104 protein-coding genes, 2 pseudogenes and 1 riboswitch (2 of these 107 only partly in view) are annotated in these 114,198 nt (G+C 71.9%); of the genes and pseudogenes, 62 read left to right on the plus strand and 44 right to left on the minus strand.

The window, feature by feature from the left end:
• Window positions 1-563: the beginning of an aminotransferase class I/II-fold pyridoxal phosphate-dependent enzyme gene (locus ACFE76_RS01875; protein WP_375430030.1), read on the minus strand. 640 nt of this gene lie to the left of the window's left edge; the window shows 563 of its 1,203 coding nt (coding positions 1-563); its start codon is at window positions 561-563; its stop codon lies beyond the left edge, outside the window.
• Complete coding sequence (locus ACFE76_RS01880; protein ID WP_375430031.1) at window positions 560-1,105, minus strand: CGNR zinc finger domain-containing protein; 546 nt, start codon at window positions 1,103-1,105, stop codon at window positions 560-562. The genes ACFE76_RS01875 and ACFE76_RS01880 overlap by 4 nt, the downstream gene beginning before the upstream one ends.
• 87 nt (window positions 1,106-1,192) lie before the next feature.
• On the opposite strand from ACFE76_RS01880, the gene ACFE76_RS01885 reads away from it, so the two are divergent.
• On the plus strand, window positions 1,193-2,140 hold the full coding sequence (locus ACFE76_RS01885; RefSeq protein ID WP_375430032.1) for a DMT family transporter: 948 nt from the start codon (window positions 1,193-1,195) through the stop codon (window positions 2,138-2,140).
• A gap of 1 nt (window position 2,141) precedes the next feature.
• On the opposite strand, the gene ACFE76_RS01890 is transcribed toward ACFE76_RS01885, so the two are convergent.
• Window positions 2,142-2,732: a YdeI family protein gene (locus tag ACFE76_RS01890; RefSeq protein WP_375430033.1), complete on the minus strand. Its 591-nt coding sequence runs from the start codon at window positions 2,730-2,732 to the stop codon at window positions 2,142-2,144.
• 152 nt (window positions 2,733-2,884) lie between these two features.
• Between ACFE76_RS01890 and ACFE76_RS01895 the strand changes: the two genes are divergently transcribed.
• The 7 genes from ACFE76_RS01895 to cobF all read left to right on the plus strand — a co-directional run bounded on the left by ACFE76_RS01895 (window position 2,885) and on the right by cobF (window position 10,712).
• On the plus strand, window positions 2,885-3,886 hold the full coding sequence (locus ACFE76_RS01895; RefSeq protein ID WP_375430034.1) for a hypothetical protein: 1,002 nt from the start codon (window positions 2,885-2,887) through the stop codon (window positions 3,884-3,886).
• A 15-nt stretch (window positions 3,887-3,901) separates the two neighbouring features.
• A complete protein-coding gene (locus ACFE76_RS01900) occupies window positions 3,902-4,645 on the plus strand; it encodes a class I SAM-dependent methyltransferase (RefSeq protein ID WP_375430035.1) in 744 nt (247 codons plus the stop codon).
• Between the two features lie 81 nt (window positions 4,646-4,726).
• Window positions 4,727-5,803: an alpha/beta hydrolase gene (locus ACFE76_RS01905; RefSeq protein ID WP_375430036.1), complete on the plus strand. Its 1,077-nt coding sequence runs from the start codon at window positions 4,727-4,729 to the stop codon at window positions 5,801-5,803.
• Window positions 5,800-6,606 carry an SGNH/GDSL hydrolase family protein gene (locus ACFE76_RS01910; RefSeq protein WP_375430037.1) on the plus strand — a complete coding sequence of 269 codons (807 nt, stop codon included), beginning with the start codon at window positions 5,800-5,802 and terminating at the stop codon, window positions 6,604-6,606. The genes ACFE76_RS01905 and ACFE76_RS01910 overlap by 4 nt, the downstream gene beginning before the upstream one ends.
• A gap of 23 nt (window positions 6,607-6,629) precedes the next feature.
• Entirely contained in the window at window positions 6,630-8,381 is a 1,752-nt protein-coding gene (locus ACFE76_RS01915; RefSeq protein ID WP_375430038.1) for a thiamine pyrophosphate-dependent enzyme, read from the plus strand.
• A 79-nt stretch (window positions 8,382-8,460) separates the two neighbouring features.
• The gene (locus ACFE76_RS01920) at window positions 8,461-9,936 is read left to right on the plus strand and encodes a cobyric acid synthase (protein ID WP_375430039.1); all 1,476 of its coding nucleotides are present in this window, start codon (window positions 8,461-8,463) and stop codon (window positions 9,934-9,936) included.
• Entirely contained in the window at window positions 9,933-10,712 is a 780-nt protein-coding gene (gene cobF / locus ACFE76_RS01925; protein ID WP_375430040.1) for a precorrin-6A synthase (deacetylating), read from the plus strand. Before ACFE76_RS01920 ends, cobF begins: the two co-directional genes overlap by 4 nt.
• 50 nt (window positions 10,713-10,762) lie before the next feature.
• On the opposite strand, the gene ACFE76_RS01930 is transcribed toward cobF, so the two are convergent.
• A complete protein-coding gene (locus ACFE76_RS01930; RefSeq protein ID WP_375430041.1) occupies window positions 10,763-11,206 on the minus strand; it encodes a VOC family protein in 444 nt (147 codons plus the stop codon).
• 62 nt (window positions 11,207-11,268) lie between these two features.
• On the opposite strand from ACFE76_RS01930, the gene ACFE76_RS01935 reads away from it, so the two are divergent.
• Together ACFE76_RS01935 and ACFE76_RS01940 are read left to right on the plus strand one after the other, a co-directional pair.
• A complete protein-coding gene (locus ACFE76_RS01935; protein WP_375430042.1) occupies window positions 11,269-12,300 on the plus strand; it encodes a helix-turn-helix transcriptional regulator in 1,032 nt (343 codons plus the stop codon).
• Between the two features lie 152 nt (window positions 12,301-12,452).
• A complete protein-coding gene (locus ACFE76_RS01940; protein ID WP_375430043.1) occupies window positions 12,453-13,118 on the plus strand; it encodes a hypothetical protein in 666 nt (221 codons plus the stop codon).
• Window positions 13,119-13,260: 142 nt separating this feature from the next.
• Here the strand turns inward: ACFE76_RS01940 and ACFE76_RS01945 are convergent, their stop codons facing one another.
• From ACFE76_RS01945 to ACFE76_RS01960, 4 genes are all read right to left on the minus strand, one after another.
• On the minus strand, window positions 13,261-13,653 hold the full coding sequence (locus tag ACFE76_RS01945) for a pyridoxamine 5'-phosphate oxidase family protein (protein WP_375430044.1): 393 nt from the start codon (window positions 13,651-13,653) through the stop codon (window positions 13,261-13,263).
• A complete protein-coding gene (cobN, locus tag ACFE76_RS01950) occupies window positions 13,650-17,354 on the minus strand; it encodes a cobaltochelatase subunit CobN (protein WP_375430045.1) in 3,705 nt (1,234 codons plus the stop codon). Before cobN ends, ACFE76_RS01945 begins: the two co-directional genes overlap by 4 nt.
• A 73-nt stretch (window positions 17,355-17,427) precedes the next feature.
• On the minus strand, window positions 17,428-17,922 hold the full coding sequence (locus ACFE76_RS01955; RefSeq protein WP_375430046.1) for a pyridoxamine 5'-phosphate oxidase family protein: 495 nt from the start codon (window positions 17,920-17,922) through the stop codon (window positions 17,428-17,430).
• 330 nt (window positions 17,923-18,252) lie between these two features.
• The gene (locus ACFE76_RS01960) at window positions 18,253-19,545 is read right to left on the minus strand and encodes an ATP-binding protein (protein WP_375430047.1); all 1,293 of its coding nucleotides are present in this window, start codon (window positions 19,543-19,545) and stop codon (window positions 18,253-18,255) included.
• Between the two features lie 163 nt (window positions 19,546-19,708).
• On the opposite strand from ACFE76_RS01960, the gene ACFE76_RS01965 reads away from it, so the two are divergent.
• Window positions 19,709-20,038 carry an ASCH domain-containing protein gene (locus ACFE76_RS01965; RefSeq protein ID WP_375430048.1) on the plus strand — a complete coding sequence of 110 codons (330 nt, stop codon included), beginning with the start codon at window positions 19,709-19,711 and terminating at the stop codon, window positions 20,036-20,038.
• A gap of 9 nt (window positions 20,039-20,047) precedes the next feature.
• Here ACFE76_RS01965 and ACFE76_RS01970 read toward each other — a convergent pair whose 3' ends face one another.
• Both ACFE76_RS01970 and ACFE76_RS01975 read right to left on the minus strand, forming a co-directional pair.
• On the minus strand, window positions 20,048-20,320 hold the full coding sequence (locus ACFE76_RS01970; RefSeq protein WP_375430049.1) for a hypothetical protein: 273 nt from the start codon (window positions 20,318-20,320) through the stop codon (window positions 20,048-20,050).
• 110 nt (window positions 20,321-20,430) lie between these two features.
• Complete coding sequence (locus tag ACFE76_RS01975; RefSeq protein ID WP_375430050.1) at window positions 20,431-21,267, minus strand: PhzF family phenazine biosynthesis protein; 837 nt, start codon at window positions 21,265-21,267, stop codon at window positions 20,431-20,433.
• Between the two features lie 45 nt (window positions 21,268-21,312).
• On the opposite strand from ACFE76_RS01975, the gene ACFE76_RS01980 reads away from it, so the two are divergent.
• Genes ACFE76_RS01980 through ACFE76_RS01995 form a run of 4 tightly spaced genes read left to right on the plus strand, consistent with a single transcriptional unit; the run spans window position 21,313 to window position 25,099 of the window.
• Window positions 21,313-22,416, plus strand: a complete 1,104-nt coding sequence (locus ACFE76_RS01980) for a precorrin-3B synthase (protein WP_375430051.1) — start codon at window positions 21,313-21,315, stop codon at window positions 22,414-22,416.
• Window positions 22,409-23,080 (plus strand): precorrin-8X methylmutase, encoded by a 672-nt coding sequence (locus ACFE76_RS01985; RefSeq protein WP_375430052.1) that lies wholly within the window; start codon window positions 22,409-22,411, stop codon window positions 23,078-23,080. The genes ACFE76_RS01980 and ACFE76_RS01985 overlap by 8 nt, the downstream gene beginning before the upstream one ends.
• Window positions 23,077-24,585: a precorrin-2 C(20)-methyltransferase gene (locus ACFE76_RS01990; RefSeq protein ID WP_375430053.1), complete on the plus strand. Its 1,509-nt coding sequence runs from the start codon at window positions 23,077-23,079 to the stop codon at window positions 24,583-24,585. Before ACFE76_RS01985 ends, ACFE76_RS01990 begins: the two co-directional genes overlap by 4 nt.
• Before the next feature lie 43 nt (window positions 24,586-24,628).
• Window positions 24,629-25,099 carry a hypothetical protein gene (locus ACFE76_RS01995; protein ID WP_375430054.1) on the plus strand — a complete coding sequence of 157 codons (471 nt, stop codon included), beginning with the start codon at window positions 24,629-24,631 and terminating at the stop codon, window positions 25,097-25,099.
• A 5-nt stretch (window positions 25,100-25,104) separates the two neighbouring features.
• Here ACFE76_RS01995 and ACFE76_RS02000 read toward each other — a convergent pair whose 3' ends face one another.
• Window positions 25,105-25,413, minus strand: a complete 309-nt coding sequence (locus ACFE76_RS02000; protein WP_375430055.1) for a type II toxin-antitoxin system PemK/MazF family toxin — start codon at window positions 25,411-25,413, stop codon at window positions 25,105-25,107.
• Between the two features lie 294 nt (window positions 25,414-25,707).
• Here ACFE76_RS02000 and ACFE76_RS02005 point away from each other — a divergent pair, with 294 nt between their 5' ends.
• On the plus strand, window positions 25,708-25,998 hold the full coding sequence (locus ACFE76_RS02005) for a hypothetical protein (protein WP_375430056.1): 291 nt from the start codon (window positions 25,708-25,710) through the stop codon (window positions 25,996-25,998).
• A gap of 47 nt (window positions 25,999-26,045) precedes the next feature.
• Window positions 26,046-27,212, plus strand: a complete 1,167-nt coding sequence (locus ACFE76_RS02010) for a hypothetical protein (RefSeq protein ID WP_375430057.1) — start codon at window positions 26,046-26,048, stop codon at window positions 27,210-27,212.
• Here the strand turns inward: ACFE76_RS02010 and cobM are convergent.
• Window positions 27,194-27,940: a precorrin-4 C(11)-methyltransferase gene (gene cobM, locus ACFE76_RS02015; RefSeq protein ID WP_375430058.1), complete on the minus strand. Its 747-nt coding sequence runs from the start codon at window positions 27,938-27,940 to the stop codon at window positions 27,194-27,196. The two genes, ACFE76_RS02010 and cobM, sit on opposite strands and share 19 nt — an antisense overlap.
• Window positions 27,941-27,950: 10 nt before the next feature.
• Window positions 27,951-29,147 (minus strand): precorrin-6y C5,15-methyltransferase (decarboxylating) subunit CbiE, encoded by a 1,197-nt coding sequence (cbiE, locus tag ACFE76_RS02020; protein ID WP_375430059.1) that lies wholly within the window; start codon window positions 29,145-29,147, stop codon window positions 27,951-27,953.
• A gap of 47 nt (window positions 29,148-29,194) precedes the next feature.
• A riboswitch (adenosylcobalamin (AdoCbl) riboswitch) is annotated at window positions 29,195-29,272 on the plus strand.
• Window positions 29,273-29,402: 130 nt separating this feature from the next.
• Between cbiE and ACFE76_RS02025 the strand changes: the two genes are divergently transcribed.
• The 5 genes and pseudogenes from ACFE76_RS02025 (at window position 29,403) to cobA (ending at window position 35,525) form a co-directional block, all read left to right on the plus strand.
• A complete protein-coding gene (locus ACFE76_RS02025) occupies window positions 29,403-31,415 on the plus strand; it encodes a VWA domain-containing protein (RefSeq protein ID WP_375430139.1) in 2,013 nt (670 codons plus the stop codon).
• Window positions 31,415-32,029 (plus strand): cob(I)yrinic acid a,c-diamide adenosyltransferase, encoded by a 615-nt coding sequence (gene cobO, locus ACFE76_RS02030; RefSeq protein ID WP_375430060.1) that lies wholly within the window; start codon window positions 31,415-31,417, stop codon window positions 32,027-32,029. The genes ACFE76_RS02025 and cobO overlap by 1 nt, the downstream gene beginning before the upstream one ends.
• Window positions 32,026-34,458 (plus strand): cobyrinate a,c-diamide synthase, encoded by a 2,433-nt coding sequence (locus ACFE76_RS02035; RefSeq protein WP_375430061.1) that lies wholly within the window; start codon window positions 32,026-32,028, stop codon window positions 34,456-34,458. Before cobO ends, ACFE76_RS02035 begins: the two co-directional genes overlap by 4 nt.
• A 5-nt stretch (window positions 34,459-34,463) precedes the next feature.
• A pseudogene (locus ACFE76_RS02040) lies at window positions 34,464-34,751 on the plus strand (NAD(P)-dependent oxidoreductase); the annotation flags it as partial.
• A 60-nt stretch (window positions 34,752-34,811) separates the two neighbouring features.
• Window positions 34,812-35,525 (plus strand): uroporphyrinogen-III C-methyltransferase, encoded by a 714-nt coding sequence (cobA, locus tag ACFE76_RS02045; protein WP_375430140.1) that lies wholly within the window; start codon window positions 34,812-34,814, stop codon window positions 35,523-35,525.
• A 24-nt stretch (window positions 35,526-35,549) separates the two neighbouring features.
• Here the strand turns inward: cobA and ACFE76_RS02050 are convergent, their stop codons facing one another.
• From ACFE76_RS02050 to ACFE76_RS02075, 6 genes are all read right to left on the minus strand, one after another.
• Complete coding sequence (locus ACFE76_RS02050; protein ID WP_375430062.1) at window positions 35,550-36,140, minus strand: histidine phosphatase family protein; 591 nt, start codon at window positions 36,138-36,140, stop codon at window positions 35,550-35,552.
• Window positions 36,137-36,832: an ion channel gene (locus ACFE76_RS02055; protein ID WP_375430063.1), complete on the minus strand. Its 696-nt coding sequence runs from the start codon at window positions 36,830-36,832 to the stop codon at window positions 36,137-36,139. Before ACFE76_RS02055 ends, ACFE76_RS02050 begins: the two co-directional genes overlap by 4 nt.
• A 28-nt stretch (window positions 36,833-36,860) precedes the next feature.
• Complete coding sequence (locus tag ACFE76_RS02060; RefSeq protein ID WP_375430064.1) at window positions 36,861-37,523, minus strand: response regulator; 663 nt, start codon at window positions 37,521-37,523, stop codon at window positions 36,861-36,863.
• A gap of 26 nt (window positions 37,524-37,549) precedes the next feature.
• Window positions 37,550-39,289: a GAF domain-containing protein gene (locus ACFE76_RS02065; RefSeq protein WP_375430065.1), complete on the minus strand. Its 1,740-nt coding sequence runs from the start codon at window positions 39,287-39,289 to the stop codon at window positions 37,550-37,552.
• Between the two features lie 204 nt (window positions 39,290-39,493).
• Window positions 39,494-39,745 carry a hypothetical protein gene (locus tag ACFE76_RS02070; protein ID WP_375430066.1) on the minus strand — a complete coding sequence of 84 codons (252 nt, stop codon included), beginning with the start codon at window positions 39,743-39,745 and terminating at the stop codon, window positions 39,494-39,496.
• A gap of 322 nt (window positions 39,746-40,067) precedes the next feature.
• Window positions 40,068-41,483 carry a hypothetical protein gene (locus ACFE76_RS02075; RefSeq protein WP_375430067.1) on the minus strand — a complete coding sequence of 472 codons (1,416 nt, stop codon included), beginning with the start codon at window positions 41,481-41,483 and terminating at the stop codon, window positions 40,068-40,070.
• A gap of 398 nt (window positions 41,484-41,881) precedes the next feature.
• Between ACFE76_RS02075 and ACFE76_RS02080 the strand changes: the two genes are divergently transcribed.
• Genes ACFE76_RS02080 through ACFE76_RS02095 form a run of 4 tightly spaced genes read left to right on the plus strand, consistent with a single transcriptional unit; the run spans window position 41,882 to window position 44,755 of the window.
• A complete protein-coding gene (locus ACFE76_RS02080; RefSeq protein WP_375430068.1) occupies window positions 41,882-42,124 on the plus strand; it encodes a CbtB-domain containing protein in 243 nt (80 codons plus the stop codon).
• Window positions 42,125-42,131: 7 nt separating this feature from the next.
• On the plus strand, window positions 42,132-42,941 hold the full coding sequence (locus ACFE76_RS02085) for a CbtA family protein (RefSeq protein ID WP_375430069.1): 810 nt from the start codon (window positions 42,132-42,134) through the stop codon (window positions 42,939-42,941).
• A gap of 2 nt (window positions 42,942-42,943) precedes the next feature.
• Window positions 42,944-43,972: a nicotinate-nucleotide--dimethylbenzimidazole phosphoribosyltransferase gene (gene cobT, locus ACFE76_RS02090; RefSeq protein ID WP_375430070.1), complete on the plus strand. Its 1,029-nt coding sequence runs from the start codon at window positions 42,944-42,946 to the stop codon at window positions 43,970-43,972.
• A 3-nt stretch (window positions 43,973-43,975) separates the two neighbouring features.
• The gene (locus ACFE76_RS02095; RefSeq protein ID WP_375430071.1) at window positions 43,976-44,755 is read left to right on the plus strand and encodes an adenosylcobinamide-GDP ribazoletransferase; all 780 of its coding nucleotides are present in this window, start codon (window positions 43,976-43,978) and stop codon (window positions 44,753-44,755) included.
• An 11-nt stretch (window positions 44,756-44,766) separates the two neighbouring features.
• Here the strand turns inward: ACFE76_RS02095 and ACFE76_RS02100 are convergent, their stop codons facing one another.
• Complete coding sequence (locus ACFE76_RS02100; protein ID WP_375430072.1) at window positions 44,767-45,324, minus strand: bifunctional adenosylcobinamide kinase/adenosylcobinamide-phosphate guanylyltransferase; 558 nt, start codon at window positions 45,322-45,324, stop codon at window positions 44,767-44,769.
• A gap of 2 nt (window positions 45,325-45,326) precedes the next feature.
• Between ACFE76_RS02100 and ACFE76_RS02105 the strand changes: the two genes are divergently transcribed.
• Both ACFE76_RS02105 and ACFE76_RS02110 read left to right on the plus strand, forming a co-directional pair.
• Window positions 45,327-46,373 carry a cobalamin biosynthesis protein gene (locus ACFE76_RS02105; RefSeq protein WP_375430073.1) on the plus strand — a complete coding sequence of 349 codons (1,047 nt, stop codon included), beginning with the start codon at window positions 45,327-45,329 and terminating at the stop codon, window positions 46,371-46,373.
• Window positions 46,370-47,125 carry a cobalt-precorrin-6A reductase gene (locus ACFE76_RS02110; RefSeq protein ID WP_375430074.1) on the plus strand — a complete coding sequence of 252 codons (756 nt, stop codon included), beginning with the start codon at window positions 46,370-46,372 and terminating at the stop codon, window positions 47,123-47,125. The genes ACFE76_RS02105 and ACFE76_RS02110 overlap by 4 nt, the downstream gene beginning before the upstream one ends.
• A 15-nt stretch (window positions 47,126-47,140) precedes the next feature.
• Here the strand turns inward: ACFE76_RS02110 and ACFE76_RS02115 are convergent, their stop codons facing one another.
• Window positions 47,141-49,039 (minus strand): ABC transporter ATP-binding protein, encoded by a 1,899-nt coding sequence (locus ACFE76_RS02115; protein WP_375430075.1) that lies wholly within the window; start codon window positions 49,037-49,039, stop codon window positions 47,141-47,143.
• Window positions 49,036-50,871, minus strand: coding sequence for an ABC transporter ATP-binding protein (locus ACFE76_RS02120; protein ID WP_375430076.1), 1,836 nt, complete (start codon window positions 50,869-50,871; stop codon window positions 49,036-49,038). Before ACFE76_RS02120 ends, ACFE76_RS02115 begins: the two co-directional genes overlap by 4 nt.
• 301 nt (window positions 50,872-51,172) lie before the next feature.
• Here ACFE76_RS02120 and ACFE76_RS02125 point away from each other — a divergent pair, with 301 nt between their 5' ends.
• The 3 genes from ACFE76_RS02125 to ACFE76_RS02135 are packed head-to-tail and all read left to right on the plus strand — an operon-like array spanning window position 51,173 to window position 53,414.
• Window positions 51,173-52,294 (plus strand): S-(hydroxymethyl)mycothiol dehydrogenase, encoded by a 1,122-nt coding sequence (locus ACFE76_RS02125; RefSeq protein ID WP_375430077.1) that lies wholly within the window; start codon window positions 51,173-51,175, stop codon window positions 52,292-52,294.
• Window positions 52,291-52,905 (plus strand): MBL fold metallo-hydrolase, encoded by a 615-nt coding sequence (locus ACFE76_RS02130; RefSeq protein WP_375430078.1) that lies wholly within the window; start codon window positions 52,291-52,293, stop codon window positions 52,903-52,905. The genes ACFE76_RS02125 and ACFE76_RS02130 overlap by 4 nt, the downstream gene beginning before the upstream one ends.
• A 26-nt stretch (window positions 52,906-52,931) precedes the next feature.
• Window positions 52,932-53,414: a glutathione peroxidase gene (locus tag ACFE76_RS02135; RefSeq protein WP_375430079.1), complete on the plus strand. Its 483-nt coding sequence runs from the start codon at window positions 52,932-52,934 to the stop codon at window positions 53,412-53,414.
• On the opposite strand, the gene ACFE76_RS02140 is transcribed toward ACFE76_RS02135, so the two are convergent.
• Entirely contained in the window at window positions 53,411-54,301 is an 891-nt protein-coding gene (locus tag ACFE76_RS02140; protein ID WP_375430141.1) for a PaaX family transcriptional regulator C-terminal domain-containing protein, read from the minus strand. The genes ACFE76_RS02135 and ACFE76_RS02140 overlap by 4 nt on opposite strands.
• A 39-nt stretch (window positions 54,302-54,340) precedes the next feature.
• On the opposite strand from ACFE76_RS02140, the gene ACFE76_RS02145 reads away from it, so the two are divergent.
• From ACFE76_RS02145 to ACFE76_RS02155, 3 genes are read left to right on the plus strand one after another with little or no spacing between them, the layout of a single operon-like run.
• Complete coding sequence (locus ACFE76_RS02145; RefSeq protein ID WP_375430080.1) at window positions 54,341-55,084, plus strand: VC0807 family protein; 744 nt, start codon at window positions 54,341-54,343, stop codon at window positions 55,082-55,084.
• Between the two features lie 35 nt (window positions 55,085-55,119).
• Window positions 55,120-55,512 (plus strand): phage holin family protein, encoded by a 393-nt coding sequence (locus ACFE76_RS02150; RefSeq protein WP_375430081.1) that lies wholly within the window; start codon window positions 55,120-55,122, stop codon window positions 55,510-55,512.
• A gap of 10 nt (window positions 55,513-55,522) precedes the next feature.
• Window positions 55,523-55,990 carry a low molecular weight protein-tyrosine-phosphatase gene (locus ACFE76_RS02155; RefSeq protein ID WP_375430082.1) on the plus strand — a complete coding sequence of 156 codons (468 nt, stop codon included), beginning with the start codon at window positions 55,523-55,525 and terminating at the stop codon, window positions 55,988-55,990.
• A 66-nt stretch (window positions 55,991-56,056) separates the two neighbouring features.
• Here the strand turns inward: ACFE76_RS02155 and ACFE76_RS02160 are convergent, their stop codons facing one another.
• Together ACFE76_RS02160 and ACFE76_RS02165 are read right to left on the minus strand one after the other, a co-directional pair.
• Window positions 56,057-58,174, minus strand: a complete 2,118-nt coding sequence (locus ACFE76_RS02160) for a YhgE/Pip family protein (protein ID WP_375430083.1) — start codon at window positions 58,172-58,174, stop codon at window positions 56,057-56,059.
• A 20-nt stretch (window positions 58,175-58,194) separates the two neighbouring features.
• On the minus strand, window positions 58,195-61,011 hold the full coding sequence (locus tag ACFE76_RS02165; RefSeq protein ID WP_375430084.1) for an MMPL family transporter: 2,817 nt from the start codon (window positions 61,009-61,011) through the stop codon (window positions 58,195-58,197).
• 128 nt (window positions 61,012-61,139) lie between these two features.
• Between ACFE76_RS02165 and ACFE76_RS02170 the strand changes: the two genes are divergently transcribed.
• The 5 genes from ACFE76_RS02170 to ACFE76_RS02190 all read left to right on the plus strand — a co-directional run bounded on the left by ACFE76_RS02170 (window position 61,140) and on the right by ACFE76_RS02190 (window position 66,831).
• Entirely contained in the window at window positions 61,140-61,778 is a 639-nt protein-coding gene (locus ACFE76_RS02170) for a TetR/AcrR family transcriptional regulator (protein ID WP_375430085.1), read from the plus strand.
• 265 nt (window positions 61,779-62,043) lie between these two features.
• Window positions 62,044-62,739 carry a response regulator transcription factor gene (locus ACFE76_RS02175; protein ID WP_375430086.1) on the plus strand — a complete coding sequence of 232 codons (696 nt, stop codon included), beginning with the start codon at window positions 62,044-62,046 and terminating at the stop codon, window positions 62,737-62,739.
• Window positions 62,740-62,777: 38 nt separating this feature from the next.
• Window positions 62,778-64,223 carry an ATP-binding protein gene (locus ACFE76_RS02180; RefSeq protein ID WP_375430087.1) on the plus strand — a complete coding sequence of 482 codons (1,446 nt, stop codon included), beginning with the start codon at window positions 62,778-62,780 and terminating at the stop codon, window positions 64,221-64,223.
• A gap of 285 nt (window positions 64,224-64,508) precedes the next feature.
• Window positions 64,509-65,447 (plus strand): ferritin-like domain-containing protein, encoded by a 939-nt coding sequence (locus ACFE76_RS02185; RefSeq protein WP_375430088.1) that lies wholly within the window; start codon window positions 64,509-64,511, stop codon window positions 65,445-65,447.
• A gap of 157 nt (window positions 65,448-65,604) precedes the next feature.
• A complete protein-coding gene (locus tag ACFE76_RS02190; RefSeq protein ID WP_375430089.1) occupies window positions 65,605-66,831 on the plus strand; it encodes an Nramp family divalent metal transporter in 1,227 nt (408 codons plus the stop codon).
• A gap of 58 nt (window positions 66,832-66,889) precedes the next feature.
• On the opposite strand, the gene ACFE76_RS02195 is transcribed toward ACFE76_RS02190, so the two are convergent.
• From ACFE76_RS02195 to ACFE76_RS02205, 3 genes are read right to left on the minus strand one after another with little or no spacing between them, the layout of a single operon-like run.
• Window positions 66,890-67,843 carry a DNA-3-methyladenine glycosylase family protein gene (locus tag ACFE76_RS02195; protein WP_375430090.1) on the minus strand — a complete coding sequence of 318 codons (954 nt, stop codon included), beginning with the start codon at window positions 67,841-67,843 and terminating at the stop codon, window positions 66,890-66,892.
• Complete coding sequence (locus tag ACFE76_RS02200; RefSeq protein ID WP_375430091.1) at window positions 67,840-68,349, minus strand: GNAT family N-acetyltransferase; 510 nt, start codon at window positions 68,347-68,349, stop codon at window positions 67,840-67,842. Before ACFE76_RS02200 ends, ACFE76_RS02195 begins: the two co-directional genes overlap by 4 nt.
• Entirely contained in the window at window positions 68,346-69,272 is a 927-nt protein-coding gene (locus ACFE76_RS02205) for a DUF3152 domain-containing protein (protein WP_375430092.1), read from the minus strand. Before ACFE76_RS02205 ends, ACFE76_RS02200 begins: the two co-directional genes overlap by 4 nt.
• A gap of 24 nt (window positions 69,273-69,296) precedes the next feature.
• On the opposite strand from ACFE76_RS02205, the gene ACFE76_RS02210 reads away from it, so the two are divergent.
• The 3 genes from ACFE76_RS02210 to ACFE76_RS02220 all read left to right on the plus strand — a co-directional run bounded on the left by ACFE76_RS02210 (window position 69,297) and on the right by ACFE76_RS02220 (window position 72,942).
• Window positions 69,297-70,817: a YibE/F family protein gene (locus tag ACFE76_RS02210; protein WP_375430093.1), complete on the plus strand. Its 1,521-nt coding sequence runs from the start codon at window positions 69,297-69,299 to the stop codon at window positions 70,815-70,817.
• Between the two features lie 5 nt (window positions 70,818-70,822).
• Window positions 70,823-71,863, plus strand: a complete 1,041-nt coding sequence (locus ACFE76_RS02215) for a zinc-dependent alcohol dehydrogenase family protein (RefSeq protein ID WP_375430094.1) — start codon at window positions 70,823-70,825, stop codon at window positions 71,861-71,863.
• 113 nt (window positions 71,864-71,976) lie between these two features.
• A complete protein-coding gene (locus ACFE76_RS02220) occupies window positions 71,977-72,942 on the plus strand; it encodes a type IV toxin-antitoxin system AbiEi family antitoxin domain-containing protein (protein WP_375430095.1) in 966 nt (321 codons plus the stop codon).
• 51 nt (window positions 72,943-72,993) lie between these two features.
• Here the strand turns inward: ACFE76_RS02220 and ACFE76_RS02225 are convergent, their stop codons facing one another.
• Window positions 72,994-74,484, minus strand: coding sequence for a lysine--tRNA ligase (locus tag ACFE76_RS02225; protein ID WP_375430142.1), 1,491 nt, complete (start codon window positions 74,482-74,484; stop codon window positions 72,994-72,996).
• A gap of 128 nt (window positions 74,485-74,612) precedes the next feature.
• Here ACFE76_RS02225 and ACFE76_RS02230 point away from each other — a divergent pair, with 128 nt between their 5' ends.
• The 6 genes and pseudogenes from ACFE76_RS02230 to ACFE76_RS02255 all read left to right on the plus strand — a co-directional run bounded on the left by ACFE76_RS02230 (window position 74,613) and on the right by ACFE76_RS02255 (window position 79,400).
• A complete protein-coding gene (locus ACFE76_RS02230; RefSeq protein WP_375430096.1) occupies window positions 74,613-75,032 on the plus strand; it encodes a hypothetical protein in 420 nt (139 codons plus the stop codon).
• A 58-nt stretch (window positions 75,033-75,090) separates the two neighbouring features.
• A pseudogene (locus ACFE76_RS02235) lies at window positions 75,091-76,512 on the plus strand (circularly permuted type 2 ATP-grasp protein); the annotation flags it as partial.
• A 290-nt stretch (window positions 76,513-76,802) separates the two neighbouring features.
• The gene (locus ACFE76_RS02240) at window positions 76,803-77,729 is read left to right on the plus strand and encodes an alpha-E domain-containing protein (RefSeq protein ID WP_375430097.1); all 927 of its coding nucleotides are present in this window, start codon (window positions 76,803-76,805) and stop codon (window positions 77,727-77,729) included.
• A gap of 1 nt (window position 77,730) precedes the next feature.
• Window positions 77,731-78,582: a transglutaminase N-terminal domain-containing protein gene (locus ACFE76_RS02245; RefSeq protein WP_375430098.1), complete on the plus strand. Its 852-nt coding sequence runs from the start codon at window positions 77,731-77,733 to the stop codon at window positions 78,580-78,582.
• Window positions 78,583-78,622: 40 nt separating this feature from the next.
• Window positions 78,623-79,159, plus strand: coding sequence for a heavy metal-binding domain-containing protein (locus ACFE76_RS02250; RefSeq protein ID WP_375430099.1), 537 nt, complete (start codon window positions 78,623-78,625; stop codon window positions 79,157-79,159).
• Window positions 79,160-79,202: 43 nt separating this feature from the next.
• Window positions 79,203-79,400, plus strand: a complete 198-nt coding sequence (locus ACFE76_RS02255; protein WP_375430100.1) for a DUF5302 domain-containing protein — start codon at window positions 79,203-79,205, stop codon at window positions 79,398-79,400.
• Window positions 79,401-79,562: 162 nt separating this feature from the next.
• On the opposite strand, the gene ACFE76_RS02260 is transcribed toward ACFE76_RS02255, so the two are convergent.
• The 5 genes from ACFE76_RS02260 to ACFE76_RS02280 all read right to left on the minus strand — a co-directional run bounded on the left by ACFE76_RS02260 (window position 79,563) and on the right by ACFE76_RS02280 (window position 85,890).
• The gene (locus tag ACFE76_RS02260) at window positions 79,563-82,592 is read right to left on the minus strand and encodes an alpha-mannosidase (RefSeq protein ID WP_375430101.1); all 3,030 of its coding nucleotides are present in this window, start codon (window positions 82,590-82,592) and stop codon (window positions 79,563-79,565) included.
• A 106-nt stretch (window positions 82,593-82,698) separates the two neighbouring features.
• Complete coding sequence (locus ACFE76_RS02265; RefSeq protein WP_375430102.1) at window positions 82,699-83,304, minus strand: carbohydrate ABC transporter permease; 606 nt, start codon at window positions 83,302-83,304, stop codon at window positions 82,699-82,701.
• A complete protein-coding gene (locus ACFE76_RS02270; RefSeq protein ID WP_375430103.1) occupies window positions 83,289-83,588 on the minus strand; it encodes a hypothetical protein in 300 nt (99 codons plus the stop codon). Before ACFE76_RS02270 ends, ACFE76_RS02265 begins: the two co-directional genes overlap by 16 nt.
• Window positions 83,585-84,424, minus strand: a complete 840-nt coding sequence (locus ACFE76_RS02275; protein WP_375430104.1) for a carbohydrate ABC transporter permease — start codon at window positions 84,422-84,424, stop codon at window positions 83,585-83,587. The genes ACFE76_RS02270 and ACFE76_RS02275 overlap by 4 nt, the downstream gene beginning before the upstream one ends.
• Before the next feature lie 74 nt (window positions 84,425-84,498).
• Window positions 84,499-85,890 carry an extracellular solute-binding protein gene (locus ACFE76_RS02280; protein ID WP_375430105.1) on the minus strand — a complete coding sequence of 464 codons (1,392 nt, stop codon included), beginning with the start codon at window positions 85,888-85,890 and terminating at the stop codon, window positions 84,499-84,501.
• A 250-nt stretch (window positions 85,891-86,140) separates the two neighbouring features.
• On the opposite strand from ACFE76_RS02280, the gene ACFE76_RS02285 reads away from it, so the two are divergent.
• Window positions 86,141-87,196, plus strand: coding sequence for a LacI family DNA-binding transcriptional regulator (locus tag ACFE76_RS02285; protein WP_375430106.1), 1,056 nt, complete (start codon window positions 86,141-86,143; stop codon window positions 87,194-87,196).
• Between the two features lie 43 nt (window positions 87,197-87,239).
• Here ACFE76_RS02285 and ACFE76_RS02290 read toward each other — a convergent pair whose 3' ends face one another.
• Entirely contained in the window at window positions 87,240-87,902 is a 663-nt protein-coding gene (locus ACFE76_RS02290) for an HAD family hydrolase (protein ID WP_375430107.1), read from the minus strand.
• 112 nt (window positions 87,903-88,014) lie between these two features.
• Between ACFE76_RS02290 and ACFE76_RS02295 the strand changes: the two genes are divergently transcribed.
• From ACFE76_RS02295 to ACFE76_RS02305, 3 genes are read left to right on the plus strand one after another with little or no spacing between them, the layout of a single operon-like run.
• Entirely contained in the window at window positions 88,015-88,626 is a 612-nt protein-coding gene (locus ACFE76_RS02295) for a TetR/AcrR family transcriptional regulator (protein WP_375430108.1), read from the plus strand.
• The gene (locus ACFE76_RS02300; protein WP_375430109.1) at window positions 88,620-90,356 is read left to right on the plus strand and encodes an ABC transporter ATP-binding protein; all 1,737 of its coding nucleotides are present in this window, start codon (window positions 88,620-88,622) and stop codon (window positions 90,354-90,356) included. The genes ACFE76_RS02295 and ACFE76_RS02300 overlap by 7 nt, the downstream gene beginning before the upstream one ends.
• The gene (locus tag ACFE76_RS02305; RefSeq protein WP_375430110.1) at window positions 90,353-92,437 is read left to right on the plus strand and encodes an ABC transporter ATP-binding protein; all 2,085 of its coding nucleotides are present in this window, start codon (window positions 90,353-90,355) and stop codon (window positions 92,435-92,437) included. The genes ACFE76_RS02300 and ACFE76_RS02305 overlap by 4 nt, the downstream gene beginning before the upstream one ends.
• 57 nt (window positions 92,438-92,494) lie before the next feature.
• On the opposite strand, the gene ACFE76_RS02310 is transcribed toward ACFE76_RS02305, so the two are convergent.
• Window positions 92,495-93,367 carry a DUF559 domain-containing protein gene (locus ACFE76_RS02310; RefSeq protein WP_375430111.1) on the minus strand — a complete coding sequence of 291 codons (873 nt, stop codon included), beginning with the start codon at window positions 93,365-93,367 and terminating at the stop codon, window positions 92,495-92,497.
• An 86-nt stretch (window positions 93,368-93,453) separates the two neighbouring features.
• On the opposite strand from ACFE76_RS02310, the gene ACFE76_RS02315 reads away from it, so the two are divergent.
• The 8 genes from ACFE76_RS02315 to ACFE76_RS02350 all read left to right on the plus strand — a co-directional run bounded on the left by ACFE76_RS02315 (window position 93,454) and on the right by ACFE76_RS02350 (window position 100,704).
• A complete protein-coding gene (locus ACFE76_RS02315; RefSeq protein ID WP_375430112.1) occupies window positions 93,454-93,951 on the plus strand; it encodes a hypothetical protein in 498 nt (165 codons plus the stop codon).
• A gap of 84 nt (window positions 93,952-94,035) precedes the next feature.
• Entirely contained in the window at window positions 94,036-95,613 is a 1,578-nt protein-coding gene (locus ACFE76_RS02320; protein WP_375430113.1) for a molybdopterin-dependent oxidoreductase, read from the plus strand.
• Between the two features lie 28 nt (window positions 95,614-95,641).
• Window positions 95,642-96,118, plus strand: coding sequence for an NUDIX hydrolase (locus ACFE76_RS02325; RefSeq protein WP_375430114.1), 477 nt, complete (start codon window positions 95,642-95,644; stop codon window positions 96,116-96,118).
• Between the two features lie 95 nt (window positions 96,119-96,213).
• Window positions 96,214-96,576 (plus strand): hypothetical protein, encoded by a 363-nt coding sequence (locus tag ACFE76_RS02330; RefSeq protein WP_375430115.1) that lies wholly within the window; start codon window positions 96,214-96,216, stop codon window positions 96,574-96,576.
• On the plus strand, window positions 96,573-98,393 hold the full coding sequence (locus ACFE76_RS02335) for a putative bifunctional diguanylate cyclase/phosphodiesterase (RefSeq protein WP_375430116.1): 1,821 nt from the start codon (window positions 96,573-96,575) through the stop codon (window positions 98,391-98,393). The genes ACFE76_RS02330 and ACFE76_RS02335 overlap by 4 nt, the downstream gene beginning before the upstream one ends.
• Before the next feature lie 35 nt (window positions 98,394-98,428).
• Window positions 98,429-99,187, plus strand: a complete 759-nt coding sequence (locus ACFE76_RS02340) for an exodeoxyribonuclease III (protein WP_375430117.1) — start codon at window positions 98,429-98,431, stop codon at window positions 99,185-99,187.
• A gap of 49 nt (window positions 99,188-99,236) precedes the next feature.
• Complete coding sequence (map, locus tag ACFE76_RS02345) at window positions 99,237-100,001, plus strand: type I methionyl aminopeptidase (RefSeq protein ID WP_375430118.1); 765 nt, start codon at window positions 99,237-99,239, stop codon at window positions 99,999-100,001.
• Between the two features lie 4 nt (window positions 100,002-100,005).
• Entirely contained in the window at window positions 100,006-100,704 is a 699-nt protein-coding gene (locus ACFE76_RS02350; protein ID WP_375430119.1) for a DUF429 domain-containing protein, read from the plus strand.
• Between the two features lie 12 nt (window positions 100,705-100,716).
• On the opposite strand, the gene ACFE76_RS02355 is transcribed toward ACFE76_RS02350, so the two are convergent.
• A complete protein-coding gene (locus tag ACFE76_RS02355) occupies window positions 100,717-102,075 on the minus strand; it encodes a DUF2786 domain-containing protein (RefSeq protein ID WP_375430120.1) in 1,359 nt (452 codons plus the stop codon).
• A 58-nt stretch (window positions 102,076-102,133) separates the two neighbouring features.
• Entirely contained in the window at window positions 102,134-103,258 is a 1,125-nt protein-coding gene (locus ACFE76_RS02360; protein ID WP_375430121.1) for a peptidoglycan-binding protein, read from the minus strand.
• 172 nt (window positions 103,259-103,430) lie between these two features.
• Here ACFE76_RS02360 and ACFE76_RS02365 point away from each other — a divergent pair, with 172 nt between their 5' ends.
• Window positions 103,431-104,750 (plus strand): MFS transporter, encoded by a 1,320-nt coding sequence (locus tag ACFE76_RS02365; RefSeq protein ID WP_375430122.1) that lies wholly within the window; start codon window positions 103,431-103,433, stop codon window positions 104,748-104,750.
• On the opposite strand, the gene ACFE76_RS02370 is transcribed toward ACFE76_RS02365, so the two are convergent.
• Together ACFE76_RS02370 and ACFE76_RS02375 are read right to left on the minus strand one after the other, a co-directional pair.
• On the minus strand, window positions 104,701-105,654 hold the full coding sequence (locus ACFE76_RS02370; RefSeq protein WP_375430143.1) for an endonuclease/exonuclease/phosphatase family protein: 954 nt from the start codon (window positions 105,652-105,654) through the stop codon (window positions 104,701-104,703). The genes ACFE76_RS02365 and ACFE76_RS02370 overlap by 50 nt on opposite strands.
• Before the next feature lie 185 nt (window positions 105,655-105,839).
• Window positions 105,840-105,983 carry a hypothetical protein gene (locus tag ACFE76_RS02375; RefSeq protein ID WP_375430123.1) on the minus strand — a complete coding sequence of 48 codons (144 nt, stop codon included), beginning with the start codon at window positions 105,981-105,983 and terminating at the stop codon, window positions 105,840-105,842.
• 271 nt (window positions 105,984-106,254) lie between these two features.
• On the opposite strand from ACFE76_RS02375, the gene ACFE76_RS02380 reads away from it, so the two are divergent.
• The gene (locus ACFE76_RS02380) at window positions 106,255-107,796 is read left to right on the plus strand and encodes a flavin-containing monooxygenase (RefSeq protein ID WP_375430124.1); all 1,542 of its coding nucleotides are present in this window, start codon (window positions 106,255-106,257) and stop codon (window positions 107,794-107,796) included.
• A 55-nt stretch (window positions 107,797-107,851) separates the two neighbouring features.
• On the opposite strand, the gene ACFE76_RS02385 is transcribed toward ACFE76_RS02380, so the two are convergent.
• From ACFE76_RS02385 to ACFE76_RS02400, 4 genes are all read right to left on the minus strand, one after another.
• Entirely contained in the window at window positions 107,852-108,415 is a 564-nt protein-coding gene (locus ACFE76_RS02385) for a GNAT family N-acetyltransferase (protein WP_375430125.1), read from the minus strand.
• Window positions 108,416-108,418: 3 nt separating this feature from the next.
• The gene (gene dnaB / locus ACFE76_RS02390) at window positions 108,419-109,777 is read right to left on the minus strand and encodes a replicative DNA helicase (RefSeq protein ID WP_375430144.1); all 1,359 of its coding nucleotides are present in this window, start codon (window positions 109,775-109,777) and stop codon (window positions 108,419-108,421) included.
• A gap of 556 nt (window positions 109,778-110,333) precedes the next feature.
• The gene (locus ACFE76_RS02395; RefSeq protein ID WP_375430126.1) at window positions 110,334-113,369 is read right to left on the minus strand and encodes a LysM peptidoglycan-binding domain-containing protein; all 3,036 of its coding nucleotides are present in this window, start codon (window positions 113,367-113,369) and stop codon (window positions 110,334-110,336) included.
• Window positions 113,370-113,541: 172 nt separating this feature from the next.
• On the minus strand, window positions 113,542-114,198 hold the 3' portion of the coding sequence (locus tag ACFE76_RS02400) for a hypothetical protein (RefSeq protein WP_375430127.1). The gene runs 237 nt beyond the window's last position; 657 of the gene's 894 nt are visible here — the last part of the coding sequence; its start codon lies beyond the right edge, outside the window — the gene reads right to left on this strand; the stop codon is at window positions 113,542-113,544.

The following is a 114,198-nucleotide window of genomic DNA, read 5'->3' on the forward strand; positions in this document are numbered from 1 at the left end:
AGCTCGTCGGAGCTGACCATCGTGCCGGTCGGGTTGGCCGGCGAGGCGAGCACCAGCCCCGCCAGCGGCGCCTCCGCATGCGCCCGCTCGAGGATGGCCACGCTCGGCTGGAACCGCTCAGCGGGCCCACAGTCCAGCTCGCTCACCTCACACCCCAGCGCGGTGAGGATGTTGCGGTACGCGGGGTAGCCGGGCCGGGTCAGCGCCACCCGGTCGCCGGCGTCGAACGCGGCCAGGAAGGCGAGGGTAAAGGCCCCCGAGGAGCCGGTGGTGACGACGACCGATCCCGGGTCGACGGCGAGGCCGTACCACCGGTCGTAATGGCCGGAGATCGCCTCGCGCAGCGGACGGATACCGAGCGTCTCGGAGTAGCCGAGCGGCGCCGGCCCGCTCATCAGCTCGGCGAGCCGCCGACGGACGTCGGAGGGGGCACCGGCCGCCGGCTCGCCGGCGCAGAGGGAGATCACGTCGCGGCCGGCAGCCCGCAGCTCGGCGACCCGGCTCAGGATGCTCATCACCGCAAACGGCGGGACGGCCGACCTCGTCGACGGGGAAAGCGTCACGCCGACGTCCGCTTCCGCGCCCGGTAGGCCGCCACGTTCGCGCGGTTGCCGCAGCCGGACTCGCAGTAACGCTTGGAGGAGTTCCGGGAGAGGTCGACCAGCACGTCGGAGCAGTGGTCGGCGGCGCAGAAGCGCAGTCGGCCGAGGTCGTCCTCCCGCACCAGGTCGAGGAAGCCCATCGCTGCTTCAGCGCCGATCCGCAGCGCGAGCGGAGCATCCGGGGGGGTCACGTGCAGGTGCCAGTCCAGCTCGTCGTGCTTGCTGAGGTACGGCTGGGCGGCGCAGTCGGCGAGCAGCTCGTTGACCAGACCCGCTACCTCGTCCCGGCTGTCGGCTGCCCAGACCGTCCGCAGCCGGTCCCGCAGCCGGCGCACCTGGCCGAGCTCGGCCTCGGTACCGAGCCGGTCACCCGAGAAAGGGAAGCGGACCAGAAAGGCGTCGAGGCCGGCCCCGTCGGCGAGGGTGTCCACGCCGTCGCTGAGGGTGTTCACCAGCGCCGCCGCCTCGGCGAGCGCAACTTCGGTGTCATGAGCAAAACTCACGTTGACTCCTGACGCTCGGCCCGCTTAGTGTCATTAGTGTAAGTGACTTTTGGTCATGACTTCATCTCTGTTCTGGAGGCCCGACCCGTGACTGCCCCGACCGTCAGCACCGCCGGCATCCGGCCGTTGCCGCAGGGGCGCGTCGGCGGGCTCGCCTTTGCGCTCGGGTCGGCCGCCTCGTTCGGGCTGTCGGGCTCGCTCGCCCGTTCGCTGCTGGACCTCGGCTGGTCGCCCGCGGCCGTGGTGGCGTTCCGGATCCTCGGGGCGTTCGCCCTGCTGGCCATCCCCTGCTCGCTGGCGCTCCGCCGGTCGCGGCTGCCCACGGGGCCGCAGCTGGTCCGGATGGTCGGCTACGGCGTGGTCGCGGTGGCCTTCGCGCAGCTCTGCTACTTCAGCGCGGTGCAGCGGCTCTCGGTGGGCGTGGCCCTGCTGCTGGAGTACTCCGCGCCCGTGCTGCTCATCTTCTACACCTGGATCCGCAGCAGGCAGCGGCCCGCGGCGCCGGTCTTCCTCGGCGCCGGCCTGGCGCTGCTCGGCCTGGTGTTCGTGCTCGACCTGCGCAGCGGTGTGACCCTCGACCCGGTCGGCGTGCTCTGGGGTCTCGGAGCGGCCGTCTGCCTGTGCGCCTACTTCGTGCTCGGCGAGAGCGACGGGGCCGGCGCCACGGTCTCGCCGCTGCTGCTGACGACCGTCGGTACCGGCGTCGGCGGAGCGGTGATCGCGGTCCTCGGCGCCGTCGGGGTGCTCCCGCTGGTCGCCCACGGCGGCAGCACCGCACTGGCCGGCGTCAGCGTCAGCTGGGCGGTACCGGCACTGCTGCTGGTCACGGTCAGCGCCGTGCTCGCCTACCTGACCGGCATCGTCGCGGTCCGTCGGCTCGGCAGCTCGGTGGCCTCGTTCGTCTCGCTGACCGAGGTGATCTTCGCGGTGATCTTCGCGATCATCCTGCTCGGCCAGCAGCCCTCGGTCAGCCAGCTGGTCGGCGGCGCGCTCGTCCTCGCCGGCATCGCCGTGGTGCAGCGCCGCGCCGCCTGACCTACTCCTTCGGGCGCCACTGGTTGGCCCGCTCACCGACGGCCGCGCGAGCGGCGGTCTCGGCGACGCGCTTGGCCCGCGTCGGCGCGGTCCGCGCCTGCACGATCCACTCGAGGATGCCGCGGCGCGCCGACGGCGGAAACGAGCGCCACTGCTCCCATGCCGGCGGGGACGCGTCGAAGGCCGCTCGCAGGTCGGCCGGCTCGATCAGGTCCTCGACCTCGTCCAGCAGGGTCCAGCCGCCGTTCGCCTCGGCCTGCGCGATCACGCGTTCGCCCGCCTCGGTCATGAGTCCAGCGGCGCGCAGCTCGGCGACCCGCCGCTTGTTCGGCCGCGACCACCCGCTCTGGGCCTTGCGCGGGGCGAAGTACAGCATCGTGCGCTGGTCGTCGAGCTTGCGGGGGGTGCTGTCCACCCAGCCGAAGCAGAGTGCCTCGAGGACCGACTCCTCGTAGCTGATCACCGGCCGGCCGGCGGACTTGCGCCAGGTCACCAGCCAGACGCCCGACGCGGTCTCGCCGTTCTCGGCCAGCCACCGCCGCCAGTCCGTACGGGTCTCGGGGTGGATCTGCGGGACGTCGGCGGCGACCATCAGCGCTCCAGCTCAGGACGTGCCACCGGGCCGACGCGCCCTGAGCCTGTCGAAGGCCTCGAAGAGGTTGCGGCGCTCATGAGTACAGCAAACCGCAACCCCTTCGGGGCCCTCGACAGGCTCGGGGCGCGTTGCTGGTGCAGGCTGGTCGCGTGCAGTCCGACACCACGCTGACCGGCTCGGGTTGCCCGAAACGGATGGTCCACGGGCCGTGCGGCGGGGTCCGGCCGGACCTCGGCTGCGAGGTGGTCGCGATGCCCTGCGTGTTCGCCGACGCGGAGCACGTGCCGGCGGTGACCGTGGTACGGGCCGTAGCGCCGGCCGCTCTGCCGCTGGTGCTCACCGACCTGAGCGTGCCGGCCGCGGACGCCGCCCTGCTCGCCCGGACGGCTCGGCGGCTGGCGCCGAGCTGCGACGCGCTGCTCGTCGGCGACCACCAGGACCGGCCCGACTTTCCGCCGAGCATGCTGGCGCGGATGATCGCCGACGCGGGCGGCCGGCCGTGGGTCACGCTGGCCTGCCGCGACCGGAACCGCCTCGTGCTCGAGGCCGAGCTGCGCGGCCTCCGGCACGACGGGCTGGCCGTGGTGCTCTGCGTGACCGGTGACGGCCGGGCGTTCGACGTCCGCAGTGACGTGACGCAGGTCTTCGACCTCGAGGGCACCCGGCTGGCCGGGCTCGCGGCGTCCCTCGGGCTGCCGGTCGCCGTCGCCGAGACCCCGACCGCACCGCCGGTCCGGCTGCGGCCGGAACGGCTGGTCCGCAAGCAACAGGCCGGGGCCGCGGTGGCCGTGCTCAACCACGTCCGGTCGGCGGCCGACGTCGACACGTTCCTCGCCGCCGCCCGGGCCCTCGGCCTGACCATCCCGGTGATCGCCTCGGTCGCGGTCTACACCGACGAGCGGTCGGCCGCGGTGCTGACGGCCCTGCCCGGGCTCGAGATCGAGCCGACGACCGTCGCGGCGGTCCTGGCCGCCCCCGACCCGGTCGCCGCCGGGGTCGAGGTCGCCGTCGCCGAAGCCGAGGCCCTCCTCGCGGTGCCGGGCGTGGTCGGGGTGAACCTGTCCGGGCTGGCGTCGGCCCGGGGTCCGGCGTACGCCGCCGACGTGCAGGCCGAGATCGGCGTCCGGATCCGGGACAGAATGCTCCGCTGAGGGTAAGGAGCCGCTGTGACGCGCGAGATGAAAGCGGAATTCGACACGGTGGCCTCCTGGACGGCCGACGTCGCGCTGGACCTCGGACCGGAGTACCACCTCGCTGCCGGCTGCCGGGGCAGCGGCAGCCCGGGCGCGCTGCGCTGGCTGCTCCAACGGCTCGAGGTGACCGCGACCGACAGCATGCTCGACGCGGGTGCGGGCGTCGGCGGGCCCGCCGCCTTCGCGGCCGCGGAGGTCGGCGTCCGACCGGTGCTGAGCGAACCCGAACCCGGCGCCTGTCTGGCCGCCCGCCGGCTCTTCGACCTGCCGGTGGTGCAGGCCGGCTCCCGGCTGCCGTTCGCGTCGGGCCCGTTCGACGTGGTCTGGAGCCTGGGCGTGCTGTGCACGGTGTCGGACCAAGCGGGGCTGGTCGCCGAGCTGCGCCGGGTGCTGCGACCGGGCGGGCGCCTCGGGCTGCTGGTCTTCGTCGCGACCACGACCCTGACCGAACAACCTGCGGGCAACGACTTCCCGACGTACGAGCGGCTGACCGGCCTGCTGAGCGACGCCGGACTGCAGATCACCAGCAGCGGCTCAGCCGGCGAGTTCGCCGCGGCACCGCCGCTGTGGGTCGACCACGCGGCCGCCGTCGAGGCCGAGCTGCAACGCCGGCACGGCGACGATCCGGACTGGCAGATCGCCGAACGCCAGTCCGGCATCATCGGTCGGCTGCTCGCCGCCGGCGACCTCGCGGGCACACTGGTCGTCGCGCGCTGACGTCACAGAGACCGGACTGCGCGCCCACAGGTGCAGCACAGGTGAGGCGAGAAATGTCGAACCTGTGATCGGACTGGTTCCGTGAGGTTGACCGGAACACCCCTGCTCGTCCTCGCCAGCGTGGCGGCCGTGATGGGGCCGGTCGCTCTCGTCCTCTGGCTCCGCCGTCGACCCGTTCACGGTGTCGAGGGCCGCAACGGCTGGGGTCGTACGGTCGGCCGGTTCGGGCTGGTCGTCGGCTGCCAGCTGCTGGCGGCGATCGTGCTGTTCCTCTGGGTCAACGTCCAGTACGGCTTCTACACCTCCTGGTCGGACCTGCTGGGCCGGACCAACACCAACGAGGCCTCCATCGACGGCAACGCCTTGGTGCCGAAGGGGGACGGCCGCGCCCAGGTCGTCACCGTGAACGGCGGCCCACACGGCGGCGGCCGGCACCAGGTCCTGGTGTGGCTCCCGCACCAGTACGACGAGCGCGCCGACGCCCACACCCGGTTCCCCGTGGTGATGGTGCTGCCCGGCCAGCCGTCGACCGTGGACGCGATGTACACCCACTATCAGTTCGGCACCGTCGCGACGTCGGAGATCGACAGTGGCCGGGTCAAGCCGTTCATCGCCGTCTTCCCGCCGCTGATGACCGACCCGCCGCGGGACACCGAGTGCACCAACGTGTCCGGGGGGCCGCAGGCCGAGACCTGGCTCGACCGCACCGTGCCGACGGCCATCGACGGGGACTTCCGGGTCACGCCCCGGCCGTGGTCGATGATCGGCTGGAGCACCGGTGGCTTCTGCTCGGCCAAGCTGCTGCTGCACGACCCGAGCCACTTCACGGCGGCGGCCAGCCTGGGCGGCTACTTCTCACCGATCCTCGACCACACCACGGGCGACCTGTTCCACGGCCGGCGCACCGCCGAGCAGCAGAACTCCCCGCTCTGGCTCTACCGCCACGGCGGACTGCACGACCGCCGGCTGCTGGTGGTCACCGGCCGCCAGGACAACGAGTCCTACGCCCCGAGCGAGACGTTCATCGACGCGAGTCGCGGTGACCCGGCGGTGGCGAACCTGATCTTCCCGACCGGCGGACACAACTACCACAACTACCAGGTGCTGCTGTCCGGCGTCCTGCAGTGGCTGCAACGCGTCCGCGCGCTGACCGGATGAGGTGGCCCGCTACCGCCTGCGCCTCGGTGCTGGGACTGCTGCTCGTGCTGACGAGCTGCACCGGCACCACGAGCAGCGCCACCCCGAACCCGGCCCCCCTCGCAACGACACCGTCAGCGTCCCCCCGGAGGACGCTCAACGTGGTCGCCCTCGGCGACTCGGTGACCGCGGGGACGAACTGCGACTGCACGGCCTTTCCCCAGCTGTACGGCCTCGAGCTCGGCGAACGGGACGGGGCCGACGTCGAGGTCACCGACGAGGGGGCGGGGGGCGCCACGAGCGCCGACCTGCTCAGCGAGCTGCCCGACCTCAGCAAAGAGCTCGGAAAGGCCGACATCGTGCTGATCACCATCGGGGCGAACGACTTCTCCGACCTGTCCGACGACCTGCTCGGCTCCTCCTGCGGTGGCGAGGACCACCTGGCTTGCACCCGTACGGCCCAGGCCGACCTGCGCCGCAACCTGACCGCGATCGAGGCTCGCATCCTCGCCATCCGGGACGGCCAGCCCACCACGATCCTGGTCACCGGCTACTGGAACGTCTACGAGGACGGCGACGTCGCCGACCACGACTACAACGAGGACGGCGAAGCGGCGAGCATCGCGCTGACCCTCGTCGCCAACACCATCATCAAGGGCACGACGGGTGAGTCCGGGATCCGCTACGTCGACCTGTACAGCCCGTTCAAGGGTCACAGCGGCACCCACGACCCCACCCCGCTGCTGGCCGACGACGGTGACCACCCGAACGCCGCGGGGCACAAGGTCATCGCCCGCGCCCTGCTGGCGGCGACCCCTGGCTAGGCGGCGAGTCCTAGGGTGATGAGGTGACCCGTACCGTGGCCGATGACCTGGTCGAGATCCTCGTGGCCTCCGGCGTGACCCACATCTACGGGCTGGTCGGTGACAGTCTGAACGCCTTCAGCGACGCGATCAGGCGCAGCGGGGGCAGTGCCGCCGGCGGCATCGACTGGGTGCACGTGCACCACGAGGAAGGCGCCGCGTTCGCCGCGTCGGCCGAGGCTCAGCTGACCGGCCGGTTGGCGGTCTGCGCCGGCAGCTGCGGTCCCGGCAACACCCACCTCATCCAGGGCGTGATGGACGCTCATCGCTCGAGTGCCCCCGTCCTGGTGCTGGCCAGCCACATCCCGTCGGCGAACATCGGCACCGGCTTCTTCCAGGAGACCAAGCCCGACCAGCTCTTCAGTCAGGCCAGCCACTACTGCGAGACCGTGTCGCAGCCGGCGCAGCTGGCGCGGCTGACCCACCTGGCCGTCCAGAACGCGCTCGGTCTGGGCGGCGCCGCGGTGCTGGTGATCCCCGGCGACGTCCTCGAGGCGGACGCCAGCGGGGATCTGCACCCGAACGCGACGGTCTCCACCCGACCGCGGCCGGCGCCCGAGCCGGACTCTGTAGCCGAGCTGGCCCGGCGGATCGACGAGGCGACCAAGGTCGCGATCTTCGCCGGTATCGGCGCCGCCAGCGCGCGCGAGGAGGTGCTGCAGCTCGCGGCGCTGCTGCATGCACCGGTGGGGACGACCTTCCGCGGCAAGGAGACGTTCGGCTACGACAACCCGTACGACGTGGGGATGACTGGGCTGCTGGGCTACGGCGCCTGTTACGAGGCGCTGCAAGAGGCCGACCTGGTGCTGCTGCTCGGCACCGACTTTCCCTACGTCGACTTCCTGCCCACCGCCAACAACGTCCAGGTCGACCGGGACCCGGCCCACCTCGGCCGGCGCGCGCCGATCGTGCAGGGCATCGCAGCCGACGTCGGTCTGACTCTGCAGGCGCTACTGCCGCTGATCACCCCGGAGCGCAAGCACGCGTTCCTCGACGACATGCTCGAGCGGAACGCCACGCTGATCAGGCACGGCGTGCACACCTACGACCACGACCCCGACGAGCGGCGGCCGATCCACCCCGAGCTGCTGGCCGCGCTGGTCGACGAGGCCGCTGCCGATGACGCGGTCTTCACCGTCGACACCGGGATGGACTGCACCTGGGCCGCGCGCTACCTGCAGCCCAACGGCCGGCGCCGGATGATCGGCTCCTGGGTGCACGGCTCGATGGCCAACGCGCTGCCGATGGCGGTGGGTGCGCAGATCGCGTACCCGGGACGCCAGGTCGTGTCGCTGTCGGGTGACGGTGGGCTGGCGATGCTGCTGGGCGAGCTGTTGACCGTCAAGACCCACCGGCTGCCGGTCAAGGTCGTGGTCTTCAACAACTCCAGCCTCGGCATGGTCCGGCTCGAGATGCTCGCCGCCGGCGACCCGCCGTTCGAGACCGACCACGACCACGTCGACTACGCCGCGATCGCGGCCGGCGCAGGCTTCTGGGCCCGGCACGTCGAGGACCCGACCGCACTCCCGAGCGCGGTCACGGCCTTCTTCGCCGCAGCCGGACCCGCCCTGCTGGACGTGGTCACCGATCCGGACGCGCTGTCGGTGCCGACCCACCTCACCGGCGCCGAGGTGAAGGGTTTCGCCAGCTCGCTGACCAAGGTCGCGCTGAACGGCGGCATCCGCGAGGTCTGGGACCTCGCCCGCAGCAACCTGCGGAACCTGCCGGGGGTCTGACCGAAATAGCTTGCGACATGGTGCCGCGTACTCGCGGCACCATGTCGCAACTTGTTGGCTCCTACCTAAACTCCTGCTGGTGAGCGCATCGGGCCTGCTGGTCGCCGGCACGTCCTCGGACGCGGGCAAGTCGCTGGTGGTGACCGGGCTCTGCCGGGCGCTGGCCCGCCGCGGGATCGCCGTCGCCCCGTTCAAGGCGCAGAACATGAGCAACAACTCCGCCGTCTGCGCCGACGGCGCCGAGATCGGCCGGGCCCAGTACCTGCAGGCGCAGGCCGCGCGGGTCGAGCCCGAGTCGGCGATGAACCCGGTGCTGCTCAAGCCCGGCTCGGACCGCCACTCCCACGTGGTGGTCCGCGGTCGACCGGCCGGCACCCTCGAAGCCGGCGAGTACGCGACGGGTCGGTCCCACCTGGCCGCCGCCGCGTACGCGGCCTACGACGAGCTCGCGGCCCGGTTCGAGCTGGTGGTCTGCGAGGGCGCCGGGTCGCCGGCTGAGATCAACCTGCGGGCCGGCGACTACGTCAACCTCGGCCTGGCCCGGCGCTTCGGCCTGCCCTGCGTGGTCGTGGGCGACATCGACCGCGGAGGGGTGTTCGCCTCGCTGTACGGGACCGTCGCGCTGCTCGCCCCCGAGGACCGGGCCGTGGTGACCTCGTTCCTGATCAACAAGTTCCGCGGCGACCCGGCCGTCCTGCAGCCCGGGCTGGACGAGCTGACCCGGCGTACCGGGGTGCCGTTCGTCGGCGTGCTGCCGTGGCTGACCGGCGTCTGGCTGGACGCCGAGGACACCCTCGAGGTCGGGGCCTGGCGGCGCACGGACCGCTCGCCCAGCCAGTCCGAGGGTGCGCTGCGGGTGGCGGTCGTGCGGCTGCCGCGGGTCTCCAACCTGACCGACGTCGAGGCGCTGGCCGCCGAGCCGGGCGTGCACGTGCTGGTGACCACCGACCCGGACGTGGTGGCCGGTGCCGACCTGGTCGTGCTGCCGGGGTCGCGGGCGACGGTATCCGACCTCGGCTGGCTGCGCGCGACCGGTCTGGCGGCGGTGCTGACCGAACGGGCGGACCGGGGCGCGCCGGTGCTGGGGATCTGCGGCGGCTACCAGATGATGGCCGGGCGGATCGACGACCCGGACTCGCGGACGGGTGTGGTCGACGGCCTGGGTCTGCTGCCGACGCGCGTCGACGTCGCCGAGGCGAAGGTGCTCGGCCGGCCGGTCGGCCGCTGGGCCGGTCACCGGGTCGAGGCGTACGAGATCCACCACGGCGTCGCGACGCTCACCGGCGCGGCCGAGCCGTTCCTGGACGGGGCGCGGCGTGGTCAGGTGTGGGGCACGATGTGGCACGGGACGCTCGAGAACGACGACTTCCGGCGGGCCTGGCTGGCCGCGGTCGCCGCGGCGGCGGACTCGTCCTGGCGGCCACAGCCCGGCGCGCCCGCCTACGGGGCCCGGCGCGAGGCGATGATCGAGACCCTCGCCGACGCGCTCGACGAGCACGTCGACCTCGACCGGCTGCTTGCCGGCACCCGGGTGAGCCTCGGGGTGGCGTCGTGACCGTCGAGGTGCTGGTGATCGGCATCGGCAGTGGTGACCCCGCGCACCTGACCGGTGAGGCGGTCGCGGCGATGAACCGGGTCGACGTCTTCCTCGTCGCCGACAAGGGGGGCGCCAAGGTCGACCTGACGACGATGCGGACCGCCCTCTGCGAGACCGTGATCCACGACCACGCCTACCGGGTGGTGGAGGTCACTGACCCGCAGCGCGGTCCCGACGCCGAACGGGACCAGGTCGCGTACGAGGCAGGGGTCCGCGACTGGCACCAGGCGCGGGCGAAGCGCTACGCCGAGGTGATCCGGGCCGAGACTGGTCCCGTCGGCTTCCTGGTCTGGGGCGACCCGGCGTTCTACGACTCGACCATTCGGATCGTCGACTCGGTCGCCGCGCTCGGCGTGGACCTGGCCGTCACCGTCATCCCCGGGATCAGCAGCGTCCAGCTGCTCGCTGCCCGGCACCGGCTGGTGCTGAACGGCGTGGGCGGTTCGGTGCACCTGACCACCGGCCGGCGGCTGGTCGCCGAGTACGACCCGGGCCTCGGCGACGTGGTGGTGATGCTCGACGGCACGCTGACCTGCGCTCGGCTGCTCGAGGACCACCCCGACCTGCAGATCTTCTGGGGCGCCCAGCTCGGCCTGCCCGACGAGGCCCTCGTCGCCGGCCCGCTCGCCGAGGTGCTGGAGGAGATCCGCGCCGTTCGGCTGCGGCTGCGGGCCAGCCGGGGCTGGGTGATGGACACCTACCTGCTGCGGGCCACGACGCCCGGACCCGGCTGACGTCCGGAGGCGATCCGGCAGGGCCCGCTGAACGCGCTGCCCTCGGCCGGTCAGGCGGGGTGGTGGCAGACGGCTTCGAGGTTGATGCCGTACGGGTCGAGCACGAAGCCGCCGTAGTAGTCGTCGTGGTACTGCTCCCAGATCGCCGGGGCGTGCAGCTCGGTCGCGCCGTGCTCCAGGCAGGCCCGGTGGAACGTCTCGACGTCGTCCCGGGTGTCGACGGTGAAGGCGAGGTGCATGTTGGTGCCGACCGTACCGGCGTCGATCAGCCAAAAGTAGGGCTTCACCTCCGCCAACCCGAAGCCGGTCATCGCCGGCATCTCGGCCTGAGGCACCGCGGGAATCTCCAGCATCTTCGTGATGCCGATCGAGGCCAGCACGGGCTCGTAGAAGGCAACGGCCACGTCGAGGTCGGGGACGGCGATGTTGACGTGGTCGATCCGCGACCCGGACCGATCGAGTGCGGGTCGTACGGAGCTCGCGTCAGTAGTCATGACCATCACTCTGCTCGGCTTAGCGGACACCGGATGTCCGCTGCTGGAGGAGAGTTGGCCTCATGGCCACCACGTCCGCCCGACTGCTCACCCTGCTGTCGCTGCTCGTCTCCCGGCCGACCTGGTCGGGTCCCGAGCTCGCGGACCGGCTCGGGATCAGCACCCGTAGTCTGCGCCGGGACGTCGACAGCCTGCGCGAGCTGGGCTACGACGTGCGGGCGGTCCGGGGTGCCCAGGGCGGCTACCGCTTTGACGCCGGCCGGCTACCGCCGCTGCTGCTGGACGACGAGCAGGCCTTGGCGATCGCGGTCGCGCTACAGACCGCGCCGAGCAGCGTCTCCGGGATGGACGAAGCCATCGCCCGGGCGTTGACCAGCCTCAAGCAGATCATGCCCGTCCGGTTGCGCGCCGAGGCCGACGCCATGCACCTGACCACCCTGCGAAACTACTGGGAGTTCGCGGCCCCGCCGGTGTCCTCGGACACGCTCAAGACCGTCGGCGCGGCCGTCCGGAACGCCACGGTGCTCACGTTCGACCACCTCACCCCCGACGGCCGTCGGTCAGATCCGCACGACCCGGAATTCGTGCTCCCGATCAGGGTCGAGCCGCATGAGCTGGTCATGTGGGCGGGACGGTGGTACCTCGTCGGCTACGACCTCGGCGCGGGGGCCTGGGGGGTGTACCGGCTGAACCGGATCCACGCCCACCGCTCGGCCGGTCCACGCTTCGGTCGCCGCGACCTCCCGGGTGGCGACGTGGCCCGCTTCGTGACCGCGAGCTGGGACCGCGGCGACACCCCGGCGCAGTGGCCGTGCGTCGGCACGGTGCTGATCGAGCTGCCGGCCGAGGTCGTCGCCCCGTGGGTGCCCGGCGGATCGGTGGTCGAGCCCGTCTCAGCCACCCAGAGCCGGTTCACGGTCGGTGCCTGGTCGTGGGCCGGGGTCGCGGGTCTGATCGCCACCTTCGACTCGGACTTCGAGGTGCTCGGGCCGGACGAGCTTCGGCAGGCCTGCTCGGCGCTGGCCCAGCGCTCCGCCAGCGCTAGTGTCGCCGCGGCCGACTTGTCAGACTATGACGGTGCTCCGGCCCCGTAGGCGTCTGACAAGTCGGGGTTGGGCGGTGCTGCTCACCCTCACGGTCGCCAGCGGCTGCGGGGTTCCGGGTCCGGAGCCGGCGGGCGTCCCCGAGCACCTACGTCAGCGCGTCCGCGGGGCCGGCCACACCACTCTCCGACGAGTCCGGCTTCTTGGTCGCCACCCAGACGCCCGGCCCGGCACCGACCTTCGACGCGCCAGCGGCCGGCCAACTGACCGCAAAGAAGTCCGTCCTCGCCGGCCACTCCGGACGGCTGTCCTGGCGGATCGACAGCTACCGCTTCGCCGGCGGCCAAGGCGCGACGGAGGTCAACCGACGCGTCCGCGCCTCGGCTCAGGACTGCGTCACCCGCGGCCGGCGGGAAGCGAGCGGCGACCGCGGTGAGCGCCGGACGGTCACCGGCGAGAGCGTGTTGACCACCAACGACGGTCGTACGGTGCAGGTGGCTCTGGTCTGCGTCGACTCCCTCGCCGGGACCGCACACCCGTCCTACTGGTTGGGCACCACGGCCGTCACCACGGACGGCAACCCCATCGCACTGTCGGACGTGTTTCCGGACGAGCGCGCGGCTTTCGGCCAGCTGGCGACGTCGGTACGGATGGCCGCGCGGATCAAGGACGAGGGCGTCAGCGAGGCCGACGGTCTGGCGCCCCGCGAGGCCAGCTGGGCCAACTGGCAGACGAGCTCGAAAGGGATGATCTTCTACTTCGGGGACGACCAGCTCGGCGGCCACGGCTACCGCGTGTACACGATCCCGTGGTCGCAGGTCCGCCCGCTGATGTCGAGGTCCGCAGTCCAACTGCTCGCGCCTCGCTAGGCGGGGAAACCGCGATCAGCGATGTGGTCGGCACATCGTTTCCGGGATCATCCAAGCCGTCAGCACCGAGAAGGGTTTCTGAGTGAGCGACTTGTCAGAGGCTGCGGGTGCTCTAGCTCCGTGAGCGTCTGACCAGTCGGATTCAGCCGCGGCCGAGCATGCGAGTGACGTCCATCACCAGCACGACGCGCAGCGGGTTCTCGCGCGGGACCCGGTACCGCTCGGCGTAGCGGCGTTCGGCGTCGGCGACCGCGTTAGGATCGCGGTCGACGTGCAGCGGCCCGGTCAGGGTCAGCCAGCGGCCGCGGTCGACCTGGCAGAGCGCGCCCACCGCGCCGGGGCGATCGGCCAGCCGGGCCTTCACCGACTCGCCGCCGGTGATGACCCGGGCCAGCCGGGTGGCCGGTTCGTAGGTGAAACCGACCGGCACCACGTGCGGCGTGCCGTCGGCGCGGACGTTGGTCAGCGTGGACAGGTGCCGCTCGGTCAGGAAGGTCAGCACGTCCTCGCCAAGGTCCGCCAGGTCGAGACTCATGAGAACCTGGCTGAGTCCGCAGGCTTGCTGGTCGGACTCGCCGGCTCGTCCTCCAGGTCGCCCTCGACGTCGAGGTAGACCTGCTGCAGCTGCTCGACGAGCTCGGGGTCGGGTTCGGCCCACAGACCCCGCTCGGCCGCCTCGCCCAGCTTTTCGATGATCCCGCGCAGCGCCCACGGGTTCGCGTGCTTCATGAAGTCCTGGTTGGTCTTGTCGAGCACGTAGCTCTCGGCCAGCTGGGCGTACATCCAGTCGGGCACCACACCGGCCGTCGCGTCGAAGCCGAACAGGTAGTCCACCGTCGCGGCCAGCTCGAAGGCGCCCTTGTAGCCGTGCCGCTGCATCGCGCCGATCCAGCGGGGGTTGACCACCCGGGCCCGGAACACCCGCGCGGTCTCCTCGCCGAGGCTGCGGGTCCGGACCGCGTCCGGCACGGTCGAGTCGCCCACGTACGCCTTCGGCGCGGTCCCGGTCAGCGCGCGGACGGTCGCCACCATGCCGCCGTGGTACTGGAAGTAGTCGTCGGAGTCGGCGATGTCGTGCTCGCGGGTGTCGATGTTCTTGGCCGCGACGCTGATCCGGCGGTAGTTGGCCTCCATGTCCTCCCGCGCCGGCATGCCGTCCAGGTCACGCCCGTACGCGAACCCGCCCCACGCCGTGTAGACCTCGGCCAGGTCGGCGTCGTCGCGCCAGTTGCCCGCCTCGATCAGCGGCAGGATCCCGGCGCCGTACGAGCCGGGCTTGGAACCGAAGATCCGGGTCGTCGCCCGGCGTTCGTCGCCGTGCGTCGCAAGATCGGCCTGCGCGTGGGCCCGGACGTAGTTCTGGTCGTCAGGCTCGTCGCGCTCGGCGACCAGCCGGACGGCGTCGTCGAGCATGGCCAGCACGTGCGGGAACGCGTCGCGGAAAAAGCCCGAGATCCGTACGGTGACGTCGATCCGCGGCCGACCGAGCTCGGCCAGCGGCAGCACCTCGAGCCCGGTGACCCGGCGGGACGCCTCGTCCCAGACCGGCACGACGCCCATCAGAGCCAGCACCTCGGCCACGTCGTCGCCGGACGTGCGCATCGCCGAGGTGCCCCAGACGCTCAACCCCACCGACTGCGGGTACTCACCGGTGTCGTCGAGGTGCCGCTGCACCAGCGACTCAGCCATCGCCTGACCGGTGTCGTAGGCCAGTCGGGACGGGATCGCCTTCGGGTCGACGGAATAGAAGTTGCGGCCGGTGGGCAGCACGTTGACCAGCCCGCGCAGCGGCGAGCCGGACGGGCCCGCCGGGACGTAGCCGCCCTCGAGTGCGTGCAGCGTTGCGTCGATCTCGTCGGTCGTCGCGGCCAGCCGCGGCACCACCTCGACGCAGGCGAAGGTCAGCACGGCCCGGACCTGCTCGTGGTCCTCACCGAGGGTCTTGAGGACGACCGCCGGCACAGCGTCGACCGACCAGCCCGTCTCGGCGAGGGCGATCACCAGCGCGCGGGCCTGCGCCTCCACCGCGTCGACCTGGGCCAGCGGGGCCTCCCCCTCGGTCAGCCCGAGCGCTACCCGGAGCCCGGGGACGCCGTTGACCTGGCCGCCGAAGACCTGGTTGGCCCGCAGCACGGCGAGCACCAGGTTGACCAGCTCGTCGCCCGTCGGCGCCTGACCGAGGACGTGCAGGCCGTCGCGGATCTGCACGTCCTTGATCTCGCAGAGCCAGCCGTCGACGTGCATCACGAACTCGTCGAACGCCTCGTCGTCGGGACGGCCGGACAGGCCGAGCTCGGCGTCCATCTGCGCGGCCTGGATCAGCGTCCAGATCTCACCCTGCAGCGCGGGAACCTTGGCGGGATCCATGGCCCGGACGTTCCCGTACTCGTCCAGCAGCTGCTCGAGCCGGGCGATGTCGCCGTAGGACTCGGCGCGGGCCATCGGCGGGATCAGGTGGTCGATCACGGTGGCGTGCGCGCGACGCTTGGCCTGGGTGCCCTCGCCCGGGTCGTTGACCAGGAACGGGTAGATCAGCGGCAGCGAGCCGATCGCGGCATCGGTGCCGCAGGCCGCGGACATGCCCATGTTCTTGCCCGGCAGCCACTCCAGGTTGCCGTGCTTGCCGACGTGCACCACGGCGTGCGCGCCGAACTCGTGCTGCAACCAGCCGTAGACGGCGAGGTAGTGGTGGGTGGGCGCCAGATCCGGGTCGTGGTAGATCGCGATCGGGTTCTCACCGAAGCCACGCGGCGGCTGGACCAGGATGACCACGTTGCCCGCCTGCAGGGTGGCGGCGACGATCTCGCCGTCGGCGTCACCCCCCTTGTTGACGGAGCTGCGGTCGACGAAGAGCTCGCCGGGCGCCTCACCCCAGGCGGCGGTGACCGAGTCGCTGAGCTCGGTCGGCAGGTCGGCGAGCCAGCGCCGGTACGTTCCCGCGGGAACGCGGGCGGGCTGACCCGAGAGCTGACCCGAGGTCAGCCACTCCGGGTCCTGACCGCCGGCCGCGATCAGGGCGTGGATCAGGGCATTCCCGGCCGTGGTGTCGGCAGACTCGCCTTCGACCGGCTCCAGCGGGCCGGTACCGGGGATGTCGCCGGGCTCGCCGAGGTCGTAACCCGCCTCGCGCATCGCGCGCAGCAGCCGGATCACCGAGACGGGGGTGTCCAGGCCGACGGCGTTGCCGATTCGGGCGTGCTTGGTCGGGTAGGCCCCGAGGACGACGGCGATCTTGCGCTCGCTCGGCGCCAGGTAGCGCAGCCGGGCGTGGTTGACCGCGATCTCGGCCACCCGCCGGCTGCGTTCCGGGTCGGCGACGTACGTGGGCAGACCGTCCGCGTCGGTCTCCTTGAACGAGAACGGGACGGTGATGATCCGGCCGTCGAACTCCGGCACCGCCACCTGGGTGGCGACGTCGATCGGGCTCATCCCCTCATCCGACTCCGCCCAGACCGCACGGCTGGTGGTGAGGCAGAGACCCTGCAGGATCGGGACGTCCAGCGCGGCCAGGGCCTGGACGTCCCAGGTGCCGTCGTCCTCACCGGCCGAGGCCGTCGCCGGACGCGTGCCGCCGGCGGCCAACACGGTGGTGACCAGGGCGTCGAGGGTGCCGAGGTGGCTGAGCAGGTCGGCCGGGGCGTCCCGCAGCGAGGCGGCGAAGATCGGGACCCCGACCCCACCCGCGGCGTCGACCGCGTCGGCGAGGGCGTGCACGTACGCGGTGTTCCCCGCCGTCTGCTGGGCGCGGTAGAAGAGGATGCCGACGCGGGGCCGAACAGCCCCGTCGGCAAGCTCAGGGACCGAAGGTCGCGGCAGCTCGCCCCAGACCGGCTGGGCGACCGGCGGCTCGAAGCCCTCGCCGGTCAGCAGCACGGTGTCGGAGAGGAAGGCGTGCAGCTGCGCAAGGTTCTCGGGTCCGCCCTGAGCCAGGTAGACGTGGGCGTCGGCGGCGATGCCGATCGGGACGGTGGACAGCTCCATCAGCGAGGCGTCGGGCGCCTGCTCGCCGCCGAGCACGATCATCGGCTGGCCCTCGCCGCGGATCCGGGCAAAGCCGGTGCAGAGCGAGGAGGCCGAGCCGAGGATGCGGGCCACGATCAGGTCCGCGGCAGCGAACGCGGCGGCCATCTCGGTGTGGGCGAGCTTGCCCGGGTTGACGTAGCTGTAGTCGGCGCCGGACGCGCGCGCCGACAGCAGGTCGGTGTCGGAGGTGGAGACCAGTGCGATGCGCGTCATGGTCTCGACCCTAAGCGGTGCCACTGACAAGCCGCCCGGTCGCGGACCGGGCGGCCAGGGCATCCAACCCGTCTCAGAGGTCGACGACCTCGTTGTCGTTGCCGGCGTAGCGGTGACCGGTGGTCTTGACCTTGACCAGGCTCAGCGCGGAGGCGACCAGTCCACCCGGGGTGTCCCAGTACTCCGCGGTGTCGCCGTCGACCCTGATGGCCACCACGGACGTGTCGTCGGGCCCCTGGGGGAACCAGCCGTCCATCTGCGTGGTCCAGAGCTCGGCGACCTTGGCCCGGTCGTCGACGACCGAGGCGGTGCCGTTGATGGAGATCCAGACGTCACGCGAGCTGAGGGTCACCCCGACGTGCGGGTTGGCGGTCAGGTGCGCGACCTTGCGGGAGTCGCGGGAGGAGAGGTACCAGAGCTCGCCGTCGAAGTCGCTGTCCTGGTGGGCCATCGGCCGGCTCACGAAGGCGCCCGTCTCGTCGACGGTGGTGAGCATGGCAAAGGTGATGCCCTTGGCCAGCTCGGCGATCTTCTCGGGGCCGGACGTGTCAGTCGTGGTGTCAGTCATGACCACTGTTCCTCCGCGGGGGCGACTGCGGACTCACCACCGCCACTCTGAAGTGCGGTCGGATCGAAGCACGCGACCCCGGCCGCCCGATTGTCGCGTTCGCCAAAGCCGACAGAGGCCTGATCGAGATCGGCTGCAGTAACGGTCGGGTGGAGGACGTGAGCGAGCGAAACGACCGTCAGGACGTCGGCGACAAGCCGGCATCGACCTCGTCGAACCGGCACCCCGAGTGCAGGCTCAGCTGCTGGACTGCGTGAACGCCGACGGTGACAGCGCTCAGGTCATGCTCCTCCATGTCGATGCCGTGGTCGAGCTGGCCAGGACGACTCGTCAGGGACCGAGTAGCGCTGCGGGGATGACCGCGATGCCGTCCGCTCTTCGGTAGGCGTGCTGGCCCGTCGTGAGCAGAACCGCGTCGCGCAGGTCGGTGCCGAGGGTCGTGCGTAGCCACTTCAGGTGCGTCAGGTCAGATTCTTCGACGGTGGTGGAGAGCTTTACCTCTACTGCCACCACGCCGCCGTCACCAGCGACGACGACGAAGTCGACCTCGTGCTCGCCGCGATGAGTGCGCAGGTGGCGCACCTCGGCTTCGCAGGACTGCGCGTAGACACGAAGGTTGAGCGCGATGAGACCCTCAAACAGTGCGCCAAGCAAGGTGCCATCGCGCGGGACGGCTGGGCCGACGGCCTCACCCGACAACAGCTTCGCTGCAGTGACGTTGAGCAGACGAGCCGCCAGCGCAGGGTCGGCGAGCTGGTGCTTCTCGACGGCGGCAAGCTCCTTGAACTTGTTGTTCGTGGGTAGCCAGGCGGGCACGGGGTCGAGCAGCCACAGCCGGCTCAAGACATCCCGGTAGGGAATGGTGGTACTCCTTGCGGGCTTGTTCCCCACTCCTGGAGTAGCGGCGCCGCGTATGGACTCAAAGGTTGCGGTGCTCGACGTGGCGGCAGCGTAGGCCCTCATCCAGGCCCGCAACGTGTCGGGATGACGCACCGTCAGACCCTGCTCGGGGAACTCGCGGTCGATCACGCGTTGCAGGTAGCCGTCCAGTTGCGCGCGCGCTGCGCGCCCGGGCAGCCCGCGGATAGCCGGAAAGCCCCCGGCAAGAATCTCCTCAACGTAGTCGCGCAAGGTCGTCTCCGTTGTTCCGGCGATAGCAGCGCCGCTACCTGAGAGCAGCTCTGCCAGGCTCACCGAGGTCTCGATGTCGCGCTCAGCCAGAGAGAGAGGGCGCATCCGGACTGGGACGATGCGTGCGGCGCCGCTGTGCGTCGGGGCGCCGCTCGGCGAGGCCGAGCCGGTCAAGAGGAAACGGGACGGAGCAGGATTCTCGTCCACGGCTCGGCGAACCAGATCCCAGCTTGCCGGGAACAGCTGCCACTCGTCGATGAGGATCGGCTCTGCCCCGGCCAGGAGCCGACGGGGATCAGCCTGAGCCACCTGCAGCTCGGCGGGCACGTCGAGCTGATAGCTCGTCCCCGCCCTGGCCGCCGCCGTAGCGGTCTTTCCGACACCTTTAGGGCCTTCAAGGCTCACGGCGGACAAGCCCGTCAGCAACTCGTCCAACTCGTCGTCCACGATGCGTCTGGCGTAGCCTTTCATGGTCTGGATGATTCTGCCCACGACACGTACGCTACCGTTTCGGGCCTTTAAGCGCTACAGTTTCGGGCTCTCCTGCGCGACAATCCCGGGCACGCGGACACTACCAGTTCGGGACGTGTGACGCTACAGATTCGGGGGCGGTCGCGAGCTGGCCCACTGCCGAACCTTTCTGCTGCTGGCCCTGGTGCTCGAGGGCACGAAGACGGCCACGGCCAGTGCGCGCGAGGACTACGACGTCGAGGAGGAGCCACTGCCCGAGCCGGGGGCGATGGGCATCCTGCTGGACGGCCGGGGCCGGCCACGGGCCCTGGTCGCCGTGACGTCCGTTGAGGTGAAGGAGTTCGACCAGGTCGACGAGGATCATGCCTTCGCTGAGGGTGAGGGCGACCGCACCCTGGACGCCTGGCGGGCCGACCACGAGGCGTTCTTCCGGGCCCATGACCCGACGGGCCGGGGGTTTCGCCACGACATGCCAGTCGTCTTGGAGCGGTTCGAGGTGCTCTACCAGGAGTGAGGCAGGTTGCTAGGGAAGGCGCTGGGTTCGGCGCACGACCTCGGCTGCAGCCTGTCGGCGTGAGACCCGGGTGCCGTTCACGACCTCGACCCCGGTGATCCGCTCGAGCCGCTCGCAGAGGTCGGCCGTCCGCCAGGGGCCGGGGACCGGGATGTTCTGCACGGGTCGCAGTCGCGACCCGGCTCGCCGGGCGAAGTCGACGCCGGCGCCCGTGAACAGGCTGAGCACGGGCCGCGGCACGAACGGGAGCCGCCAGCCGGTCGACGAACCGACCCAGACCATGATCACCCTGCACGACGACCGCGTCCTCGTCGGAGCCCGCTGACGACTGCTCGTTCACCGGCGTCACTGTGGCACAGCGAGGCCTTCGCCGTGCCTGGTTCCGATAAGGGTCAGAGCTCGACCGATCCGCTGACCACCGAGGCGACCTGGCCGCCGACCCAAAGGGCGTCGTCCCGTCGGTCGAGGTGGACCCGGCCGGCCGCGCCGACGGCGGTGCCCTGGGCGGCGACGTAGGAGCTCGGCACCAGCCCGCTGCTGATCAGCCAGTGCGCCAGGCCGGCGTTGAGGCTGCCGGTGACGGGGTCCTCGACCACCCCGTCGGCGAAGAGAAACGCCCGCACCTCCACCTGGGCGTCGCCGCCGGCGGGGTGCGGGCCGATCAGACCGACGTCCAGTCCGTCCAGCCGCTCGGGATCGGGACGGACGGCCAGCACCGCGGCCGCGCTGGCCAGCCGGACGCCGATCCACTCCGGCCCGTTGACCAGCCAGGACGCCTCGAGCAGCTCACCGGGTGCCAGACCGAGCCCGCCCGTGAGCCGCTCTCGCAACGACTCCTCGACCGGCTCGAAGCGGGTCAGCGGCGGCGCCGCAAAGGCGAGCCGCTCCTCCTCGACCGTGACGTCGACCAGTCCGACGCCGCACTGCTGGACGACGCGGCCGTCCCGTCGTGGCCGACCGCCGGCCCGCAGCCACGCGTACGCCGAGCCGAGGGTCGGGTGGCCGGCGAAGGGCAGCTCACGGTCGGTCGTGAAGATCCGGACCCGGTAGTCGGCCTCGGGCTCGGTGGGCTCGAGCAGGAAGACGGTCTCCGACAACCCCGTCCAGCGGGCGAACTCCGGCAGCTGGTCCTCGGCCAGACCGTCGGCGCCGTGCACGACGGCGAGCGGGTTACCCGTCAACGGGGCTGATCTGAACACGTCGACCTGGGTGAAGGGGTAGCGGGCCACGGACGAAACCTAGCCAGCCGCCCGGGGCGACTTACGATGGCGGGCATGTCCGACGACCGCTGCCCTGGGGTGCTGCGGCCGCACCAGGCGGCCGACGGTGCGATGGTGCGCGTACGCGTGCCCGGCGGCCAGACCACCGGCGCGGCCCTCGCCCGGCTCGGCGCCGTGGCCGAACGGTTCGGCAGTGGCGTCCTGCAGCTCACCTCGCGGGCCAGCCTGCAGGTCCGCGGGCTCCCCGAGGTGCCCCCCGTCGCCTTCGAGGACGCGGTCGTCGAGGCCGGCTTCTTGCCCTCGGTGACCCACGAACGGGTGCGTAATCTCCTCTGCTCGCCGTTGACCGGGCTGGCGGGCGGGCACGCCGATCTGCGGCTGCTCGTGCGGGCGCTGGACGAGGCGGTGACCGCCGAACCGGCTCTCGCGTCGTTGTCGGGCCGCTTCCTCTTCGGGCTCGACGACGGCCGCGGGGACGTGGCTGCCCTACGTCCTGACCTCACCTACCTGGCTCGAGACGCCGAGCGCGGGCTGCTGCTGGTGAGGAACGATCGTGGCCGCGAGATCCCGGCGCATGACGCGGTGGCCGAGCTGGTCGGGCTGGCGCTGGACTTCGCGTCGTCGGCCGGTCCGGCCGGCGCGTGGCGCGTCAGCGATCTCACCGGGTGGGCGACCGGGCTGACCAGGCTGGCGCCGGTGTCCGTGCCGTCGCCGGAGCCGATACCCCTCGGCGCCGTGGGGGCGCACGCGAGCGTGGCCGTACCCCTGGGCTTCCTCGCTCCCGACCAGCGACACGCCGTGTCCGAAGCGGCCGGGGACGGCGCCGTCGTGATCACGCCGTGGCGCGGTCTGGTCCTCGCCGACGGAGCGAAGTCGCTGCCGACGTTGACCGCGACCGGGCTCGTGGTCGACGCCGGCTCCCCGTGGACCACGATCAGCGCCTGCGTCGGAGCGCCCTGGTGCACGAAGGGCCTGATCGACACCCAGTCGCTTGTTCGCTCGGTGGCCGGGATGCCGGCGATCTGGCCGCGGACCCACGTCAGCGGGTGCGAGAGGCGTTGCGGTGCGCCCGTCAACGAGCACCACCGAGACCTCGTGGCCCCCACCCGGGACCAGCTCCTCGACGTGGCGACGCATGCATTGGTGACCCATGGTTGACCTCGAGCTCGAGACCGCGCCGCCGACCCGGCGCTACGACTACGTCGCCGACCCGGTCGAGATCTACCGGCGATCGTTCGCCGAGGTCCGCGCGGAGGCGGACCTGTCCGGATTGACCCCGGACGCGGCCACGGTCGCGGTCCGGATGATCCACGCCAGCGGCGATCTGGACCTGCCGGCAACGTGTGATTTCCACCCGCGGCTCGTCACGGCGGCGCGCGGGGCGTTACGGGCCGGCGCGGCGATCTTCACCGACGCGTACATGATCGCCTCGGGCGTGACCCGGCGGCGGCTCCCCGCGGACAACGCCGTGCACTGCCTGCTGGCCGATCCGCGGGTGCCAGACCGGGCCCGGGCGTGGGCGACCACCCGTTCCGCGGCAGCGGTGTCGTTCTGGGGACCCGAGCTGGAGGGGTCCGTGGTGGCCATCGGCAACGCGCCGACCGCGCTCTTCCACCTGCTCGAACAGATCGCGGACGGCGGCCCGCGGCCCGCGGCGATCCTCGGCATCCCGGTGGGCTTCGTCGGGTCCGCGGAGTCCAAGATCGCCCTCGCGGCCAACCCGTGGGACATCCCGTACCTGGTCGTGCACGGCCGCCGCGGCGGCTCAGCGCTCTGCGCGTCAGCCCTGAACGCCCTCGCCCACGAGGACGAGATCGCGTGACCGGCCGGTTGTACGGGGTGGGCGTCGGTCCGGGCGACCCCGAGCTGGTGACGCTGAAAGCAGCCCGGCTGATCCGGGACGCGGACGTCGTCGCCTACCACTCCGGAACCGAGGGACGCTCGATCGCCCGCACCATCGTGGCCGACCTGATCAGCCCGGACGCTACCGAGGAGCTGTTGATCTACCCGGTGACCACGGGCAGAACCGAGCACCCGCTGGGCTACTACGGGGCGATCGAGGACTTCTACGACGAGTCGGCCGAGCGGCTGGGCAAGCACCTGGACGCCGGCCGGACCGTCGTGGTGCTCGCGGAGGGCGACCCGCTGTTCTACAGCTCCTACTCCTACCTGCACGACCGGCTGGCCGACCGGTACCCGTGCGACATCGTGCCCGGGGTCACCTCGGTGAGCGCGGCGTCGGCTGCGGTGGCGCGCCCGATCAGCCGGCACGAGGACACGTTCACCGTGCTCTCCGGCACGATGGCCGTGCCCGAGCTCGCACGGCGGCTGGCCGACGGCGGGGGCGCCGCAATCATGAAGCTCGGCCGGACCTTCGCCGGCGTCCGCGAGGCGCTGCGTCAAGCGGGTCGGCTGGAGGACGCCTGGTACGTCGAACGGGCCAGCACCGGCCGAGAGCGGCGGCTGCCGGTGAGCGAGGTGGACGCCGACGCGGTGCCGTACTTCTCGATGGTGCTGGTGCCCGGCCCGGACCTGCGGGCCGACGCGGCTCAGCGGGCCCGGACGGTTCTCCCCGAGCCCGTCGTCGTGACGAATGGTCGGCTGCTGGTGGTCGGTCTTGGTCCGGGGCCGGACCGCTGGGTCACGCCCGAGGTGACGGCCGCGCTGGCCGAGGTGGACCACGTCGTCGGGTACGGACCGTACCTCGACCGGGTGCCGCAGCGACCCGGGCTGCAGCGGCACGCGTCCGGCAACACCGTCGAAGTCGACCGGGCGTCGTTCGCGCTGGACCTGGCGCGCCGGGGGATGCGGGTGGCGGTGGTCTCCGGTGGGGACGCGGGGGTCTTCGGGATGGCGTCAGCGGTCTACGAGGCGGTGGTCGCGAACGAGTCGTTCGCTGAGGTGACCGTCGAGGTGCTGCCCGGGGTGACCGCCGCGCAGGCCGTAGCCGCCCGCGCCGGTGCCCCGCTGGGCGGGGACTACGCCGTCCTGTCCCTCTCGGACCGGCTGAAGCCCTGGGAGCTGGTCGAGCAGCGGCTGCACGCCATCGGCGCCGGCGACCTGGTGCTGGCGATCTACAACCCTGCCTCCCGCAGCCGGCGCGACCAGGTGGCCCGGATGAAGTTGATCATGCTCGAGCACCGCGCGCCCGAAACCCCTGTGGTGGTAGGAAAGCAGGTCGGTCGCGACGGCGAAGAGCTGATCATCACCACCCTGGATGATCTTGATCCCGAGACGATCGACATGTCCTGCCTGCTGATCGTCGGGTCCAGCCAGACCCGCCTCACCGCCGCCGGCGGGGTCTGGACGTCCCGCAGCCACCCCTGACTAGGGCGTTCATCATTGCTCAGCGTTCAGACAAGGTGAACGCGTGCCTGATGTGAACGCTGGTGCGCTGTCAGCCGCCATCACCGACCGTCTTCGTGACCTGGCGCTTGGTCTTGTGGCGGAGAAGGTGCTCCGCCGCTGCTCGAGTGCCGGTGCTCTCGCATCAATCTGCCGCATGTTCTCGTTGACTGCTGGACCGTCCTCTCGTGGAGTTCGAAGGGGTGAGAAACCGTTCATTGTCCTCATCTACCTTCCGCCAAGTCCCCCGTACCTCCTCCCCCTTCCCGGACTCCGAGCCACCCTCGCTCAGAACGCCTGCACCCGCAAGACGCTCGTCCTCGGCGGATCGAAGGTCGCTCTCGGCCTTCTTAGCTCGTTGGGCCTTCCCGACCGGGTCGAGGCCGTCGGGCTCAGACAGGCCGCAGTGATCATGGTGGGCGAGGCCCTCCGGGCCGAGAACTTCGTCAAGTCCCACCTCTACAGGCCCGGTAACCGCTCCGCTGATCGATCTTGACGCGACTACCCGTCACAATCGATCACGATGTCAGTGGCGGAACACTCAGAGCCCTCTAGAGCTTGCCGAGGGCCGGCGTCGACCTCACGCAGAAGGTCCCCCGCCACCGATCCGATGGGTACCCGTAGTTCGTACTTGTTGACCGTGACCAGCGACGTCACATTGACGGCCGAGTCGCAGGGCAGACCCGTGATCGCGGCAGGGAGGAAGGCGTTGCCGGGTATGGCGGCACGCTCAGTTCGAGACGTGATGGCGACGACGACCACCGTGGCCATTGCCGACCGATTGTGCTGATCGGATGACACAACGAGCACGGGCCGCAACTACGCGGGCCGGCTGCCCTGCAGGGCGCTAAGTCACTTCAGTAGGTCTCACCTCGGACGATCACCAGTCGTCGTCGATCGCGCGCAGATGCCGTTTGCCGGCTTCGACGACCTCGTCGACTTCGTCATCGGGCCCGACGAGCTCGAGCGCGGCATTGATCCCGGGCCGTCAGGTAGTCGGTGTCGAGACTGTCCAGATAAGCGACGGCCGCGCGGGTTAACAGTTCAGATCGACTCACCCCTAGCCAGTCCTTCGTCATCCGCGGCGCCAGCGCGTTCCAGCTGTTGTCGATCCTGCTCCCGCACCTCGACGAGACCACGGCTCTGTCGGACCTTCTCGCCGGCATGCAGCAAGAGCGCGCGGGGATGATCACCTCGCTGCTGCAAACGCTTCGAGGCCGCGGCGTGGTCACGAAGGGGTTTGGTCCGACCTCGAGTGGCCTGACAGAGGCTGCCGCCTTCGAGAACCAGCGGATGCTGGTCAACGACCTCGGCGGCAACAGCGCAGGCTTCGATCGAGTGCTGACCTCCCAGGTGACCGTGTTGGGCTCGACCCGGGCAAGCTGGCCCTCCTAGCAGACGCACTGGCCGCCAACGGGATCGGCGCCGCCCGGCCGCAGGGCGTGCGACTCTCCTCGCCGGCGGACCTCTCCCTGGACCAGCTGGCGTCGACCGACGACGACGCCGCTCCGCAGCTGCCCGTCAAGGTGGCGGTGCTGGTTGCTCCCGCCACCGGTCCGTCCCCGCTCGTCGACTTCGCCTCCTCCACGGTGCTCGAACTCCGGTTGGCCGCGCTAGAACGGCCTGCCAGCCGGTACACCGTCGAGCTCCACCGGCGCCTCGATCTGCTCACGGTGGACCAGGACGGCGAGCGGGTGGAGATCCCCGACCTGGTGACCTGGACCGGCGGCGAGGTGCAGCCCCGCTGGGCACTCGCCGAAGATCGCTACACCACGCAGCCGGGGTCGGTCCCGGTGGAAGCGGTGGTCAGCGGACCCGGGGACCGGTCGGCGGCCGCCTTCGAGCCCTCGCTGTCCGGCTTGGCGGCGGGACCCACGTTGGAGCTTGCGGCCTTTCGCTCACTGCTCGCCGCCGTCGGTGCCGACACGCGCCGACGGGTGGAGTCCGGTGAGACGCCGGTGTCGGCGTGGCCGCTCGCGGAGCTCGGTCAGGAGGCCGACACGTCCTGGGGACCGGTCAAGCTGCTGCTCCGCTCAGCACGTGCCGAGGGGCTGGCGCTCCAACTGTTCCGCTGCGCGGCGGCAGCACCAATCACCGTGGTGACGGCCCCTGGTCATCCTGCGAGGTACGCCTCCGGCGCCTCGGACGTGGCGGCCCTGGAGCAGGCTCTGCTCGCGCTGCTCGGTGCCCGACAGATCAGCGGCTGGTCGGCCGCTGGCTCAGCCTCCCTGGCCGACAGCATCATCGACCTCACCGACGCCCGCCAGACATCGACAGATCGGCGGTCTCCGTCGGTGACAAGGCGCGTCACCGAGACCGACGTGCTGGAGCGCCTCGACGCCGAAGGACGCCGGGCCTGTGCGGTCATCCTGACCACCTCCGACCTGCGCGGCATCACCGAAGTCGTCCGTACGCTGGGTCATCAGTCCGTCTGGCAGCTCCGCGCCGACAAGATCGTGTCCGGCAGCCTGCTGGCGGCGGCAGCGTATGCGCTGCTTATCGCCCAAGTCGGGGGCGCCGCCCAGCGGAACGGCCGAACCTACGCCGACCGGATGAGCGGCAGCATGGTGACCGAAGTCGCCCTGAAGGGTCACCCCGAGGACCGGTGACGAGGGCCGTAGAGGTGCGACTCGACGAAGTTCTCGGCTCGTAGGGCCTCGCCGACCATGATCACCGCGGCCTGGCGCAGGCCGACGGCCTCGACCTGGTCGGCCATATCGTCGAGGGTGCCTCGTAGCAGCACCTGCGACGGCTGGCTGGCGTTGGCCACCACGACGACCGGGCAGTCCGGTCCGTAGGCCCCCGCCAGCGAAGCGCAGAGCTCGCGGATCCGGCGGATGGCCAGGTGCAGCACCAGGGTGGCCCGGGTGGCGGCGAAGGCGGCGAGCGACTCCGTGGCCGGCATCGCCGTCGAGGCCGCCGCGACCCGGGTCAGCACCACCGACTGGGCGACCTCGGGCACGGTCAGCTCGCGCCCGACGATCGCCGCCGCGGCCGCGTACGCCGGCACCCCGGGGGTGACGTCCCACGGGATGCCCAGTCGGTCGAGCCGGCGGGTCTGCTCCGCCAGCGCGGAGTAGAGCGACGGGTCCCCCGAACAGAGCCGGACGACGTCCAGCCCCGCCGTGTGCGCGGCCTGCAGCTCGGCGGTGATCTGGTCCAGGTCGAGGTGTTGGCTGTCGACGAGCCGGGTACCGGGCGCGCAGTGGGCCAGCACCTCGGCGTCGAGGTAGGTCCCGGCGTAGACGCAGACCGGTGAGGACTCCAGCAGCCGGACCGCCCGTACGGTGAGCAGGTCGGCCGCTCCCGGACCCGCGCCCACGAAGTGGACGGTCATGGTTGCTGGCTCACGGCTTGTGGGCACTCCACTGGACCACCGCCCGCGCGGGCTTCCAGCCGTGGCTGCGGCCGATCGGCTCCAGGTGCTCGACGGAGATCCGGGTCAGCTCCCCACCGTGCTCGCGCCACCGCGCCGCCAGCAGCATCTCCGTCTCCTGGGTGACTGCGTGCACCACCAGCCGGCCACCGGACCGCAGCGCCGACCAGGCCACCGTGAGCGTCTCGTCCCCCGCCCCACCGCCGACGAAGACCGCGTCCGGGACCGGGAGCCCGACCAGCGCCTCGGGCGCCGCCCCCAGCACCGTCTGCAGTCCCGGTACGCCGAGGGCGGCCGCGTTGGCGGCGATCCGCTTGGCCCGCAGCTCGTGCTGCTCGACCGCGAGGGCACGGCAGCTGGGGTGACTGCGCATCCACTCGATGGCGATCGACCCGGCGCCGGCGCCGACGTCCCAGAGCAGCTCACCCGGACGCGGCTGCAGGTGGGCGAGCGCCGAGGAGCGGACGTCGCGCTTGGTCAGCTGGCCGTCGTGGTCGTACGCCGGGTCGGGCAGCCCCGGCGCCAGTGACCCGGTCGCCGTCGCCGGTCCGGCGGTGCACGAGACGCAGACCACGTGCAGGTCCGGTCCGGGTCCAGACCAGTCGACGGCCGGTACGTCCTGCCGCGACTCGGCCACCGACCCGAGGTCACCGAGCACGGTGAGGACGCTGTCGCCGTAGCCGCACTCGACCAGCAGCGCCGCGATCTCGGCCGGGCTGGCGGCGTCCCGGGCGAGCACCAGCAGCCGGCGGCCGGAAAAGAGCTCGCGCCGCAGCAGGTCGACGTCGTTCCCGCGCAGCCGGAGCACGGCGTAGGAGTCGGCCGACCAGCCCATCCGGGCCGCCGCGAGCGCGACCGAGGACACGTGCGGATGCACCCGGACGGCGCCGGCGCCGAAGAGCTCGACCAGCGTGCCGCCCACGCCGGCGACCAACGGGTCACCGCTGGCCAGCACGACCACCGGCTCGGTCTCGTGGCCGGCGACCAGCGCGGGCAGCGCGCCGCGCAGGTCGGCCGGCCACGCGGTCCGTTCCTGGCCGGGGACGTACGGCAGCAGGTCGAGGTGACGCGCCCCACCCAGCACCCGGCGGGCCGCGAGCACGCGCGTGCGCTCAGCCGCGGCCAGGGACGCCCAGCCGGCCGCACCGATCCCGACCACCTCAATCACCGCTCGACCCTAACCCCGGACCGCTGTGGCATCATCGACCCGGCGTCAGCAGAGGAATCCGGTGCAACTCCGGAGCGGTCCCGCCACTGTGACCCGGATCCGTCCGGGAAGTCAGGCCGTCTGCTCCGCCAGCCGCCCGCGCGCCCGCGCTGCGGCTCCTCGTAGTGCGGACGTGGACATCCGCGCAGAAGGGTCTCGGTACCCGTGGCTGAGCAGCGCGTCTTCCCGTTCCCCGCCGTCGTCGGCTCCGACGACATGCTGTTGGCGCTGATCCTGACCACCGTCTCGCCCGAGGTCGGCGGCGTCCTGGTCCGCGGCGAGAAGGGCACGGCCAAGACGACCACCGTCCGGGCACTGACCCGGGTCCTACCCCCCGTCGCGGTGGTGGCCGGCTGCCGCTTCAGCTGCGACCCGAACGACCCCGACCCCGGCTGCCCCGACGGTCCGCATCCCGCCGACCCCGACGCCACCTCGCGTCCCGCCCGACTGGTCGAGCTGCCCGTCGGCGCCACCGAGGACCGGGTGCTCGGCTCGCTCGACCTGCAGCAGGCGCTCGGCGCCGGCCAGGTCGTCTACGAGCCCGGACTGCTCGCCGCCGCACACCGCGGGCTGCTCTACGTCGACGAGGTCAACCTGCTGCACGACCACCTGGTCGACCTGCTGCTCGACGCCGCCGCCACCGGCCGGTCGACCGTCGAACGCGAGGGCGTCTCGATCGCGCACGCGTCCCGGCTGGTGCTGATCGGCACCATGAACCCGGAGGAGGGCGAGCTGCGGCCGCAGCTGCTCGACCGCTTCGGCTTGACCGCCGAGGTCAGCGCCCCCCGCGACCCGGCGCTGCGGGCCGAGGTCGTCCGTCGACGGATGGCCTTCGACCGCGACCCGGTCGGTTTCGCCGCGGGCTACGCCGACGCCGAGTCCGCCTTTGCCGCCCGGCTGGCCGCGGCCCGCAAGGTCGTGGGCGAGGTCGAGCTGAGCGACGACCTGCTCGTGCTGGTCGCCGAGATCTGCGCGGCGTTCGAGGTGGACGGGATGCGCGCCGACCTGGTCACCGCCCGAGCCGCCGTCGCGCATGCGGCCTGGCACCGCCGGACCCGGGTCACCAAGGCCGACATCCGCGCCGCCGCCCGGCTGGCCCTGCCGCACCGACGCCGCCGCAACCCCTTCGACGCCCCCGGCCTGGACGAGGAGCTGCTCGACCGGCTGCTCGGTGAGGACGAGCCCGAGCCGCCGGAGCCCGAACCCGAGCCCAGCACCTCACCGGACGAGGACGGTGAGGGCGCCGAGGGCGACGGGTCCGAGCCGAGCGAGACTCCGGGCAAGGGCGACGCGCCCTCCGCCGGACCGGAACCGACACCGGCCCCGCCGTCGGCCGACACCCCCGACGCGGTTCCCGAGTCCCCCGACCGGCCGGCCGCCGCGGTCGTACCCACCAGCCTCAGCCACGCGGGGGCGGCGTACCGGACCCGGCTGTTCACCGCGTCCGGCGTCGGGGCCGGTACGGCCGGCCGCCGCAGCCGCGCGGTCACCACCACCGGCCGTACGGTCGGCGCGGCGGCCCCGGGAACGCCCGGTCCGCTGCACCTGCCCGCGACCATCCGCGCGGCCGCCCCCCAGCAACACCGCCGGGGCCGGGTCGACGGCCGCGCGCTGCGGCTGTCCCGCAGCGACCTGCGGACCGCGGTCACCGAGGGACGCGAGTCCAACCTGGTGCTGCTAGTGGTGGACGCGTCCGGGTCGATGGCCGCCCGGCGCCGGATGGAGGCGGTCAAGACCGCCGCACTGTCCCTGCTGCTGGACGCCTACCAACGCCGCGACAAGGTCGGGCTGGTCACCTTCCGGGGGGCGACGGCGACGCTCGCGCTGCCGCCCACCTCCTCGGTCGACGTGGCCGCCCGCCGCCTGGACGAGCTGCCGAGCGGGGGCCGGACGCCGCTGGCCGAAGGGCTGCTCTGCGCGGCCGAGGCGCTGCGACTGGAGCGCATCCGCGACCCGAGGCGCCGACCGCTGCTGGTGCTGGTCACCGACGGCCGCGCCACCTCGGGTCCAGACGCCGTCGGCCGGTCCCGGCAGGCCGCCGCCCTGCTGCGGGCGAGCGGGGTCGCGTCGGTGGTGATCGACTGCGAGACCGGCTACGGGCTCGGCCTTGCCCGTGTGCTCAGCGCGCACCTCGGCGCCGAGCACGTCCCGGTCGGGGAGGTCGCGGCCGACTCCCTGGTGGCAGCCGTCCGCAGCCGGACCCCGCGCCCGGGCGCGAGGGCCGCCTGATGCCCGAGGGACGCGTGGAGGTCGTGCCGGACGATGGACTGACGACCCGGCAGCGGCGGAACCGGCCGCAGCTGATCGTGCACACCGGCGACGGCAAGGGCAAGAGCACGGCCGCGTTCGGGCTGGCGCTGCGCGGCTGGAACCAGGGCTGGTCGGTCGGGGTCTTCCAGTTCGTGAAGTCGGCCAAGTGGCGGATCGGCGAGCAGACCGCGTTCGAGACCCTGGCCGAGCTGCACGAGCAGACCGGCCGCGGCGGACCGATCGAGTGGCACAAGATGGGCGCCGGCTGGTCCTGGTCGCGCAAGCCCGGCGAGGAAGCCGACCACCGAGCAGAAGCCGCGGAGGGCTGGCTGGAGATCAAGCGCCGGCTCGCGGTCGAGGCGCACGGGCTGTACGTGCTGGACGAGTTCACCTACCCGATCGCGTGGGGGTGGGTCGACCTGGACGACGTGCTGGGCACCCTGGCCAGCCGTCCCGGCACCCAGCACGTGATCATCACCGGCCGCCGCGCCGACCCCCGGCTGCTCGAGGCCGCCACCCTGGTCACGGAGATGACCATGGTCAAGCACCCGTTCCAGACGGGCCAGAAGGGTCAGCGAGGGATCGAGTGGTGACCGCGCCGCGCCTCGTAGTGGCCGCGCCCGGGTCGTCGCACGGCAAGACCACGGTGGCGACCGGGCTGATGGGTGCGCTGCGGCAGGAGGGGCTGGAGGTCGCGGCGTTCAAGGTCGGACCGGACTACATCGACCCGGGCTACCACGCGATGGCCACCGGCCGGCCGGGCCGCAACCTCGATCCGCACCTGTGCCGCGAGGACCAGATCGTGCCGCTGTTCCTGCACGGCATGGCCGCCCCGCAGCTCGCCGACGTGGCCGTGGTCGAGGGCGTGATGGGCCTCTTCGACGGCCAGATCGGTGGCGACGGCTACGCCTCGACCGCCCACGTCGCCGGCCTGCTGCGCGCGCCGGTGGTGCTGGTGCTCGACATCAGCTCGGTCTCGCGGACGGCAGCGGCCATCGTGCACGGGCTGAACACCTTCGACGCGGGCGTCCACCTCAGCGGGGTGATCCTCAACAAGGCCGGCTCGCTGCGGCACAGCGACGAGATCGTCCGCGCGATGGAGGCGACCGGGCTGCCGGTGCTGGGGGTGCTGCCGCGGAACGCGGGCATCGAAGCGCCGTCGCGGCACCTCGGCCTGGTCCCCGCCGCCGAACGCGCCAACTCAGTGGCTCACATCGAGGCGCTCGCCGCGCAGGTGCACGAACACCTCGACCTGACCGGGCTGCTCGCGCTGGCCCACGGCGCCGCACCGCTCGACGGGGAGCCCTGGTCACCGGAGCAGTCGGTGCAGCCCGCGTCGGAGAGACGTCCGGTGGTCGCGGTGGCGGCCGGCCGCGCGTTCACCTTCCGCTACGCCGAGACCGACGAGCTGCTGCGCGCCGCCGGCTGCGAACCCGTGGTCTTCGACCCGCTGACCGACGCGGCGCTGCCCGCCGGCACCGCGGGGATCTACCTCGGCGGTGGCTTCCCCGAGGTGCACGCGGCCGAGCTGGCCGCCAACACCAGCCTGCGAACGGCGCTGAAGGCCGCGATCGACGCCGGGACGCCGACCGTCGCCGAGTGCGCGGGGCTGCTCTACCTCTGCGAGGAGGTCGACGGCTCGCCGATGGTCGGGGCGATCGCCGCAAGAGGCGCGATGACGCCGCGGCTCACCCTCGGCTACCGCAGCCTGGTCGCGGACCTCGACACCCTGCTCGGGCCCGCCGGGGCCCGACTGACCGCCCACGAGTTTCACCGCACCCACGTCGAGCCGGCCGCTGGCGAGCACTCCGCCTGGCTGGTCGAGGGGCAGCCGGTCGGTTTCTCCGCCGACCCGGCCGGTACCGGTCGGCCGACCTTGCACGCCAGCTATCTGCACCTGCACTGGGCCGGCCACCCGCAGCTCGCCCAACGTTTCGCGGCGGCCGTGCACTCGTACGCCTCTCGACAGGCTCAGGGATCAGAAGACCTGCAGCACCACGGAGACGCGGAGACCGGCGAGGGGCTGGTCGACTTCGCCGTCAACGTCCAGCACACCTCACCGCCCGCCTGGCTGCACCAGATCATCACGGCGACCGTGGACCAGCTCGGCGCCTACCCCGACCACACCGCCGCGACGGCCGCGGTGGCCAAGGCCCACGGGGTCGACGTCGAGAACGTGCTGCTCACCGCCGGTGCGGCGGAGGCGTTCACCCTGCTGGCCCGCGCCCTGCATCCGCAGCATGCGGTGGTCGTGCATCCGCAGTTCACCGAGCCGGAGGCCGCGCTGACCGCCGCGGGCCATCGGCCCACCCGGGTGTTGCTGGACGCTGGTGCGGGCTTCGTCCTCGACCCAGACCAGGTGCCGGCCGACGCCGACCTGGTCGTCGTCGGCAACCCGACCAACCCGACCAGCGTGCTGCATCCCGTGGCGGCGCTCGAGCGGCTGCGTCGACCCGGCCGGGTGCTGGTGGTGGACGAAGCGTTCCTGGACGCGGTCGCGGGCTCACCGACGTCCCTGATCGACGGCGACCTGACCGGATTGCTGGTGCTGCGGTCCCTGACCAAGACCTGGGGGCTGGCGGGGCTGCGCGCTGGCTACGTCGTCGGCGACCCGACTCTGGTCGCCGCGTTGCGCGCCCAGCAACCACCCTGGTCGGTGTCCACCCCGGCGCTGGCCGCCATCAGCGCCTGCGTCGCCGACGACGCGCTCGCGCTGGCCCGCGAACAGGCCGACGTCATCGCCGACCGCCGTACGGTCCTGGTCAAGGGGCTGGCCGCGCTCGGCCTCGCGGTAGCGGGGCAGCCGACCGGCCCGTTCGTGCTGGTCGACACCACCCCCGTCCGGGGCGAACGCCCACCTGGCGGTGTCCGGGGAGCGCTGCGGACGCTCGGCTTCGCCGTCCGTCGCGGTGACACCTTCCCCGGTCTCGGCCCCGACTGGATCCGGATCGCCGTCCGCGACGAGTCCACCACCGACCAGCTGCTCGACGCTTTGGCCCACGTCGTGGGAGAGCCACGGTGACCCGGGTGGGGACCGGCTACGTCGCCGACCTCGACCTGGCCGGCCGCCGCGTCGTCGTCGTGGGCGGTGGACCGGCCGCGCTGGCCCCGGTGACCGCCCTGCTGCAGGCCGAGGCGCTGGTCACCGTCGTCGCGGCCGAGCCGGGGACGACGGTGGCCGACCTGGTCGACCGACGCCTGCTGGAGCTACGACCGACCCTGACCGCGGCCGACCTGACCGGGACGGCGCTGCTCGTGCCCGCCACGGGCGACCCGGCCGCGGACCGGGCTGCTGCTCAGGCGGCCGCCGCCGCGGGCGTCCCGGCGGTCCGGCCGGTCGAGGACCAGACCTCGCGGACGCGTGACGGCGGCGAGGTGGTCCTGGTCGGCGGCGGGCCCGGTGACCCCGGCCTGCTGACCGTCGCCGGCCTCGAGGCGGTCCGGACGGCCGACGTGCTGGTCTGCGACCGGCTTGCTCCCCTCGCCGTGCTGCAGCAGGTACGGCCCGGGGCTGAGGTGATCGACGTGGCGAAGATCCCGCGTGGCGCGTTCACCTCCCAGGAACGGATCAACGAGCTGCTGGTCGAGCACGGCCGGGCCGGCCGGCGCGTCGTCCGGCTCAAGGGCGGCGACAGCTTCGTCTTCGGCCGAGGCGGTGAGGAGTGGCAGGCCTGCGCAGCGGCCGGGGTTGCCGTCCGGGTGATCCCGGGCGTCTCGTCGGCGATCGCCGGTCCCGCGTTGGCCGGCATCCCGCTCACCCACCGACAGCTGACCCAGGGCTTCACGGTCGTCTCCGGGCACCTGCCCCCCGGCGACCCGGGCTCGACGTTGGACTGGGCCGCCCTCGCCCGGGCCAACACCACCCTGGTCGTGCTGATGGGGGTGGCGACCCTGCCGGCCATCACCGCCGCCCTGATCGCCGCCGGCATGGCGGCCGACACCCCCGCGGCCACCGTCGCCAACGCCGGCCTGCCGAGCCAGCGCGACGTCCGCGGGACCGTCGCCGACATCGCCACCCGGACCGCCGAGGCGGGGCTCCGGCCCCCGGCGATCACGGTGGTCGGCGCGGTCGCAGGCTTCCGGCCCTAGTCGCCGCTACGAGGAGGGTGGTCGTCAGCTGTTGCGGGTCAGGCCCTGCAGCCGCCAGCGGCGACCGGAGCCCGAGAGCAGCACCTCACCGCCGAAGGACACGTCGACGGCGAAGAGGACGACCGGTGGTGCGCCGAGCGCCGCGACCACCAGGGCCCGGACGACGAGCGGGGTGGCCAGCCACAGCTGCGGGGCTTCGTCGCCGTCGGCGTCGGCCTGGACCGGGGTCTGGTCGGGCAGCCGGAGCAGCGTCGTCAGCCGACCGATGAGCTTGGTGAGCGTCTCACCGCCGTGCGGACGCGCGTCCGGGTCGGCCAGCCAGCCGGCCAGGCCCGCCGGGTCGGCGGCCGCGATCTCGGCGAGCGTCCGCCCTGTCCAGTGGCCGCAGTCGGGTCCGCGCAGCTGGTCGGAGACCTGGACCGCCCAGCCGGCGCCGGTCGCGGACTGGGCGCACGCCGGTTCCGGTCCGCAGAGCGCGAGCCGCTGCTCCCTCGACCCGACCGGCGGGTCCTGGGTCGGCGGCCGCACGAGGGACCCGGTGTCACCGAAGACCAGGGCCGAGGCACGGGCGGTCGGTGCGTGGGCCTGGACGCGCAGCCGGCGCGGGCCGGTCACCGGCGCCGCGCCAGGGTCAGCCCGACGACTCGGGAGACGAAGAGCGCGACGTAGGCCAGCCCGGCGAGCTGCTGGATCATCACGACCGACCGGGCGTGCGGGGTCACCGGGACGACGTCGGAGAGCCCGGTGCTCGACAGGTTGGTGAAGCTCAAGAACAGCATCTCCATCCAGGTCCGCTGTTGCTCAGGGTGGACCGCGGCGATGAACGAGCCCGGGGTGATGATCTGCAGCGCCGTGAAGACGTACGCGAACGCCCACGCCACCAGGGTGAACGTGGCCCCCACGGCGTACAGCTCGTCGCGGGTCACGTCGGAGTCGGCGAGCATGTAGGTCATCAGGTTGCCCGCCGCCCAGAAGTAGAACAGGGCGTGCACCAGCGCGGACGCCAGCTCGAGTCCGGGGCTGTGCCCCAGGGCGTCGGCCACCGACAGTGCGGACGCGCCGACGCCGAGGATCAGCGCGACCCAGGTCGGCGTCGGGGACTTGCGGACCGACCAGATGGCCAGCCCCAGCACCAGGGCACCGAACACTTCGACCGCCCCCCGGCCCCAGCCGGGGCGCTCGGCAAAGGGGTAGAGCAGCACGCCGCAGAGCTGGACGACCAGCAGCACGGCGGACGGATGGCGGACCAGCGTCCGGACCGGGTGCCGGCGCGCCGCAAGCCGCACGTCGAGCGTCGGTCCGGTCATGCCCGCGACCCTACCGAGCCGACGGCACTCAGCCGGACGCGCCGCCTGGGGGTGAGGTCTTGGGCAGGTCCCGCCGGCCCGCGCCGAGCAGCAGGCTGGGCGCTCGACCCCGGGGTCCGAGCTTGGCGAAGATGCTCGTGATGAGCTGTTCGACGACGTCGGCCGGTACGGACAGCTCGTCGACGATCTGCGCGTCGGTCCAACCCTGGCTGACCAGGTCCAGCACCTGGCGTTCTTCGGGCAGCAGCGGCGGGGCGCCCGGATCGCCCTGAGAGGCTTGCCGCAGCCGTTCGAGCAGCGCCTCGGTCGCGGCGGGGTCCAGGAGCATCTGGCCCTGACCAACCCGCCGCACCCCGTCCAGGATGCCCGAGCCGCCGATCTGCTTGACCAGGTAGCCGGCCGCGCCGGCCAGCACGGCGGCCAGCAGCGCCTCGTCGTCGTCGAAGGAGGTGAGGACGAGGCAGCGCAGCTCCGGGTGCGCGGCCCGCAGCGCACGGCAGGCCGTGATGCCGGCTCCCTCGGGCAGCCGGGCGTCCAGCAACACCAGCTGTGGCTTCGCGCCGGCGATCAGCGGCAGCGCTTCCGGAGCTGAGCTGGCCGTCCCTACGACCGTGATGTCCTCATAGCTGGTCAGCAGGTCGGCCAGCCCTCGTCGGACCAGCTCCTCCTCGTCCACGATGAACACACTCATCGTGCGGCTGTTCGCGTCCGGTGCAGTTACGTCAGCGGAATCGACCACGTCAGCCGAGTCCCTCCCCCCTGTGCTTGGTCCATCACCAAGGAACCTCCGCGAGCCTCCGCCCTAGCGCGGACGTCGACCAGCCCGCTGAGTCGCGACCCTGGGGCCAGTCCCTGGCCGTCGTCGTCGACGACGACGGTCAGGCGCTCTGCTCCCGCCTCGACGGTCACCGAGGTGCTGCGCGCCCGAGCGTGCCGGACCACGTTCGTCAGCGCCTCGTGCAGGACCGCCGCGACGTCGGCGACCAGGGTCTCGTCCGCGATCGTATCGAGGGGTCCGACGAGATGGGTGGCAGGTCGGAAACCAAGGGTCGGCGCCATGTCGTCGGCCACCGTCAAGACGGTCGCGCGGATCGAGCTCACGGCCGGCTTGGAGTACTTGAGCGCGAAGATCGAGGTCCGGATCTGCCGGATGGTCTCGTCGAGGTCCTCGACGGTCTGGCCCAGCCGCTCCTGCACCTCGGAGCTGTGGGTCACCCCAGCCGTGCTCTGCAGGGTCAGACCGGTCGCGAAGAGGCGCTGGATCACGTGGTCGTGCAGGTCGCGGGCGATCCGCTCGCGGTCCTCGAGCGCGCCGAGCCGTTGCTGGGCCGAGCGGGCCTCGGCCAGCTCGATAGCGATCGCGGCCTGGCCCGCGAAGTCCTCGGCCATGTCGACGTCGGCGGTGGTGAAGGTCGGCTGGCCGGGCTGGCGGCCGATGGCGAGCACCCCGCGCGAACCCACCTCCCCGCGCAGCGGCAGCACCATCGACGGCCCCGAGAAGCCGTCCGCGGTCCGCAGGTCGCGCAGGTGAGGAGAGCCGTGGGTCGAGACCACCACCGCCTCGTCCTGCTGCATCACCTGCCAGGCGACGCTGTCCCCGCGGGGATACGTCATGCCCTCCAGCAGCTCCTGGCCAGCGCCGGAGGCCACCTTGATCTGCAGCAGCGGCGGGTCACCGTCGACCGGCATGATCAGCGACACCACGTCGGCCTCGGCGAGCTGACGCACGGTGGCCGAGATCAGGCGCCAGATCTCGTACTCCTCCTCGCGCTCGGTCAGGGCCAGCAACCGCTGGCTGATCTCGCTGGAGGCCAGCAGCCACTGCTGGCGCCGCCTCGACTCCTCGTAGCGGCGGGCGTTCTCGATGGCGATCCCGGCCGTGGCGGCCAGCGCGGCCACCAGCTCCTCGTCCTGCTCGGTGAACGCACCGCCGTGGGCGGGCTCGGCGAGGAAGAGACGGGCGAACTCCGCGCCGCCCGAGCGGACCGGGACGCTGAGGAACGCCGGCATCGGCGGCTGGTCGTCGAGGTCACCGGTGCGGCGCGGGTCGGCGGGGCTGCCGGTCACCTGGTCGGGCTCCGGCGAGCCCGCCAGCGGTCCCAGCAGGGCCTGGCCGCTGGGGACGTCGCTGATCGCGGCGACCGTCGCGTCGTCCAGCCCGTCGGGCACCAGCCGCTCCAGGGCGCCGTCGCTGCCGATCACCCCGAGGGCCGCATAGCGGGCGCTCACCGTCTCGCGGGCGGCTTCGACAATGCGTTGCAGCACCTTGGACAGCGAGAGCTCGCTGACGATGGAGCGGTTAGCCGCGAGCAGAGCCTGGAGCCGCTGCTGGGAGGTGACGATCTCACTGGCGCGTTGGACGAGCTGGCCCATCAGCTCTTCCACCGGCATCGTCGGCGCCGGTGGTTCGACCGGCCCGTCGGAATCGGGCCGAGAACCGTGATGGGGGGGGATCACCGCGCCAACGCTAAGCCCCGTCGACGCGTAAAGCCAGCCGTACGGGAACCAGCTCGGCAGCCCAGCCGACAACGGCGTTGCGGTCCGGGGACGCGAGCGGGAAAGGCCGGTCTCGGTCCCTATTCCGTCGGGGCCGCCGTCGGTGACCGCCGCGAGAGTGGACACCGCCCGCCCCAGTCGTGGTGACTCACCCGAGCGCTGGGCTCAGCGAGTCAGCAGCAGGTAGGCGACGAGGACGGGGAAAAGCACCGCCACCAGCCAGCATGCCCAGTACTGGGCGTCGAACGGACGCCGGACGGGGACGGCGAACGCCGACTCCGGCTGGCGGTACCAGGCCTCGGTCAGCGACTGGACCGGGTCGAGGGTGAGAGGGACCGACGTGCTCGGGGGGACGGCGCCGCTGGCGGGCTCGACGGGGAAGTCACCCTGGCTCTCCAACACCGTGTTCTGCGTCATGAGGTAATTCAACTCGGTTAGTTCCGGTGGTAGCAGGACTTAAAGTCCCAGGTCTTCGGGACTTTAGTCCTCAATACTCAGGACGGGCTTAGTGCGGACTCTGCAAAGGCCCTAGTTGTCGTGACTAATTCGACATATTCGTGACCAGTCCGAGACCTTTCTCGCCAGCGGAGAGTTGTGTGGCCCAGCCTACGCAGGGCGGGCCGGCGACAGCTCGAACGGACGGCATGGAGCCCGGTACCGCTTTCGCGGTACCGGGCTCCATGTTCCCCCTACTCCTCTGCATCGGCAGGGGTTCGAGGAGGCCGCGAGCGGCCTCGGCTCACAAGACGGTGTCGGCGACGATCATGTTGTGGTCGGAGGGCCGGGAGGTGTCGGTCCGCTTGGTCACGTTCTCGAAGCGGGTCACCCCGGCGAAGCCCTTGGTCATGATCAGGTCGAGCCGGTTGCCGTAACCCTGCGGGTAGAGGTGCAGGGTCTTGGCGAAGGCGTTGAAGGTCGAGTACTGCAGGTTGACGGCCTTGGGAGCGGCGGCGGTGTCCTCGAACCCGTCGGCGAACAGTGCGTCGTGCGGGCCGTTACCGACGGTGATGGTCTGCCAGGAGTTCATGTCGCCGGCGACCACGATCGGACGGTCAGCGGTGTTGATCTTCTTCATCGTGGTGATGATCGTGTTCATCTGGTCGCGGCGCAGCTCGTTGTAGATCTTCTCCTGCTTCTTGTTCTTGTCGTGCCGGACGTCGAGGTGGGTCGAGACCACGAAGAAGCGCTTGCCGCTGGCCAGGTCGCGGAACTCCGCGTAGGCGGCCCGACGGCGCAGGCTCTCGCTGTCGCCGGGCAGCAGCGGCAGGGTGAAGCTGCAGTCGGCGGAGTAGTTGCGCTTGCCGGTCTTCTCGCTGCAGTCGCTCAGCAGGCTCACCCGGGTCGAGTCGTAGAGCAGCCGCATGCCCTGGGTGTTGGTGGGCTTGCCCGGCTCGACGTACGGGGTGGTGCGGACCATCTTGTACTGGCTGGCGCCCTTGGCCTTGAGGGTGTCGAGCAGGCTGACGGTCTGCCGCACGTGGCCGGTCGTGCTGCCGACCTTGCCGTCCGCGCGGCCCGGGCCGATCTCCTGCAGGGCCGTCACCTCCGGCGCGTACGTGATGATCTCGTCGGCGATGTCGGCGCGGCGCACCAGCCACGACCGGGCGTCGTCGGTCGCCCGCGCCGTCCGGACGTTGAAGCTGGCGATCCGGACGTCCTGGCCGTTGGCCGCGGCGACCTTCGGCATCACGGCGCCGAGGTAGGGGTAGGCCCGCTCGGCGGCGACGCCCTTGCCGTTGGCGTTGCGGGCGAAGAGCCGGTAGTAGAGGTGGTTGGCCGAGCCGGCCGGAGCGCCTGCGGTCACCAGCTGGTCACCGGACAGGGTGAACGAGCGAGCGGAGGCGGGGATCGCCCAGACGCGGTCGTTGCGGCCCTTCTTCGGCAGGCTCGAGCTGGTCTTGCTGAAGGGGCTGAGCGCGGTCTCGAGCACGTAGCCGGTGGTGCTGGCGCCGTCGTGCTGCCAGCGGAAGGTCACCTTGCCCGGCTCGGCCTCGGCCGTCACGTTGAGGAACTTCTTGGGGCGAGCCGAGGAGGCGGAGGCCTTGGCGATGGAGGTGCTGCCCGACGCGGAGGGGGCAGCGACAGCCGGGCTGACGAGCAGCGAGCTGCTGACGGCGATAGCGGACAGGGCGATGGCGGCGGCTGAGACGCGCATGGCAGGCTCCTCGGGACAAGTGCGGTGCGGTGTCGATGTCCCCCGAGGACCTCGCACGAACAAATCTGCCAAGAACGCGAACCGATGCTCAGAGGCCAAAGGATCGAGACCATCAGGTCATTCGGGCATGGTCGTCGGGACTATGGCCCGGGCCCAAAGGACCGGGCACTTGCCCGGATCGGCTCGGGCACGGTCGGGACTCGCCTTGCTGGCCCGCAGCCCGGGGGCTACAGTTCGAACACCTGAGGGACCAGGAAGTCGGTCGGAACCCGACGCGGTCGCGCCACTGTAGGGGCACTCACGGATCAGGCGGATTCTTCCGTCGGGGCCGGAGCTGCTCGAGCCAGACCCTGCCTCAGGGCCGTCACGAGCGGGTCGCCGTAACCCCAGGAGGAACCATGACCGACGCCACTGTTCTCACCGCTGCTTCAGCCACGCCCGTCCCGGCTGGCGCCGGCACCGCGCTCGCTCCGCTGCCGATCCGGCAGGTGCTGCCCTGGCTGCTCTTCGCCGGGCTGCTGCTGCTCGTGGCCTGGTACTTCGTGTCCGCCGAGCAGGGGGCGACCTCACTGATCGCCGGCAACGCCGTGCACGAGTGGCTGCACGACGGCCGGCACCTGCTCGGCTTCCCCTGTCACTGAGCGCCTCGTGGTCACCGCACGTTCGTTCCTGCTGCGCGGCCTGCTCGCCGGTCTGATCGCCGGCATCGTCTGCTTCGGCGTGGCCTTCACCGTCGGTGAGCCGTCCGTCCGGACCTCCATCGGCATCGAGGAGTCCGGCCCCCAGGAGTCCAGCGGGCACACGCACAGCGACGAGCCCGCTGCCGCAGGCGCACCCGAGGCGGGTGCACACGAGGAGGGCGGGACCGTCGTACCGCGCTCGCTGCAGTCGACGCTCGGGCTGCTGACCGCCACCGCCGTCGCCGGCGTCACGCTCGGCGGCCTGGTGGGTGCGGTGAGTGCGCTGGCCCTGGGCCGCTTCGGGCGGCTTCGCGTCCGGGCCACCACGCTGCTCGTCACCGGGGTCGGCTTCACCTGCGTCTACGTGCTGCCGAGCCTGGTCTATCCGCCGAACCCGCCGGCCGTCGGCCAGAGCGAGACCATCGGCTTGCGCACGGCCCTCTACTTCACGATGGTCGCCATCTCGGTGATCGCCGGGGTGACGGCCGTCGGGGTCGGTCGGCACCTGGCCCGACGGTGGGGCGCCTGGTACGCCGGGCTGGCCGCGCTCGCCGGCTTCGGGCTGGTCATGGCCGTCGCGGCCGCGCTGCTGCCCTCCTACAACGAAGTGCCGGCGGACTTCCCCGCCACGGTGCTGTACAGCTTCCGACGCGCCAGCTTCCTCACCGAGCTGGCCCTGTGGGGCGTGCTCGGGGTGACGCTGGCCGAGCTGGCCCACCGGCTGACCGCCCGGTCCGCCCGCGTCCAGCCGCGCCCGCTCGCCGACGTCAGGAGCTGAGCGTGCTCACCGGGCCGTCGGCCGCGGTCCGGCAGCAGGCCGAGGCCCGGTTGACCGCCCTGGCGAAGCCGACCGGCGCGCTGGGCCGGCTGGAAGAGCTGGCGGCCTGGCTCGCCGCCTGCCAGGGCGTCTGCCCGCCGTCGCCGCCCGCCGCCGTCCGGGCCGTCATCCTGGCCGGCGACCATGGCGTGACGGATGAAACCGGTGGCGTCTCGGCCTATCCACGTGAGGTGACCGCCGCGATGGTCCGGGCGTTCGTGGCCGGGGTCGCGGGCGCCAGCGTGCTGGCCCGTCAGCACGGGGTGGCGCTGCGGGTGCTCGACCTGGGTGTCGACGCCGACCTGGACGACCTCGGGCCGGCCGTCGGCGCGTACAAGGTGCGCCGCTCCTCGGGGACGATCGACCGCGAGGACGCCCTGACCGCCGCGGAGACCCGTACGGCTCTCGAGGCCGGCGCGACCATCGCCGAGGCCGAGCTCGCCGCCGGCGCCGACCTGCTGATCCTGGGCGACATGGGCATCGGGAACACCACGCCCGCGGCGGCGCTGGTCGCCGCCAGCCTGGGTGCCGACGCCGATCAGGTCGTCGGTCGCGGCACCGGGGTGGACGACGTCCGGCTGGCCCACAAGACCGAGGTCGTCGCCCGGGCTCTGCGCCGGTCGCGGGACCGGACCGCCGACCCTGTCGCCCGGCTCGCGGCGCTCGGGTCGGCCGACCTCGCTGCGGGCGTCGGCTTTCTGGTCGCGGCCGCCCGCGCGGGTGTGCCGGTGCTGCTCGACGGCATCGTGCCCGTGGCCGAGCTCTGCGTGGCCGAGGACCTGGAGCCCGGTGTCGTCGCCTGGTGCGCGGCCGGCCACCGCTCGACCGAGCCGGCGCAGCGGCTGGCGTTGGACAAGCTCGGGCTCGAGCCGTTGCTCGACCTCGGCCTGCGGCTGGGCGAGGGGACCGGCGCACTCGCCGCGCTGCCCCTGGTCCGGTCCGCCGCCCTGCTGCTGGACGGCATGGCGCTGCTGTCGGACCTGGTGCCCTGAGCGGTGACCTCGAGTACCGCGGGCTCGGCCCTGCGGCTGGCCGTGGGCACGCTGACCGTGCTGCCCACCGGGCGGGTGGACCGGCTCGACGCGGCCGTGGCCCGGACGGCCATGCTGCTGGCGCCGCTCGCGGTGCTGCCGCTGGCCCTGCTGGCGGGCGCTCTGGCCTGGGCGGGCACCGCGCTGGCGTGGCCCGGGCTGGTCGTCGGGCTCATCACGGTGGCGGGGCTGGCGCTGGGGACGCGGGCGCTGCACCTGGACGGGCTCGCGGACACCGTCGACGGGCTCGGGGCCGGCTGGGACCGCGAACGGTCGCTGGACGTGATGCGCCGCGGCGACGTCGGACCGATGGGCGTGGTCGCCCTGGTGCTGGTCCTCGGGCTGCAGGCGGCCGCCATCGGTGCGGTGGTGTCCGACGGCAGGTCGGCCGCGGTCGTGGCGCTGCTGGTCTGCTGCTCCCGCGCGGTGCTGGCCGTGGTCTGCCGGCGAGGTGTCCCCGCCGCCCGGCCCGGTGGGCTGGGGGCGGCGGTGGCCGGTTCGGTCCCGGTGGTCGCGGCGATGGCCACCTGGGTGGTGGTCGCGGCGCTGCTCAGTCTGGCCTGGCCGTGGCTCGGCGGGAGGTGGCCGGCCGGCGCGCTGACCGCGCTCGTGGCGGTCGCGGCTGGGGCGTTGCTGGTGGCGTGGTGCGTACGACGGCTTCGCGGGGTCACCGGGGACGTGATGGGGGCGTGCGTCGAGGTCACCTTCACCGTGCTGCTGCTCGGGGCGGCGGCGGTCGGGTGAGCGGGCCCGCTTCAGAGGTGCAGCGCGCGGCCGGCGACCACCAGCACGACGTCGTCGCACTCGTTGGCCACCGCCTGGTTGACCCCACCGAGCAGGTCGGTGAAGATCCGGCCCGAGCGATGTTCCGACACCAGCCCCCAGCCGACCTCGTTGGTCACCGCGACCAGCAGTCCGGGATGGGCCCGCCAGGCGGCGAGCAGTGCGTCGAGGTGCTCCTCGAAGCGCGGCCGCCACGCCGCCAACGGTTGGTCCCAGGTGCCGAGGGCGTCGACCACGCCGGTGACCCAGGTGCCGAGGCAGTCGACCAGCACGGCAGCCTGAGGATCGTGCTCCGTCGCCGCCGCCAGCGCCGCACCCACGTCGACGGTCTCGACGGTCCGCCAGCCGGCCGGTCGACCGGCCTGGTGGGCAGCCACCCGCGCGGCCCACTCGGGGTCGGCGACGCGGTCGGGGACGGGCCCGGGTGCGACGTAGCTGACGTCGGCCCGGCCCGCCAGCAGCCGCTCGGCGTGGCGCGACTTGCCCGACCGGACGCCGCCGGTGACCAGGACCTTCTGCGCGGGAGGCACGAGTGAGAACCCTAGTGGTCGGTTCCGAAAGTTCGAACTTCGGGAAACGACCACTGGCGGCCGGGCTGGTGCTGGGCTTCGCCGCCGACCAGCTGCTCGGCGACCCGCGACGCGGCCACCCCGTCGCCGGCTTCGGTACCGTCGCCGCCGCGCTCGAGCGCCGGACCTACACCAACTCCCGCGGCCGCGGCGTGCTGCACGTCGGGCTGCTGGTCGGGTCGACCCTCGCCCTGGGCGTGGCGACCGATCGGTTGACCCGGGGACGACCGGTGCTGCACGGACTGGCCGTCGCGGCCGCCACCTGGACGGTGCTCGGCGGCCGGTCGCTGCAGCGTGAAGCCGGAACCATCGCCGGCCAGCTCGACCGCGGCGACCTGGCGACCGCCCGACGTCAGATCCGCAATCTTGTCGGTCGCGACCCCGCCCAGCTGAACGCTGCCGAGATCGCCCGGGCGTGCGTCGAGTCGGTCGCGGAGAACACCTCCGACGCGGTCGTCGCGCCGCTGTTCTGGGGGGCGGTCGCCGGGATCCCGGGACTGCTGGCGTACCGGGCAGTCAACACGCTGGACGCGATGGTCGGTCACCGGTCGCCCCGCTATCTCCGGTTCGGCTGGGCCGCCGCCCGGCTGGACGACGTCGCGAACTGGCTGCCCGCCCGGCTCTGCGGGCTGTTGACGCTCGTGGTCGCCCCGCTGGTCGGCGGTTCGGCGGCCGCGGGGTGGCGCGCCTGGCGTCGGGACGCCGGCCGGCACCCGAGCCCGAACGCCGGCGTGGTCGAGGCGACGTGCGCGGGCGTCCTCGGCGTCCAGCTCGGCGGCACCAACGTCTATGACGGCGTAGCCGAGGATCGCGGCACCCTGGGCGGCTCGCGCCCGGTCACCCCCGCCGACATTGCCCCGGCCGCCCGGTTGAGCCTGCTGGTGAGTGCGGGCTCGGCCGTCGTTGCTGTCGTGACGGCCCTGAAAATCGACCCCGAGAAGGCCCTTCTGAGGCCGTCGAGGGCCTTTTGGCCCATCTGGGGGTCGATTCTCAGGGCGGACCGCCGGTGACCGTCCTCGTCCTCGGCGGGACCGGAGAGGCGCGGGAGCTGGCCGGGCGGCTGGATGGGGACGGCGTCCGCGTGATCAGCTCGCTGGCCGGCCGGGTGTCGCGACCGGCCCTGCCGGTCGGTGAGGTGCGAGTGGGTGGCTTCGGTGGGCCCGAAGGCTTGGCTGCGTACCTGCAGACCGCCCGAATCACCTTCGTGGTCGACGCCACGCACCCGTTCGCGGCTCGGATCTCGGCCTCCGCGGCGGCGGCGGCCCGGGCGACCGGGGTGCCGCTGGTCCGGCTGCAGCGGCCGGGCTGGCGTACCCACCCCGACGCCGACCGGTGGACCTGGGTGGCCGACGCCGCTGCCGCGCGACAGGCGGCCGACGGGAGCCGGCGGCCCTTCTTGACCACGGGCCGGCAGTCGCTGCCGGACTTCCTGGCTTGGACCGACCGGGACGTACTGGCCCGGGTGGTCGACCCACCCGAGATGACCCTGCCGGCACGCTGGACCGTGCTGCTGGCCCGGGGGCCCTACGTTCGGGCCGCGGAACGCGACCTGATGGTCGCCTACCGCGTGGACGGTCTGCTGACCAAGGACTCCGGCGGACCGCTGACCGCCGCCAAGCTGGACGCCGCCGCCGACCTCGGGCTGCCGGTGGTGGTGATCGCACGCCCACCGCCGCCGTCGGGCGTTCCCCTCGTCCCCACCGCCGCCGCCGCACACCGACTTGTCAGCCGCGGTGGTCGCCCTGGCGACCACCGCGGCTGACAGGTCGGCACGAACCTAAGCCAGGGAGGACTCCCACGCCTGGTGCAGAGCGGCGTAGCGGCCGGAGCCCTCGGCCATCAGCTCGGCCGGGGTGCCGTCCTCGATGATCCGGCCATGCTCGAGCACGAGCACCCGGTCGGCGATCTCGACCGTGCTCAGCCGGTGGGCGATGATCACCGCCGTCCGCGAAGCCAGGATGGTCTGCAGCGCACGCTGGACCTGCCGCTCGCTCGGCACGTCCAGGCTCGAGGTGGCCTCGTCCAGGATCAGTACGGCCGGGTCGGCGAGGAACGCCCGGGCGAAGGTGATCAGCTGACGCTGGCCGGCCGACAGCCGGGAGCCCCGCTTGGCCACGTCGGTGTCGTAGCCGTGCGGCAGGCTCGCGACGAAGTCGTGCACCCCGACGGCCTGGGCGGCGTGCTCGATCTCGGCGCGGCTGGCGCTGGGCTTGCCGAAGGCGATGTTCTCGGCGATGGTCCCGTCGAACATGAAGTTCTCCTGGGTCACCATCACCACGGCGCGCCGGAGGTCCTCGTCCGCCAGGTCGCGCAGGTCGATCCCGTCCAGGGTCACCCTTCCCGCGTCGGGACTCTGGAGCGACGCATCAGCGCTGCCCGGGTCGTAGAAGCGGGCCATCAGCTTGGCGATCGTCGTCTTGCCCGCGCCGGTGGTGCCGACCAGCGCGACGGTCTGCCCCTCGGGGATGCGCAGCTCGAGGTCGGGCAGCACGGGCCGCTCGGCGGTGTAGGCGAAGTGCACGTGCTCCAGGTGCACCTCGCCGCGCGCAGTGGGCAGCGGTGTCGGGCGGGCCGGCTGCACGACCGTCGGCTGTTCCTCGAGCACGCCGGACAGCTTCTCCAGCGCCGACGAGGCGGACTGGAACGTGTTGTAGAACTGGCTGATGTCCTGCATCGGCTCGAAGAACATCCGCAGGTAGAGCAGGAACGCGGCCAGCACGCCAACCGTCATCTGACCCTCGATGACCCGGTACCCGCCGTAGAGCAGTACGACCCCGATGGTCAGGTTGCCGATCAGCTTGATGCCGGGCATGAAGACGGCGACGAGCTTGAACGAGTCGATGTTGGCGTTCTGGTAGCGGTCGGCGACGTCGTCGAAGATCCCGGCGTTGCGGTGCTCGCGCCGGTACGCCTGCACGGCCTTGATCCCGGTCATCGTCTCGATGAACTGCACGATGGTCAGCGCCGAGGTCTCGCGGACCCGGCGGTAGGTCCGCGAGGACGCCCGCGAGAACCAGCGCACGAGCAGCATCAGGATCGGGAAGCACAGCAGGCAGACCGCGCCCAGCTTGAGGTCGAGCACCAGCAGCAGCACGCCGACACCGACCATGGTCAGCACCGCGGTGATCAGGCTGTCGAAGCCGTTGGCCAGCAGCTCCATGATCGCGTCGATGTCGCTGGTCATCCGGGACACGACCCGGCCGGTGGTGTAGCGGTCGTGGAAGCGGACGTCGAGCTCCTGGAAGTGCCGGAACAGTCGTCGGCGCAGCTCGAGCAGCACCTTCTGGCCGACGGTGCCGGAGTTGCGTAGGAAGAAGGTGCGGCTCACCCCCTGCAGCACGACCGCCGCGAGCATCAGCCCGACCGTCTCGTACAGCAGCCGGCCGCTGCCCCCGGCCAGCAGCGGCGGCACGCCGAGGTCGATGCCCCGGCGGACCAGCCACGGGATGCTCAGCCGGGCCAGGTTCTCGAGCACGACCGCCGAGATCAGCACCCAGATCCAGCGCTGGTACGGGCGCAGCAGGTCCCCGAGCAGGGCCCGGCTGCGCTGGCGCAGGAACACCGTGCCGCGGTCGCTGATGCCGTCGTCGCCCTCGGCGGCGACGCCACGCCACTGCGCGATCGCCGGGTCGGCGGACACCGGCGTCGGCTCGACCTTCGCCGTCGTCCGGCTCATCGCGCCTCCTCGAGCTCGACGGTCCGACTCGTGACCTCGTCCTCCAGCTCGTACTCCGCGGACAGCAGGGCCCGGTACTCGGGCACCGTCGCCAACAGCTCGGCGTGCGTGCCGACGTGGGCGATCGTGCCGCCACTCAGCATCGCCACCCGGTCCGCGAGCAGCACGGTGGACGCCCGGTGCGCCACCACGATCCCCGTCACCCCGGCGAGCACGCGCTGCAGGGCCTCCTCCACCAGGGCCTCGGTGTGGATGTCCAGCGCCGACAGGGTGTCGTCGAGGACCAGCACGGCCGGGCGGGCGAGCACCGCGCGCGCAAGCGCCAGCCGTTGCCGCTGGCCGCCGGACAGGCTCATCCCCTGCTCACCGATCCGGGTCGCCATCCCCCACGGCAGGTCGTAGACGAAGTGCGCCTGCGCCACGTCGATCGCCTCGGCCACGTCGGCGTCGCTCGCGTCCGGACGGCCGAGCGTCAGGTTCTCCCGCGCCGACATCGAGAACAGGGTCGGGTCCTCGAAGGCGATCGCCACCACCTGCCGCAGCTGACGCAGCTGCAGGTCGCGGATGTCGACCCCGTCGATCCGGATCGCGCCCGCGGTCACGTCGTAGAGGCGGGGTACCAGCGCGGTCAGCACGCTCTTGCCCGAGCCGGTCGCCCCGACCAGGGCCACCGTCTCCCCGGGCGCGATCTCCAGGTGCAGGTCGTGCAGCACGTCGGTGTCGGCGTCGGCGAAGCGGAAACCCGCGCCGTCGAACGTCAGCCGGCCTTCGACGTGGTCCAGCGTCAGCTCGCCGTCGGCGATCTCGTTCTCGGAGTCGAAGATCTCCGCGACCCGGTCGGCGGCGGTCATCGACTCCTGCGCCTGCGCCAGCAGGAAGCCGAGCGCCGAGACCGGCCAGACCAGCGACAGCAGCAGGGTGATGAAAGCGACCAGGGTGCCGAGGGTGAGCCGGCCCTGACCGGCCGCGACCGCACCCAGACCGAGCACCAGGATCAGGGTGACGTTGGGGATGACCGCCAGCATCGTCCAGAACCTTGCGCTCAGCTGAACCCGCTCGACCGAGGTCTCGTAGAGCGCGGCGCTGCGGGCGTCGAAGGTGCGGGACAGGTGCCGGCCGCGGCCGAACGCCTTGATCGTGCGCAGCCCGTACGCCCCCTCCTCGACCGTGGACGCGACGTCGCCGGCCTGGTCCTGCACCCGGCGCGACAGCCGGGTGTACGCGCGCTCGTTGCGCAGGCAGAGCGCGATGATCGGCACCGTCGAGGCCAGCACGACCAGGCCCAGCGGCGCGTACAAGTGCAGCAGGATCGCCGTCACCACGCCGATCTGGGCGACGCTGGTGAGGATGAACAGCAGGCCGAAGCCAAGGAAGCGGCGGATGGTCGCCAGGTCGCTCATGATCCGCGACAGCAGCTGACCCGACTGCCAGCGGTCGTGGAAGCTCATCGGCAGGGTCTGCAGCTTGGCGTACAGGTCGGTGCGGATGCCGAACTCGACGCCGTTCGTCGCGCGGGAGACGACCCAGCGGCGGAGGAAGGTCAGCGCACCCTCGACGATGCCCAGGGTGAGGGCGAGCAGACCGAGGGCGTAGAGGCCGACCCGGTCGGACCTGGCGATCGGCCCGTCGATCACCGCCTTGGTCACCAGCGGGACGACGATCGTCGCCCCGGTTCCCACGGCGGCAAAGACGGCGGACCCGATGAACCGGCTCCGGAACGGCAGCATGTAGTAGCGCAGCCGCCACAGGTTCGCGCTCGCCTGCCGGGGCCGCGGGCTGCCGTCCCGACCCGTACGCGGGGCAGCCGGCGGTCCGATCGCTACGGACGTCACAGTGGCCGCAGAAAGAGGTCTGACACGAGTTGTCCTCGGGCTAGATGAGTGGGCCGGTCGCCTCGCCGCGACCGGACGCCGTCGACCCTACGGCGACGGGCTGACAAAAACGGCTCAGGCGGCGAGCAGCTGTGCGCCGACTGCTCCTCACGTTCGGTGAGGTCAGAGTGCTGAACCGTTCAAGAACACAGTTCTACTATGCGACTCCAAGACCGGTCGAGGCCATCCGTCATCGACTGTCAGCCCCCTCTTCTAGGATGCGGAGCCGGGAGCTCAACCACCACAGCAACGAGGAGCAGGCATGCCGCAAGAGGTGCAGGGGATCATCGCGCGGAGCAAGGGTGCTCCGGTCGAGCTGGTGAGCGTGGTGGTGCCCGACCCGGGGCCGGGCGAGGCGGTCGTCGCCGTCCAGGCCTGCGGCGTGTGCCATACCGACCTGCACTACCGCGAGGGCGGCATCGGCGACGACTACCCGTACCTGTTGGGCCACGAGGCGGCCGGGATCGTCGAGGCCGTCGGCGAGGGCGTCACCGACGTGGCCCCGGGCGACTACGTCATCCTCAACTGGCGCGCCGTCTGCGGGGAGTGCCGGGCCTGCAAGCGCGGCCGCCCCTGGTACTGCTTCAACACCGCCAACGCGACCCAGAAGATGACCCTCACCGACGGCACCGAGCTGTCCCCCGCCCTGGGCATCGGCGCGTTCGCCGACAAGACGCTGGTCGCGGCCGGCCAGTGCACCAAGGTCGACCCGGCGGCGCGGCCCGCGGCGGCCGGTCTGCTGGGCTGCGGCGTGATGGCCGGGCTCGGCGCGGCGATCAACACCGGGCACGTGGGCCGCGGCGACTCCGTGGCCGTGATCGGCTGCGGCGGGGTCGGCGCGGCGGCGGTCGCCGGTTCGCGGCTGGCCGGGGCGGCGAAGATCATCGCCGTGGACGTCGACGACCGCAAGCTCGCCACCGCCTCCCAGCTGGGCGCGACCGATACGGTCAACTCGCGCACCACCGACGCGGTCGAGGCGATCCAGGCCCTGACCGGCGGCTTCGGCGCCGACGTGGTGATCGACGCGGTGGGCCGTCCAGAGACGTACGCCCAGGCGTTCTACGGCCGCGACCTGGCCGGCACCGTGGTGCTGGTCGGCGTACCGACCCCGGAGATGCGGCTGGAGCTGCCGCTGCTGGACGTCTTCGGACGCGGTGGCTCGCTCAAGTCGAGCTGGTACGGCGACTGTCTGCCCGAGCGCGACTTCCCGATGCTGATCGACCTCTACCTGCAGGGCCGGCTGCCGCTGGACGCCTTCGTCAGCGAGGAGGTCGGGATCGGCGACATCGAGGCGGCCTTCGAGAAGATGCACGGCGGCCAGGTGCTCCGCTCGGTCGTCGTGTTCCCCGACGCCGTCTCGGCGAGCCCGGCGGCGTCGGCGTGACCGCCCGGATCGACCACGCCGTCGTCTCGGGCACCTTCAGCCTCGACGGCGAGACCTTCGACGTCGACAACAACGTCTGGCTCGTCGGCGACGACGAGGAGTGCGTGGTGATCGACGCGCCGCACGACATCGAGCCGATCATCGCGCTGGTCGCCGGCCGCCGGGTCATCGCCGTCCTCTGCACCCACGCGCACGACGACCACGTCCGGGTGGCGCCGGCCCTGGCCGAGTCCGTCGGCGCTCCGGTCCTGCTGCACCCGGCCGACCTGCCGCTCTGGCGGCTCACCCACGCCGACCTGCCTCCGGACGGGGACCTGGCCGACGGCCAGGAGATCGAGGTGGGCGGCACCACGCTGCAGGTGTTGCACACCCCCGGGCACGCGCCGGGCGCCGTCTGCTTCTACGCCCCCGAGCTGGGCGTGGTCTTCACCGGCGACACCCTCTTCGCGGGCGGGCCGGGCGCCACCGGCCGCAGCTTCAGCGACCGCAACCTGCTGCTGCGTTCCATCACCGACGCGCTGCTGGCCCTGCCGCCCACCACGATCGTCAAGACGGGCCACGGCGACGACACCACGCTCGCCGACGAGCGGGAGGGCATCCTGCGGGGCTGAGGCAACGGCCTCCGTAGACTTCGGGCGTGCCGACACTCTCCGACTTTTCCGCCCGCGCCATCACCGGCGAGGAGCGCGACCTCTCCGCGTACGCCGGACAGGTGGTGCTCGTGGTCAACACCGCGTCCCAGTGCGGGCTGACCCCGCAGTACCAGGGGCTCGAGCAGCTGTACGCCGGCTACCGCGAGCAGGGCTTGGTGGTGCTCGGCTTCCCGTGCGACCAGTTCGGCCACCAGGAGCCGGGCGACGAGACGGCGATCAGCGAGTTCTGCGAGCTCAACTTTGGCGTCACCTTCCCGATGTTCGCCAAGATCGAGGTCAACGGCGAGGGGGCGCACCCGCTGTACCAGTGGCTGCGCGAGGAGAAGGGTGGCATCCTCGGCGACGCGATCAAGTGGAACTTCACCAAGTTCCTGGTCGGCCGGGACGGCACCGTGCTCAAGCGCTACGCGCCGACGACCACCCCGGACAAGATCGCCGACGACATCGAGGCGGCGCTCGCCGCCTAATGTGCTTCGACGCTCCCGGAGCGACGGTCGGGCAGCGGTTCCAGCAGGTCGGCACCCTCGGCGCGGCCGATGACGGTCTGCGCATGGCTGCTCGCGCCAGGCTCCAGCAGTCGGGTGACGGCCACCAAAGCCTGCGTCAGCTCGAGTACCGGCCAAGGCTGCGGCGCCAGCACGGCGGGCAGTACGGGCAGCCGGACCACGATCACCGCCCAACGCTCCCAGAGCTCGGCCTGCTGCCGGAAGGCGTCACGGTCGGTGCGTCCGCTGGACGACCCGTCGCCGAGCCGGGCCGCGAGGTCGACGAGCTCGTCGAGGAACGCCGTCAGCGTCAGCTGGGTCGCCGACAGGTGCCAGGCCCGTTCGGCCAGCCGTCGTGCGGTCGGCAGGCTACAGGCGAGCTCGCCGAGCTCGACGGAGAAGTCCTCGGCGGCCAGCCAGGGTCCACACCAGTGGCGCGGGTCGCGCAGACCGATCAGCACCCCGGGGCGGGCGGCGCCGAAGCCGGACCGGAACGCCATGTCGCGCAGGTCGTCGCGGTGCTGCCGTCGGGCTTCGGGGATCGTGTAGAGCACCAGCTGGAACCGGCCCTCCCAGACCGGAGCGCTGATGTCGCCGTTGCGGAACCGGTGGAACCGCTCGGCGTACGGACCTGCGAGCCGGTAGACCGCGATCCGCCCGACCCGTTGGCTCGTCAGGTTTCCGGCGGCGACCATCCGGGACAGCATCGTCCGAACCGCTGGCCGCGACACGCCGAGGTCGGTCAGCAAGGGGACCAGCACCGTGCCCGGGACCGCCGCCGCCTCGAGGAGGCCGAAGAGATAGCCGACCGTCCCGCTGGTGGACGACCGGACGACGGACGGCTCACGTGCTGGACGAATGAGTGACAGTCCTTCCGCGAAACGTGTAGATCTGTAATCGTACTAGTCATGGCTTCCCCTTCCGCACCCGACACCCGGCGCTTCGCCGTCAGCTCGCTCGCCGTCAGCCTGCTGCTGACGCTGGTGATCGACATCGGACTCTCGATCGTGATCTTCGAGGTGCTGACCGGCCGCGGCGTCGCGACGGGCATCGCGTACCTCGTCGCGGGCGTGGCCCCGGTGCTCGGCATGGTGGTCAACTGGGTCCGGACCCGCAAGCTCGGCGGGGTCTCGATCATCGTCTTGGTCACGCTGCTGATCTCGGCACTGGTCACCCTCATCGGCAGCCAGGACCTGCGGATCCTGCTGCTCAAGGACGCGATCCTGACCGGTGGCTTCGGCCTGGTCACCCTGGCCACGTCGTTGCCGTTTTTCCGCAAGCCGCTGATGTTCGCCTACGGGCTCAAGTTCGGCACCGACGGCAGCCGCGAGGGCGTCCAGCAGTGGTACGACATGTGGGAGCGCTACCCGACCTTCCGGCACACCCAGTACCTGATCAACAACACCTGGGGCATCGCGTACGTGGTCGAGGCGGGGCTCAAGGTCGCCGGCGCCTTCCTGCTGCCGTACGGCGCGGCGTACGCGGTCAACCAGGTCCTGCCCTGGGTGGTGCTGGCCGGCCTGATCTTCTGGACCATCTCTTACGGCAACAAGCAACGCAAGCTCGGTGAGGCGCGGAGCGCGGCCGCCGAGGCCGCCGCCGCGAGAGCCAACGAGGCCGGTACGCCGGCGGAGGTCACCCCCACGGCGTAGTCCGGTCGTACAGCCGGCCGTGGAACCCTTGGTGCATGCGACTGATCCTCCGGCTCCTCGCCAACGCTGCCGCGTTGGCCGTGGCCACCTTCCTGCTCACCGGCATCCGGCTGACCGAGCCGACGACTTCGGGCAAGGTCGTGACCCTGCTGGTCGTCGCGCTGATCTTCGGCGTGGTCAATGCTGTGGTCAAGCCGATCTTCACCCTGGTGACGGTGCCCCTGGTGCTGCTCACCCTCGGGCTGTTCCTGATCGTCATCAACGCGCTGATGCTGCTGCTCACCTCGTGGATCTCGACCCGGGTCGACCTCGGCTGGTTCGTCGACGGCTTCGGGACGGCCGTCTTCGGCGCGCTGATCGTCTCGGTCGTCAGCTTTTTCCTGAACGCGTTCGTGCCTGACCGCCGAAGCGACCGCCGTCGTGCCTGAGGCCCGTGCCGTGCCCGTCCGGGTCGTGTTCGTCTGCTGGGGCAACATCTGCCGCTCCCCGATCGCCGAACGGGTCGCCGAACGGCAGGCGGCCGAGGCGGGGCTGACCGACGTCGTGTTCACCAGCGCGGCCACCAGCACCGAGGAGCTCGGTCGGCCGATGGACCGCCGGGCCGCCGCCGTGCTGCGCGACCACGGCTATCGCAGCGGCGACCACCGCGCCCACCAGATCGATGCGGACGAGATCGAGGCCGCCGACCTGGTGATCGCGATGGAGGACATCCACGTCCGCAAGGTGCTGGCGATGGCGCCCGGCGCGACCAACCTGAGCCTGCTCACCGACCACGACCCGGACGCCGAGCCCGGTTCCGGCGTTCCCGACCCCTGGTACGGCTCGGCCGCCGGCTTCGAGGACACCCTCGCCACCGTCGAGGCCGCCATGCCAGGCGTCCTCGACCGCGTTCGCGCGCTGCACTGATAACCCCGACCTGTCAGAACTGAGTTGTCCCATAGGACAACTGAGTTCTGACAAGTCGGCTCTGCGTCAGGCGGGCAGGGGCGCCACCAGCGGGGCGACGACCCGGCGGCGGGCGACGGCGACGACCCCGGCGACCAGACCGAGGACCAGCCAGGCGCCGAGCAGGGCGGCCGCGGCGCCAGCCCCCGCACCGCCGCTGGCGATGGCCCGGAAGCCGTCCAGCGCTGGGGTCAGGGGCAGGAACGGACGCAGCGCGTCAAAGCTCTCCGGTACCGCCGAGGTGACCGCCCCTGCGGCTCCGACCACCACCAGCGCCACCGAGACGAAGCGGCCGACGCCACCGAACCAGGCGACCAGCGCGTGGTTCAGCGCGACGAAGGCGAGCGCCGTCAGCACCGCGAACGACCCCAGCTCGACGGCCCGGCCGGCGGACAGGTGCAGCAGCAGCTGCAGCACCACCGCCAGCGCGATGGCCTGCACAGCGCCGATCACCGCACCGGGCAGCAGACCCTCGGCCGACAGCCGCCAGGACGGCTTCATCGAGGAGACCACCCGGGCCGAGACCGCCCGCAACACCAGATAGCTGGCCAGGGCGCCGAGCCAGAGCGCCAGCACCGCCAGGAAGGTCGTGGTGGTGACGTTGGAGAACGCTGACGTGGGCGCCTTGGACGAGACGGGGGTGGTGACGACCGAGGACAGCTTCTGGCGCGTCGTCTTGTCGTACGTCGGTACCGCCTTTGCGCCCTTGGCCAGGCCGTCGGACAGCTTCTGCGAACCGTCGGCGAGCTTGTGCGCCCCGTCGGCCAGCTGGTCGGTGCCGTCCGCGAGCTTGGCCGCGCCGGTCGCGGACTGCTTGGTGCCCGTCGCGAGCTGGGTCGTGGCCGTGCTCAGGTCCTCCGCGCCGGACGCCAGCGTGGCCGTCCCGTCCGCGCTGGAGCGGATGCCCTTGGCCAGCGGCTTCAGCCCGTCCGCCAGCGAGTCGGTCCCGTCCGCCAGCTGCTGCAGCCCCTTCGCCGCCTTGGCCTGGCCGTCGGCCAGCGCGTTCGCGCCGCCGATCAGGCTCTGGCCGGTCTTCGGGTCCTTGGTGCTCAGTCCGGCGGCGGCGCCCTCTAGCGCCTTGGCCGCACCCTGCGCACCGGCGTACGCCCCGGCGGACTTGCCCGCCTGCTGCGCCACGGCCCCGATGGTCTGCAGCACGACCTGGCACTGCGCTGCCGTGAGGGCCGGCTCGGTGGTCGGGCACGGCAGCTGACCACCGGTCGCGGGCGGCGGCACCTTCGCCTGCTGCGCGGCTTGGGTCCGCAGCGCCTTCTGGTACGTCGCCAGGCCGCCGGCGATCCCCTTCATCCCGTCGGCCAGCTGGTCAGCGCCGTCGGCCGCCTGCTGGCTGCCCTTCGCGAGCTTCCGCGCACCCGGCGGGACCTTGGCGGCGCCGTCGGCGAGCTTGTCCAGGCCGTCGGCGAGCCGGGTGGTGCCGGTGGCGAGGCCCTGGGTGCCGGTGGCGAGCTGACCGGCGCCGGTGCCGAGCTGGTCGAGCCCGTCGGCGAGGTCCCCCGTACCGGAGCTGACCCCGTCGAGGCCCTCAGCCAGCTTGTCGGTGCCGTCGGTGAGCTTGCCGGAAGCGTCGGCGACCGTCCCGAACTGCTTGCTGAGGCTGTTGAAGCCCAGGTAGATGTTCTGCAGGTACTCACGTGTCAGTGAGGTGTTGAGCACCTTGGTCGCGGCGGCGGTGATGGCCTGGCCGACGACGGGGTCGGAGATGCCGGCGACGTCCGAGGTCTGCACGCCGATGGTGGCGGCGCGCATGTCGGCCGGGTCGCTACGCGAGAACGAGGTGGCCCGCGCCGAGAAGGTCTTGGGGATCGTGACCACGGCGGCGTACGCACCCGAACTCAGCCCGGCGCTCGCGTCGGCCTCGTCGGTCAGCACCCAGTCGAAGTTCTGGTCGACGTTGCCGGCGACCAGCCCGCCCGCCAGCTGGCGGCCGAGCGGAACGGTCTGGCCCTGCAGCTTGACCGGGTCGTCGAGGTTGACCACCGCGGCCTGCACCCGGTCGAGCCGGGTGCTGGAGTCCCAGGTGGCCCAGAGGAAGCCGGCAGCCACCAGGAGCGGGACCAGGACGAGGCCGAGCACCGACCACAGGCCCACCCGTGAGGTGCTGGAGGCGCGTTCGAGGGAGTACATGACGATCTTCCTGGCTGGAGTCAGCGGGACTGGGGGAGCGGGTGCGGCTGCGCCGCCGTGGGGGCGAGCGCCGTGGGGTTTGCTGCGGGGGGCGCGTCGAGGGTGAGGACGGAGTAGCGGGGCGGGAGCAGGTCGGCGACCAGCTCACGGTCCCGGACGCCGAGCACGACGGCCGCCGAGCTGGTGCCGACCAGGAGGTCGTCCAGCAGGCTGGCCAGCGCCGCCCGGTCGTCGTGGTCGGTGAGCAGGTCGGCATGGTCGACGAAGATCACCGCCGGCTTGGCCCGCAGCACGGCCGCGAGCTCGCGGCGCAGGTCGGGCTGGCGGCAGTCGAGGTAGCCGGCGCTACGGCGGACGGCCACCGCCTGTTCCGGCAGCACCAGGCCCGCGATCTTGACCCGGGTGTCGGCGGTCGCCCGTAGCCGCATCCGACCGCTCAGGCTCAGCAGCAGCGCGGTCTTGCCGCTGTGCGCGGCGCCGTCGACGACGACCACCTCGCCGGGCAGCGCGGTGAGGGCCACCGCGGGACCGGTCCCGAGGTCGAGACCTTCCGCGGCCAGCACGTGCGGGTCGTCGGCGCTGGGCCAGGCGGCGAGCGAGGTCTGGTGGGTGAGCCCCTCGCCCTCGACGTCGAACGAGGGCAGCCGCCGGTCGATCCAGCGCGGCAGCCACCACGCCGAGCGGCCCAGCAGCGCGAGCACAGCGGGCACCAGGGTCATCCGGACGATGAACGCGTCGACGAACACCCCGACCGCCAGGCCGAAGCCGATGGTCTTGATCGGCCCCTCGCCGTCGGGCACGAAGGCGGCGAAGACCCCGAACATGATGATCGCGGCGGCGACGACGACCCGGGACGAGGCCACGAACCCTTCCTCGATCGCCCGTGGCGCGTCACCCCGACCGGAGGCCGATGTGCGTTGGGAGTGGACGAACTCCTCGCGGATCCGCGAGACCAGGAACACCTCGTAGTCCATGGCCAGGCCGAACAGGATGCCCATCAACAAGATGGGCAGAAAGCTGATCACCGGGGCGGTCTGCTGGACGTTCAGCAGCGAGCCGAACCACCCCCACTCGAAGACCGCGGCGGTGGCGCCGAACGCCGCCCCCACGCTGAGCAGGTAGCCGATCGTCGCCTTCAGCGGCACCGCGACCGAGCGGAACACCATGGCGAGCAGGACCAGCGAGAGCCCGACCACCAAGATGCCGAACGGCAGCAGTGCGGCGCCCAGCCGGTCGGAGACGTCGATCGCCACCGCGGTGAAGCCGGTCACGTAGGTCGGCACGTCGTACTCCGCGGCGAAGTGCGGCTCGAGCGCACGGATCCGGCGCACCAGGTCCTTGGTCTCGGTCGTGTCCGGACCGGTGGTGGGGATGACCTGGATGATCCCGGTGTCGGCGTCCTCGTTCGGCGTCGCCAACGGCACGCTGGCCACCCCGGGCAGCTCGCGCAGCTCGTCGGCGATCCCGTCCATCACCCCGAGCGGGTCGTTCGAGCCGACGATGGTCGCCGAGACGATCAGCGGGCCGTTGTAGCCGAGACCGAAGTGGTCGCTGATCAGGTCGTACGTCACCCGGCCCGGCGTACCCGGGTCAGCGGTGCCGTTGGTGGGCAGGGCGATCCGCAGGTCCTGAGCCGGCCAGGTCATCGCGCCGAGCCCCACGACCACGAGGACCACGGTGATGATCGGCACCTTGGTGACCAGCCGCACCCAACGACGGGCCAGGCCCAGCCGGGGCGGCCGGTTCGCCGCCCGGGCGGCGGCCTTGACGGTGAGCACCTTCCGCGGTTTGGGCCGCAGTCGCTCGCCTGCAAAGCCGAGCAGCGCCGGCAGCAGCGTGAGGGCGATCAGCACCGCGATCGCCACCCCGACGGCGGCGGCCACACCCATGGTGGTCAGGAACGGGATCCGCGCCACGGCGAGGCCGCACAGGGCGATCATCACCGTCATCCCGGCGAAGACCACCGCCGACCCGGAGGTCGCGACCGCGCGGGCTACCGACTCCTCCGGCTCCATCCCGTCGCGCAGCTGGTCGCGGTGCCGGGAGGTGATGAAGAGGGCGTAGTCGATCCCGACGGCGAGGCCGAGCATCAGGGCCAGCAGCGGCGTGGTCGAGGAGACCGTGGCGACACCGGTGGCCCCGAAGATCAGCACCATGGTGAGCGCGACCCCGAGCAGGGCGGTGATCAGCGGCATGCCGGCGGCCCGGAGCGAACCGAGGGTGAAGAACAGCACGATCAGCGCGATCACCACGCCGAGACCCTCGACCAGGCTGACCCCGGCCGTGGTGCTGGAGTAGGCGTCGCCGCCGATCGAGGCCTGCGAGCCCGGAATCGACGCCTGCAGGGCGGCCGTTTCCGCGTTCAGCGCGTCGAACGTGCTCGGCTTGATGTCAGGCAGGCTGACGTCGAAGCGGATCGAGATGATCGCGGCCCGGTTGTCGGGGGCGATCACGCCCTTGGCGTACTTGTCGAACGGTGAGGTCGCGTCGTCGATCTGGGCCACGTCGTCGAAGCGCTTGACGCTGGCGGTGATGGCCTTCCGGGCGGCGGCGTCGCGGACGCTGCTGCCCTCCGGGGTCACCACCACGACCTGGGCGGTGGTGCCACCGGCCTGGGGGAACGTCCGTCCCAGAGAGTCCAGGGCCGTCTGCGACTCCGTGCCCGGCACGCTGAACTTCTCGTCGAAGTCCCCGTGGACGGCCAGCGTCATGCCGCTCAGCACCACCAGCGCCCCCAGCCAGAGCAGGAGCGCGCGCAGCCGGTGCCGGAAGGCCGCGCGGCCGAGGCCGTACAGGAACGAGGACACGGATCTCCTCAGCAGTCGTGCGGGGACCATCCCCGCCGGATACAGTACTGTATCCAATACATTTACGTATCCAAACCCGGATGCGCTCGACGTGTCGATCCTGGAGGCCAGCGTTGACCCCCGACCAGACCTCGGTCCTCAATCCTGAGGCGCCCCCGGTGAGCGCTCGGCGGGCGCAGACCCGCGACCGGCTGATGGTGGCCGCGACGGCCGTCTTCGCCGAGCGGGGCATCATCGGCTCCAGCGTCGAGGAGATCTGTGAGGCGGCCGGCTTTACCCGCGGGGCCTTCTACTCCAACTTCGCCGACAAGGACGCCCTGGTCCTCGCGCTGATCGAGGCTGCGATCGCCGCCCAGTACGCGGCGGCCGAGCAGTCGATCGCCGACCTGGCCGCGATCCCCGCCGAGGCGACGCCGGAGGAGCGGTTGTCGCTGGCGCTGACCCGCTTCGCGGACCGCAGTCGGAACGCCGGGCCCGGCCGGGACAGCCGTGACGCCATCCTGGTGGAGCAGGAGCTGATGCTGCACGCCGCCCGGGTGCCCGGCCTCCGCGCCCCGTACGCGGCCTTCGTCGAGGCCTGCAACTCCCAGCTCACCGGGTTGATCAGCGGCGCTCTCGCCGCGGTCGGCCTCGAGTTCGTGGTGCCCCTGGACGAAGCCATCGACATGTTGAGCGCCGCCCACCAGCACGCGCAGATCTCGTCGCTCTTTCTCGGTGACGCCGCCGCCCCCACCCTGGAACGGCTGGTGCTGGCGATCACCCGGGTGACCGCCGGGCCGCCCGCGGCCCGCGGCTGAGCGGTCATCGGCCGCCAGCTCAGCAGATCGAGCCGCAGCGGCGTTCTTCTGCTGAGAGGCAACGAAAGGGAATAAGCGACGGCCGCGGCCGTTGTGTCTCGTGCCGTCCGGCGCGTACCCCCGGGCCTCACCCCTTCGCCGCTACGAGCGGCCACTCGCCGAGAGGCGTCCGCCGGGCGGCACCACGTCTTCCTGACGCTCACGCGTCGCGCCGGACGCGCTCCGACGAGGGCCGAGACTCACTCGACGCCGTTACGCTGGCCGCATGCACATCCTTGTCGTCGACGACGACCAAGCCGTCCGGGACTCCCTCAAGCGGTCGCTGGAGTACAACGGCTACGAGGTGAGCGTGGCCGAGGACGGGGTGCAGGCGCTGGCCCGGCTGGCGGCCGTCCGACCGGACGCGGTGATCATGGACGTGATGATGCCGCGGCTCGACGGGCTGGAGACGACGCGGATGCTGCGCTCAGCCGGTAACGACGTCCCGATCCTGGTGCTCACCGCCCGCGACGCCGTGGGCGACCGGGTCGACGGGCTCGACGCCGGCAGCGACGACTACATGGTCAAGCCCTTTGCGCTGGACGAGCTGTTGGCCCGGCTACGGGCGCTCGTACGGCGGGCCGGCACCGTCGCCGAGTCGAGCGACCCGTCGACGTCCAACCTGTCCTTTGCCGACCTGGTGCTCAACACCTCGACCCGGGAGGTGCTGCGCGGCTCCCGGGCGATCAGTCTCACCCGGACCGAGTTCGCCCTGCTGGAGGCCTTCCTGCAGCACCCCCGTCGGGTGCTGGAGCGCAGCTGGCTGTTGAACGAGGTGTGGGGCTTCGACTTCCCCACCACCGCCAACTCCCTCGAGGTCTACATCGGCTACCTGCGCCGCAAGACCGAGGTCGGGGACGAGCCGCGGCTGATCCACACCGTGCGCGGCGTCGGGTACGTGCTGCGCGAGACCCCGCCGTGATCGAGCTGCTCGCCGTTCGACAGGCTCAGGAGGCGTAGGTGCCGGCGGCACTGAGGGCGTGGTTGCGGAGCTTTCCGCTGCAGCGCCGGGTGTTTCTGCTGACGACCGTGGCGGTCGCGCTCGCGGTCGCCGCCACCGGCGTGGCCGCGTACGTCACGTTGCGGGTGTCGCTGTACCGCGCGTTGGACGACGAGCTGATCGGCGTCACCAGCACGCTGGCCGTGCCGGTGGCCAACGACATCCGCAACCTGGGCGGGCTGACCGAGCGCGCGCTGCGCGCGGGTGACGTCAGCGTCGCCGCCGTCCGTGCGGACGGGACGATCTTCTACGTGCCCGACGAGCAGGACCACCTCGTGCTGGGGTCGCACGAGCTGGCCGTGGCCAAGGTCCAGCGGGGCGCCTCCGCCCGCAACGGGGTCTCCACCGACGGTCAGCAGTACCGGATCGTCTCGGTGCCGATGACCCAGCTGGGCAACTACGCGCTGGTCCTCGGCCGTCCGCTGGCCCCGACCAACGCCACCCTCGCCTCGGTCGGGCTGACGCTGGTCATCTTCGGCGGTTCGGGCATCCTGCTGGCCGCCATCGCCGGCGCGACCATCGCCCGCTCGAGCCTGCGCCCCGTCCGGGCCCTGTCGGCCGCCGTCGAGCACGTTACCGAGACCGACGACCTGCACCCCATCGCGATCAGTGCCACCGGCGACCTGGCGCTGCTGGCCGACGCGTTCAACCGGATGCTCAGCTCGCTGCGTACCTCCCGCGAGCGCCAACGACAGCTGATCGCTGACGCCGGGCACGAGCTGCGGACGCCGCTGACGAGCATGCGGACCAACCTCGAGCTGCTCTCGGCCGACGCCAGCACCGGCATGCTCTCCCAAGCCGACCGGATCGAGATCCTGGCCGACGTCAACGCCCAGCTGGCCGAGTTCGGTTCGCTGGTGGGGGACCTGGTGCAGCTCGCGCGCGAGGACGCGGTCGCCCCGTCGCCGGAGCCGATCGACTTCCGGACCGTGATCACCTCCGCCCTGCAACGGGTGCGCCGCCGCGGACCGGGCATCTCCTTCGACGTCGAGCTGAACCCGTTCTGGGTGGTCGGCGAGGCCGACAACCTCGAGCGCGCCGTCACCAACCTGCTCGACAACGCCGTCAAGTGGAGCCCGCCGGGCGGCACCGTCCGGGTCCAGCTGGAGGGTGGTCGGCTGCGGGTGGCCGACCAGGGCCCCGGCATCGCCGAGGCCGACCTGCCGTACGTGTTCGACCGCTTCTTCCGCGCGGAGACCGCGCGCAACACCCCCGGCACCGGCCTGGGGCTGTCGATCGTCGCGCAGGCGGTCACCCGGCACGGCGGCTGGGTGCGGGCGAGCCGGTCCGCCCAGGGAGGCGCTGAGTTCACCATCCAGCTGCCCGGCGCGACCACGCTGGAGGGCCTCGCCCGACTCAGCCCCCCCGAGCCCGCGCGCGACCTCGAGCCGTCCCTGCCCGCCTGAGGACGGCGTGACGTCGGACGAGACTGAGTACTGCTCGACCTTTCTCTCAGATCGGGCCATCCATCGGTACAGCTGTTCCGAACCGGACGTAGAGCGAACGGATTCGGGGGCCGTCAAGTCCCAGCCTGCCCATCCGGCCTGCTTCACGTGACCTGCGGTTCTTTCCGGACGACGACGTTCCTGTGGCCGTCCGGCGAGCTCTCCTGCCCTGCTGATGCGCTCCGCATCCTCCGGGCGCCGCCGGTGGCGGGTCCTCGGAGCACCACCCTCAGCACGAGGAGCAGCATGTTCGGAAAGAAAGTCGTGGTTGACATGATCAACCGCAGCGCGGAGAACGAGGCGGACCGTCGGGTCTTCCTGCGTCAGGCCGGCCTGGCCGGTCTCGGTGTCGTCGGCGCGACCGCCCTCAGCGGCGCCGGCAGCCAGAAAGCCGCAGCGGCCCCCCGCGCCGGTGGCCCCAGCGACAGCGCGATCCTGAACTTCGCGCTCAACCTGGAGTACCTCGAGGCGGAGTTCTACCTGCACGCCTACTACGGGTGGGGCGTTCCGTCTGCCTCCACCAGCGGAAAGGGCGCGCGGGGTGGCGTCACCGGTGGTCACAAGGTGCCGTTCAAGAGCAAGTCGGTCGCGCAGTACGCCCGTGAGATCGCCGAGGACGAGCTCAACCACGTCGAGTTCCTGCGCACGGCGCTCGGCTCGGCGGCGGTCTCCCGTCCGAAGATCGACCTCAAGGCGAGCTTTACCGCGGCGGCCCGGGCGGCTGGTCTGATCAACTCCCACCAGACCTTCGACCCGTTCGCCAACGAGAACAACTTCCTGCTCGCGGCCTTCCTCTTCGAGGACGTCGGCGTCACGGCCTACAAGGGTGCCGCTCCGCTGATCGACAACCCGGACTACCTGGAGGCTGCGGCCGGGATCCTCGCGGTGGAGGCGTACCACGCCGGCATCGTCCGGACCTCGCTCTACGCCAAGGGCCTCTACGCGCAGGTGCAGAAGCTCTCGAACGCACGGGACAGCCTCGACGGCAAGTCCGACGACGACCGCGGTGTCGGCAACAGGAAGCGGGGCAACCTCGTCCCCGCGGACAAGAACAGCATCGTCTACAGCCGGACCCCCGGTGCGGTGCTGAACATCGTCTACCTCAACCCCAAGTCGGTGACCAAGGGCGGGTTCTTCCCGGCCGGCGTCAACGGCGAGGTGAACACCAGCGCCGGCACGGCCTGATCGCCGGACCGCACGACTGAGCAGGCGCACCATCGCATGACCGGTCCGGCCGGGGGGCTGCAGCCTCCCGGCCGTTCCGTTTTCCTCAGCCGCGCCTCGGCGGTGACAGGATGACGGCGGACCACGAGAGGGACGAGATGACCGCGACGAGGACCGGATGGCCCTGCTGACCGCGCCCGGTCGGCCGGCCGCGCTGCTGCAGCGCACCCGCCTGCTCGGCCCCGCCTTCGTCGCCGCCGTCGCCTACGTCGACCCCGGCAACGTGGCGACCAACACGACCGCCGGCGCCTCGTACCGCTACCTGTTGCTCTGGGTGCTCGTCGGCGCGACCCTGATGGCCGGCCTGGTCCAGTACCTGTCGGCCAAGGTCGGCTGGCTCACCGGTGAGTCGCTGCCGGCGCTGGTCGGCCAGCGGACCGGCCGAGGGACCCGACTCGCGTACTGGGTCCAGGCCGAGCTGGTGGCGGTGGCCACCGACATCGCCGAGATCGTCGGCGGCGCGCTGGCGCTGCAGCTGCTCGTCGGGCTGCCGCTGGTGCTCGGTGCCGTCGTCACCGCCGCCGTCTCGACCGCCCTGCTCTACGTCCAGCGCTACGGCCAGGTGAGCTTCGAACGGGTCATCGTCGGGCTGCTCGCCGTGGTCACCGTCGGCTTCCTGGCCGGCCTGGTCGTCTCCCCGCCCGACCCCGGCGCCGCAGCGGCCGGACTGGTGCCCCGGCTCGCCGGCACCGACAGTGCGCTGCTCGCGGTCGGGATGCTCGGCGCGACCGTGATGCCGCACGCCGTCTACCTGCACTCCGCGCTGGTCCGGGACCGGCACGGTCGCGCCCAGCCGGGCAATGCCCGCCGGGTGCTGACCTCGGTGAAGGCCGACGTGATCCTGGCGATGCTGGTTGCCGGCAGCGTCAACATCGGGATGCTGCTGCTCTCCGGCAGCGCCCTCTTCGGACTGGACCTGGACGGCCTGCCCGCCGTGCACGCCGCCCTCGGCGACCAGCTCGGCCGCGCCGTCGCCACCTGCTTCGCGCTCGCCCTGCTCGCCTCCGGGCTGGCCTCGACCTCGGTCGGCGGCTACGCCGGGGCGGTTATCATGGCCGGTCTGCTGCACCGCCGGGTGCCGCTGATCTGGCGCCGGCTGGCCACCACCATCCCCGCGCTGATCCTGCTGAGTGTCGGGCTCGACCCCACCCAGCTGCTGATCCTGTCCCAGGTGGTGCTGAGCTTTGGCATCCCGTTCGCCCTGGTCCCGCTCGTCCGGATCGCCCGCGACCGCCGGCTGATGGCCCTGGCTCCGACCCGGCCCGCGACGATCGCCGTCGCCTGGGTCGTCGCCGCCGCGATCGTCGCCCTGAACGTCGTCCTGATCGTCCTGCTGCTCGCCTGAAGCCGAGTTGTCAGAAACCAGTTGCCCTCTAGGACAACTGAGTTCTGACAAGTCGGCCTCAGCTGTGGCCGCCGGTGGCGTACGGGGTGTGGGTGGGCAGGGTCATCCGGGGGCCGCGGCGAGGTCGGCGGGCGGGGCCGCCCATCAGCGCGAGCAGCGCCTGCACCCGGAACCGGTGCCCGCGGTACGGCTCGAGCAGCTCGGTGCAGGCGTCGTCGTCGAGCACCTCCCCGGTCAGGGCAAAGCTGATGTTCTTGCCCACGTGGTAGTCCCCGACGCTCCACGCGTCGGGGTCGCCGTGCGCCCGCTGCCGTACCTCGGCGGAGGTCCAGGGCCCGACGCCGGGCAGGCTGCGCAGGGCGCGGTCAGCCTCGGCGAACGGGCCGGCGAGCGTCCGCTCCAGGGCGGTTGCCCGCTTGGCCGTGGTCACCAGCGTCCGGCTGCGCCGTTCCTCCACGCCGGCGGCCAGGAACGTCCAGCTCGGCACCCGCACCCATGCTTCGGCGGTCGGCGGCAGCCGCATCCCGTACGCCGCCGACGCCGGGTCGTCCGTCGGACCCGGCGCCGGCTCGCCGAACTCGGTGACCAGCATCCGCCAGGCTCGGAACGCCTCCTGCCCGGTGACGACCTGTTCGATACAGGCCGGGGCGAGGGCCTCGTAGACGGCCTCGGTCCGGCCGACGCGGTAGTGGCCGTACCGGCGGCAAGCCTCGACGAGCAGCCCGTGCTCGGGCCGCGGCGCGAAGCCCGCGGCGTCGTCGGCCTCGCCGAGCAGCCGCGGCAGCTGGTCCAGCGCCCACTCCGCCCCCTCGCCCCACGCGCGGGCCGAGACCTCGTCGCCGACCGCGACGACCTTCAGCAGCGCCGGCCCGGCCGGGGTCCGGGTGGTCCGCAGGTGCAGGTCCCCGATCCGACGGTGGGTCGGGTCGCCCGCCCCGCGGCGGTGCAGCGCGAAGAGCGGCGCCAGCAGCGCCGGCCGGTCCAGCCGCAGCTGGCGGGTGATCCCGTTCACCGGGGTCGCCGGATCGCGAAGTCCCCGTCGAGCCGGAGCGAGAAGCCGCAGCGGGTCAGCACCGTACGCGAGGCGAGGTTGTCCGGGACCGTGCCCGCCACCACGGTGTCGGCGCCCTGGCGCCAGGCCAGCTCCAGCGCCAGGGCGCAGGCCCGGGTGGCGATGCCCTGGCCGCGCAGTGCCGGCACCACGCCGTAGCCGATCTCGACCTCGGCCGGACCGTCGCCGGCCGGTGGTCCGTGGAAGCCGACGTCGCCGACCACCTCGCCGTCCCGCTCGATCTGCAGCAGCCACCACGCCGGAGCGGCGGTCAGCGGGCCGTCCACCTCGTACGCCCCGAGGGCGACGGCGAGCGCCATCGTGGTGCCCGTCATCGGATAGCCCGGGTGCCAGCGGGCGGTCTCGGCCCCGTCGAGCGGCCGCCCGGCCAGCAGCGCGCGGGCCACGTCCAAGGGCCACGGCCGCAGCGTCACCTCGCCCGTCCGACGCGTGACCGGGACGCTCATCCGCGGGTCTTCGTCGGCCACGGGTTGGCACGGCAGCCCTGCCGGCCCTTGGTCTGCTGCATCATCACCGGCGCTGGCCGGCCGCGGCCCGGGCAGGCCACGTGCTGACGGCCCAGCGCGTGCCCGAACTCGTGGTTGACCAGGTAGCGCCGGTAGCTGGCCGTGTCGTCGCCGTACGCCTCGGCTCCGTTCACCCAGCGTTCGGCGTTGAGCACGACCCGCGGACCGTTCTGGCAGGAGACCCTGCCGCGGGTGAGCAGCGGCGCGCAGAGGGCGTCGGTTGTCGCGGGCGTAGCCAGAAAGGCGTGCACGTCCGCTCTGCTGGCGGCCGGGACCAGGGTGAAACGTCCGGCGCCGAGGCCGCGCCAGCTGCGGTCGTCATCGAGCACCCGGGCGATCAGCAGCGCCGCCTCATCGGGGTCGACCTTCAGTCCACGCTCGACCGCCACGTCGAAGCGGACCAGCCGGCCCCGGGTCGCCGAGGTCGGCCGGCTGACCTGGGCGCTGGTGAACCGCCCCGAGCCGCGGGCTGGCACCCGAGAGGCCGTACCGTCGGCCCGCAGCCCCGTCGCGCGTTGGCGATCGGTCCGGCTCGGTGGCGGCGGCGGTGGGGTCGCGGCCACGGGCCGACGGGCGGTCGGTGAGGGCACGGTGGTCCTCAGGCTGGCCACCGTGGGCGACCCGGGAAGGACGGCCGCACCACCGGCGTCGGGAGCCAGCCGCAGGCCCAGCCCGACCAGGGCCACGACGAGGGCGCCGACCGCCAGCGCCGGCAGCAGGAGGCGGAGCCAGCGTTCTCGGCTAGATTGTGAGCCGTTCGCATCCCCGCGCGCCCTCCGCGCGAGCGACGCGAGAACTCCCTGGCGGGCCCGGACGCGGCGCGCACGGCCGTCGTCGGGCGCGGCCGGCGGAGGAGCAGTCACAACGATCAAGACTAGGCGGAGACCGTGGCCCACTCCCATTCTGGACCGGCGCGTCCGGGCGGTGCTTCTGCGCTGCCGGTCGTGACGGCTGATGAGCTGCGCCGCCACCGGCGGGCGTTGCAGAAGCTGGTGTGGGTGCTGATCCCGCTGGCCATCTGGACGGTGGTCGGGCTGATCGCCATGTGGCCGGGCGACATCTCCTCCTCGGTCAACCCCGACGTCGCGGGCTACAGCGTGCCGGGCGTGACCTATCCGACGGCCACGATCACCGGCATCGCCGAGATGTCCTGCGACGGGCTCTCCGGCTCGACGCCGGGGGTCACCGACAACCGCTGCGCCACCATCACCGCCACCCTCACCGAAGGCGACGACAAGGGCCTGTCGGTGAGCGTGCCGCTGACGGACGCGGTCTTCAGCTCGGGCACCAAGGTCGGTCAGGACGTCAAGCTGATCCGGGTGCCGCCGGCCGACGGCCAACCCGCCCAGTACCAGTTCTCCGACTTCTCCCGCAGCACCCCGCTGCTGCTGCTCACCCTGATCTTCGCCGCGGTCGTGGTCGCGGTCGCCCGCTGGCGCGGCTTCGCCTCGCTGGTCGGGCTGGGGTTCGCCGGCTTCATCCTGGTCAAGTTCATGTTCCCGGCGCTGGTGGCCGGGGCCAACCCGATCCTGGTCGGGCTGTTCGGCTCGTCGGCGATCATGTTCGTGGTGCTCTACGCCGCCCACGGCTTCAGCGCCCGCACCACGACCGCGCTGGTGGGGACCCTGTTCGGGCTGATCCTGATCGCGCTGCTGGGCTGGGGGGCGACCCGCTGGGCGCACCTGACCGGGGTCGCCGCCGAGGACGACTACGTGCTGGCCGCGGCCGCGCCCAACCTCAGGCTCACGTCGGTGGTGATGTGCGGCATCATCGTGGCCGGTCTCGGCGTGCTGAACGACGTCACCATCACCCAGGCGTCCGCGGTCTGGGAGCTCGCCGACGGCGGCGACCGCTCCGGGCCGCACGCCAGCCGGCGGCTGTTCACGCGGGCGATGCGGATCGGCCGCGACCACATCGCCTCCACCGTCTACACCATCGCCTTCGCCACGGCCGGCGCCTCGCTCTCGGTCCTGCTGCTGATCGCGGTCTACGACCGGCCGCTGCTGCAGGTGCTGCAGACCGAGCAGTTCGCCGGCGAGATCGTCCGGACCCTCGTCGGCTCGATCGGGCTGGTGCTGGCCGTCCCGCTCACCACCGCCATCGGGGTTGCGGTGGTCCGGGCCAGCAACGCCGGTGGCCGCGGCCGGGCCCGTCCCGAGCCGGTCGACGAGGACGAGTTCGAGGACCTCGAGCCCGCGCTGGGCGAGCGGACCGAGAAGCCGACCGAGGACGAGAAAGCCCTCGACGGACCCGCGACCGCGGTGACCCAGACCCGGCGGCTCCGGCGGCGCCCGAAGGACGAGGACGACTTCGGCTTCGCCGACCTGCGCGAGCCCCAAGAGAAGGGGACGGGCCAGCAGGAGACGGGCCAGCAGGGGACCACTCCGACCGGTCGCCGTCCGTCGTGACGGCGATGCGCGCACTGGTCTACGACGCCGTCGGCGCCCCGCCGCGGCTGCAGGACGTGCCCGCCCCCCTCTGCCCGGCCGACGGCGTCCTGGTCGCGGTCGCGGCGACGGGAGTCTGCCGTTCCGACTGGCACGCCTGGCGGGGCCACGACGCGGTCTCACTGCCGCACGTCGGCGGGCACGAGCTCGCGGGCACGGTGGCCGCCGTCGGTCCGGAGGTGGCCCGTTTTGCGGTCGGCGACCGGGTGACCACCCCGTTCGTGAACGGCTGCGGCCGCTGCGCGGTCTGCGCCGCGGGTGACCCGCAGATCTGCCCGGACCAGACCCAGCCCGGCTTCACCGGGCCGGGCTCGTTCGCCGACCTGGTCGCCCTGCACGCCGCTGACCTCAACCTGGTCCGGTTGCCCGCCGAGGTCGGCTTCGTCGAGGCCGCCGCCCTCGGCTGTCGCTTCGCCACCGCGTACCGGGCCCTGACCGTGCACGCGCGGCTGCAGCCCGGCCAGTGGGTGGCTGTCCACGGCTGCGGCGGCGTCGGCCTGTCCGCGGTAGCGCTCGGGGTAGCCCTCGGTGCCCGGGTGGTCGCCGTGGACCTGTCGGCCGCCGCGCTCGACGTGGCCCACGAGCTGGGTGCGGAGGCCACGGTACGGTCGGCCGACCCGGTCGAGGAGGTCGGGAGGATCACCGGCGGCGGAGCGCACGCCTCGCTGGACGCGTACGGGTCTCCGGCCACCGCCGCCGCCTCGGTCCGTAGCCTGCGCCGCCGCGGCCGGCACGTCCAGGTCGGGCTGCTGCTCGACCCGGCCGGCACCGCGATGCCGATGGACGTGGTGATCGGCCGCGAGCTCGAGCTGTACGGGTCCCACGGGCTGGCGGCGGCCGACTACCCCGCGATGCTGGCCCTGGTGGCGTCCGGCTCGATCCGGCTCGACCGCCTGGTCGGCCGGGTGATCGCGCTGGACGAGGTCCCCGCCGCTCTGGCCGCGATGGACAGCCCCTCGGGGGCCACGGCCGGCCTCACGGTCGTCGACCTGGCCCTCCCGACCTGATCGAGTAGACAACGGCCGCGACTACGCGGCCGATCTCTACTCGATCCTGGGCGTTATCCACAGATCAGGTTCGACGCGGCTCGGGGGGCCGGACTTGCCCCAGAGTTGGTGGAATGTATCCCCGTCAGGACCCCGACAAGCGGCTGCTCGACCTTGCCGTCGCTCAGGCGGGCGTGCTCAGCCGCGAGCAAGCCGAGCAGCTCGGGGTGGGCCGGCACTCGATCGCCCGGCTCGCCAGCTCCGGGCGCTGGGACCGGATGACCCGCTCGATCTACTTCACCGGACCCGGAGAACCGGCCTGGCTCGGCTGGGCCTGGGCGGGGGTGCTCCTGGGCGGGTCGGACGCGCGGTTGGCCAGCCTGGCCGCGGCGCGAGTGCACGGCCTCAGCGAGGACGAGCCCTGGCCCATCCCGGTCCTGGTGCCCGACGCGGCTCCGGCCAGCAAGCGGCCCCCGTGGGACTTCCGGCGCGAGCGTCCGGGCGTCCGCGAAGCGCGCTCCCCCGGCTCGCCGCCCAGCACGACCGTCGAGGACACCGTGCTCGACCTCACCGAGGAAGGAGGAGCTCGGGAGGCGATCGGCTGGGTGACCATGGCGGTTCAGAGCCGCCGCACCACCGTTCCCCGGCTTCGGCTGGCGCTGCGACGGCGGAACAGGCTGGGGCATCGGCAGCTGCTGACCGAGCTCCTGGTAGACGTCGCCCAGGGTGCAGAGACGCCCATCGAGGTGGCCTTCCTCCGCGACGTCGAGCGGGCACACGGGCTTCCGCGCGCCAACCGTCAGGCGGTCTCGCGCCGCTCCCCCGACATTCGCGACGTCTACTACGACGCTTACGCGACCGTGGTGGAGCTGGACGGCCGCCTCGGGCACGAGGGCATGGGCCGCTTCCGGGACATGCGCCGGGACAACATGGCCGCACTGAGTGGGGAGGTCCCGCTCCGCTACGGGTCGGTCGACGTGTACGGCGAACCGTGTCCGATCGCCTTCCAGCTGGGCGAAGTACTGGTCCGCCGGGGTTGGGGTGGCCTGCCGCACCGGTGCCCAAACTGCCTCTCGGTGCCGCTCGAGCTCCTCGGTTAGATGATCGAGTAGACAACGACCGCGACTATGCGGCCGTTCTCTACGCGATCTTCAACCGGCGTCGGTCGGGCCGGGCTTGAGCAGCGGGAACAGGATGGTCTCCCGGATCCCGGCGCCGGTGAAGAGCATCACGAGCCGGTCGATGCCCAGGCCTACGCCGCCCATCGGCGGGGCGCCGAACTCGAGGGCGGCGAGGAAGTCCTCGTCCAGCTGCATCGCCTCGGCGTCGCCGTCGGCGGCGGCCAGCGACTGGGCGGTCAGCCGCTCCCGCTGGATCACCGGGTCGACCAGCTCGGAAAAGCCAGTGCCGCGTTCCACCCCGCCGATGACCAGGTCCCAGGCCTCGATCAGGTGCGGGTCGCTGCGGTGCGGACGGGCGAGCGGCTGGGCGCTCGGCGGGTAGTCGCAGACAAAGGTCGGCCGCTGCAAGGTCGGCTCCACCAGCTCGCCGAACAGCTCGATCACCAGCTTCTCCGCGTCCCAGCCCGGCTCGACCTCCACGCTGCGCTGGGTCGCGAAGGCCCTGAGCTCGTCCGCGCCGGTCGCCGGCGTCACCTCGACGCCGAGCACCGCCGACAGCCCCGGATAGACCCCGAGCCACGGCCACTCCCCGTCCAGGTCGATCACGCCGGCGGGCGTCGAGATCTGCCGCGAGCCGAGCAGGTCGGCGGCGTCGAGGATGATCCGCTGCAGCAGCGCCGCGACCGTCTGCTGGTCGCCCCAGGCCTCGTAGAACTCCAGCATCGTGAACTCCGCCGAGTGGGTCGAGTCGATGCCCTCGTTGCGGAAGATCCGGCCCATCTCGTACACCCGGTCGACGCCGCCCACGACCGCCCGCTTGAGGAACAGCTCCAGCGCGATCCGCAGCGTCATATCGGTGTCGAAGGCGTTCAGGTGGGTGCCGAACGGGCGGGCGTTGGCGCCGCCGTGCACCAGCTGCAGCACCGGGGTCTCGATCTCGAGGTAGCCCTCGCGGTGCAGCGTCTCGCGGATGCTGCGGGTGACCGCCGCGCGCGTCCGGACCATGTCCCGGGCGGCTTCGCGGACGGTCAGGTCGGCGTAGCGCTGCCGCACCCGGGTCTCGTCGGAGAGCTCCTTGTTCCGATCGTGCAGACCGCTCGGCATCGGCCGCAGCGCCTTCGCCGCCATCCCCCACTCGGTCGCGAGGACGGAGAGCTCGCCCCGGCGGGAGGAGATGACCCGGCCCCGGACCCAGACGAAGTCGCCCAGGTCGACGTCGGCCTTCCAGCCGCCCAGCGCCTCGGCGCCCACCTCGGCCAGCGACAGCATCACCTGCAGCCGGACGCCCGAGTCGGCTGGGGACAGCCCCTCCTGCAGGGTGGCGAAGCAGAGCTTGCCGGTGTTGCGGACGAAGACCACCCGGCCGGCGACGGCGACCACGTCGTCGGTCTCCTCGCCGGTCTCCAGGTGCGCCCAGCCGGCGCGGACCTCGCGCAGCGCGTGCGTCCGTGGCACCGACACCGGGTACGCCTCGCGGCCCTCGGCCAGCAGCCGCTCCCGCTTGTCCTTGCGGACGCGGATCTGCTCGGGCTCGTCGGGCTCACGGGCTGGGTCGGACCCAGCGGTCTGGTCAGGCACCGCGTCAGCCTATCCACGATCGCCGGGCCGAACGGCCGCGAGAGGCGCCCCCACCTGGGAGGATGCGTGGCGTGACCGCCTTCCCCCAGCAGCCGCCCGCCTACCCGTCGATCTCCGGAGGGGAACTCGTCATCGAGGCTCGTCGGCCCTTCGGCGGCGGCGGGCTGATGATGAGCCCGCAGATCACCATCGACGGCTACCCGGCGCCGGCGGTCTGGGGCCGCAACGCCTACCCCGCCCCGGCCGGCCGGCGGCACGTCCAGGTGGCGACCAACTACCTGTGGCGGTTCGGCGGTGCCGAGACCGACGTGGACGTCTTTCCCGGTCAGTCCAGCGTCGTCCACTACAGCGGCCCGTTGATCACCTTCATCGGGGGCCGGATCGGGCCCCAGGTGCAGCCGCGGGCCGGGATGGCGGCGTTCTGGGCCATCATGGGCCTGGTCCTGCTGCTCGTGGTGCTGGCGGTCGTCGGCGCCGTCCTCGACCGCTGACGTCCAGCCCGGGCAGCCATCGCGAGCGCGTAACACGGACTTGAGTAGGGTTCCGGACATGGCGGACGTGCTCTCCAACTACCGGGCTGGTGCGGCGTTCGACGAGATGATGGACAACGAGGGCAACGTCCGGCCCTCGTACAAGGCCATCCACGCCACCCTCGACCGCTCCAGCCCGGCCGAGCTGAAGCAGATCGCGGAGTCCCTGGCCAGCAACTACGTCCAGGCCGGCGTCACCTTCGACATCGGGGGCGTCGAGCGGCCGTTCCCCCTCGACCTCGTGCCCCGGGTGATCGCCTCGCCCGAGTGGGAGACGATCGAGGCCGGCGTCGCGCAGCGGGTCCGCGCGCTGGAGGCTTTCCTCGCCGACGTCTACTCCGACGCGCGGGTGATCGCGGACGGGGTGATCCCGAGCCAGCTGGTCACCTCCTCCAACCAGTACCACCGCGCGGTCTGGGGGGTGCAGCCCGGCAACGGGGTACGCATCCACGTGTCCGGCGTCGACCTGATCCGGACGCCGGCCGGTGACGTCCGGGTGCTGGAGGACAACGTCCGGGTGCCCAGCGGGGTCTCGTACGTGATGACCAACCGCAGCGCCATGATCACCGCGCTGCCCGACGCCTTCTCCAACCAGCGGATCCGTTCGGTCGCCGGCTATCCCCAGCGGCTGCTGCAGGCGCTGCGCAAGGCCGCGTCCGCCACCACCGACAACCCCAACGTCGTCGTCCTCACCCCCGGCGTCTACAACTCCGCCTACTTCGAGCACACCCTGTTGGCCCGGACGATGGGCGTCGAGCTGGTCGAGGGCCGCGACCTGGAGTGCCGACGCGGCAAGGTGTTCATGCGCACCACCGCCGGGCTGCAGCGGGTGGACGTGATCTACCGCCGGATCGACGACGACTTCATCGACCCGGTCCACTTCCGCAGCGACTCGATGCTCGGCGTCCCCGGCCTGGTGAACGCGGTCCGCACCGGCGGGGTGGTGCTGGCCAACGCGATCGGCAACGGGGTGGCCGACGACAAGCTGATCTACACCTACGTGCCCGACCTGATCCGCTACTACCTCGCCGAGGCGCCGGTCATCGCCAACGTCGACACCTGGCGGCTCGAGGAGGACGAGGCCCGCGAGGAGGTGCTGGACCGGCTGGACGAGCTCGTGGTCAAGCCGGTCGACGGCTCCGGCGGCAAGGGGATCGTGATCGGTCCACGCGCGACCAAGGCCGAGCTGGACGCGCTCCGGGCCCGGGTGATCGCCGACCCGCGCGGCTGGATCGCCCAGCCCGTCGTCCAGCTGTCGACCGTGCCGACCCTGATCGACGACCAGCTGAAGCCCCGGCACGTGGACCTGCGGCCGTTCGCCGTCAACAGCGGCGACGAGGTCTGGGTGCTGCCTGGCGGTCTGACCCGGGTCGCGCTGCCCGAGGGCGAGCTGGTGGTCAACTCCAGCCAAGGTGGCGGCAGCAAGGACACCTGGGTGCTGAGCGCACCGACCCACCGGCCGCCCCCCGACGACGACGGCCAAGACATCGACGACCTGGAGTCTGACCGGGTGGGACTGGACGGGAAGCCGGTCGAGGAGGAACGCGTGCGGCCGCCGACGCCGCACCGGAACGGCCGGATGCCGACGGCGCTGATGGGCCCCAAGCAGATGAAGCAGGGCGCGCCCAAGCAGGCGCAGGTGCAGCACCAAGAAGAGCAGCAACAGCAGTCGGGAGGTCCGCCGATGATTCGACAGGCTCCCGACCGGCTGAGCTCGGGGAGCGGGGAGTCGTGCTGAGCCGGATCGCAGAGTCGATGTTCTGGATCGGCCGCTACGTCGAACGGGCCGAGGACACCTCCCGGCTGCTGCAGACCCACCTGCGGCTGCTGGTCGAGGACACCTCGTCCGAGACCGAGTCCTGCCGCAACCTGCTGGCCCTGATGAGTGTCAGCCACGTCGAGCACCCCGGCCACGAGGACCTGCTACGCGTCCTCGGCTACGACGCCAAGGAGTCGACCTCGATCTTCGCCTGCTGGGCGGCCGCGCGGGACAACGCTCGCCGCGCCCGTGAGGTGATCCCGCTCGACCTGTGGGAGTGCATCAACACCACCTGGCACCAGCTGCCGTCCGGGCGGTTCCGGACGGCGCGCGCGCACACCTTCCTCGACTGGGCGCGGGAGCGCAGCGCCCTGTTCAACGGCATCGCCCGCGGCACGATGGTCCGCGACGACGGCTGGGAGTTCATGATGCTCGGCCGCTCGCTCGAGCAGGTCGACATGACCTCGCGCCTCGTCGCTTCGGCCTCGCTGCGGACCGGCAGCACGAACTGGCCGTCGGTGCTGCGCGGCTGCGGCGGCCACGACGCCTTCCTGCGGACGTACCGGGGCCTGCACACCGACCGCGAGGCCGCGCAGTTCCTGATCCTGGACTCCCGCTTCCCGCGCTCGGTGATGCACGGGCTCGCCGCCGCGTCGGACTGCCTGCGCCGGCTGACCACGACCAGCGGCCAGACGGCGCTGCAGTCGGAGTTCCCCGCCCGTGCGCTCGGTCAGCTGCGGGCCCGGCTCGAGTACGCCGACATCGGTGAGCTGCTGGAGGACCTGGACTCGGAGATGACCTGGGTGCAGGACGTCGCCGCGCAGGTGACGGCGGCGGTGGCGAACAACTACTTCGCCGCCGAGGACCCGACCGCCTGGATCACCGAGGGGACCCGCTGACGTGCGCCTGAGCATCGACCACCAGACCGGCTTCCGGTACAACTCCCCGGTCAAGTCCTCCTACAACGAGGCCCGGATGACGCCGGCGGCGACCGAGCACCAGACCATCTGGAGCAGCCGGGTGAGCATCGAGCCCGCCGCCTGGAGCTTCAGCTACACCGACTACTGGGGCACCCGGGTCACGACCTTCGAGCTGCACGAGCCGCACGAACGGCTGACCGTGCACGCCCAGGCCGTGGTCGACACGCGCGGCGACGAGCTCTCCTGGGACACCGACCGCCGGGTCGCGCCCAGCGACCTGGGCTGGCCCGCGCTGCACGACCGGGGCGTGATCGACAAGATGGCGGAGTTCCTGACCGTCAACCGGCGGACGGCACCGCCACCCGAGCTGGCCGCACTGGCCGCCGACGTCGCGTCCCAGCCGCCGCGGCTGGCCGGGCTCGACGTGTGCGCGATCGTCGGCCGTCAGCTGGACTACCAGCGCGGTTCAACCGAGGTGACCAGCGCCGCCGAGGACGTCTGGCGGCTCGGGCAGGGCGTCTGCCAGGACTTCAGCCACGTCGCTCTGGGTGCGCTGCGTTCGATCGGCCTGCCGGCGCGGTACGTGTCCGGTTACCTGCACCCCGGCCCCCGCGAACCCAACACGGCGGTGAACGGTGAGAGCCACTCCTGGATTGAGTGGTGGTGCGGCACTTGGGTCGCCTACGACCCCACCCTCGGCGCACGGCTCACCGACTCCTACGTCCGGGTCGGGCACGGTCGCGACTACGGCGACGTCGCGCCGTTGCGCGGTACCTACTCCGGCGGCTCGTCCTCGATGTTCGTCACGGTGGCGCTGACCGAGCTGGGCTGATCCCCCGCGCTCCCGCGGCGTCGGGATTATCGTGTGCCCCATGAGCAACTACGGGCCGCCGAACCCTTACCAGCAGCCGTACGCGCCGCAGGGCGGGCGACCGGGTCAGCAGCCCTACCAGGGCCAGCAGCCCTACCGCCAGCCTCCACAGGGCTACGGCCAGACCGCACCCGGCCAGCCGTACGGGCAGCAGGGCCAGTGGACCCCGCAGCCGCCGCTGGCGCGCAAGCCCGCGCTGGTGCAGCACGCGCTGCCGGTGGTCACCCTGGACCAGCTGGTCGGCCACGAGATCACCGAGGTGCTCGGCGACGTGGTCGGCGTGGTCGTCCGCACCCGCGAGCTGCGGCCGGACCTGCGCCAGGGCAACCCGATGGACGGCTACGTCACGATGCTGACCGAGTCCCGGCAGGACGCGGTGACCCGGCTGGTCGAGATGGCCGTCGCCGCCGGCGCGCACGCGGTGGTCGGCCTGCGCTACGACTGCAGCGAGATCACCCAGTCGCTCAGCGAGGTCGCCGCGTACGGCACCGCGGTCAAGCTGGCCGGCGCCGGCGAGCCCTCGAACCCGTCGGCCTGATACCCGCTTGGCCCGGGCGGTCCGGGGGGACACAATGGCCCTCATGAGCGCCGACCAGCCGGAGACGACCCCCGAGCCCCAGCCCCAGAGCTCGGCGGAGGAGACCAAGCGCAAGTTCCGCGAGGCCCTCGCCGCCAAGAAGGGCCGTCAGGGCGAGGACCACGTCGACGGCGGCCAGTCCCAGGGCCACGCCCACGGTCGGATCGAGACCAAGCGCACCTTCCGTCGCAAGACGGGCTGAGCGGGCTGGCTCAGCGCCACCCCTTCGGGGCCCTCGACAAGCTCGGGACGCGCTGCCCTGAGCCAGGCTCAGCGCAACCCAGTACGCGCCCTGAGCTTGTCGAAGGCCTCGAAGAGGTTGCGCCTCCTGGCCCCTCGAAGAGGTTGCGCCTCCTGCCCTTGGCTACCCCCGGGCGATCCGGACCGTCAGGATCTCGAACGGGCGCAGCGCCAGGCTGGCGCCGGTGTCGGTGGCCCGGCAGCGGGGGTGGCCGATCGGGCGTTCGAGCAGGTCGGTGAACTCCACCGAGCTGACGTCGAAGCCCGCCACCAGCTCACCCGCCGCCCGGCCGCCGCGGGACTCGTACAGCCGGACGACCACGTCCCCGCTGGCGTCCTCGGCCAGCTTCACCGCCTCGACCACGATGGCCGGGTGGGAGACCGTGAGCAGCGGGGCCACGTCGGCGGCGCCGTTGACCACCCGTTCGGGCAGGTTCGTCCGGTAGCCCTCCTCCACCGCGTCGGCGATGGCGGCGGCGGGCCGGATGGTGATCCGGCTGAGGTGGCGGCCTTGGTCGGCTTCCGGGTCGGGGAACTCCGGCCCGCGGACCAGCGACAGCCGCACGGTCGTGGTGCTGCCGCCGTCCGGCCGGGCGGTCCGGTTCACGTCGTGGCCGTACACGCAGTCGTTGCTGACCACGACCCCGTAGCCCGGCTCTTCGACGTGCAGCCAGCGCTGCGCGCAGGTCTCGTACCGCGCGTACTCCCACGAGGTGTTGGCGTGCGTCGGCCGCTGCACGTGCCCAAACTGAGTCTCCGCGCTCGCCGCGGCGGCGTGCACGTCGAGCGGGAAGCCGAGCTTGAGCAGCTTGTGCTTCTCGTGCCAGTCGAGCTCGGTGACCACCTCGACCGACGGCGCACCGGCGGCGAGCACGATCCGCTGCGACACCGTCGAGGAGCCGAAGCTGCGCCGGACCACCACGGCGACCGCCTCCGGCGTCTCCTCGGTCTCGATCGCGTCCACCCCGTCGATCTCGGTCAGGCTGCGCCGGTAGTGGACGTCGACGTCCCAGGCGTCCCAGTTGTTCGGCAGGTCGCGGTGCAGCTGCAGCCGTAGCGCGCTCTCGTCCGGGGCGATCGCCTCCCGACCACTGGCCGCGTCCACCAGGGAGCTGATCTGGCCACGCTCGTCGACCACCACCCGGACGATCCCGTTGTCGAGCACGACGCGGCCGCCGTCCTGGGTCAGGGTCACCGGCGGCGCCGCCACGGTCTGACCCGCCCCCAGGGCCGGTACCCCCCGCCGGCCGTGCGGCGCCGCGTTGAAGACCAGCGGACGCTCGCCGACCCCGGCCAGCGCGCCGGTCGCGGTCGCGATCACGGCCTCGGCCCGGCGCTCGATCGCCGCGTAGTTGCGCTCAGCGTCGTGGGCCACCCAGGCGATGCCGCTGCCGGGCAGGATGTCGTGGAACTGCTGCAGCAGCACCAGGTGCCACAGCTCCTCCAGCTCGGCGTACGGGTACTCCGCCCCCAGCCGGACAGCGGCAGTGGTCGCCCACAGCTCGGCCTCGCGCAGCAGGTGCTCGCTGCGCCGGTTGCCGCGCTTGGTCCGCGCCTGGGTGGTGTAAGTGCCGCTGTGCAGCTCGAGGTACATCTCCCCGGTCCACACCGGCGGGTGCTCGTACTCGGCCGCGGCCGCGTCGAAGAAGGCGCGCGGGCTGCCCATGGTCACCGTCGGCGACCCCTCGAGCGAGGCCAGCCGGTGGGCCGTGGCGACCATCTCGCGGGTCGGTCCGCCGCCGCCGTCGCCGTACCCGTACGGCACCAGCGACATCGTGGCCACGCCCTTCTCGCGGTACTGCCGCTCGGCTCGGGCGAGGTCGCTGGCGGAGAGGTCGGAGTTGTAGGTGTCCACCGGGGGGAAGTGGGTCAGCACCCGGGAGCCGTCGATGCCCTCCCACCAGAAGGTGTGGTGCGGCATCTTGTTGGTCTGGTTCCACGACATCTTCTGGGTCAGGAAGTACTTCGACCCGGACGCCCGGACGATGCCCGGCATGGCGGCGGAGTAGCCGAAGGAGTCCGGCAGCCACGCCTCCTCGGTCTCGACGCCGAAGTTCTCCAGGAAGAAGCGCTTGCCAGCGACGAACTGCCGGGCCATCGCCTCACCGCCCGGCATGTTGGTGTCCGCCTCCACCCACATCCCGCCCACCGGGACGAACTGGCCGCGCTGGACGCAGTCACGGATCCGCTCGAACAGCTCCGGGTAGAACTCCTTCATCCAGGCGTACTGCTGGGCTGAGGAGCAGGCGAAGACGAAGTCCGGGTCGGCGTCGGCAAGCGCGACCACGTTCGAGAACGTCCGCGCGCACTTCCGGATCGTCTCGCGCACCGGCCACAGCCAGGCCGAGTCGATGTGCGCGTGGCCGACGGCGGTCAGCCGGTGGGCGCTGGCGTACGCCGGTCGGCTCAGCACCTCGCCCAGCTCGGCGCGGGCGGCGGCCGCGGTCCCGGCGATGTCGTCGGGGTCCAAGGTGTCGAGCATCCGCTGCAGCGCCTGCAGGATCTCCGCCCGCCTGGGCAGCGTCTCCGGCAGCTCACGCATCAGCCCGTTGAGGCTCCACACCTCACCCAGCAGCTCCCAGACCTCGCGGTCGAGCAGCCCGAGCCGACACTGCCGCAGCTCGTACAGCTCCTCCTCCCCGGCCGTGGCCGGGTCGCCGTAGGGAGTCGGTTGCTGCAGGTCGAGGCCGTCGAGGTGCCGGGTGTGGGCGACGTTCGGGTTCGCCGCCGCCTCGAGGTAGAGGTCGACCGGCGTGCTCGCGTCCAGCGGCACGAAGTGGTTGAGCGGCGAGATCGCCTTGATCGTGGTGCCCTGAGGGGTCCAGGCCAGGCCCTCGGCCTGGAAGCCGGCCTGGTGGCCCTCGAAGCCGAGGTCGACGACCAGCTCGACGCTGGTCCCGGCCACGTCTCCCCACTCCGGCGGCACCGAGCCGGTGACGTGGATCCAGGTCGTGCTCCACGGCCGGCCCCAGGCCATCCCTTCCTGGACGGGCACGTAGTCCTGGCCGAACGCTTCCGCCGCGGGCACCGGTTCGCCCGGGGCCTGCCACCAGCTCAGGTCCAGCGGCGCGGTGGCCCGGTACAGCGCCGGCTCGAGGTACTCGGCGACGAACCGGGTCAGCCGGTTCTCGAGCAGGGTCTTCTGGTCGTGCATGGCGGAGCTCCTGAGGATGGGGACTTGTTCCCTGAGCCTGTCGAAGGGCCTTCGACAGGCTCAGGCAACGGGAACGGGGTGGTTCGGGGAAGGGAGAGAGGGTGGATCAGCCCTTGACGCCGCCACCGAAGGCGAAGGCCCCGCCGAGGCGCCGGCTGAGCACCAGGTAGAGCAGGACCGAGGGTAGGGAGTAGAGCAGGGCGTACGCGGCCAGCTGACCGTAGACGATCTGCCCGTACTGGCCGAAGAAGGTGTAGATGGTGACCGACATCGGCTGCTTCTCGGGGCTGAGCAGCAGGATGAAGGGGACGAAGAAGTTGCCCCACAGGCCGATGAAGGTGTAGATCGCCACCACCGAGAGCCCGGGCGCCATCAGCGGCATGATGATCCGGCGCAGCCCCTGCAGCGGGGTGGCCCCGTCGGTCCAGGCCGCCTCCTCCAGCTCGATCGGCACCCCGTCCATGAAGTTCTTGGTCAGCCAGATCGAGATCGGCAGCGCCGTCGTGGCCATGAAGACCATGGTCGCGACCATCGAGTCGTCCAACGCCAGCTGCACGAAGAGCCCGTAGACCGGGACCATGATCGCGGTGATCGGCAGGCCGGTGGCGAAGAGGATCGTCAGCAGGAACGGCCGCTTCAACCGGGATCGGTAGCGCGACAGCGGGTACGCCGCCAAGGTGGCGCAGACCATCGTGATCACGGTGCCGCCCATGCAGAGATCGCCCCGTTGAGCAGCGGTCGGTAGGTGGTCTCCTCGTTCATCACCGCGCGGAAGTTGTCCAGGGTGAACGGCTTCGGCCAGGTGATGCTGACGCCTTGGGAGGGATTGCCGTTGAAGGCGGCGAAGAGCACCCACAGCAAGGGCACGATGAACGCCGCGGCGATGATCAACAAGCCGAGGCTGCCGATCATCCGGCCCGAGAGCCGCCGTCGGCGGTGCGCGGGCGGCGTGGCCACCACAGCTGAGGTGGCCTGTTCGGCGAGGGCGGCGGTCACAGCGTCTCCGACCGGTTGAGGGTGCGTAGGTAGATCAGGGAGAAGATGGCGCCGATCACCAGCAGCAGCAGGGCGATCGCCGTGCCGTAGCCGAGGTCGGAAGCGATGAACGCCTGGTTGTAGGCGAACAGAGGCAGCGTCATGCTCTTGTCGCTCGGGCCGCCCTTGGTCATGGTGTAGATCAGCCCGAACACCGACAGCGTCTGCAGCGTGATCAACATCAGGTTGGTGCCGATGCTGCGGCGCACCATCGGGATGGTGATCGCGGTCAGCATCCGGAACGGGCCGGCGCCGTCGACCAACGCGGACTCCTCGATGTCGCGCGGCACCTCCGACAGGGCGGCGGAGTAGACCAGCATCGAGAACGCCGTCCCGCGCCAGATGTTCGCGATCGAGACCGCGAGGATCGGGTTGTCGTAGAGCCACTCCTGGGTGGGCAGGTGCAGGAAGCCCACGATGGAGTTCCACGAGCCGCCGTCGCCGAGCACGGCCTGCCACAGGTACGCCACCACCACCTCGGGCAGCACCCAGGCCCCGATCACCACCGCCGAGCAGAAGGCGCGGACCACCAGAAAGCTGGAGCGGTTGAGCAGGGCCAAGATCATCCCGAGGATGTTCTGACCGACGATCGCGGAGAGGAACGTGAAGACCAACGTCAGGCCCAGCGAGGACCGGAACGCCGGATCGCTGAGGGCTCGGGTGAAGTTGGCGACGCCGACGAACTGCGTCCCCACCTGACCGGTCAGGGCCATGTTGGTGAAGGACGCGTAGACGCAGTAGGCGATCGGGCCGGCCAGGAAGACCACCAGCAGCAGGACAGCGGGCCCCAGCGGCACCCCCCGTACGAGGGTGCGGCCCGGGTGCCGGCTTGGGGGCGGTGCAGTCGGCAGCCGCGCAGCCGCCGACACACTCACTTCGTCAGGACCTTGTCCGCACCGACGATCTTGGTGACCCCGTCGGTGTAGAACTGCGCTGCGGCGGCGGGATCGGCGCTGCCGGTGATCACCTTTTCCCCGGCCTGCTGGATCAGCAGGCTGATCTTGGCGTACTCGGCGTAGGCCGGGCGGTAGATCGTGCTCTCCACCAGCTCGGAGAAGAAGGCGTTGGTCGGGTTGGCCTTGGTGTAGGTCGGGTCCTTGGCCACATCGGTGCGGACCGGGATCTGGACGTTCTTGATCGCCCAGTCCAGCTCACCCTGCTTGGCGGTGAGCAGCTTGATCAGCTCCCAGGCGGTGGCCGGGTTCTGGGCGTTCTTGGGGATGGCCCAGGTCCAGCCGCCGGACAGCGTCACCTTGCCGCTGCCCTGACCGTTCTGGGTCGGCATCGCGACATTGCCCATCACGGTGTTCCACTCGGGCCAGGGGGCCGCCCCGGTGGAGGCCCAGTTGCCCGACAGCCAGCTGCCGTCGACCGCGATCGCCAGTCCGCCCTTGGGCAGCAGGTCCTGGCCGACGGTGTTGGCCCAGGTGGGGTTGAGCGCCTGCTGCGGGGTGGGCGCGAGGCCGGAGGAGTAGATCTTCTGCAGGAAGGTCAGTGAGTCGACGAAGTTCTGCGACCCCACCACCCACTTCTGGCTGGCCTTGTCGAAGAGCGTGCCGCCGTCGGTGCCGTAGAGCAGCATCTCGAAGCCCTGCATCGTGGCGCCCTCACCGGTGCCCGTGCCCGCGTAGACGTTCAGCGGGATGACGCCGGGCACCTTGTCCTTGACCGCCTGCGCGGCGTCGAGGATGTCCTGCCACGTCTTGGGAGCCCAGTCCTCGGACAGGCCCGCCTTGGTCAGGATGGTCTTGTTGAACCAGATCGCGCGGACGTCGGTGCCGTCGGGGATGCCGTAGGTCTTGCCGTCCAGGCCCTGGGCGGCGGTCTTGGCCGTGTCCTTGAACTGGCTCCAGTCCGCCCAGCTGCTGATGTGGTCGTCCAGCGGGCTGAGGTAGCCGGCCGCGATGTCGGAGTTGATCAGGAACGTGTCCTCGTACGCCAGGTCCGGCGCGGTGCGCGGGGAGCGCATGGCGAGCTGGAGCTTGGTGTAGTAGTCGTTCTCCGAGGCGGTGATCGGCTGCAGCTTGACGGTGGCTCCAGGGTTGGCCGCACTGAACTGCTTGGCGATGTCGCCGAGGAAGTTGGCCTGGATCTTGGAGTTGCCGAACTGCTGGTAGGTCACCTTGACCTCACCGGTGATCGCGGCCGCCGAACCGCTGGCGGGGCTGCTCGGCGTCGCGCCGCTGCCGCCCTTGCCGCACGCAGCCAGGCCGGCCGTGGCGCCGAGCCCGGCGGTGGCCAGCAGGAACTCTCTTCTACGCATGATTCTCCCTTGAATGATGACGGCCGAGGACGTGACGCCGAGGACCCGGTACAGGGCCGGCAGGAGGTGACGACGGGAGGGGACTTCCGGTGAGCCGAAGCTGCCGGACGGGACAGGCGAGGTCAGGGCCTCGTCGCCCTTACTCGCTCCCCTCGGAAGACGCAACCGCTTGCGCAACCGCTTTCTCGTGAACGTAACAGGCCGTTACACTCTCCGCAAGCGTTTGCGCCGAAGCGAAGAGGTGACAACCATGGCGACGATGGCCGACGTCGCCGCTCTGGCCGGGGTGTCCACGTCGACCGTCTCCCACGTGCTCAACCGCACCCGGGCGGTGGACCCGCGGACGCGGGCCCGGGTCGAGGACGCCGTCCGGCTGACGGGTTACCAGCCCAACCACGTGGCTCGGTCGCTCGCCACCTCGAGCAGCCGCACCATCGGGCTGGCCATGTCGATGCTGGGCCGCGACAGCTACTTCGCCGAGTTCGCGCACGCGGTCGAGACCAGCGCCCGGCGGGCGGGCTACACCCTGACCTACGCCGACACCCACGACGAGGCCGACACCGAGAAGCTCGTGCTGACCCAGTTCCTGTCCCAGCGGATCGACGGCATGATCTGGGCCTCGAGCGGGTCACCCGCGGCCGCGGTCGGTCCTGCGGTGACCACGGTGCTGGTCGACCGGTTGCGCGACGAGCCGCACGACCAGGTCGGGCCGGAGAACGTCGAGGCCACGGCCACCCTGACCGCCCACCTCGCCGGTCACGGCCACCGGCGAGTGGCCCTGGTGGCCGGCATGGCGGGCTGGAACACGACCGCGGAGCGGATCGCCGGGTTCCGGCGGACGGTGGCCGAGCACGACCTCGACCCCGATCCGGCCCTGATCGTGCACGGCGACTCCCAGGCCGAGCCCGCGCGCCAGGCCGTGCACGCCCTGTTCGCCCTCGACAACCCGCCGACCGCACTGGTCAGTGCGAACAACGCGATGACCTTCGGTGTGCTGCGCGCGCTGCGGGAGCTCGGCCTCTCCGCACCGCACGACGTCGCCCTGGTCTGCTACGACGACTTCGACTGGGCCGACCTGGTCACGCCGGGACCGACCGCGATGCGCCAGCAGATCGACGCCATGGGCCGGCGCGCGGTCACGATGCTGGTGGACCGCCTGAAGCACCCCGAACGGCCCTACCTCACCGAGCGGCTGCCCCCGGTGTTCCGGATCCGCGAGTCCTGCGGCTGCCCGCCGGCCGAGGTCCCGCATCCGCAGCAGATCTCGGTGGGACGACCCGCTCGGGGCCGCCGGCCCGTTCGCTGAGCCTGTCCAACGCGCTCACCCGCTCTGCGCCCCGCTCGTCAGGTCAGGCGCGCAGCCGGACCCGGATCCCGTCCTCGACGGGCACGAAGGCGACCTCGGAGAGGTCACCGACCACCGCGTCGGCGTCCAGGTCCGTACGCGCGGTCGTGGTGACGACGGCGAGGGTGAAGCAGCCGGCCGCGTGCGCGGCCTCGAGCCCCTTCGGAGCGTCCTCGACGACGAGACAGCGCTGCGGGTCGACGCCGAGGCGACGGGCGGCCTCGAGGAACGGGTCGGGCGCCGGCTTGCCGCGGGCCACGTCGTCCACCGTGATCAGCACCGACGGCGGCACCAGCCCGGCGGCCGCGATCCGGGCCTGAGCCAGCGGTCCGTTGCACGAGGTGGCGATGGCGCTCCGGGCGTCCCGCAGGTCGGCCAGCGCGTCGACCGCGCCCGGCAGCACCACGATGTCGTGCACGTCGTCGAGCTCGAGTGAGTTGATCCGGGCGGTCGCCGTGACGTGCTGGTCCGGGGGAAGCAACGCCCGCACCACCTCCGCCGACGGCCTCCCGTGGTGGCGGCCCAGCTGGTCGCGGCTCAGCCCGAACTCCTCCATCCACGTCGTCCACGCGCGGAGGACCGCTGGCGTCGAGTCGATCAGCGTCCCGTCCATGTCGAAGAGGACAGCCTCGAAGACCTCGTCGGTCAGCCGACCCAACCCCACCACAGTGCTCCCGTCGTCGTACGTGCGGCGTCATTCTCACCGAGTCACCGGCCGTGACCCAATCCAGGCGCCAGATCCCTTGTTGAGTGAGTACTCACTCACTATGCTGCCGTACGTGCCCCGCGCTACTCCACTCCCCGCCGACGAGCGCCGCGCTGCCCTGCTGGCGGCCACCGAGCCGCTGCTCGAGCGGCACGGCCGCGACGTCTCCACCCGACAGATCGCCGAGGCCGCCGGCGTGGCCGAGGGAACGATCTTCCGGGTCTTCGCCAGCAAGGACGCGCTGATCGACGCCTGCCTGGAGGAGTCCTTCGACGTCCGCGACACCTGCGACCAGCTGGCGGCGATCGAGCCCTGGCGCGACGTGAGCTCGACCGTGCTCGCCGCGGTCACCGTCCTGCAGCGACGGATGCGCCGGGTCATCGCCCTCTTCCACGCGCGCCGGCTCACCCCGCCCTCGGCGGAGCAGATCGACGACTTCCGGGCGCGCCAGTCCGAGCAGACCCAACACCTGACCCTCGCCCTGGTCGCGGTCCTGACGCCGTACCGCGACCAGCTGCGCCAGTCCCCCGCCGAGGCGGCGGCGGCCCTGCGGACCATCACCTTCGCCCTCAGCCATCCGATGCTGAGCGAGGGCGACATCAGCACCCCCGAGCAGATCGCCGACCTCGTCCTGCACGGCGTCCACCGCCGCGTCCCCACCACACCTCCGGAGCTGCTGTGCTGATCTCCCTGCTGCGCCGGTTTCTGGCGCCCTACCGTCGGCTGCTGGTCGCGGTGTTCGCGCTGCAGCTGGTCGGCACGATGGCTGCGCTCTACCTGCCCAGCCTGAACGCCTCGATCATCGACCGCGGCGTCGCCACCGGGGACACCGGCTTCATCTGGCGGACCGGCGGGGTGATGCTCGCGGTCAGCGGAGTCCAGATCGTCTGCGCGATCGCCGCGACCTACCTGGGCGCGCGGACGGCGATGAGCTTTGGCCGGGACGTCCGCGGAGCGATCTTCGACCGGGTACTGGCCTTCTCCTCACGCGAGCTCAACGCCTTCGGGGCGCCCTCGCTGATCACCCGCAACACCAACGACGTGCAGCAGGTGCAGATGCTCGTGCTGCTGTCGGCCACGATGTTCGTGGCCGCCCCGATCACGATGATCGGCGGGATCGTGATGGCGATGCGGCAGGACGTCGGGCTGTCCTGGCTGGTCGGGGTGGCCGTCCCGCTGCTGGTCGGCTCGATCTATGCGGTCATCCGGAAGATGGGGCCGCTGTTCCGGGTGATGCAGACCCGGATCGACACCCTCAACCGGGTGCTGCGCGAGCAGATCACCGGCATCCGGGTGGTGCGCGCCTTCGTCCGCGAGCCGTACGAGACGGCCCGGTTTGCCGGTGCCAACCGTGACCTGACCCAGACCGCCACCTCGGTCGGCCGGCTGCAGGCCACCATCTTTCCGATCGTGATGTTCATCCTGAACGTCTCGAGCGTCGCCGTGCTGTGGTTCGGGGCCCGGCGGATCGAGTCGGGCGAGATGCAGATCGGCTCGCTGACGGCCTTCCTCACCTACCTGGTGCAGATCCTGATGTCGGTGATGATGGCCACCTTCTTGCTGATGATCGCGCCGCGGGCCATGGTCTGCGCCGAGCGGATCAGCGAGGTTCTCGACACCGACTCCTCCGTCGTGCTGCCCGAGCGCCCGATCACCGCGCTGAGCACCCGTGCCACCGTGCAGTTCACCGGAGCGGAGTTCACCTACCCCGGCGCCGAGTCCCCGGTGCTGCGCGGGATCAACCTCGTGGCCCGGCCGGGAGAGACGACCGCGATCATCGGCTCGACCGGGGCCGGCAAGTCGACGCTGGTCTCGCTGATCCCCCGGCTGATCGACGTGACGGCCGGGTCGGTGGCGGTGGACGGGGCCGAGGTACGCGAGCTCGACCCCGACCTGCTGTGGAGCCGGATCGGCCTGGTGCCGCAGAAGCCGTTCCTGTTCTCGGGCACCGTCGCCAGTAACCTGCGCTACGGCAAGCCGGACGCGACCGACGACGAGCTCTGGCACGCGCTGCGGGTGGCCCAGGCCGAGGACTTCGTCCGCGAGATGCCCGGCCAGCTCGGGGCCGAGATCAGCCAGGGCGGGACGAACGTCTCCGGCGGCCAGCGGCAGCGGCTCTCGATCGCGCGGGCACTGGTGAAACGCCCCGAGATCTACGTCTTCGACGACTCGTTCTCGGCCCTCGACGTGACGACGGACGCCCGGCTGCGGGCGGCGCTGAAACGCGAGACCGTCGGTGCGGCGGTGATCATCGTCGGCCAGCGGGTCGCCACGATCGCCGACGCCGACCAGATCATCGTCCTCGAGCACGGCGAGGTCGTGGGCACGGGCACCCACGAGGAGCTGCTCGTGGACTGCCCCACCTACGCCGAGATCGTCTACTCCCAGCTGAGCGCAGCGGAGGTCGCCGCATGAGCACGTCCACTCCCGTGACCCGCGACAACACCGTCACCAAGGCGCCCGAGCGCCCGAAGTACGCCCCGACCCGGCGTAGCGGCGGTCCGTTCGGCGGACCGGCCCCGGTGGAGAAGTCAGCCAACTTCTGGCCCTCGCTCCGCCGGCTGCTCGGCCACCTGGCGCCCGAACGGACGATCCTGCTCGTCGTCATCGGCCTGGCCGTGGTGGGCATCGTGATGAGCGTCTACGGGCCCCGCATCCTCGGCTTCGCCACCGACGTGATCTTCACCGGGCTGGTCGGCAAGAACCTCACCCCCGGGGCGACCAAGGAACAGGCCGTCGAGGCGCTGCGCGCCCAGGGCAGCTCCACGTACGCCGACCTGGTGCAGCGGCTCGACGTCGTCCCCGGCCAGGGCATCAACTTCACCCTCCTCGGCCGCTGGCTGCTGCTGGCCCTCGGGCTGTACCTGGTGTCCTCAGCCTTCCTGTGGCTGCAGGGGTACCTGCTGAACGGGGCCGTCCAGCGGTCGATCTACACCCTGCGCAACGAGGTGGAGACCAAGATCAACCGGCTGCCGCTCGGCTACTTCGACCGGCAGACGCGCGGTGAGCTGCTGAGCCGGGTGACCAACGACATCGACAACGTCGCCCAGTCGCTGCAGCAGACGCTGAGCCAGCTGCTCACCTCGCTGCTGACCGTGATCGGGGTGGCGGTGATGATGTTCGTCGTCTCGCCGATGCTGGCCCTGGTCGCGTTGATCACCATCCCGGTGTCGGTGCTGATCACGTCGATGATCGGCAAGCGGTCACAGAAGCTGTTCACCGAGCAGTGGAAGTCGACCGGTGAGCTGAACTCCGACATCGAGGAGGCCTTCACCGGGCACGCGCTGGTCAAGGTCTTCGGCCGCCAGCACGAGGTGGCGGCGGTCTTCGCCGAGCGCAACTCGCGGCTGTTCGGGGCCAGCTTCGGCGCCCAGTTCGTCTCGGGCCTGATCATGCCGTCGATGATGTTCGTCGGAAACCTGAACTACGTGGTGATCGCCGTGCTCGGTGGGCTACGGGTGGCCAGCGGCACCCTGAACCTCGGCGACGTCCAGGCCTTCATCCAGTACAGCCGTCAGTTCACCCAGCCGCTGACCCAGGTCGCCTCGATGGCCAACCTGCTGCAGTCGGGGATCGCGTCGGCCGAGCGGGTCTTCGAGGTGCTGGACGCGACGGAGCAGTCGGCCGAGCCGGCCGTCTCGGTCGGCAGCGCCGGACCAACCCGCGGCCGGGTGGAGTTCGAGCACATCGCCTTCTCCTACGAGGCTCCCCCCTCCAAGGGGTGCGACCCCCTTGAACCCCCGCACCAGCCGCAACGCCCCCTGATCACTGACCTTTCCCTGGTCGCCGAACCCGGCAGCACGGTGGCCATCGTCGGCCCGACCGGCGCGGGCAAGACCACGCTGGTGAACCTGATCATGCGCTTCTACGAGCTGCAGGGCGGCCGGATCACCCTCGACGGCGTGGACACCGCGACCTTGCCGCGGGCGGAGCTGCGGTCCAAGATCGGGATGGTGCTGCAGGACACCTGGCTGTTCCACGGCACGATCCGGGACAACATCGCCTACGGCCGGCCGGACGCGACCGAGGCCGAGATCCTGGCCGCGGCCGAGGCGACGTACGTGGACCGGTTCGTGCACGCGCTGCCTGAGGGCTACGAGACCGTCATCGACGAGGAGGGCAGCAACGTCAGCGCCGGGGAGAAGCAGCTGATCACCATCGCCCGCGCCTTCCTCGCCAACCCGGCGCTGCTGATCCTGGACGAGGCGACCAGCTCGGTCGACACCCGGACCGAGGTGCTCGTGCAACAGGCGATGGCCGCACTACGGACCGACCGGACGAGCTTCGTGATCGCCCACCGGCTCTCCACCATCCGCGACGCCGACCTGATCCTGGTGATGCAGGACGGCCAGATCGTCGAGCAGGGCAACCACGCGGCCCTGCTCGAGGCCCGTGGCGCCTACTTCGACCTCTACAACTCCCAGTTCACCGCTCCGACCGACGAGGGCGACGAACAGTCCCCTCAAGACTTGCTCCTACCGGCAGGGCGGCATTGAGGTTTGAGGCGTGACGAGCAGCCCGGCGAGCCAGGTCGGAGCAACTTTTGAGGGGAGTCACCGAGTAGTCGCCAGAAGGATCCCGGCCAGCACGGTCGCGACAAAGCCGTCGGGGTCCTCCTCGAGCATCCGCCAGGTGAAGCGCAGGACTATCCAGCCCTCGAGCACCAGGTGGTTCTGCCGCAGCCGGTCGTTCTCGAAGATGTCCGGGTCGTCCTCGTGCAGCCGGCCGTCGATCTCCAGGACGAGCCGGATGCCCGGGAACGCGACGTCGAGGTAGTAGAGGAGACCGTCGAGGACCACCGGGTGGTTGGACTTCCAACCCTTGATCTGCGCCGCCCTCAGCAGCCGGTGGGCCAGCCGCTCAGCTTCTGACCACGGCTCGTCACGGGAGTCGATGAGCAGCTCGCGACGGCTGGTGTTGCCCTTGCGCTGGGCCGTCAGACGCAGCGCCTCCCAGAGCCCGTCCAGGGTTGCGGTGCGCGTCCGTAGTGCCTGGTCGATGCCGTTACCACCGACAGAGTCCGCGAGGTCCAGCGCGGTCAGAGCCGGGACCGTGAAGCGCAGCCCCGCTCGTTCGGCGACCAGCTCGGGCGGGACCTTCCTGTGGTGGAACTCGAACCCAGGGTGAGGCAGGTGCCGGCGGATGGCGCACTCCACGACATCGCCGGCGAGGTCGGGCCAGAACGACACCTGGGCGGCGGTGACCCCGGTCAGGACCGCGTCGGGCTCGGACAGCATCAGCGCCTGGATACGCACCCGCAGGTCACCTGCGCTCTCGGGCGGGGCGTAGACGCCGGGCAGCACCGACCGAAGCTGGCCTTGGCGCCGCGCCCACGCCAGTGCCCCCGCCAGCTCCGGGTGCCGCCGGCGCACGATCACGCCGTCCGCGGTCACGATCTGGTTGATGTCGTCCTGGTTAGCTCTCATACCGAGGGAAGGCCCGAAAACGGGGCCCGATGTTAACGGCGACGCCGAAGAATCTCACCTGTTGACAGCCAGGGCAGGCTGAGGACATGCAGCCACGGCGGATCCTCGTCGCGACGTTCACCCTCGGTCTCGCCGCCGTCGGTCTCGGAGCGGTCGGTGTGCCCGCCGCGGAGGCCAGCTGCGCTGGTCCGCAGCTCAGCGTGCAACAGAAGGGCACTCCAGCGCTGGAAGCGCGAAAGACCGAGGAAGACACCGTGGTCTACGCGATCACCTCCGACGAGCCGGTGACGTTCCTCGCGAGCAACCTGGCCGACGGGTGCCACGACACCGACGCCACGACCCGGACGGGCTGCGGCCCCGGCACCCCGACGCCGCTCGACCCGGTTCGGCCGCTCTCGAATCTCGACCTGGTCCTGCGCCAGGACGGCCACCGCTGGACCCTCGCCCAGGCCGACGGTCCCCGTCTCGACCTGACCCTCAAGCTCGAGGTCGAGCTGCCGGCAGCGGCCCGACCTGGCCCGGCGGTGCTCGAGCTGACGTCCAAGGAGGAGGTCAACAGCTCGATCCAGCTGCAGCTGAGCTGATCCCGGGCGCCGATCCCGCTGGACCGCGGTCGGCCCGGACCGCCGTTCGGCCTCCCGTTTCCCGGCGAGGCGCACTATTGACTCATGCACCAACGCGCCCCCGGCACGACGCCGGGCCTCCGGACGGTCCGCGCCTGGAGCTGGTTGGTGGGCCTCGTCGGCGGGGTCGCCGGGCTCGCGCTGGCCAATCTCGCCGCCTGGCTGACCGGCCCGGCGGGCGCACCCGTCTCGGCGGTCGGTGAGCTGATCATCTCGCTGCTCCCCGCACCCCTGATCAACTTCGGCAAGGACACCCTGGGGACGGCCGACAAGCCCATCCTGGTGGGCATCATCACCGTCGGCGTGCTGGTGCTCTGCGCCCTGGCGGGTCAGGCGGAGTACCGCCGCAGCTGGGCCGGCGGGGTGGTCTTCGGCCTCGTCGCCGTGGTCGGGCTGGTCGCCGTGTGGGACCGGGCGAACGGCCAGCCGATCGCCTTGCTGCCGACCGCGATCGGGCTGGTCTTCGGCTATCTGCTGCTGCGCTCGCTGGTCGACCGGCTGCACGCCTGGCACCAGACGAAGCCGGACGCCAACGGCGTCGCCCGGCCGGCCGTGACCTCGGCCGCCCGACGGAGCTTCCTGCGCTGGACGGTCGTGGCCGGCGGCCTGGCCGCCGTCGGTGCGGTGGCCGGGCAGGTCCTGGTCGGCGCGGCCAACCGGGTGAGCGCGGCCCGCGAGGCGCTACGACTGCCCGCGGCGGCGAGGGCCGCGGCCCCCGTACCGGCCGGAGCCGACTTCGGCATCGCCGGCCTGAGCCCGTACCTGACCCCCAACGACTCCTTCTACCGGATCGACACCGCCCTCCAGGTACCCGTCATCGACCCCGACGACTGGAGCCTGTCGATCACCGGGATGGTCGAGACGCCGATCACCATCAGCTACGCCGAGCTGGCCGCGATGCCGCTGGTCGAGCACGTCGCCACCTTGACGTGCGTGTCCAACGAGGTGGGCGGGGACCTGATCGGCAACGCCCGCTGGCTCGGCTACCCCATCCGCGACCTGCTGGCCAAGGCCAAGCCGGCCGCGGGCGCCGACATGGTGCTGTCGACCAGCCAGGACGGCTTCACCGCCGGCACGCCGCTGACCGCCCTCACCGACCCGGACCGCGAGGCGCTGCTGGCCATCGGCATGAACGGCGACCCGCTGCCGCTCGAGCACGGCTTCCCGGTCCGGATGGTCGTCCCTGGGCTGTACGGCTACGTGTCCGCGACCAAGTGGGTGACCCAGCTCAAGGTGACCACCTTCGCCGCCGACCAGGGCTACTGGACCCCGCTCGGCTGGTCGGCCAAGGGGCCGATCAAGCTCGCGTCCCGGATCGACGTCCCGCGCCGCAAGGTCGAGACCGGCCAGGTCATGGTCGCCGGCGTCGCCTGGGCCCAGCACACCGGGATCAGCAAGGTCGAGGTGAGCGTGGACGGCGAGTGGCGCGAAGCCGAGCTGGCCGAGGTCACCAGCACCGACACCTGGCGGCAGTGGCGCTATCGGTGGACCGCCGCCAGCGGTGACCACCGGTTGACGGTCCGCGCGTACGACACCGACGGCAACCTGCAGGTCTCCGCCGAGGCCCCGCCCGCCCCTGACGGCTCCACCGGCTACCACTCGGTGACGGTCTCGGTCGCCTGAGCGCCGCCCGGCACGCCAGGATGGCCCGATGCCAACCGACAACACGGACGTCCAGTACCGCCGGGCCGGCCGGGTGCTGCTGGTGCACCGCGGCCGCGTGCTGCTGCTGCACGGCTCCGATCCGCACCGACCGCAGGACGGCAGCTGGTGGTTCACCGTCGGGGGCGGCTGCGAGAGCGGTGAGTCCACCGCCGAGGCGGCCCGCCGGGAGGCGTACGAGGAGACCGGGTTCGCGCTGGCCGGCGACCTCGGCCCGGTGGTGCTGCACCGGACCGCCGAGTTCGACTTCGAGGGCGTGCACTGCGTCCAGACCGAGGACTTCTACCTCGCGCTCGTCGACTCCGACGTCGTGGTGACCACCGGCTGGACCGACCTGGAACGCCGATCGGTGTCCGGCTACCGCTGGTGGTCTCTCACCGAGCTCGCTCAGACCGACGAGTCGGTCTATCCCCAGCAGCTGGTCGCTCTGCTCTCTCCCCTGATCGAACCGATCGGTCTATCCTGACCGAGCACACCCCCGGGGGGTGACAGGGCTCGCCGAGCGGTCACGTGGTCGAGCACGTTCCCGGGAGGTCCGGGTCCGTCGACGAACGGAGCCCCATGAGTGCTCAGCCGATGGCTGTCCTGCCACCGCTGACGCCGTCGATGTCCTTCGTGGAAGCCTCGGAACGGGTGCTGGAGCCCCGCCGGGCGCTCATCACCCTCGGCTTCTGGTCGGTGGCCTGCTCCCACGTCGAGCGTGACCGCCAGGTCTACGCCCATCTGCGCGACGAGGTGTACGGGCGGGAACAGGGCGACTCCCACGCCTGGTCGGCCTCGTTCTGCCGGTTCATGGTGGTCGAGGACGGCCCCCAGATCGCGCCGGACGCGATGGCCGTCCCGCAGCACGCGAGCGCCGGCGTCACCCACGGACCGGGCTACCTCTCCGGCCGGCCGATGCCCGCCGCCGAGCTCGGGTCGTGAGCTCGGCGCCGCTGACGGCCGACCCACCGGCCGTCAGTCCGCTGATGTCCTTCGACGAGGCGGCCCAGCACGTGCTCGACCACCTGCGGACGATCCTGCCGTTCAACTTCTGGACCGTCAGCCAGTACGACGCCGAGCAGGACCGCCAGGTGTACCTGCACGTCCGCGACGTGACCGGACGGGTCAGCGTCGGGGACTTCAGCGCCTGGTCGCACTCGTTCTGCCAGCACATGGTCTCCGGCGTGGCCCCGCAGATCGCGGCGGACGTCGCGGCCGTCCCCCAGTACGCGGCGATCCGGGCGGCCGACCACCTCGACATCGGCAGCTACGTCGGCGTCCCGATCCGAGCCAGCGACGGCCGGGTGTTCGGCACCCTCTGCGGGACCGACCCGCAGGCCCAACCGGCGGGGTCGCTCGACCAGCACGCGCCGCTGCTGCAGCTGCTCGCCAGCCTGCTGGGCCAGATCCTGGCCGGTGAGCGGCTGCAGGCTGAGGCGGAGGAGCGGGAGGCGACGCTGCGCTGGCGGGCGTTCCACGACGAGCTGACCGGGCTGCCGAACCGGGCGCTGTTCAACGACCGGCTGAGCCACGCCCTCACCCTGCACCGCCGCGACCTGCGGCCGCTCGCGGTGCTCACCCTCGACGTCGACGACTTCAAGGCCATCAACGACGCCTTCGGCCACCCGGGCGGGGACGAGCTGCTGGTCCGGCTCGCCGAGCGCCTCCGCGGCGCCGTCCGGGCCGGGGACACCCTCGCCCGGCTCGGCGGCGACGAGTTCGCGATCCTGCTCGAGAACACAGGAGGTGATGACCACGCGAGCGCGGCGGCGACGGTGGCCGAGCGGGTGCTCGGTGCCCTGGTCGACCCGTTCTCGATCGGTGGTCGGACCGTCTCCGTCGGGGTCAGTGTCGGGATCGCCGACGTCGACGCCGACGCCGGCTCTCCCACGGCCTCAGCCCTGCTGACCCACGCCGACGTAGCGCTCTACACCGCCAAACGGGAGGGCAAGGCGCGGGCGACGGTGTACGAGCCGGCCATGCAGCTGCCGGAGGCCCGCGACCTCGAGCTGCGCGAGCCGCTGCGGGCGGCCATCGCCGGCGGCCTCATCACGTCTGTCTACCAGCCCATCGTCGCACTCGACACCGGTACGGTGGTCGACCTGGAGTGCCTCGCCCGCTGGACCCACGAGGGCGTCCCGATCAGCCCCGACACGTTCATCCCGCTCGCCGCCCGCAGCCGGCTGCTGACCGGGCTGACCGACCTGATGGTCGACCGGGCCTGCACCGACCTGCGGCGCTGGAGCGGGTTGCCCGGCCACCAGCGGCTGCGGGTCGCGGTCAACGTGCCGCCCGGGCTGCTGACCGACCCGACCTTTCCCGCCCGGATCGCCGGCCAGGTCCAGCGGGCCGGCCTGCATCCGCGCCAGCTGACGCTGGAGATCACCGAGGACGCGCTGCTGCACGACCTCGGCACCGCCCGCGCGGTCGCCGACGAGCTGCACGACCTGGGCTTCAGCCTGTCCCTCGACGACTTCGGCACCGGCTACTCCTCGCTGCTGCACCTGCGCTCCATCCCGCTCGACTCGGTCAAGATCGACCGCGGCTTCACCTCCGACGTCGACACCAACCCCCGGACGCAACGCTTCCTACGGGCACTGGTCACCATGGGCCACGACCTCGACCTCCAAGTGATCGTTGAAGGCGTCGAGCGCGAGGCGCAGGCGACCGTGCTCCGCCGGCTCGGCGCCACCCACGCCCAGGGCTACCTGTACGCGCGGCCGCGGCCAGCCGCCGAGCTCGACCTCACGGTGGCCTGAGCAGCGTTCGTCCGCCGGGCTGGAAGGATGGCCCGATGCGGATCGCGACCTGGAACGTCAACTCGATCGGGGCGCGGCTGCCCCGGCTGCTGGACTGGTTGGCGACCCGAGCGCCGGACGTGGCGGCGCTGCAGGAGACGAAGTGCTCCGACGCCACCTTCCCGTGGGCCGAGATCGAGGCCGCCGGGTACGAGGCGATGCACGTCGGTGACGGCCGGTGGAACGGCGTCGCCATCCTGTCCAAGGTCGGGCTCACGCCGGTGGCGACGGGCCTGCCGGGGATGAGCGAGCCCCGCTACGCCGCCGCGGACTGCGCCGGGCTGCGGGTGAGGAGCGTCTACGTGCCTAACGGTCGCGCGGTCGACGACCCGCAGTACCCGTACAAGCTGGAGTGGTTCGCCGCCCTGCGGGACTCCCTCGACGCGCTGCCGGCGACGGCGCCGCAGGTGGTGATGGGCGACTTCAACGTCGCCCGGACCGACGCCGACGTCTGGGACCCGGCGCTGTTCTCGGGCTCCACGCACGTCACCCCGGCGGAGCGCTCGGCGATGGAGGAGCTGGTCGGGTGGGGCCTGACGGACGTGGTCGCACGGCCGGGGAAGAACGACCGGCCGTACACCTACTGGGACTACCGGGCGGGTCGGTTCCACCAGGACCAGGGGATGCGGATCGACTACGTGCTGGCCAGCTCGTCGGTGCTGGTCGAGGACGCCTGGGTCGACCGTGACGCGCGGAAGGGCAAGCTGCCCTCCGACCACGCTCCCGTCCTGGTGGACTGCACCCTCCCGGACTGAGCGGTCGCCGTGCGGGAACCGGCTTCGGCCGTGCGGCAGACTGGTCGGCGTGATCGAGTACCGCACCCCTGCCGAGATCGACCAGATGCGACCGGCCGGCCGCTTCGTCGCTGACGTGTTGGACGCGTTGCAGGACGCGGCGGCGGTCGGGGTCAACCTGCTCGAGCTCGACGCCCTGGCCCACCAGATGATCCGCGACCGCGGGGCGGTGTCCTGCTACATCGACTACCACCCCTCGTTCGGCGCCAGCCCCTTCGGCAAGGTTCTCTGCACCTCGGTCAACGACGCCGTGCTGCACGGGCTGCCGCACGACTACACCCTGGTCGACGGCGACGTGCTGAGCGTGGACTTCGCGGCCTCGGTCGACGGCTGGGTCTCCGACTCCGCGCTCACCGTGGCGGTGGGGACGCCCCGGAGTGAGGACCTCGAGCTGATCACCACCACCGAGCAGGCGCTGGTCGCGGGTATCGAGGCAGCCCAGGCGGGCAACAAGATCGGCGACATCTCGTACGCGATCGCCCGGGTGGCCAGCAAGGCCGGGTACAAGATCAACACCGACTTCGGCGGTCATGGCGTCGGCCGGACGATGCACGGCGACCCGCACGTCCCCAACGACGGCCGCCGGGGTCGCGGGCTGCCGCTGCGTCCCGGGCTGGTCATCGCCATCGAACCCTGGTTCTGCGAGTCGACCGACAAGATCTATACCGACCCCGACGGCTGGACGCTGCGCAGCCGCGACGGTTCCCGCGGCGCGCACTCCGAGCACACCATCGCCATCACTCCCGACGGTCCGCTCGTCCTGACCGCCCGCTGACCCCGTGACCGCCGGGTCGGGCAGGGTTCTCGGCGTCGACGGCTGCCCGAACGGCTGGGTGGGCGTGGTCCCGGACGCGGACCGGACACGCGTCTACACGGCACGGACGCTGGCCGGGCTGCTCGACCGGGTCGCCGCGGACGGGTCGGTGGCCACGGTCGGGGTGGACATCCCGATCGGGTTGGCCGACCGCGGTCCCCGGGCGGCCGACCTCGCCGCGCGCGTCGCGCTGGGCGCCCGGCGTTCGTCGATCTTCCTGACGCCGGTCCGAGCGGCGGTCGAGGCCGACGACTACGCCGCCGCCCAGCAGGCGCACCGGGCCGGGACGGGCCAGGGCTTGTCCCGGCAGGCGTACGGCCTGGCCGCCAAGATCCGGGAGGTCGACGGCTGGGTGCGGACCGCCGGACTGCCGGTGCTCGAGGTGCATCCCGAGCTCAGCTTTGCCTCCACCCCGGGCGGCCCGCTGCAGCACGGCAAGAAGACCTGGGCCGGTGCTGTCGAGCGGCGACGCCGGCTGGCCTCGGAGGGGATCGTGCTGGACGGCGACCTCGGTCCCGACCCCGGCCGCGCGGGGGTCGACGACGTGCTCGACGCCGCAGCGGCCGCCTGGACGATGCGCCGCTGGGCTGTCGGGGCGGCCCACCCGCTGCCCGACCCGCCCGAGCTGATGCCGGACGGCATCGCCGCCGCCATCTGGGTGTGAGCGTTGCTGGCATCAGCCCGGCAGTCGGCCCGAGACGAACACCGCCTGCTCGGCCGCCTCGAGGCCCGCCTGCCAGCCCCGAGCGTCGAGCCGGCCGGTCTGGAGGGACCGGGTGTGCGGAAACTGACGCTCGAACTCCGACTCGACCGCGGTGGCTTGGCGTTGCAGGACCGGGACCAGGGTGGCGCCATAGCTGGCGGCGGCGGCCTGGTCGGCCTCGGTGAGCCGTTGGCCGATCCGGTGGGCGTACGCGCTGAGGAACGACCGGCGGAAGACCGTCGAGCGGTCGAACGATCCCGCGCGGTCCCGCCCGGCGGCGGCCATCGCCCGCGTGGCCTGGATGAGCAGCGAGGTGAACAGCATCTCGATCTGCTCGAGGTCGGTGGGGGTGCCCACCACCGACGCGATGTCGTAGCGTTCGAGATAGATCGCCCGGGACCGGTTGGCGTGGGCGACGGCGCTGAGCAACATCGCCTTGGTCGCGGCGTACGGACTCTGCAGGTGCACCCGCAAGCTGCTCACCGGGATCTGGTCCTCAGAGTGGGCGTGCAGCAACGCTTCGTCCACCGCATGCCGGGTCATCAGCTCCTGCGCTTTCGCAGTGAAGGTCTCCGCCTCGGCCGGATGGTCGGTGGCCTCTGCCTTGGCCAACAGCGCCCTGATCCGGGTCAGCAACCGGTCGCGGTCGGAGCCGTTGGCCCGGGTCTCGGTGCGGGCGGCCTGACCCCACGCCGAGGGCGGCGGCAGCAGCGACGCGAGCGGCGGCAGCTCCGCCATCAGCGTGCGCAGGCCCAGCGCCTCCGCCCAGGCGTCAGCGGTCGCCGCCCCGTGGGCCCGCAACACCTCGACCGCCCGCCAGTCCGCCCCGGCGGCCGCCGGCAGGGCCCGTTCCGCCACCAACGCCAGCTGCTGACGCCAGACCTGCGGCGCCCGGTGGTCAGCATCGATCATCGCGGCCTGCGCGACGATCAGCGATGCCGCCAACGCCTCCATCCGGGTGCCCTTGCGCGAGGCGGCGTGGCGCAGGTCGTGCGGCCGCCACCCCTGCTCCCAGGCGACGGCGAGCCGGGACACCAGCTGACCGGTGAGGAGCCAATCGGCCTCGGCTAGCACCTCGGGCTCGACCGCGGCCAGGCGTAACGCCAGGACCCGGGGAACGGCGGCCGCGGACACGGTGCGGACCACGTTCTCCATCAGCCCCAGCAGCTCGATCGCGGCGTCTCGATGCCGCTGCTCCGCGGCCTGCTCCGTGAACGACGGCTCCCCGGGGAACGCAGGTCCGTGCTCGGCCCCGCTGCCGGGGGCGGTACGGGCGCGGCGACGACGGTCCTTGGCCTTCGCGGCCCGGCGCTGTTGGTTGTTCCTGCTCACCCTCGAAAGAGTGCCAGAGAGGTCTGACACTTTTGCCAAGCCCGACCCCGGGCCCTGCTCAGCGGTAGACGATCACCTTGTCGCCGACCCGGACCTGGGCGAACAAGGTCTGGATCGCGGACATGCTGCGGACGTTGACACAGCCATGGGAGGCGCCGTTGTAGCCGCGGGCAGCGAAGTCGGGCGAGTAGTGCACCGCCTGGCCGCCGCTGAAGAACATCGCGTACGGCATCGGGGTGTGGTAGATCGTCGACACGTGGTCCCGGGACTTCCAGCCCACCGCGAACGCCCCCTCACGGGTGGGCAGCTCGGCGGAGCCGAAGCGGACGTCGGTCCGCAGCTGCGGCTGCCCGTCGATGACCCAGGTCAGGGTGTTCGAGCTCTTGCTGACGCACAGCGCCCGGCCGGTGAGGCAGCGGGAGTCCAGGCCGCTGGCTGAGGGCTTGGGCGTCCGGTTGTGCAGCGCGTCGGAGGTGGGCTCCCGGGTCATCGCGGTGAGCCGGTCCCAGGTGCGCTGGTCGACCTCGCCGGTGACGGGAATGGCGCGCTTGCCTTGGAAGCCGCGGACCCCGGCGACCGTGACCGACCCGTACGTGCCGGTCACCGACCCCGAGAACCACCCGATCTGCTTCAGCCGGGCCTGCAGCTCGCGGACCCGGTTGCCCGTGGTGCCCTGACGCATCAGCGCCCGGCCCGGCGTCAGCCGGTTGTGCAGCTCGTCGTCGGTCGGCTTGCGGGTCCGCGAGACCAGCGACGCCCACGTGGCCTTGTCGACCGCGCCGGTGGTGTCGAGCTCGCGCTTGTCCTGGAAACCCTTGACCGCCTTGACCGTGCTGGTCCGGTAACGGCCGGTGATGCTGCCCGCGAACCACTCGAGCTGGCGCAGCCGGTGCTGCAGCTCGCGCACCTTGGGGCCGGAGTCACCCTTGGACAGCAGGGCGGCCGGCTCCGCGGGGGTCGACTTCGGTTTCGGCGTCGCCTTCGGCGTGCTGGGCGTCGGTGTGGCGGTGGTCGGTGTGGCGGTGGTCGTCGACGTGGAGCTGCTGGGTGCCGGGACCGACGTGGCGGCGGCGGAGGGCAGCGGGTCCTGACCGCTCGCCACCGGCAACGCGCAGCCGGCCGTCAACAGCACGGTGATCAGCGCCGCGGTCGCGGCGTAGGACGTCGTCGGTCGGACAGCCATGGCCGGCCCCTCTGAGGTACGCCGCCGGTGGTCCGACAGCCTCGGTCACCTCAGGGTAGCGGTGACCCGGGCGTGCATCGCGGACCGCCGCCGAACCACTAACCTTGGTACGTCACCGCTGACCTGTTCGTCGGTACTGCCAAGGCCGTTTCCGCCTGATCCGAAGGTCACCATGACTGCTCTCTCCCCTGCCCGCCGCCGGCTCGCCCTGCTGGCCCTCGCGCTCGGTGGCTTCGGTATCGGCGCAACCGAGTTCGTGGCCATGGGTCTGCTGCCCGACCTCGCGCGCGACCTGCTACCCGGGCTGTCCGAACGCGACCCAGCCGGGGCAGTGGCCCACGCCGGCTGGCTGATCAGCGCGTACGCGCTCGGGGTGGTGGTCGGGGCGCCGGTGTTCGCCGTGCTGTCGGTACGACTGCCGCGCAAGACGTTGCTGCTGCTGTTGATGGCCGTCCTGGCCGGGGGGACAGTCGCCTCGGCCGTGCTGCCGAGCTTCGGCCTGGTGCTGCTGGCGCGCTTCGTCGCCGCCCTTCCGCACGGTGCCTACTTCGGTACGGCCGCCCTGGTCGCCGGCCGGCTGATGGGTCCCGGTCACCAGGGCAAGGGAATCGCCTTCGTGCTCAGCGGGCTGACCCTGGCCAACGTCGTCGGTGTCCCGGTGATCACCCGGATCGGTCAGCTGGCCGGCTGGCGGGCGGCCTACCTGGTGGTGGCGGGACTGTTCGTGCTGACGCTGGTCGCGATCACGTTGGCCGTACCGCGCCAGCCTGCGCCGGCCGGGGCCTCCATCCGGGGCGAGCTGCGGGTCTTCCGGCTGCCGCAGCTGTGGCTGATGATGGGCGTCGGCGCGATCGGCTTCGGCGGCTTCTTCGCCGTCTACACCTACATCGCCCAGGTGGTCGTGGTCGAGGCCCGGCTGCCGGTTTCCGCCGTGCCCTGGGTGCTGGCGGTCTTCGGGCTCGGCATGGTGGGCGGCAACCTGCTCGGCGGTTGGGCTGCGGACCGCAACCTGCGCCGGACGATCCTGCTCGGCTACCCGGTCTTCTTGGCCGCGATGGTCGCCATGGCCCTGTTCGGCGGCTCCCCGGTCGGGGTCTTCGCCTGCACGTTCGCGGTCGGGACGGGCAACATGGTGCTCATCCCCGGCGTCCAGGCCCGGCTGATCGTGGTCTCCGGCGAGGCCCAGCTGCTCGGAGCCGCACTCGTGCACTCCGCGCTGAACGTGGCCAACAGTCTCGGCGCTGCCCTCGGCGGTGCGGTGATCGCGGCGGGCTACGGCTACCTGGCGCCCAGCTGGGTCGGCGTCGGGCTGGGCGTCCTGGGGCTGGCCCTGGCGGTGGCCAGCTTCGCCCACGAGGACCGGCGCCGCGCCACGGCCGCCGACAACTCCGGGGTGGGGAACAGCCCTGAGCACCGCGATGCCGGACGTACCCCTGTCGACCTCACCGTCCGGACCGCCGAGCCCGTGGCGGCCGCTCCGTCGGATCGGTAGTGGTAGCCCGACCATGACCCCCTGGCGCGAGCGCGAGATCGACGACCAGCCGGCGGTGGTCACTGCCCGTCGTCACCTCGGAGCGGGCAGCCCGCACCCCCACCGCGGCCGGGACCAGGACATGGTCGAGCCGCATCAGCGGGGGCACCGGACCGGACCAGACGGGCCAGGTCGCACCGGCGCCTCGGGCAGCGACCGTCATGGCGTCCCGAACGTCCCCGGACAGGAGCCGGCGAAAGCTGACGTGGTCGGCGCTCGCGTTGAAGTCTCCGGCCAGCACCACCGGGAGCGCGGCATCCGCCACGAGCAGCCGAAGCGAGCGGTGCTGCCGCTGCCAGCGGCGCCTGGCGTCGGGAGCCGCAGGGTTGAGCAGATGGACCGCGACCACCAGCAGCGGGCCGGCTGGTGTCTGTACCGTTGCCGCGGCCATCGGACTGCCGTCGACGTCCAGCACCACGGTGTCGGTGAGCGGCCACCGGGAGAGGACCGCGGAACCCTGGTGGTCCGGCAGCGGGTCGAGCACGTGGTGGGGCAGCGCCGCGAGCAGGCCGCTGCGCCGCAGTCCCTCGAGAAGTTGCGGGGTGAGCTCCTGGAGGACGACGAGATCCGGCGCGTCGGCGAGCAGCTCAGCGCCGGCAGCGGTGATGTCGGGGTTGTGCAGCCACAGGTTGGCCGTCACCACGCGCACGTCGGTGGCACCCGGCGGTACCGGATCGGCCCGGCGCCGGGACCGGCCACTGCCCGCCAGCACCAGCTGCGCCACGGCGAGCAGCGCAGCCGCGCCGGCAGCGCGGGGACGGTGGCGGCGCAGATTGAGGACGAGCAGCGGGTGGGCCGGTAGCAGCAGCAGGCGGCTGACCCCCTGGGCGCCGATCAGCCAGGGATGCCGCTCCCACCCCGCCATGCGGTTCACGGCGGCCATCGCCATCGCGGCCAGGCCCACCGCAGTCAGGACGTCGAGGACCCTGGTGCGAGAGCTCCAGGCCGTGCGACCGGCGGGACGCGACCGAGGCCGCGTCGGGGGGACCACGCGAGGTCCCGCCCGAGCCCGGCCTCGACGGTTGAACGTGCTCAGCCTGCGCTGAGGGGTCAGTGCTTCTTGCGGGAGCCGGCCAGCTTGGACAGCCCGTCCTTGATCTTGCGCTGGTTCTCCGGCTTGGACAGCTCGCGCTGCGCCACCTGGATCACCTTCGCCACCACGGCGCCCTTGACGAGCCCTCGAACCAAACCCATGTCGTCCTCCTTCGCACAGCCGCCGGTGCGCCCGTGTGAGCCACGAATCTAGCCGGTCATGCCTCGCGAGCGTGGCTGCTCGGGGCTCACCGCTGCACTTGTCGGGGAAGAACCGGGGGGATCCCGAGGTTGTCGTCGACGCACGCGAGGAGCAGGAGCACCACCCGAAAATCTTCTGAGGAGTCCCGCGACCTCCACGCGTTCTCCCGCCCCCAGCGCGGCCGCCGACTGACCTGGGTCCAGCGTCGGACCGGCGGAGCAGACTGGGCTCATGGCTGACCACGTCGTCGACGTCCTGGTGGTCGGGGCAGGCGTCTCGGGCATCGGGGCGGCGTTCCGGCTGCAGACCGAGTGTCCCGACCACACGTACGCCGTGGTCGAAGCCCGGGACGCGATCGGCGGCACCTGGGACTTGTTCCGCTTTCCGGGCGTCCGGTCCGACTCCGACATCTTCACCTTCTGCTACCCCTTCCGGCCCTGGGACGGCGACCAGTCCCTCGCCGACGGCGAGGACATCCGGCGCTACGTCGAGCAGGTGGCGGCCGAGAACGGGATCGACCGGCGGATCCACTTCGGCACCCGCGTCGTCTCGGCTTCGTGGTCGTCGGCCGAGGCGCGGTGGACGGTCCGGACCGCGTCGGCCGCCGGGGTCCAGACGTGGAGCTGCGCATTCCTGTACGCGTGCGCCGGCTACTACGACCACGCCGGCGGCCACACCCCTTCCTTCCCGGGCCAGCAGGACTTCGGCGGTCCGGTCGTGCACCCGCAGTCCTGGCCGGCCGACCTCGACGTCACCGGGCAACGGGTCGTGGTGATCGGCTCCGGCGCCACGGCGGTGACGCTGGTACCCGCGCTGGCCGGCACCGCCGCCCGCGTCACCATGCTGCAGCGCTCGCCCACCTGGGTCACCGCCCAGAGTCGCTCCGACCCGTTCGCCAACCGGCTACGCCGTCGGCTACCCGCCGGACTGGCCCACCACCTGATCCGCACCCGCAACCTGGCGGTCAGCCAGGCCTTCTATGCTCTCAGCCGCCGCCGACCGGCGCTGGCCCGCTCGTTCCTGCGCGGCCGGATCGCCGGCCGGATGGGCGAGCAGTTCACCGCCGAGCACTTCACGCCCTCCTACGACCCGTGGGACCAGCGGCTCTGCGTCATCCCCGACGGCGACCTGATGCGCGCCATCACCCGCGGCGACGCCTCGGTGGTGACGGACACGATCGAGCGGTTCGTGCCCGAGGGTGTCCGGCTCACCTCCGGCCGGGTGCTGCCGGCCGACGTGATCGTGACCGCCACCGGCCTGCGGATGCGGCTGCTCGGCGGGATGGCGCTCGACGTGGACGGCAAGCCGGTGGTGCTGGCCGAGCACGCGCTCTACCGCGGGCTGATGCTGGACGGGGTGCCGAACTTCGCCGTGGCCATCGGCTACATCAACGCGTCCTGGTCGCTGCGGGCCGACATCGCCAGCCGCTACGTCTGCCGCTTCCTGCGGCACCTCACGCGCCACGGCCTTGGCTACGGCTATCCGGTCCGGCCGCCCGACCTGGTCGAGCAGCCGCTGATGCCGCTCAGCTCCGGCTACGTCCGACGGGCGCTGCCCCACCTGCCGGTACAGGGGTCGGCCGGGCCGTGGCTGATGCCACAGAACTACCTGCGCGACCTGATCGGGATGCGGCGGGCCGACCTCGGCCAGGACATGCACCTGGTGCCGCACCGCCATGGTGCTGGACCTGCTCGCCCGAGCCGCGCCGGTCGGACACGTTCGGCTGCTGACCCGGCTGGTCCGCCGCTCCTCGTGACGCGGACCCCGAGCTGATTGAGCAGACTTGAGCCGCGACTACCCGGCGAAAGTCTTCACGATCTTGCAAGGATCAGCTGGAGAGGACCGGAAGCAGCTCCAGCTCCGGGTCAGGATCGTCACGGAGCCGGGCGTGGGTCTCGACGTCGAAGCGCAGGTCCCCGTAGGCCAGCTTGGAGCGCTCGATCCCCTCGGCGGCGAAGCCGGCGCGCCGGGCGACCGCGCAAGATGCCGGGTTGTCCGTGCGGTGACCGAGCTCCAGCCGGACGAGCTGCCGGTCGGCGTAGGCCCACGCCGCGGCGGTCGCGACCGCCCGAGCTGCCCAGCCGTGACCGCGGGCGTCGACGGCCAACCAGTAGGACACCCAGGCGGTGGCGTGCCGGTGCTCGATGTTGGTGACCGCGACGTTCCCCACCGCCTTGTCCTCGACGGCGATGGCGAACTGCCGGGCCGAGACGTCGCGCCCCAGCAGCTGCTCGGCGATGAACTGGTTGCAGACCGCGGGGTCAGCGAGGTCAAGGCCGCCGAACTGCCGGACCAGGTCGTCAGCCCCGACGAACGCGGCTCGCAGATCTGCCGCGTCGTCCGCCCGCCACGGTCGCAGCACGGCCCACCCCGCGCCTCCGTCGGAGGCCACGGGTCAGTGCTGCATGTCGGTGAAGCGGGAGTAGTGGCCCTGGAAGGCGACCACGATCGTCTTGGTCGGCCCGTTGCGGTGCTTGGCCACGTCGATGTCAGCCTCGCCGGCGCGGTCGGACTCCTTGTCGTGGATGTCGGGCCGGTTCAGCAGCACCACCATGTCGGCGTCCTGCTCCAGCGAGCCCGACTCGCGGAGGTCGGAGAGCATCGGCTTCTTGTCGGTGCGCTGCTCGGGGCCACGGTTGAGCTGGGAGAGGGCGACGACGGGCACCTCGAGCTCCTTGGCCAGCAGCTTGAGCTGCCGGGAGAACTCACTCACCTCGAGCTGGCGGGACTCGACCTTCTTGCCGGAGGTCATCAGCTGGATGTAGTCGATGACCACCAGCTTGAGGTCGTGCCGCTGCTTGAGCCGACGCGCCTTCGCCCGGATCTCCACCATGGTCAGGTTGGGACTGTCGTCGATGAACATCGGCGCCTCGGAGACCTGGCCCATCTTGGTGGCCACCCGGCTCCAGTCGTCGTCGCTCATCCGGCCGCCCCGGATGTGGGACAGCGGGATGGACGCCTCCGCGCTCAGCAGCCGCATGGTGATCTCGATCTGGCTCATCTCGAGACTGAAGATGACCGAGGTCAGGCCGTGCTTGATCGACGCCGACCGGGCTAGGTCCAAAGCCATCGTGGACTTCCCCATTCCAGGTCTGGCGGCAATGATCACCATCTGGCCGGGGTGTAAACCGTTGGTCAGGTCGTCGAGCTCGGCGAAGCCCGTCGGGACGCCGCCGAGGTTGCCGCCGCGGGAGGAGATGGCTTCCATCTCGTCGAGGGTCGGCTGCATCAGCTCCGACAGCGGCTTGTAGTCCTGGGTCGCGTTGCGGTCGGTGACGGCGTACACCTCAGCCTGGGCGCGGTCGACGATCACGTCGACGTCGCCCTCACCGGCGTAGGAGAGCTGCCCGATCCGGATGGAGGCGTCGACCAGCCGGCGCAGGATCGCCTTCTCCCGGACGATCTCGGCGTAGTAGCCGGCGTTCGCCGCGACGGGGACGGCCGACAGCAGGGTGTGCAGGTAGGGCGCGCCGCCGAGCCGCACCAGCTCGCCGCGCTTGCCCAGCTCGGCGGCGACGGTGATCGCGTCCGCGGGCTCACCGCGGCCGTACAGGTCGAGGACCGCGTCGTACACCTGCTCGTGCGCAGGCCGATAGAAGTCGTGGCCGCGCAGCACCTCGACGACGTCGGCGATGGCGTCCTTGCTCATCAGCATCGCGCCCAGGACGCACTGCTCGGCGTCCATGTCCTGCGGCGGCACCCGGTCGACCGCCGGAGCGGACCCCCGCGGCGCCTCGTCACGGTACGGCGTCATGACCTCAGCAAGGCTCACGCGTTTCCCCTTCTCCCCTGGGACGACCCCGCCCCGGCGCCCACCGGGGGTCGCCCGAACCTGACGTAGGCATCCCCTGCGCCACGTCTCGAACGTTAAGTTGCACCACTGACACTTCGGTGCGGAACCGGCCCCCCGGCGAGATCCTCCGTCACCGTACGCCGCTCAGCGAGGCGCGCCCAGCGCGTCATCCACAGGGGTTGTGCACAACCGAGGAGTATCTGTGGGGGACACGCGCCCAGCCTGTGCAGATCGTGGGTACGAGCTGGGGACAGATCCGACCGGAGGCCAACAACAGGCCTCTGACCAGGGCGAACGTTCGGTCGGTTCGGTGGAGAAAACTAGTATCCGACTTTTTTCGGCCGATGCGGTCCGGTTGGCCATCGCTTGACAGGCCGGGTGAGGGCCGCTATGTCCACAGTTGTGAACACTGGCTGTGGACAACCACCCGGGCCAGGAGCAGGACCGGAACGCCTGACCAGACGCTAGTTCGGGACGCCCGTCGCGGGGGCGCAGCGCCGGCCCACTCTGTCTCCGCTCAGGCCATCCGGGCGCGGACCCGGCCCTCCATCACCTGCTGGAGCAGGACGACGGTCTGCTCGTCCAGGTCAACGCCGAGCCGGCGGGCCTGGGCCGCCAGCTGCAGGGTCAGCCGCTCGGTCTCGGCCGGGTTGCCGGCCCGGTGCTCGGTCCGGATCCGGGCCGCCAGCAGCTGCTCGTCGCCGGGAGCGGCGACCAGCGCCCGGGCTGCGGCCCAACGCGCGAGGTCGAGGTCGCCGTCCTCGAGCGCCCGCCGGGTCAGCTCCACCCCGACGTCACGGACGCAGGAGATCATGTCGGTCCGCAGCTCCTCGGCCCAGAACCACTGCCCCGGGGCGGCGTCGGCCAGCGGCGCTCCCCGGACCAGCTGCAGCGCCGCCCGCAGCGCCTGGGGGCTGGAGCGGTTGACCCCCGTAGCAGTGAGGATCTGCAGCCGCTGCCAGTCCGAGCTGACCGCGGGATGAAGGGCGATCCGGCCCGTGTAGGCGTCCGGCAGGTACGCCTGGGCGTCCTCGCTCTCGCCCAGCCAGCTGCGGAGCCGGCTCATGTTCGAGCGCCGAGTGCCCTCGGCGACCGCGAGGGCTGCCGCCATCGACTGCGCGCTACGGCCCGGGTGCTCCAACAGCCAGGCGCAGTACTCCAGGCACTGCCGGCCCGCCCGGGCCGGCAGGACGCCTCGCGCCCCCAGCAGCTCGACCGGACCGAGTAGCAGCAAGGTGGGGTGGTCGGCGGTACCGGCAACGCCGACCGGTCCCGCTGTCGCTGTCGCCACCTCGCCCCCCTCCTCGCCGTCTGTCGCCCACCCGCCGAACCTCCTGCCCAGGTACGTCACGTTGTCGGGTGGCGGCTCGGGCTCGACCACCTCACCCGCCCACCATGGCGCCGGGGTGGTGTCGGTCCGGCCCGTCTCCTCCACGAGCTGCAGCACGGCCTGCTGCTCCTGCGCCGCCAGCCGCGACGGCACCAGCGCCAGGCCAACCGGCTCGAGCACGGCCGCTCCGGCGGCGTCCCAGCGCAGCGACCAGGACGCTGCAGTCCCGGAGCCGGCAGTACCGGAGCCGGCGACGACGGCCGCCACCGGCACCCGCGGCTCGGCACCGACGACCGCGTGCAGCCGTTGCTGCTGGTCCGGCGTCAGCTCGACACCGACCAGGACGATCTCGGGCGCCCACGGGTCGGCGAGATCCGGGTCGAGCCGGTGCTGACCGAGGACCGGGTACGGCTGGTGCCGACGCTGTTCGGCCGCGCGGCGCTGCAGCCGGGCGAGGAGTCCTTCGACGTCGGGCTCGTGGCGCACGGTGTGGGTGCCGAGCGCGTCCGGCAGTCGGTCCACCACCCCCACCAGGGTCAGCGCCAGCTCCTCGGCCCAGGGCGAGAACGACAGCTCGACGGCCAGGGCGGCGAGCACTCCTCCGGTCACCTCGTCGCCACCCTCGAGGCCGAGGAGGCCAAAGGCCTCGAGGTCGACGAGCACCTGTCGGTTCCGCTCGTCGCGACCGAGGGTCACCAGCGCGGGCCACGGGCGCAGCGCCTCGTCGGCGCCGGGGACCGAGCGGAGGTAGTCGGCGTCGGCGGCGTCGAGCACCCAGGACCGACCTTCGACGCGGAAGGGTAGCGGTGCCGGCCCGGCAACCTCGGCCAGGACCAGCTCGATCTGGTCCTCCCCCACCAGCACGACGTCCAGTGCCGGCAGCGACGACCCCGCCGCCCGACAGTGGGCACCGACGGCCCGCAGCGCCTGGTCGAGGGTCCGTAGGCTGAGCGGACGCTGCCGCCGGCCCAGCGCCAGCTCGACCGGACGGGTCGCTGGCGGCGGATGCACGATCCGTCGGCCGACCGGCCGCAGCTGCAGCTGCAGCTGTCGACGGCGGACCAGCCCGGCGACCAGCCCGGCCGCCAGCAGACCGCCCACCGCGGCGAGGGGCAAGGCGGCGTCGGCGATGGTGGTGCGGTCGTCGACCGCGGTCTCGACCTCGGTCGACCGGGCGGGGGCCGGTTCGCTCGTCGCGGCCGAGGACGCGCTCGGCTCCGGAGTGGCGGCTGGGCTCGGGGTGGGAGGCCGGCTCGGTCCCGACGCCTCGGCCGGGACTTTCGCCGACGAGTTCGCCGGGGCGCGGTCCGGTCGGGTGGGCAGCGGGTCTGCGCGGGCCGGCGGCGCGCTCGATGTCGGGTCGGCCGCCCGGGCGGCGGCCGCAGGGAGGACGAGCTGCATCCCCACCTCGAGCTCGTCGGGGTCGTCCAGCTGGGCGCGGTTGGCGTGGAAGATCTCAGGCCAGCGGGCCGGGGAGCCGAGCTCGCGGTCGGCGAGGTCGGAGAGGGTCTCACCGCGCCGGACCGTCACGGTGCGGCTGCCGGTCGCCTCCGCGTCCGGCTGACCGCCGGGGATGGCGAGCCGCCAGCCCACCGTCAGCCGGTCGGGTCCGCCCGTCAGCAGGTTGGGGTTGGCCCGCGCGATGGCCCGCCACTCGCGGCCGTCGTCGTAGTACCGCTCGGCCAGGCTCCAGAGGTCGTCACCTGCGGTCACGACGTGGGTCCGGGTCGGCCCCGGGTCGGCGGTGGACGAGGTCGACGTCGCGACCGCCTCGTGCCGGGCGGCCGGCTGGCCAGGGACGGCGACGGGGGACGGTCGGCCGGCCTCGACAGGCGCCGCCTGGGCAGCCACGGTCAGCGGCACGACGGCGGGGACAGCCGGGGCCGCCGAGAGCGCGAGCACGGCGAAGATCAGGCCGGCCGCAACCCGCTGCGGACCGCCGAGACCGGGCAGCCGGATGCGGATCCGGGACCTGGACAGGACGGCGACCAGCTCGGTCAGGACCGACAGGGTGAAGACGGCCCAGCCGAGCCAACCGACGAGGGTGATCAGGCCGAGCACGATCGACCCGTCGTCGGGGATGGTCAGCGCACGCAGCACCGAGCTCCAGCGCAGGTCGGCCGGCAGCAGCGGCCCGCCGAGCCGGACCAGGGCCGCCGGCACACCAACGAGTGCCGTCCCCAGGACCATCAGAGCGCCGAGACTGCGCCACCACCGCGACACGGGCCTCCCCCTGCTCACTCAGCGACCCCGCGGGGCCGGGCCCGCGACTCGGTCGCGACCAGACAGCGCCCAGGACCGGGCGTTCGTCCCAGCCTGGCCGACTGGGACCGCCGAAGGGAACGGCTAGGTGTTGTCCGTCTGGAGGAGGTGTTGTCCGTCGCTGTCGAGGTCGTCATGAGGGGAGGAAGATCTTCAGCAGGGCGGCGACGAGGAAGATCAGACCGAAGATGAGGGCGGGCAGCGTCATGTAGATGGTCATCCCCTCGGCCTCGGCCGTCGCCTTGATCTGCTCTGCGGTCAGGTGCGCGTCGCGGAGCTCGCGGACCCGGGCCCGCAGCGTTCCCGACAGCGCAGCGCCGGACTCGTCCAGCTGCATCACGTCCGCGACGTCGCTCAGCTCGGGCAGGTTCAGCGACACGGCCAACCGCCGCAGCTCGGCGTACGGGGCCTGCTGCTCGAGCCGGGCCCGTTCGAGGGCGGAGCGGATCTGCACGAACAGTGGGGTCTCGCTCAGCGCGGCGGCGTTGGCCAGCGCCTGTGGCGCCGAGGCGTTGCTCAACCGTTCCAGGGTGACGAGCTCGAGATAGAGCAGCAGCGCCTCCGCAGCCCCAGCCCGGGCCACCGCTGCGCCGCGGCGCAGCAGCAGGTCGGGGACGAAAAAGCCGAGCACCGCACCCAGCAGGGCGAACACTGCGGGCAGGGCGCTGACCGAGCCGGTGAGCAGCCCGAGCGCGGCGCCCAGGACGGCCGGCAGCAAAGCGCCGATGATCGCCATCACCGCCTTGTCGGCGTAGAACTCCGCGATCGGTTTGTCCTGGAGCTGCAGTGC

It is taken from the genome of uncultured Friedmanniella sp. (genome assembly GCF_964244005.1).
Lineage (GTDB): Bacteria > Actinomycetota > Actinomycetes > Propionibacteriales > Propionibacteriaceae > Microlunatus.

Excerpts from the sequence above, each read along its gene's own strand:
- ACFE76_RS01890 (WP_375430033.1), bottom strand. The coding sequence starts at position 2,732 with ATGGTCGCCGCCGACGTCCCGCAGATCCACCCCGAGACCCGTACGGAC.
- ACFE76_RS01910 (WP_375430037.1), top strand. The coding sequence starts at position 5,800 with ATGAGGTGGCCCGCTACCGCCTGCGCCTCGGTGCTGGGACTGCTGCTC.
- ACFE76_RS01930 (WP_375430041.1), bottom strand. The coding sequence starts at position 11,206 with ATGACTACTGACGCGAGCTCCGTACGACCCGCACTCGATCGGTCCGGG.
- ACFE76_RS01935 (WP_375430042.1), top strand. The coding sequence starts at position 11,269 with ATGGCCACCACGTCCGCCCGACTGCTCACCCTGCTGTCGCTGCTCGTC.
- ACFE76_RS01945 (WP_375430044.1), bottom strand. The coding sequence starts at position 13,653 with ATGAGTCTCGACCTGGCGGACCTTGGCGAGGACGTGCTGACCTTCCTG.
- cobN (WP_375430045.1), bottom strand. The coding sequence starts at position 17,354 with ATGACGCGCATCGCACTGGTCTCCACCTCCGACACCGACCTGCTGTCG.
- ACFE76_RS01955 (WP_375430046.1), bottom strand. The coding sequence starts at position 17,922 with ATGACTGACACCACGACTGACACGTCCGGCCCCGAGAAGATCGCCGAG.
- ACFE76_RS01970 (WP_375430049.1), bottom strand. The coding sequence starts at position 20,320 with ATGGTCTGGGTCGGTTCGTCGACCGGCTGGCGGCTCCCGTTCGTGCCG.
- ACFE76_RS01980 (WP_375430051.1), top strand. The coding sequence starts at position 21,313 with ATGTCCGACGACCGCTGCCCTGGGGTGCTGCGGCCGCACCAGGCGGCC.
- ACFE76_RS01985 (WP_375430052.1), top strand. The coding sequence starts at position 22,409 with ATGGTTGACCTCGAGCTCGAGACCGCGCCGCCGACCCGGCGCTACGAC.
- cobM (WP_375430058.1), bottom strand. The coding sequence starts at position 27,940 with ATGACCGTCCACTTCGTGGGCGCGGGTCCGGGAGCGGCCGACCTGCTC.
- ACFE76_RS02025 (WP_375430139.1), top strand. The coding sequence starts at position 29,403 with ATGCTGTTGGCGCTGATCCTGACCACCGTCTCGCCCGAGGTCGGCGGC.
- cobO (WP_375430060.1), top strand. The coding sequence starts at position 31,415 with ATGCCCGAGGGACGCGTGGAGGTCGTGCCGGACGATGGACTGACGACC.
- ACFE76_RS02055 (WP_375430063.1), bottom strand. The coding sequence starts at position 36,832 with ATGACCGGACCGACGCTCGACGTGCGGCTTGCGGCGCGCCGGCACCCG.
- ACFE76_RS02060 (WP_375430064.1), bottom strand. The coding sequence starts at position 37,523 with ATGAGTGTGTTCATCGTGGACGAGGAGGAGCTGGTCCGACGAGGGCTG.
- ACFE76_RS02070 (WP_375430066.1), bottom strand. The coding sequence starts at position 39,745 with ATGACGCAGAACACGGTGTTGGAGAGCCAGGGTGACTTCCCCGTCGAG.
- ACFE76_RS02075 (WP_375430067.1), bottom strand. The coding sequence starts at position 41,483 with ATGCGCGTCTCAGCCGCCGCCATCGCCCTGTCCGCTATCGCCGTCAGC.
- ACFE76_RS02080 (WP_375430068.1), top strand. The coding sequence starts at position 41,882 with ATGACCGACGCCACTGTTCTCACCGCTGCTTCAGCCACGCCCGTCCCG.
- ACFE76_RS02115 (WP_375430075.1), bottom strand. The coding sequence starts at position 49,039 with ATGAGCCGGACGACGGCGAAGGTCGAGCCGACGCCGGTGTCCGCCGAC.
- ACFE76_RS02125 (WP_375430077.1), top strand. The coding sequence starts at position 51,173 with ATGCCGCAAGAGGTGCAGGGGATCATCGCGCGGAGCAAGGGTGCTCCG.
- ACFE76_RS02145 (WP_375430080.1), top strand. The coding sequence starts at position 54,341 with ATGGCTTCCCCTTCCGCACCCGACACCCGGCGCTTCGCCGTCAGCTCG.
- ACFE76_RS02150 (WP_375430081.1), top strand. The coding sequence starts at position 55,120 with ATGCGACTGATCCTCCGGCTCCTCGCCAACGCTGCCGCGTTGGCCGTG.
- ACFE76_RS02160 (WP_375430083.1), bottom strand. The coding sequence starts at position 58,174 with ATGTACTCCCTCGAACGCGCCTCCAGCACCTCACGGGTGGGCCTGTGG.
- ACFE76_RS02165 (WP_375430084.1), bottom strand. The coding sequence starts at position 61,011 with ATGGTCCCCGCACGACTGCTGAGGAGATCCGTGTCCTCGTTCCTGTAC.
- ACFE76_RS02175 (WP_375430086.1), top strand. The coding sequence starts at position 62,044 with ATGCACATCCTTGTCGTCGACGACGACCAAGCCGTCCGGGACTCCCTC.
- ACFE76_RS02185 (WP_375430088.1), top strand. The coding sequence starts at position 64,509 with ATGTTCGGAAAGAAAGTCGTGGTTGACATGATCAACCGCAGCGCGGAG.
- ACFE76_RS02190 (WP_375430089.1), top strand. The coding sequence starts at position 65,605 with ATGGCCCTGCTGACCGCGCCCGGTCGGCCGGCCGCGCTGCTGCAGCGC.
- ACFE76_RS02200 (WP_375430091.1), bottom strand. The coding sequence starts at position 68,349 with ATGAGCGTCCCGGTCACGCGTCGGACGGGCGAGGTGACGCTGCGGCCG.
- ACFE76_RS02215 (WP_375430094.1), top strand. The coding sequence starts at position 70,823 with ATGCGCGCACTGGTCTACGACGCCGTCGGCGCCCCGCCGCGGCTGCAG.
- ACFE76_RS02220 (WP_375430095.1), top strand. The coding sequence starts at position 71,977 with ATGTATCCCCGTCAGGACCCCGACAAGCGGCTGCTCGACCTTGCCGTC.
- ACFE76_RS02250 (WP_375430099.1), top strand. The coding sequence starts at position 78,623 with ATGAGCAACTACGGGCCGCCGAACCCTTACCAGCAGCCGTACGCGCCG.
- ACFE76_RS02255 (WP_375430100.1), top strand. The coding sequence starts at position 79,203 with ATGAGCGCCGACCAGCCGGAGACGACCCCCGAGCCCCAGCCCCAGAGC.
- ACFE76_RS02260 (WP_375430101.1), bottom strand. The coding sequence starts at position 82,592 with ATGCACGACCAGAAGACCCTGCTCGAGAACCGGCTGACCCGGTTCGTC.
- ACFE76_RS02265 (WP_375430102.1), bottom strand. The coding sequence starts at position 83,304 with ATGGGCGGCACCGTGATCACGATGGTCTGCGCCACCTTGGCGGCGTAC.
- ACFE76_RS02280 (WP_375430105.1), bottom strand. The coding sequence starts at position 85,890 with ATGCGTAGAAGAGAGTTCCTGCTGGCCACCGCCGGGCTCGGCGCCACG.
- ACFE76_RS02285 (WP_375430106.1), top strand. The coding sequence starts at position 86,141 with ATGGCGACGATGGCCGACGTCGCCGCTCTGGCCGGGGTGTCCACGTCG.
- ACFE76_RS02305 (WP_375430110.1), top strand. The coding sequence starts at position 90,353 with ATGAGCACGTCCACTCCCGTGACCCGCGACAACACCGTCACCAAGGCG.
- ACFE76_RS02310 (WP_375430111.1), bottom strand. The coding sequence starts at position 93,367 with ATGAGAGCTAACCAGGACGACATCAACCAGATCGTGACCGCGGACGGC.
- ACFE76_RS02315 (WP_375430112.1), top strand. The coding sequence starts at position 93,454 with ATGCAGCCACGGCGGATCCTCGTCGCGACGTTCACCCTCGGTCTCGCC.
- ACFE76_RS02320 (WP_375430113.1), top strand. The coding sequence starts at position 94,036 with ATGCACCAACGCGCCCCCGGCACGACGCCGGGCCTCCGGACGGTCCGC.
- ACFE76_RS02325 (WP_375430114.1), top strand. The coding sequence starts at position 95,642 with ATGCCAACCGACAACACGGACGTCCAGTACCGCCGGGCCGGCCGGGTG.
- ACFE76_RS02330 (WP_375430115.1), top strand. The coding sequence starts at position 96,214 with ATGAGTGCTCAGCCGATGGCTGTCCTGCCACCGCTGACGCCGTCGATG.
- ACFE76_RS02340 (WP_375430117.1), top strand. The coding sequence starts at position 98,429 with ATGCGGATCGCGACCTGGAACGTCAACTCGATCGGGGCGCGGCTGCCC.
- ACFE76_RS02360 (WP_375430121.1), bottom strand. The coding sequence starts at position 103,258 with ATGGCTGTCCGACCGACGACGTCCTACGCCGCGACCGCGGCGCTGATC.
- ACFE76_RS02365 (WP_375430122.1), top strand. The coding sequence starts at position 103,431 with ATGACTGCTCTCTCCCCTGCCCGCCGCCGGCTCGCCCTGCTGGCCCTC.
- ACFE76_RS02370 (WP_375430143.1), bottom strand. The coding sequence starts at position 105,654 with ATGGCGGGGTGGGAGCGGCATCCCTGGCTGATCGGCGCCCAGGGGGTC.
- ACFE76_RS02375 (WP_375430123.1), bottom strand. The coding sequence starts at position 105,983 with ATGGGTTTGGTTCGAGGGCTCGTCAAGGGCGCCGTGGTGGCGAAGGTG.
- ACFE76_RS02380 (WP_375430124.1), top strand. The coding sequence starts at position 106,255 with ATGGCTGACCACGTCGTCGACGTCCTGGTGGTCGGGGCAGGCGTCTCG.
- dnaB (WP_375430144.1), bottom strand. The coding sequence starts at position 109,777 with ATGACGCCGTACCGTGACGAGGCGCCGCGGGGGTCCGCTCCGGCGGTC.